Raw genomic sequence first — 101,049 nt, 5'->3', positions numbered from 1 at the left:
CAACGATAATGATCACCGGGCGGATCTTATCTTAGCGGCATTGGTCCTGCTGGACGCGGTCGAGGACTGTGACGAGCGTCGCTCACCCTATCTCGGGAACATTCCGATACTGCGCTGGAAGCCGGACTCACCGCTCGTCATGGAGCGGTTGCTGGGTCTGCTCCTCGCCGAGTCGTTCCGGCACCGGTATTTTCCCCGCCAGGTGGCCTGGCTGTCCCGGCTGCGGCGGGTCGACCGGCCGTACTACTGCCTTTCCCGGCCGCCCGAGCCACTCACGCTGCTTGAGCTGCGCCGCCGCACCGGTTCGGTGGAGGCGGATCTGACCGTCGTCTACCCTGATCCTCCACTGGACAGCGAGGAGACGCGACTGCTGCACGAGTTCGAGCCGAGAATGCGACTGATGACACCGACAATGTTCTTCTCGGCGTGAGCGTGCTGTTCTCGACGCGGCCGGACTGTTTCCGGCGCCGGGGAACGCGTCACGGACAGCAGGCCGGCCCCGGCCCACCGGCCGGGCMACGTGAAATACCCGGGACGCGTGTCGCGCGTGTGGGGATGCCGTTCGTATGGACCGGGTGACGGACTGGTGCCCGCGCCTGCCGAAGGCCGTTCGCCTGCCGGAGACTGTCGGCCCGGTGGCGGTCGTCCCGCCATCGGGCCGGGGCCCGTCACCCCCGCCGTGGTACCGGAATGCGGTCCCGGATTATCGTGCCGGAATGCGTCCCGACCCGACTGACGACCCTTGGTGAGCGCCGCCAGGCGGTCACGGCCGCCCGTTGCCGTACACGTGCTCTGGCGTTCCGGTGGTGATGCGGAGACCCGCCAGCTCGCCGACGCCGTTTTCACGCACCTGACGGCCGACCCGTCGCAGCCGACCGCCCGTTCGCTGGGAATTCCGGTGCGTTACTGGTCGGCTGGCGGACCCGTCGACCGCCCGGACGGTCGTGGCGCGCGGTGGGCCGCCGACGTGCCGCCACCTGTCGATCTCAGCCTGGCCGAGCGTAACGTCGTCGTCCTGCTCATCGACAACGCGCTGGTGGGTGCCGGCTGGAACGACTATCTCGCGGAACTGCTGCGTGCTGTCGGCGCCGGACCCGCTAACTGGCTTCTGCCGTTCGCGCTCACCCCCAACTTCGCCCGTGTTCCCGTCGCGGTCGATGTCGACGTCGTCGACCTGCACACGCTGCCGGCACATTTTCGTGAGCAGGTCCTCCTGAACCATGTCATCCACCGGGTGTGTCGTCAGGTCGGTGCTTCTGACCCGGTCCGGGTGTTCATCAGCTATGCGTCCGCGGATGGCGGCGCCATTGCCAGGGAGGTGGCCCGGCATCTTCGGTTTGAGACCGATGTCGACGACTTCCTCGACGCGCACCACATATCCGGCGGCGACCCTTTCGCCGACGTTCTTGACGCCGCGGCCACCAGCAGCGCGCTGCTCGCGGTGAACTCGGATTCCTATGGTTCACGGCCATGGTGCCAGCGGGAGTTCCTCGGCGCGAAGCGCGCGTCCATGCCGGTGGTCGTCCTGGACGCGCTCACGGACCGGTCGGTGCGTGCCTTCCCGTATCTCGGCAACGTTCCGACCGTCCGCTGGCATCGTGACTCACGAAGGGTTCTCGACCATCTGGTGGGCGTTCTGCTGACCGAGACGCTCAGGCACCGGTATTTTCCGCTGCGGGCCGCCGAGATGTGCGGCCGGCACGGTGTCGCCCTGCCTTCGTTCCTGCTGGCCCGGCCACCCGAACTRCTGACCCTGCTCGATCTGCCACGGAATTCCGTCGGAGGTGCGGCCCCGGTCGATCTTCTATATCCTGATCCACCGCTGGGTACCGAGGAGAGCCGGGTGCTGGCGAAGCTCGATGGTTCGCTGCGGGCGGTGACACCGACGATGCTGTTCTCGACATGACCGCTGTTCTCGACATGACTTTCGACATGACGGGACCCGTGACGAGATCCGTGACGAGATCCGTGACGGGACCCGCGGTGACAGAGTGCGCGAGGAGGTTGCTGTGAGCTCGCTCGCGGACATCCGGGTGGCCGTCTCGATCTCGGACAGCCCGGATCTCGCCCGGCGGGGGCTGGGCCTACCGCACCAACGGCACGCGTTCGTGGAGATCGCACGGCATGTCCTGGCCGCCGGCGGTTCCCTCGCCTACGGCGGTGACCTGCGTGTCGGCGGGTACAGCCGGGTCCTGTTCGATCTCGTCGACACCTACGATCTGCCCGGCCGGCCCGGACCGGAGCGGGTGACCGACTACCTGGCGTGGCACCTGTTCCTCCGGTTCGGGGTGGACGAACAGGCCGAACTCGTCGATGTCGCGACGGTGGTCGGTGTGCCGCCACCGGCCGACATCAGCCCCGACGACCCGGATCTACGGGACGACCCAGGTGCCACCGGCAACGGTGGTGACGCGCTGGTGGCGCGCTGGAAGCGGGCCCGCGCGCTGACCGCCATGCGTGAGCGCATGGCCGCCGAGACCGACGCGCGGGTGATGCTCGGCGGTGCCGTCGTCGTCGGTGCGGGGCTCTATCCGGGCCTGCTGGAGGAGGCCGTGCTCACCCTGCGGGCCGGGCGGCCGCTGTTCCTGCTGGGTGGTTTCGGCGGCTGCACCGAGCGGGTCATCGAGGCCCTCACCGGCGGGCGGCCCCGTGACCTGGRGCTGGACAGTCAGCTCGCGGCTCGTCCGGGATACGCCGAGCTGGTGGCGCAGGCGGCCCGCGTCGGCACGCCTGTCGACTACGACGGCCTGCTTGAGGAGCTGCGGGCGGCCGGCCCGCGGGCGCTCGCCAACGGCCTCGACCAGGCCGAGAACGAGGCGCTGTTCACCACGGACGACACCGACGAGATGGTGGCCCTCGTGCTCTGCGGCCTGCGCCGGATCAGCGGGAACCGCGGGTAGGAACCTCGACTGGGGCAACGGTTCCCATCTACGGACGCGGAAGCCGTAGGTGACAGTCGCTGCCACGGTGACGGAACCTACCTGCGGCTTTTCCGTGCCGGAGGTCGCACACTTCTCATCGTGGGCAGACTCGACACGGAATCACCGGTGACGGCCGGGCATGGCGGCGACGACRGGCATGCGGGGGCCTCTTGCGGGGTAGCCCGTCCGAGCGCGACCGCGGACCAGAACAGGGAACGGAGCAGCGGCCAGCACAGGAACCAGGCCCTGGAGCGGGAGCAGGCCCTGGAGCGGGACCAGGAGCGAAAGCAGGGCCAGGAGCGGGACTTGAACGGGGATCGGGAGGCGCGAGCCCACCGGCCGGCGGGTGGCTGGGTGGCGCTCGTCGGCGGCGGTCCGGGGCGGCCCGATCTGATCACCGTCCGGGGCCTGGAGCTGCTGCGCCGAGCGGACGTGGTGGTGGTCGACCGGCTTGCCCCGCGGGCCCTGCTCGACGACTTACGGTCCGAGGTCGAGATCGTGGATGCCGGCAAGGCGCCGCACGGCCACAACCTCACCCAGGAGCAGATCAACCAGGTGATCGTGGAACGCGCCCGACGCGGCCTGGGAGTGGTGCGCCTCAAGGGCGGCGACCCGTTCGTCTTCGGTCGCGGCGGCGAGGAGGCGCTGGCCTGCGCGGCCGCCGGGGTGCCCTGCGAGGTCGTCCCGGGAGTGACCAGCGCGACGGCGGTGCCGGCGCTGGCCGGCATCCCGGTCACCCACCGCGGGATCACCCAGGACGTCACGATCGTGTCCGGTCATGTCGACCCGTCGCATCCGGGCTCGACGGTCGACTGGGATGCCGTGGCGACCGGCCCCGGGACGATCGTCGTCCTCATGGGCATCGGCACGCTGGAGCGAATCACCGCTGATCTGATCAAGCGCGGGCGCCCGGCGTCGACCCCGACCGCGGTGATCCGCGACGGCGGCAGCGGTGATCAACAGGTGGTCACCGGCCCGCTCGCCGACATCCCGGCCCTGGTTGCCCGGGCCGCCATCCAGCCGCCGGCCATCATCGTCATCGGAGATGTCGTCACGATAAGGAACGAGGTCGACACCTTACGACAGAAGAAGTCCTGATCCTGCGGCGGCGAGGCCCTGATCCCGTGGCCCCGCGGGGCTGTCCGGCCGGCGCCCGGTCAGGATCACCAGTCCGGCCGCCTCCCGGCCCGGACCGCCGACCAGAACCGGAGCCACGACGATGACCCAGCACCGGAGTCGACCGGCGACCGTGCTGGCTGCCGGCCCGACAACCACCTCCGAGCTGCCATCCGGGTCCCAGCCGCCTGGCTCCCAGCCGGCTGACCCCCGATCGTCCGGATCCGGACCCGGGCCCGCGGCCGGGCCATGGGCAGCCCGGCTGCGGGCGGCCCGGTCATGGTTCGCCCAGGGCCTGCGGCGATTACGCGACTGCGTGGACGCGGTCGCCGAGGCGGGCCTTGCCGTGACCGTGGCCTGGTTGCTGGGCGTGTATCTCATCGGGGACGACCTGCCGTTCTTCGCGCCGGCTGCCGCGCTGATCGTCCTCGGGGTCACCCGCGGGCAACGGCTGCGGCGGGCGCTGGACATCTGGGTCGGGGTCGCGGTGGGCGTGCTGGTCGCCGATGTGATCTCCCATGCCATCGGCCCGGCGAGCGTCTGGTCGGTGGTGGCCGTCACCGTCCTCACCCTGTCTGTGGCCGCCTTCCTCGGCGGCGGGGCGATTCTCGTGGTGCAGTCGGCGGTGTCCGCCATCTATGTCGCCGTGACCACGCCGGTGGACGGCGGTCTCGTCCCCGCCCGGTTCTTCGACGCGCTGGTCGGCGGTGCCGTCGCCATCGCGGTCAACCAGCTGCCGTTGCGGACCGACCCGCTGACCGAGCTGGCCGACGAGTCCGCGCCGGTGTTCGAGCGGTTGGCCGACGTCCTCGACAGCGTCGCGGCCGCGCTGAAAGCAGATGATCACGATGCCGCCAGGCGGGCGCTGGAGGAGGCACGCAGCATCGACTCCGCGGTCGCGGCGTTCCACGGTGCGGTCGCCGTGGCCGAGGAGACGACCCGGTTCACCATCCTGCGCAGGCGCCGGTCGCCGTCGCTGGCGGCATACGGCGAAGTCGCCACGAAGATGGACCACGCGGTGCGCAACGTGCGCGTCCTCGCCCGGTCCGCGGTCATGCTGCTGCGGCTGGGAGCTCCGGCACCGCCGGTGCTCGTCGACGCGGTCAGCCAGCTCGCCGAGGCGGTCCGCGCGCTGGGCGGATACCTGACGGCGCTGGTCGAGGAGCAGGCCGGGGTGTATCGGGGCCGCGGCGCGCGGACGCGGGCGCGCACGACAGCCCACCAGGTGACCGACGCGCGGGCCGACGCGCACCGCAGCGCCATGCGGGCCGTCCGGCTGGCCGCGCGGGCGCTGGCACCGGAACAGACGCTGCCCGCCGTGGTGATCGTGGGCCAGGTCCGTTCGGCCGCGGTGGACCTGCTGCTCGGCATGGGCCTTGACTTCGACGAGGTCATGCACGCCACGGACGAGGCACTCGGATTCTCCCCCGACAACCCATGATCGCGGCCCGCGCCGGGTACGCCGGGCGCCATCAGGCGCCATCAGGCATCTCGCGGTTCAGTCGAAACGGATCGCGGTCAGGGCGCGTGCGTCGCGACGGTCGAGCACCCGGATCGACGACCAGCCCTCGCGGTACAGCGCCGCCGGGTCCGCGTCGCGCAGCCGGGCCCACGACCGTTCGTGGCGTCGGAACGCGCGGGAACGTACGCTCCGGCCCCGGGCCCGCTGTCCCGCGAGCGCGTCCGCCGACGGTGTGTCGATCAGGATGAGATGGACGGGCCGGTGGCGTAGCCGGGCGAGTCCGGTGATGGCCCGGCGCGCCCACCGCCGCGTCCCGCACTCGTGGACGACGAGGCTCTCGCTGCGCCGGAGCGTCATCCCCGCGATCCGGGCATAGTGCGCGACGTGTACCGCGGGCCGGTAGAGCCGGTACGGCAGGCGCGGCCCGAGCCGGGCCCGTAACGCGGTCCGGATGTCGGCGGAGTCCAGTACCAGCGGCCCGGTGYCCCACGCCTGTGTCCGCGGGTCCGTGCTGCCGCCGAACACGCGCCGGATGAGCGTGCTCTTGCCGGCCCCGGGGATGCCGGCCACGATCAGCACCGTGCCGGTGGGGTAGCGCAGCGTCCAGCCCGCACAGGCCGGATCGCCGGCGGGACCGCCGGCATGCGTGGGTTCGGGCCAGTCGAGGGCGTGGGTGTCACGTTCTGTCATGCCGTGGCTGGTCATGCCATGGTCCGCCGTCCGGGCGTCGGTGCAGTTCTGGCCGGACGCGCTGGTGGGCAGCGTCACGCGGCGGCTGGGCAGCCCTGGTCCGTATCCGCCTGGAGATCCCGGCAGCCGGGACGTCATCGGTGACAGCCGGGACGTCATCAGACTGTCCGCCGGGGCCGGTTCATGGTGGCCGGAATCGGTTCGCGGCGATCAGAACGAGGTGAGCCGCAGAATTCTGTCATCGCCGTCACGTGGTGAACCACGTCCATCCGTGTTGCTGGTTGTAATCCACAGTGATCCGTCGGGAGCGGCCACGGCGGTGCGCAGGCGCCCGGCTTCGCCATCCAGCAGAGCGTAGGGTGTGCCGGCGCCCTTCCCGTCGAGGGGAACAGCCCAAAGCCGCTCGCCGCGGAGCGCGGCCACATACAGGGTATCGCCGATGATCGCGGCCCCACTCGGGGAGGACTCGGCGGGTTTCCAGGTGACGAAGGGATTGGTGAATCGGTTGCCATCGGTGTCACTCCTGCCCTCGACAAGAGGCCATCCGTAGTTGTGCCCGGCCTCGATCAGATTGACCTCGTCGTAGGTGTTCTGGCCGAACTCGGTGGCCCACAGCCGACCGGTGGAGTCCCAGGCCAGGCCCTGGACATTGCGATGGCCGAGGCTGTACACGAGCGAACGCGGGTCGGGGTTGTCGGCCGGCGCCGAACCGTCGGGACGCATCCGCAGAATCTTGCCGTTCAGGCTGGACGCGTCCTGCGCCCTGCTCCTTTCCGAAGCGTCACCCGTACCGGCGTAGAGCATGCCGTCGGGCCCGAACGCGATACGTCCACCATTGTGGACCGTGGCCTTCGCGATCCCGGTGAGAATTGGTTCGACGGYCGCGGGTGGTGTATCGCCCAACGGCAGCGGGAATCTCACGATCCGGTTGTCGGTGGCGGTGGTGTAGTAGGCGTACACGAGATGGWCGGTGACATAGCCGGGGGAGACCGCCAGGCCGAGCAGACCGCCTTCACCGGAGCCGGTCGCGACGTCAGGAATGCGCATGATCTCGGTGGGCGCGCCGCCGTTCGCCGGCACGTGCACGATGCGGCCGCTGTCGCGTTCGGCTACCAGCGCGGAACGATCGGGAAGGAACGCCAGGCCCCAGGGCGTCCGCAACCCGCTGGCAACCGTCTCCGGCCGCTGTGAACCGTTCTGACCGGAGCCGGTGGATGTGCCCGCGAGATCGTCCGCCTGGGAGGTGTCGGTCGAGCCGCAGCCGGCAAGGACGATGCCGGCCAGCCCAACAAGAGCTACAGCCATGCGGGCGAGCAGGGTGCCGCGGATGGGACCATGACCGCCCGCCGCTCGGTCGGCGCGGCCGCGCGGCCGCAGCATGCTGACAGACGGCATCTGCTCTCCTCACGGTCGACGTCCTGACGGCCGGGCCGGCGACGGTGCGTCGCATCCAGTGCGGGCTACCCGTCCAACGTTCCGCTCACGCTGTGCGTGCCTCGGTGTGCGTGCCTTGGAACGCACGGACGCCGAGCGGGGGCAGGGCAGCCCAGCTCCCGGCTCAGCCGTGGTGGGCGGCCAGCAGGGCGAGTATCAGGAGTACCGCCACAACAGCGATCAGCAGCTGCGGAGTGATCGTGAAGGATGCGTGGTGCATCGAGTCACGGGCCGACCGGCAGGACGGGCACCGAGCCTCGGCCACTGGTCCGGCGCATCGGGCGCATACCAGGTCCTCGCAGCACATGCCGTCGACCTCCCTTGCGTCCGGTTGCCCYGCATCCGGCTGCCTTGTGTCCGGCTGGCGAGCGATGGCGGCGAACAGCCGGCCGCCGCGTGCACGGCCTGTCCTGCCCCGCGCAATGTCTGCCCCGCCCAATGTCTGGCGGTCAAAGAAAGTTCCACTATCGGACGAGCGATCGACCCTGTCCACTTACCCGCTCACCGGATGCTCGTTCGCACCGGCGGTGGCAGTGCGGGCCGTGACCAGAACCTGGTCAAACTGTGACCGATTCGCGGTCGGTCGTGGCCAGGTCAGAGTCGAGCCGTAACCGGAGCGTGATCGTCCATGCCGTCGCGTGTCCCGTCGGCGCGCGCCGCGCACCAGCATGTCGACATCCAGACATGTGCGTTGGGTAACTACGGGGGGATCTTGCCTTAGTATCGATCGATGACTCAGAGTATCTATATGGATTCTCTCTGCTTAAGGGACATGCAATCATGACTTTGGGTGAAGGGACGGGCGCGATGGTGGAGTCGTCACGCCCTGGGGATCGCCTCGCCAGCGGTCGGGGAACCTGCATGCCCGAAGCCAGGAGCGGGCACGGCAGCGCATCCGCGGATCCGCGGAAGCCGGGGACATCCGCGATGGTACGTATGACATCAGTTACCAAGAGCTACCACAGCGGCACGCGGCCCGCCCTGGACGACATCAACCTCGAGATCGGCGCGGGGGAGTTCGTCTTCCTGGTCGGCCCGTCCGGCTCGGGAAAGTCCACTTTGCTGCGGCTGCTGCTGCGGGAGGAGCGGCCCACCTCCGGGGTGGTCGAGTTCGCCGGCCGTGACGTGGCGAGCATCCCCGACCGTCGGGTACCGCTGCTGCGCCGCCAGGTCGGCTGTGTCTTCCAGGACTTCCGGCTGCTTGCGGACCGGACCGCCGCGGGCAACGTCGCCTTCGCCATGGACGTCACCGGCCGTCCGCGGCACGTGGTCCGCACGGTCGTGCCCGAAGTACTCGATCTGGTCGGGCTCGCAGGCAAGGAGAACCGCTACCCCGACGAGCTTTCCGGCGGCGAGCAGCAACGGGTCGCGGTGGCCCGGGCCCTGGTCGCGCGTCCCCAGGTGCTGCTCGCCGACGAGCCCACCGGCAATCTCGACCCGGCCACCGGAGCCGGGATCATGAACCTGTTGGGAGCGATCAACCGGGTGGGAACGACAGTCGTCATGGCCACCCACAACGCCGCCCTGGTGGACACCATGCGCCGACGGGTCGTCGAGCTCGAGCACGGGACGCTCGTGCGTGACCAGGCATCCGGCGGCTACGAGCCAACCCTCTGACGCCGTGACCACCAAGCCCGGCGGGACCGGCGAACCTGGTAAGCCCGACAGGCCAGGCGGGCCAGGCGGGCCAGACGGGTCGGGCGGGTCGGGCGGGTCGGGCAGGAGGAACAGGACTGACAGCGTGGGCGGGCCCGGTGGGTTCTGGAGGCTCCGGCTTCCCAGGCCGCCGGCCGGCGGCAACGAGGACATGACCGGGATGCGTGCCGGGGCGCTGCTCGCAATCGGCGTCACCAGCCTGCGGCGTAACCTGGCGACGTCCGTCGCGGTGATCGTCGCCGTGACCATCTGCCTGACCCTGCTCGGCGCCGGGCTGCTGCTGCGGGCCCAGGTCCACACCGTCGACGGCTTCCTGCTGGACCGCATCCAGGTCGTCATCGACCTCGACGACGGCATCTCCGGTGCCGAACGCGACACCCTCGCGGCCGACCTGCGTGCCGACCCCCTGGTGCAGAACGTCCGCTACGAGGACAAGGCGCAGGCGTTCGCGCGTTTCAGACACGACTTCCGCAACTCGCCCGACATCGTCAGCGGGGTGAGCGCGGCCGACCTGCCCGCCTCGTTCCGTCTCACGCTCGCCGACCCGCGCCGAGCCGGCGAGATCATCACCTATTACACCGGACGGGACGGGGTCGACCGGGTCCGTGATCAGCGTGCTCTGCTCGCTCCGCTCTACCGGATCCTGGACGCCTGCACCATCGGGGCGTTCGCGCTCGCCGCCGTCCAGGCGCTGGCCGCGTTCGCGCTGATCTACACGATGATCCGGGTTTCCGCGCACGGCCGGCGGCGGGAAACCGCGATCATGCGCCTGGTGGGGGCGACGAACGGGACGATCCGGGCCCCGTTCGTGCTGGAGAGCGCCGTCGCCGGGATGGCCGGCGGCCTGTTCGCCGCGGCCGCGCTGATCGCGGGCAAGATCTACCTCGTGGACCACCGGTTCGCCCGCCAGACCGCGTTCCCGCTTTTCGGCTGGGAGGCGGTGTGGGCTGTCGCGGTCGGCGTCCTGCTGATCGGCACCGGGGCGTCCGCGGCGATGGCTTTTGTCGCGCTGCGCCGCCACCTGCACGTTTAGGTAGCGGGCTGGAAGGCTGGCCGACCCTCAAGGGGCCGCCGGACGGCCGGCGGCGGCGTGATCGCTGTGCTTCCGCGTGGCCGGTCGGCGGCGGCGTAACCTCGGTGGAACCTGGTAGGAAAGAATGAGGTACCCCGAACGTGGCCAAGGAGACCGGCCGGAAGCTGGTTGCGCAGAACCGGCGTGCCCGGCACGACTACACCATCCTCGACACCATCGAGGCCGGGATCGTGTTGCAGGGCACCGAGGTGAAGTCGCTGCGCGCGGGCCGGGCATCCCTGGTGGATGCCTTCGCGCAGATCAGCGACGGGGAGGCGTGGCTGCACGGCGTGCACATCCCCGAGTACACCGAGGGCACGTGGACGAACCATGCCCCGCGGCGGCGTCGCAAGCTGCTGCTGCACCGCGACGAGATCTCCAAGCTGGTCGGCAAGACCCGGGAGGGCGGCCTCACCCTCGTCCCGCTGGCCCTGTACTTCAAGGACGGCCGGGCCAAGGTGGAGATCGCGCTGGCCCGGGGCCGCAAGACCTACGACAAGCGCCAGGCGCTCGCCGAACGGGACGCGTCACGCGAGGTCTCCCGGGTCCTGGGACGGCGGGCCAAGGGCCGCGACGACTGAATCCTCGCCGGATCCCCGCGCGATCCGTGCCACCGCGAACCGGTCGACGTGCCTGCCCGGCCGCGTACCCGAACCGAGTGGTGTCCCCGAACTTCAGCGGTCTGCCGGCGGGAACACGGCCGGCGTGTTCGACGTTGGCCAGGTGGGTCGCCATACGGTGGCTCGGGTAAGATAGCTCCGGTACCAGTATCGACTAGCACGCTGTGAGTTCACGCCGTGAGTTCACGCTGTGAGCGCACATGACACGGGGGTGACCGGTTTCGACTTCGGACGTCGGGATAGGGGAAGCGGGCCGAGGATGAGCGGTTATCTCGTAAACGATCCGCTCGAAGAAACAACTGCCAACAAGTCGCAGTCTGCTACACCCCGCACTTTCGCCCTCGCGGCCTGAGCGGGATCAAGTAGCCGTCAGCCTGAGAGTGCCTCCGGCTCAGGATCTGGCGTCGCCAGGAGGATCACCTTCTGATCCGGTCACGGGATCGGCAAGGAACACCTCACAGTGACTGAGCCCACACCGGCTTGCCTGCGTGACCGGTGGGGCTGAGAAACAACAAGCAGGCTGCGCCCGGAGAAGCCCTGTTGCGGGGCCGGAGGACGCGGGTTCGATTCCCGCCACCTCCACGCTGTCGGCGGGGGTCCGTCCTGAACGGATGGGCCCCTGACCAGGCGCAACAGCACCACCCTCCACGATCCCGCCACCGTCACCCGCGCTGGTGCGCACAGGGTGCGCACGCGGCGTCCGGCGGGGGATCGCCGCGGCGATCGTCTCCGCCGCAGCCTGCCCCGTCGATCGGAGCAGATGCGCGTACGTGTTACCGGTCATCGACGTCGAAGAGTGACCGAGGATCTTGGACACGGTCGTGATGTCCACCCCTTCACCGAGAAGGATCGACGCCGACCCATGCCGCAGGTCGTGTAGCCGCTTGGGGGAGAGCAGACGATCCCCGATCTCGTCGCACACCCCCAGGTCGACCGTCAGCGGCGCGGCGAGGTGCAGCAGGGCACGGGACCCGTGTAGCCCTTCCGCGCGGAGCACGGTCACCTCACCGATCGGCTCACGGGCCTTGTACAGCGTCCACGTACCCTCCGCTGGCCTGTACCGCTTGCCGACGACGAACGTGGTCGACCCGGCCGGGGCAAGCTCGCGAACGTTCGACAGCAGGCCCACCCGCCGGGCGATGCGCTGCATTTGCCGAGTCAGGTACTCCGGGGCCAAGTGTCGGCCCGACGGATGGGTGAAGATCAGATCTTTCAACTGCACCGGGTTCCCATGCTCGTCGGGAAGCACCCCGTTGTTCCATGTCGGGCCGACGGCTTCCCGCTCTTCGTCCTGGCGGAGCCGATGTGTGGMCAGCGACCCGACCACCACCGAGGCTAGGTCGACCTTCCGCCGGCCAGACTTCGTCTTCGGTGCCCACACCCCCATCTCTGACCCTGAACGGGTTATCTGCTGGCGGACCATGAGCACAGCCGCCACCTCATCCAATCCGGACCAGGTCGCCCCGCACACCTCGCCACGGCGAAGRCCATGCAGGGCCATCAGCTCGTATGCCGCCGCGAGCCGATCCCCGGCCGCCTCGTCCAGAAATCGCCCAACGTCTTCCGCGTCCCACGGCTCAACTTCGGGCGCCGAATAGGAGGCGAGTTCCACTCCGTCCGTCGGGTTGAAGTCGAGCTTCCGCTGTCGCATCGCGTCGTTCAGTGCGGTGCGCAGCATCTCCAGCACGTCTTTCACCGTCGCCGGGCCGATCGGCCGTCCCGGGCGTTTCTGGGCGGCTTTGACCGCCAGCTTCAACGCGCTGTCGATGTGCTCGGCGCGTAGTCCAGCCAACGGCATTTCTCCGAGATACGGGACCAGGTGCAGCCGGATGAACTGCTCGTAGCGGGCCCGGGTGGTCGGCCGTAGCGCGTTCTTCCGGCTCAGCCAGCCGTCCAGGTAGGCGCCGACGGTCAGCTTGCCGACGTGCTGCCGGCCGGCCCGGACCTGTGAGACGGCCTTCTCCGCATCGCTCTGGGCCTGCGTGCGGGTGGGCGCGGTGCCCCGCATCAGCTCCTTGCCTACGAGGGGTATGAGCTCCTTCGGGACACGGAACCGCCATTCGTACGAGCCGTGCCCACGCTTGCCCCGCTTCGGGCATTCACCCCTCGGGTACTTCTTCTTCGTCTCCGGGTCACGGCAGCMGCAACGCTGCTTGACGTCAATCTCCACTATCGCCCCCGACTTCTTAGTCTTGGTACTTTTTCTTCCGACTGCTGTAGCTCCTTGACGCGTTCCCCGTGTGTCTCCGTTCTCGCATTTTCTCTAGCTACTTTTCCCATCCTCATCTCAAGTACCGGGTCAAGAGTCGGCAATTTTAGGCCAAGTTCCCAAATGGAATCGCGGATGCCAAAAAGATCACTTTCGATCGCCCGCAGCTCGCGGTCTTCGGCCTTTTCTGCTTGCCGTAGCTCTTTGGCTCGTTCGGCGGTGAGATCGGGGGTAGGGCTTTCGAGGAACTCGCGTATGGAGGAAAGTTCATCCATCGCAACATTCCACTCCCATGCGAGCTGCCAATGATTTCTGTATAGCCGGATGGCCAGCCAGCCATCACTTTCCGGTTCACTCTGGTCGTCGAGCCATTCGTTTTCTGCGTATCCTCCTTCTGCCGTGAACCACGACAATGCTGTCCATAGCGGAAGCTCGACACCGGGAAGCGCTTCCACCGTGTCTTTCCTGCCGGTCGGGTACAGCARCACGATCGGTGGGACCCCGATCGCTTTCGCGAGGATCACTAGCTCGGCGACCAAGACGCTGCTACGCCGACCGGACTCCAGATTCGCGATCACTGATCGGGCAATCGGGTAGCCGAGTGCCGCCGTCGCGTCCGCCAGCTCCTGAGCGGACATCCCTCGTCGCCGTCGGTGATGTCGCACCTCGGTTGCGATCGAGCGGGACAGCTCGGCGGGCCAGTCCTCCGAATGTTGTGTCACGAGATGACACGGTAGCCGCAGTTGGCCTCAGATCTGACACCCTGCGGCGTGTACTGTGATCCCCGCATCGAATGTCAGGATGGATGTCACAACATCCCAATCGATCAGGAGGTTGTGTCGTGGAAGCACAAGTGCGACCACGGACGCTGGACGAGGTCCGGGCGCTGGGACTCGTGACGGACGTGACGACCGCCGGGGCCTGCCTCGGCATCGAACGGACGAGCGCACACGCGCTTGTCCGTTCTGGGAAATTCCCGGTCCCGGTTATCCGGGTGGGCGCCCGGTGGAAGGTGCCGGTAAGGGGGCTGCTGGCCGTGCTCGGCGATGACGACGCCGGCCGGGTGTCCGCGTGACCCCGCCGAAGAAGCCCCGCCGCGGCCAGTGGACGACCCGGCAGCTCCGGGCGCTCCCGGTGATCGTCGACGTGGAGACCGCGGCCAGTGTGCTCGGGATGGGGCTCACGAAGGCCCGCGCGCTGATCAGGGCTGGGGAGTTTCCCGTGCGGGTGATCAAGCATGGGGACCGGTACGTGATCCCCTTGCGGGGCCTGCTGGCCCTCCTGGGCGTGGAGCCGGCCGACGACACCGATACCGGGACAGCCGCCTGAACGTGTCCGATCTTGGCCAGCCACCCCGTGCCGCCGGCCAGCATGACCCGAGGTTCCGACTGGAAACTTCTCCGACGGCCGGGGGCAACGTAGCGCCCAGCCCGGCCGGGAGACAGGCCGAAGGGCTCCCAGACACAGAAAACCGCCGGGCAACTGCGGATCGCCCGGCGCTCCCACTGCACGCCTCTACGGAGAGGTCTCTACCCAGGCATGAGCATAGCCACCGGGACCGACCGGTCCCGGAATCTGTCGCCGAACGGGCGGGCCGCTCTCGGGCTCGCCGCCCGCGGCATTCACGTGTTCCCGGTCCGGGCCGGCACGAAGTTCCCGCTCGTCCGCTGGGCGACCGAGGCCACCACGGACCCTGAGACGATCATCGACTGGTACACCCGCTGGCCGGCAGCATCCGTCGCTGTGGCCTGCGGCCCGAGCGGTCTGATCGTCATCGACGTCGACGGGCCGGCCGGGGCCGAATCTTGGGCCGCGCTGACCGCCCAGCACGGCGAGGTGGCCACCTGCACCGTGACGACCGGCCGGGACAGCGGTGGTCGGCACCTGTGGTTCCTCGCCGGAGACGGCCCCTCCGTGCGGAACTCTGCCGGGTTGTTGGGCCCTGGGCTCGATGTCCGCGGCGTGGGGGGCATGGTCTTGTCCCCGCCGAGCGTGCACCGCTCTGGCCGCCACTACGAGTGGGCGAACCGTGCCCCGCTTGCCCCGCTGCCGGACTGGCTGCGCCAGGCTGCCACACCTGCGCCGCAGCCCGTCCGCCGGGCCACGCCCGGCCGGGTATCTACGGCGTCCGCGGACAAGGTGCTCGCCGCGCTTGTCAGGGTGGTTCTCACCGCCCCGGAAGGCACCAGGAACGATCGCTTGTTCTGGTCCGCGGTCAAGGTCGTCGAGCATGCCGACGCTGGCAGGCTCGACACCGAAACCAGCGTGGATGCCCTTCTCCGGGCCGCTGAGGCGGTTGGGCTACCCCCAGCTGAAGCCGCCYGCACCATCCGCTCCGCGGTCGAAGGACCGGTGCGCGCTTGAGCACCGAGGTCGCGGTCACCGAGCACGACATCGTGGCCGCTGCGACGGRCCGGCCGCACATCGAGCTGACCACCGAGGCCGCGCAGATCCGCGAACTCCGTGCGGCGATCGAGGGCAACCAGCTGCCCGACCTGTACGTCACTTCCGGGGAGGTCGTCCACCTCGAACGGGTCTCCGGAGACATCTCCACCCCGCTGGGGCTGCCCGACCCACCGCCCCTGCCCTACGCCCCGAGCGTGCTCACCTCGGCCGGCCTTGCGTCCCTTCTCGCCCGGCACGCCTACGCGTTCCAGGTCCGAACGAGGACCAGGAAAGGCAAGAACGGCGAGTCGGACGAGACCATCGAGCAGGAGATCGAAACCGTCCCTTCGAACCGTGTGCTTGCCGCGGTCCTGGCCGGCCGGTACTGGCCGGGGGTCAGGCCACTGCACGGGATCGTGGGCTCGCCGGTGCTCCGCCCGGACGGCACTCTGCTGCAAACGGCCGGATACGACGCGAAGACCGGCCTGTTCTTCGCGCCGAAGGTCGAACTTCCGTGGGTGCCCGCGGAGCCGAAGCTGCTTGAGGTCGCCGAAGCCCAGAAGTTCCTCTGCGAGACGCTCCTTGGGGGCTTCCCCTGGGTCGCCCCGGCGGACAGGGCGAACTACCTCGGGCTGCTGGTCAGCAACATCCTCCGGCCGTACGTCCGAACCCTCACCCCGTTTGGCCTGATCACCGCGACCACGCAGGCATCCGGCAAGACCATCCTGTCCGAGGGCATCGGTCTGCTGTATGGGCAGCGGGTCCTGCCGTGGCCGGAGACCGAATCCGAGCTTCGCAAGGCGATCACTTCGGCGCTCGGTGAGGCCGCCTCGGTGTTGGTGTTCGATAACCTCCGCGAGGGCACTGTCATCGACTCGCCGAACCTCGCGCTGCTGCTCACGACCCCGGAATGGTCGGACCGGCGGTTGGGTACGAACACCACCGTCCAGATCGCCAACGATCGGCTCTGGCTTGGCACCGGCAACAACCTGCGGCTGGGCGGCGACATCGCGACACGGACTGTGCTCGTCCGCTTGGACCCGAAGATGCCCCACCCGGAGGAGCGGACCGGCTTCGCTATCCCGCACCTGGACCTGTGGGTGAAGGACCCTGCGAACCAGCGGACCGTGCTGCGCCACCTCCTCGTGCTGGTCATGGACTGGATCGCCAGCGGCGCACCACGTGCCGAGCACGTCATGCGCCAGTTCACTCCCTGGGCCCGCGCGGTTGGCGGCTTCCTCGCCCACCACAACATCGACGGCTTCCTCGCCAACGTCGACGAGGTCCGCGCGATGGACGACGAGGACAACGAGTGGGAAGTGTTCCTCGGCCAGTGGCACCGGAAGTTCGAGTCCAAGCCGAAGACCGCCGCGCAGATCCGCGCCTCGGCGGACATCGACATCGACAACCATGGACGTCCGCATGACCCCTGGGAGGGCTGCTTCCTGGCCGACGAGCGGGGTGGGGTGCCGTCCGCGAAGTCACTCGGACGGACGCTCCGCGGGCAGGTCGGCCGGTTCCACGGGCCGTACGTCCTCCGCCGTGGTGAAGACCCACACAGGAAGATCGCCACTTGGTCGGTCGGATGCCCAGACGGCCCATGACGCGCATGGCGATGGACGGCGGATCGAACCCCGCAAACCCCGCAGGCGGCACGAACAGGGCCGCTGACCTGCGCAGACGCGTGCGGGGTTTGGCCTCGGCCCACAACCCGCAAACCCCGCAGACCACGCGGCAAACCCCGCAGGCCAGGGGAACTAAACCCCGCGCCGGAACGCCCACAGCCCGCAAACCCCGCAAAGATCAGTTCACAAAAGACCAGGTCAGACGAGGTGCTGCGGGGTTTGCGGGGTTTGCGGGATCAGTTCGTCGACTTACACGCGAGAGCACCGAGAGGACAGTAGTGATCAACCCGACGGAGAACGCCGTAGATGGCCGGCCTCGCTGCCGCTGCTGCCGCCGCCTCCTCCACGCCCCGACCAGCCGGGCACTGCTCATCGGCCCGGAATGCTTCGCCCGTCTCCCCGCCAGTGATCGCCATCGGCTCGTGCTCGCCGCGGTCCGTGCCACCCGCGGCGTCCCGGTCCAGCCGGGCCTGGACGCCGCCGCGTGACCGTCTCTCGCCCGGCCCGGGGCCCACCCGGGACGGCATGCCTCGTCACCCACCAGAGCAACCGAGAGGACCCCCATGCACAGCAAGACACCCGACGCCACGCTCCCCTTCGTCGACGGCATCCGGGCCCTCGACGAGGTCGACCTCGTCCCCGACGGCCCGCTCCGCGCCGAGGCGTACCAGCACATGAGCGGCGAGGCGTACATCACTCTCGCGCTCTAYGGCGCCGACGAGTGGATCGCCCGGGACGGCAAGACGCTCGCGTACCAGATCGACGTGGAGACCGCCCGCACCCTGATCATCCGCCTCGCCGGCCTGATCAGCACCGCCGAAGCCGCCGTCGCCGAACGCAGCGACGACGTCCTCCAGCACCCGGACTACGCCGGACTGAGGGAGATCACCACACAGCACGCAGACGGTCGTCGCCCCGAAGACATGACCGTCCGGGACTGGGCGGACCTCGCCTGCGGTCTGGAGGCTCTGCTGCTCAGCCAGCGCCCGCACAGCCACGCCTGACGTTCCGTCGGCCCCGGCTCACCCCGGGGCCGGCACCCCTGTGCGTCAGCCGCCCTCGTTGTTGGGGTCCGGCTCTCGGCCGGTCTGGCGGTCCCGCCGAGGCGGAATCGGGTCGCCGGGCCGCCACGGCTTCCCATCGGGGCCGTACACGATTCCGTCGCCAGGGCCACCGACGAACCGTTCCCAGGGATCACCCGCCTCGTCCGGCCCGATCCCCAACCCGTGTCCGTTGTCCACCTGCTCGTCCCCCGTCACGCCCAGATAGTCCCCCAGGAGCCCCCTTGCCTAGCACCACCGTCCGGTCGTGGATGACCCGCGCCCGGCTCTCCGTCCCAGCCCGGGACGAGGACGACCCGCCGGCCCGTACACGCGGGGCCTCCGCCCCCTGGACCGGCCTGCGCTCCCCGGAGTCCTGGGCCTGCCCGAGCTGCGGCGGCCAGGCAACCCCGGACCCCGACCTGCCCCACCCGGCGCAGGCTCGGACCCCGGGAAGCAGCATGACCGATCATCCGCAGGTCACGTTGACCCGGGACGGCCGGCCGGTGCAGGTCGACGAGGGCATGGCCGAGCTGATCCGCGCGCTGTGGGCCGCCGGGGTGGACACCGTCTACTCGTGTCAGGGCGGGCCGCCGCCGGCGGATGCGGACCCGCTGGCCTACGTGGCGTTCACGCCCGAGGCGCTGGCGCTGTTTGACCGCCTGGTCCCCGGTCAACCCGCCCACTGGGAGCGGGAGACCGGGGCCGTCTCGGATCTGACAGCGGTGCGCTTCCCACCGTCAGACATCCCGCGGCTACTCGCTTCCCTGCCCGTCGATACATCGCGGCCGACCTCATCAGCCGAACGGGAACGTTCGGCCCCTCGCCCGCACGCGCGCGATGCTGCCCCGTCCGGCCGTGTCCTACCCGACGAGCGTGCACGCCTGGTCGCCGGTTTCGGTGCCGGGTTGGCTGCCGCCCGCCGCGCTGCTGGCCTGTCACGGCCCGGCTTGGCCCGCCGGGTGGGGTGCAGCCCATCGCTGATCAAGCAGCTGGAGCGGGGGACTTGCCGGCCTCGTGCCTGCGCCGTCCGTCTGCTCGCCTACGGGATCCGGCCGGATGGCCCCGCTCCGTTGCGGGAGCGGCTGTTGCAGGCCGCCGGCTCGTCGCTGCGGCCGGACACCCCCCAGTCGGTACGGCGGTGGACGCGCCGCACCGAGAAGGCGTTCCTGGCCGGGTACTGGCCGCTCCCTACCGAGATCGTCCGCGCGATCCGGCTGCACCAGGCCGCTGCTGAGGCCCGCGCCGAAGCAATGGCTTTGCTGGACCGGCCAGGGGCCGAGAACAGCGCGCGGATTCTTGATCGGGCGGCTGCCCTGCTGGACGAGTCGCGCGCCGCTGCTGAGGCCGYGGGGCCGCCGGTGACGGTGACGGTCGGCCGGCATAGCCGGAGCTACCACGGATGGTGATCACCATGGGAGATACCTCTGACAGCGACGACCCCGCCCGCGCCATCCCCGAACGCGAGGTGACCTCGTTCGCCGAGCTCGTCGACCTGGACCTGGTACACGCGCACGTCACCGAGTACGCCGAGGTGCTGGAACAGCTCCGCGGCAAGCTCGCCTTGGTCCTCAGCCGTGCTGAGCTCGGCCGGCTCGACAGCCATCTGCGAGTGCTGCCGTCTCGGGGCGTCCGTGCCTTCCTGGCGGCTGTAGTCGCCGCTGACGCCCCCGAGCTTGCCCGGCTCCGGGGATTGTTGGACACGGCACCACGGCCTCTGTGGGGGCCTGCGCTGGTCCTGCTGGACGCGGCGTCCCGGGCCGCCTCGCCCCGGGACGATGTGCACGTGCCTGCCCGGCTCGCCGGTGACGTGCTCGCCGACCTCCTGCGAGGCACCGCGCACCGAGGCCGGGAGCACGGAGCACCCGGCGTCTCGCCGGAGCTCCGTGCCCTGCTCGCCGCGCTGCACGACGCGGCCGGCCGACACCGGCGCGGGATACCCGCCCCAGCCGCCCCGTTCCGTTCGGAACCTGTTTCTCCGGTCCAGTCCACGATCAACGCAGTCACCGAGGACACCACCACCGCGGAGGTGTCCGCCTCCGAGTACGCACGCCGGGCCGGTACCAGCCGACAGCACGCGACTCGGCTCGCCCGGCAGGGGAAGGTCCCGGCCCGGATGATCGGCAACCGGTGGCTGATCTTGACTGATCTGGAGGCCCCCACGCATGACAGCCCCGACCCCCACGATTGAGCGTCTCGCCCACGAGATGGTCACCGCCACCACCTCGGAGATGGTCACCCAGTACGAAGCCCTCGTCATCCAGAAGACCCGCCAGATGGCCTCCGATGCCCGTGCCCGCCTCGAGGCRGAGGACGCGAGCAAGGCCGCCAACTCTCTCGCCGCCCACCTGCGCGCCCGTGTCACGTCAGGCCAGCCCGACGTGACCGGCGTGCTCGCCGGTGTGCTCAGGGAGGTCATGCACAAGGTGCCCGGCGCGCACACCGACTGGGCTGTCCTCGCCGATCTCGTCACCCCGACGGAGGTCTGACCATGACGAAGAGCAGCACCGACGCTTTGAACACCGCCCTCACCGCCCTCGATGAGGCGGCCAGCACCGAGGAAGCCGATCAAGCCCGAGGCTTGATCGGCAGGCTGCTGGACGCCCGGGCCGCCCGCACCGCGGAGCGCCTCGACCGCGAGGCCAACGCCGAACGGCTGCGGGAGCTGGAGGCCCTCCGCGCCGAGATCATCAGTCACGCTGGCGACGCGGACGAGATCGTCAACCGGCTCGACGTCGCCGTGGAGGCCACGGCCGCGCTGGTCGAAGCGGTCGTAGCCCGGCAGGAGCTACACGGCCAATGGCAGGCCGCTCTGTCCCGGCACGGCGTCGGGCAGTGCGACACCTGCGCACCTCTCGACGCCGGTCTCGGCGCGGCCCCGGCCGGGTACAGCCACCGCGCCATAGCGGTAGACCGCCGTCAGATCAACTACCTCGAACCGGGTGATCTGCTCGGCGTGCTGCTGCACATGCTGTCGCATCGGGTGCCCGCCGGTACCAACCTCACCCCGGCGAACGTCGGCCCCAGCAACAACCAGGCTTTCGCCGCGGACCCGGCCGGCTATATCCGGCGGATCATGGGCGCTGGCCTGCGGGAGGCGGGATGACCGGCGGACGGCGGGCAACCCGCGATGTAGAGCAGCGCGACGCCCGCTGGCTCGACAGCGCTTCCGCCGAGGACATCGCCGCCGCGTTCGAGGCGGGCCAACTCGCCGCGATCATGGGCGGCCCCGTCCCGGCCGAGATCACCCCGGGTCGGCAGTGGTCCGGGGAAGATTTCGATGCTGCCAGCCCCGAGCAGCGCGCGCAGGCGCAGGCCCGGGGCGACCTGCGGGATCTGCTCGGGGCCTGAACGATGCGGATCAACTTCTACGAGCAGTTCACCGGCACAAACGGCGACCCCTGGTCCGCCAGTTGGACGAGCGCACATCGGACCGGGGCCAGCTCCGACATTCAGGGGAATGCGGGCCGGCTCCGGACCGGCACGAGCGCGTATACCACGGCGGCCCGGCAGYACGCATCCGGGATGACCGCGGTCGCGGACTGTGAACTGCTCGTTCGCTACACCCCGGGCACGGTGGYCGCGGAATCCCACACCGTGGTGGGTATTCGAGGGTCCGGGGTGTGGGGAGACCCGAGCATCAACGATGCTTTCCCCGCTGCCGGCTATTTCCTTGAGATCAACCCGCAGGGTGGGGATTACACGGTTCGGGCCGCTAACGGGGTCCTTGTCGCCAGCACGGTCCTCGCGACCGTGACGAAAACGATTCCGGCTGGTGGGGTGTGGATACGGCTCCGCGCCGAGGGAACCGCCATTTCCGCGAAGGTGTGGAGCGCCGCCGGTTCCGAGCCGGCCGCATGGGACTACACCGGCACGAACAGCGCCACCACCGCGGCCGGCCGGGTGCAGCTCGCCGGGAACAACGGCGCCGACGCCGCGCAGCGCACCCACACCTACGACGAGCTCACCGTCACCTACCTGACCGCGTCCCCGCTGGCCCAGACCGGGATGCCGGGGCAGCCGATCCCCCGGCTGGGGGTCGTGTTCGACGCGGCGCCTCTGTCGGATGCCGTCGTGCTCCTCCGGGACCCGTTCGCGGCCTATTCGACGATGGAAGCCGGCGTGGCCGGCTGGGTCGCGGGCGCGAACACCACCTTCGATATCTCCACCCGCAAGCCGTTCGCGGGCGCGAACAGCCTCACCTTGACCCGTAGCGGGTCGACCGGGGCGGCATCAGCGAGTCTGGTTCTCGGGGCTGGGGAAATCACGCTTGCTGCGGGCCGGCTGTGCCTGCTGTGGGTGCCCGTCCGCCCGGCCGCCGGGGTCGCAAACCGGACCGTGACGGTCACGTCGACGTGGCAGAACTCGGCCAGCGTCGACCTGTACACGGACAGCCAGGTACAGGCCGAGGGTGCCGGCTACACAAACAGCGACGGCTGGACGATGATCGGCCTGTTCACGGAGATCCCCGCCACCGCGGTCAGGTGGAAGCTCGGGGCCAGCGTCGCGGGTGCGGCGGCAGGCGAGGCCCATCACGTCGACGGCTGGAAGATCCACTACTTTGGTGTAGACCTCGGCCAGCGGCTCCGTGCCCGCCCCGGCGAGCGCCGTGGACGCTCATCCGACCAGGACAACTTCGAGGCGTCCGAGTTCTCCTGGGTGCTGGCGAACGGCGACGGGCAGCTCACCCCGGACGGGGCCGGCTACGACGTCGATATCCGTCAGCGCGTCACCCTCGTCGCCGACTACGCCGGCACTCTCTATCCGATCTGTGTGGGCTACGCGACCGGCTGGTACCAGTCGATCCCCGGCCACGGCTGGAGTGAGGTCGAGCTCCGCGCGGTCGACGCGTTCCGGCTGCTGTCGAAACGGAGGATTCCCCCGCCGTACCGGGCTCAGGTGCTGCTCACCGGCCCACGCTCGTACTACCCGTGTGTTGAGCCGCAGGAATCGACGGCGGCGGGGAACATCGCCGGCACGGGCGGGATGGCCCAGATTCTCACGTCGAAATACGGGTGGGGTGGTGGCGGGTTCGGTGCCGACTCGGTTTTGCCGGAGACGGAGATGGGGCGGAACTCGGATGCCGGATCGTCGTCGCTGGCGGTCAACGTCGACACGACCAACGGCGCCGGGAACGTGCTGGACCTGACGTCCGCGCCGGGGGCTCTTGCTCTCGACGGCCCGTGGTCGATGATGCTGTGGTTCTCCACAGCCCCACCGATCTCGATCGCCCGGATCCTGTTCCGGCAGATTGTCCCCGGCTTCAACGATCTTCTGTCTGGATTCCAGATCCAGTTTGAAACCAGCGGTGCGCTGAAGGTCATTACCCCGTCCGAAACCGTGTACACGAGCGGGGTGAACTATGTGGACGGCGGCTATCACAATGTGGTGCTCACCTACGACCCGACGGACGGCACGTGGGGTCGCTGCCGAGTCTATCTGGACGGCGGAGAGGTCGCGAACGTCGCCCTCACCGGCAACCCGCTGACCTGGGGGATGCCCGCCAGGGCAGATCTCGGTGGCGCCTGGCATCCCTGGTCATCGGTGCTCGATTTCCACTTCCAGGGCCGCATGGGACATGTCGCCTTCTGGAACAGGATTCTCCCCGCCGGGGAAATCTACGCACTCGATGTTGTAGGCCGGTTCGGTGGCTTCCTCGAAAACGAGGGAAACCGTGTCGGTGGGGTCCTTGACCTGACTGACTGGCCGATCGTCGACACCCGTATCGATGTTGGCCTCACCGATCTTCTGGCCCGTGACTGGGCGGAGAAAACGTCCGTGCTCGGCCTCGCGCAGGCCATCACCGGCTACGGCGCCGGGGAACTGTACATGGGCCCGGATGGCGCGGTCGTCATGCGGAACCGRCATCACCGGGTGAACCGGACCAGCCGGTACACGTTCACCGGCGTCATGTCCCCTGCGAAAGAGGATCTACGGCCGGCGAAGGACGATTCCCGGCTCGTCAACTCGACCGAGGTGACCCGTACCACCAGCGGCACGATCACCGTTGTCGACCAGACTTCGATAGACACCTACGAGCTCGCCGAGGGATCGTCAATCGAGCTGGCGATCCGCTCGGACGCCGAGGCAGAGGTGCACGGGCTGGCCAAGCTCGCCCGGACCGCGGCGCCGAAGGTCCGCGTGGAGAGCGTGCTGTTCAAGCCGTTCGCGAACGCGGCGTTGTGGCAGCCGCTGCTCTCCCTGGAGATCGGCGACCGGATCACCATCGGTGACCTGCCGAGCCTCGCACCGGGAACCACCATCGAGGCGTTCATCGAACGGATCGAGCATTTCACATCGGGGTCGATCAACACGTGGTGTGTGCGACTCCAGCTTTCCCCGGTGTTGCCGATGCACACGATGTGGCAGCTCGACCGAGCCCCCTACAACAAACTCGACGCAGGTAACCCGCTGGGGTTTTAAGGAGTGCGCGTGGCCATCCCTACAGTGACGACCTGGCCGCCGCTGAAGCCACCGCCGAGGGTGCGGATAGTGTCCGTACCCTTCTCGTCATCATCGAGCACGGCCAGCGACGTACGCGGGTTGCTGAGCCCGAGCACGRCGCACGTGCCCACTGCCCGCCATCCGGCAACACCGCCCGCGAACGTTCATCCTGGCTCGGAGATGATCGTTGTCTGCTGAGGGCGGCCCATCGAGTCGATGACGTGAGTAGTACTCACCTCATCCTCATCGAGCCCCTGCACCGCCCCGACGCTTCCAGGACCCTGGAACCGTGATCTTCGGGTCTGTACCATGCGCCGGGCGCCCACGAAGTGGTCGACCGGATCGTGTCCGCTGTTCGCGCAGGCCGCGCAGGCGCGCTCGATCGCCCCGACGAGGTGCGAGCGATGGTCCCGGACTCAGGCCAGCAGGAAGATCATATTAATACAGGATAATGCCGGTTATCCTGTTGTTCGTGACTGAGATCGTTACCCGGGCCGCGTCCGCTCTCGCACCCACCGAAGACTCCGACCCGCTGAGCCGGTACGCGGCCGGCTGGCTGCTCGGTTACCGGTCAGCGCACACCCGCACGGCCTACGCCCGTGACCTCCGGGACTTCGCCGGCTGGTGCGCAGCGCACGACATCACCGTCACCGGCGCAAACCGTAGCCACGTCGACGCCTACGCCCGCGGACTCGAAGAAGTCGACGGCCGCACCCCGGCCACGGTCGCCCGTCGACTGTCCGCGCTGGCATCGTTCTTCGCCTACCTCGTCACGGAAGACGTGCTCACCCGATCACCGCTGACCCACGTCAAACGCCCGCGGCTCGGTGACGACTCGCAGACCACCGGCCTGGACCGTGACGAGGTGCGCGCCCTGCTCGCCGCCGCAGCAGCCGACAGCCCCCGCGCTCACGCGCTGATCGGACTGCTGGCCGGTAACGGTCTTCGCGTCGGTGAGGTCCTGGCCGCTGACGTCGACGACCTCGACGTGGAGCGCGGGCACCGGGTTCTCCGGATTGTCCGCAAGGGCGGGAAACGGGCAACCGTGCCGCTGGCCCCATCGGTCGCCCACGCCATCGACGCCTACCTGGACGGCTGCACCACCGGGCCGCTGTTCGCCACCCGCACCGGCAGGCGGATGGACGAACCCGCCGTGTTCCGGCTGATCCGCCGGCTGGCCCGGGCCGCGGGCATCACCAGCGCGGACAAGCTGAGCCCGCACAGCCTCCGGCACAGCTTCGTCACGCTCGCGCTGGACGCCGGGGTGAGCCTGCGCGACGTCCAGGACGCCGCCGGCCACGCCGACCCGCGCACCACCCGCCGATACGACCGGGCCCGACACAACCTCGACCGCCACGCCGCCTACACCCTCGCGGCCCATCTCGCCGGGTAGCAAGATTGCTATGTGACCTGCGAGCACGACGACTGCACCGGACCCCAACCGCCCGATGATGTTCTGTGCGCCGCCCACCGCCTCGAGCGGAATGCCCAGCATGACCGGGTTGTGGCGGAGCTCCGCCAGCAGGCAGCGCAACGACGCTCCATCCGGCACATGCCGGAGTTCACCTGTCAGTACGGGCCTCCCACTCGCCCCGGGTGATCGCGTAGACGGACTTGTCAGCGCCGTGGAGGTGTTCCGTCCGTTGGAAGGTCTTCCCGAGCCGTTCGGCGACTCGGACTGACCGGACGTTGTCCGGTCGGATCACCGAGATCACCTCGTCCGTGCCGACCTTCTCGAAGGCGAACCGGACGGCCGCCGCGCCCGCCTCCGTCGCGTACCCGCGGCCCCACACGGCAGGGTCGAGGAACCAGACCGCTTCCACCCCCGGCCAGTCTTCCTCACCCCACAGGCCGACCCTGCCCACCATGGAGCCGGTAGCCGTCTCGTCGACAGCCCACAGGCCATATCCGCGCAGAACCCAGTGACCGAGTTGCAACGCTATGTTCCGCCATGCCGACGCCCGGTCCGTTGGGCCGCTGAGGTAGCGGTAGAACTCCGGCTTGGAGGCGATCTCGACCCACCGGTTGAGGTCGGCCGCGTCGATGCAGCGTAGGACCAGCCGGTCTGTGACGATCGTCGGTACGTCCAGGGCGAGGGTCACGGCTCGTCTCCGGAGGTCAACGCCGCTACGGGCATGCCGCGGACCAGCGCGCTGTACTCGCGTACGGCGGGGATCTGCCGATGCGCCGGCTGGAAGAAACCCGCGAGCCGGCGTGCCTTCAGCGCCACGGTGTGCGTGGGATGCGCCGCCAGCGTTTCGAGCACCTGTACACCGATGGTGGCCGCCGTGTCCGGTTCCGGGTTGGGTCGACGCAGGTAGGCGATGGACAGGCTGAGCCGGGCGTGGGCCTGTTCCTCGGTGCAGAAGGTCCCCGCCGTCATCCCGTAGGCGTCGGTGGAGGCCAGGGACCAGCGTTCCGCAGCGATCCCGTCTCCCATTGCCAGGGCCACACCGGCGCGGAACATTCCCACCTCGGCCTCTCCGACCGGGGTGCTACCCGGCCGCGGCGGGTGGTCGCCGGCCGCGGCTTCCATCCGGTTCAATGCCTGCACCGCGGCTTCCATATCGCCGAGAGCCGCGTACGTCCGCGCCTCGTACGCGGCCATCCGCGCGCGCGTGTAGGGATGGTCATAGGGGCGCGCGGCGAGCAGATGACCGAGGGCTTGTTGGTGACGGCCCGTCCAGTAGGCGATCGATGATCGTAATGCCGCGATCGACGCGCACAGCACCGGTTCTCCGCTTTCAGCGGCATGATGCTCAGCGAGGGTGGCGAACCGGCGGGCGGAACGCATGTCGCCGGTGTTGAACGCCACCCGGCCGAGGTAGTAGGCGAACTGCCCACCAAGCAGGGTGAGCCGGGCATGGGTGGATGCGGATGTTCGCCTGTCGAGCGCGGTCTCGACCTGCCGCCAGCCATCGATGACGCGGGGGGCGGCCACCGCGTGCGGCACGGTCGTGTAGGTGGCTGCGATCTCGTCCAGGTCGGCTTCGAGCTCGTCCAGGGTTAGCCGGTCTGGTTCCGCCGCGGTGATCCGGTGGTACAGATCGGCTGCGACGTCGGCCGCTGCGGCGAGCGCTGAGGCTTGGAGTATCCGTCGCCGGTTCGTGGGTTCCTCCCCTCGTCCCCGCTGCGGACCGGGTGTGCTATGCCGCCGTGTCCGTTGCTGTTGCCACGCTTGGGCTCGCAGCGTACGCAGTTCCCCGCCGGCGTCCAGTGCCGCGTCCAACGCGTCKATGAGGTTCTCGGAGGGCACGGTCCGGCCGGACTCGGCCTGGGAGAGGTAGGCGCGTTGAAAGCCGATCAACGCGGCAAGCCGTTCCTGGCTGTACCCGACGGCGTGGCGTAGCTCCCGGATCCGGTCGGCCAACTCCCGCTTGGCTCCGCCGTCGCTCATCGCTGCCTCCCGGCATCGCGCAAGGGAGGTAACAGACGTAACCCGTTACCCGTAACGGGTTACGTACGGCCGCCTGTTACAGGGTGCCGTTACCCCACATACGCGATGTGTCGTAGTCGTGTCGGCACGATAACCGGCCGGCCACGCAGCCGATCCACGAACGGGAGATGTCGTGCTACGTACCGGGACCTGCGGGATCCAGACCCGACCCCGGCCCGACGTGCCGGCGGACGCGGTGCTCTACGCCGTCGTGGTCTACGGCCCGGATCAGCAGCCGGTCGAGGTGCTGTTGCCGTTTCACAGCGTGGCCGCCGCCGATCATCACGCGAAAAGCCGCGGATTGGACGGCCGCGTGGTGCCGATCACCTTCCCGTTCCACACTCCCCGACCGGGGAGCTAAGACCAGACCCGCCCATTTCAGGCCCAGCTAGAAAGGATCTTCCGTGTGCGTCCCGCGCGACGTTGCGCAGGTCACTTCGTCCTGGCGGCAGCCGTCCGTCCCGGACCCGAGGGCGGTGGACGCGGTGGAGGTTGCCCGCGGGCCGCATCTGGTGCTGATCCGGTCGTCGCTCGGCCGGCCGATCGGGGTTACGCCGGCGGCGTGGGCTCGGTTCGTCGGCGCGGTGAAGGCCGGCGAGTACGACGACATGATCTGACGAGGCGGAACTGTGATGGAGTCCTTCGAGCGGGCCCGACGTGACGCGTTCTTCACGAAGATCGTCTCTCGGTTCGCTTCCGATGAACAGGCCACCACCTTCCTGATCACTCATCTGCTCCCCGAACGGCCGGGGTTCGTCCGCGCGGTCGCGGCGACAAGCCGTCTGCGGGCGGTGCTGCCCAAACCGAAGTCGATCGACCCTGCGGCCCGGCGCGAAGTTGAGCAGTCCATCCCGGTCGACGCCCTCTCCCGCGATCTGTTCAGCGCCACAGGCACGGCGCTGGACTACTTCGAGACCCGCGCCAGAGGCGAACGGATCATGCTGCTCGACATCGGCGGCTACTTCGCCCCGACCCTGGCCCACCTGCACGGCCACTTCTCCGGCCAGCTTGTCGGGGTTGTCGAGGACACCGAGAACGGTCACCGTCGCTACGCGGACCTTGAAAAGCTCCCGTGCCCGGTGGTCTCTGTCGCCCGGTCTCCGCTGAAGGAACCCGAGGACTTCCTCATCGGCCAGTCCGTGGTGTTCTCCGCCGAGGCGGTCATGCGCGGCCGCGGTGACATCCTCCATGGCCGCCCCGCCCTCGTGATCGGCTTCGGGAAGTTAGGCAGCTCGATCGCCCGTCTCCTGCACGCCAAAGGTGTGCTGGTCACCGTGTACGACGTGGACCCGGTCCGCCGCACCCAGGCTCTCGCGCAGGGCTTCACCGTCGCCCGGGACCGTGAGAGGGCGCTGAACGACGCCGGGCTCGTGCTCTGCGCGACCGGGGCGATCTCCCTCCGCGGCGAGGACTTCCCGCACCTGCGTAACGGCGCCTACGTGGCCACCGTCACCAGCAGCGAAGACGAACTGGAGCTGACCGGACTACCCGCGGTCTACACACGCGCGAAGGTCAGCGAGCACGTGGACCGCTACCAGACCACCGGCCACTACTTCTACCTGGCGAACAGCGGGAACGCCGTGAACTTCCTGCACGGCGCGAGCGTGGGCCCGTTCATCTACCTTGTCCAGGCCGAGATAATCGCCGGGATCAGCATGCTCACCCGCGGCGCCCTGCCCTCCGGCATCCACGAGGTCTCCGGCGCCGACCGTGCCGCGATCGCGGCGATCTGGCTCAACTACTTCAACAGGTGATCTTCTGTGCCTATTACGGCAGAGCACATCCGTGCAACCTTGAACGGCTACCTTGACGCCTACCCGGAAGACAAGGGCGCCCTCGACCCCGTGTTCGGCCTCTTGGAGGATGGGGCAGACCTCACCTCCCGCAGCGAGTTCCGTGGCCACGCGACCGCCGGAGCGGTCCTCGCCCGACCTGGCGGGGAGATCCTGCAGATCCGCCACCTGGCTTTGGGCCGGTGGCTGCTGCCCGGCGGCCACCTGGAGACGGCGGACGCCTCCCTGCGGGAAGCTGCCCTGYGCGAACTGCTCGAGGAGACCGGCATCTCCGCCACCGCGGTGACCCTGGCATCTGACGGGCCGGTCCACATCGACGTCCATCCGATCCCCGCCAACTMCGCCAAGGGCGAGCCTGAGCATCAGCACGTCGACTTCCGGTTCGTCTTCCGCACCGCGGCCGATGTCGGGGATCTCCAGGCCGAGGAGGTCGCAGCCGCAGCCTGGCGGCCTGTTGACAGCCTTCCCGACGAGGTGCTGCGCCTGCGGATCGTCGCCGCGCTTCGCTGAAGGGTCGAGCCGCCCGCGGTGGCCGGCTGGTGCCCGCATGGGAAGGTCGACCGGACRGTGCGGGCACCCGGCCGCGGTCCGGACAGCAGCCGGTAGCCGGCCGCCCCGCCCGCGCGAAGGGCTGGCGGAAACCCTGGATGGTCGTCTCCTCGCCCGAATCCGTCGCCGCCCTGCGGCGCCATATGACCCCCGACGAAGTCCACCCCGGGCGGGGAGGGGAAGGGTGTCGGTAGTAGCGACACCCCCTGACCCTCACACTGCCAGTGTGATGCGCTGTCTCACCTAGACGCGCACTCGAAGACCACACTGTGGCCCATTCTGACCGCTTTGTAGCCGTTTGATTACTATCTTCGGACAATGTTGGCATGACGACGGAAGAGGAAGATGCCGCCGTCATCCCGCCGGCCGTGATGGCGCTGGTCCCAGACGACCACCCGCACCGGGCCGGTCTGCTGCGTGATCTCGCGGCGTTCTACGTCAGCGGCGGATGGACGGTCGAGCGCCGTCGCCGCGTCCGGCCGATCTACGACGCCATCGCCGCCCGCATCGAGCGCGAGCAAGCGGAGGGAGCGTCGCGGGAGGATCGCGATCCCTGACGGGTCAGACTTCCGGCCCGGGCGCGCTGGGGACAGAGCCATGCCGTGGTCCGCCTGTGCCCGCCTGTGGCACGTCGGTCACCCGCATCGCCACAATGGCGTCATGGACCGCATGGTGACCGGTATCGTCCTCCGTTGCCGTGACCACCGCCGGCCCAAGACCGGGCTGGACGCCTACCGGATCCCGCCGCGGGAACTGTGCGAGCGCTGCCGGGTCATCAGCCTTCCCCGGCTGAGCACGCCCGTTGAGCCCGACCCGCCGAAGYCGGGACCGTTCCGGCCGTTCTGGGAGCCGGTCTGACCAGCTCACCCAGGGGCGCGACCCGGGCGCGCGGGGAGCTGGCGGCCGATCTTGTGGTCAGCTACAAGACCGCTCCGTGCGACCCGGGCGTGCGGGGAGCTGACCCTCGGTGAACTTCAACTTTGCTGACGTCCACGTGCGCCCGGGCGCGGATGGGAGTCATCACCTTCGAGGAGGCTCGAAGGTGTCGCCGGGCGTGCGACCCGGGCGTGTGGGGAACTGGCCCGGTCTCAGACACCGGTCCAAGATGCCCGGGGGTGCGACCCGGGCGCGGGTGGGAGTCATCGCTTAGCGATCTTACGGATGCCCGTAAGATCGGTGCGCCCCGGGCGCGGGTGGGTAGTGATATTGGTCGGTCTTCACTCCCGCGCGAGGACTCGTCGCAACTGGGGGAGCGGAAGCACATGTGGACAGCTCGCGGAGAGATCTACGGCCAGAAAGATCAGGTTCTGCCGTGGGATGACGGGCCGTTGGACTGGCCCCCGGAGGTTCTCACCCTCACGATCGAAGACATCGCCCTCGGAACGAAGGTCGCCTACACCCCCACCGGGCCCGTTCGCCGACCTGAACCTCGACGACGAGGTGACCGTCATGGTCTGGCTCGCCCAGAAGGGCATGCAGCTCTCAGGCGACATCCCCACCATCGAGGTCACCCCCATCCCCGACGGCATCGTCGCCTGAACCAGCACACCACGTCCCGGACGCGCGAGGAGCTGGTACGGAGCGCCGCATACCCCCCGAGGGGTGAACACCGGCCGTGGGCCGTTCACGCAGCGACCCCGGCCTGAGGGATTCTCGAGACCGGGGTCGTGTGCGTTGTCGGCGTGGGGTCAGATGCGCCGGTCGCGGCGGCGGAGCCGGCGGACGGTGACGGTCACGTCGGGCCGGTCCTTGGCGGCGTCCAGCCGGGTCTTGAGGTCCCGGCGGCCGTAGACGGCCGCGGTGCCCCCGAGGGGGCCGAGCGGGCTGCCGTCGGTGTGGGTGGCGGTCAGAACGTGCGTGGCCTTCTTGCCGAACATCGGTTCTCCTTCGGGTACGGACGGGCCTGTGTGGCCGTCCTGGGCGGGTGGGGCGCACCCCCGCTACCGCCGCTACCGCGCAGGTCGCAGGGCTCTACCGGGCCTGCTACGCCGGTAGCGGGGGGTGTCTACGGATGGCTGCTGTGGCTGCCGGCCGGGTCGGTACCAGGGGGGAGCGGGCCGGTAGGCGGGGCCCCCTCTACCGGCCGGGCCGCGAGCACGTCCGGCGGGATCGCGCCTTCGATGTCGCGCAGGGTGTACCCGGCCCGGTTCTCCCCGTCGATCTTCACCTGCTTGGTGGTGCGCTTGACCCCGGCGCGGTCCAGCTCGGCCGCGAGGATGTCCGCGTCCCAGTCGCCGTAGCTGTCCTCGTCGACGTCGACCAGGCCGGCGAGGATATCCGCGGTCCACATCCGGGTCCGCGGCCCGAAGACCTCCATCACGTCGCCGATCACCTGCGGGATGGTGTAGCCGGCCGTGCCGGCCGCCGCGGCGATGTCCCCGCACGCCTGCCCGGTCAGGGTGCCTTCGGCCAGCCGCAACGCCCGGCCGCGGGCGCACACCCGCTCGAACGCCGGGTTGTCGAGGTAGTCCGCCTTCACCGTGACGAACGACGCCGGGCCGGTGACCAGCACTCCGACCCCGACGTGCTCTTCGGACAGCATGGAGGCGTCCGCCCCGGCCGCGGCCTTCCCGTCGCCCAACACCATGTCCGACGACGTCTTGTCGACGACCTGCGTGCTGTAGCGGTAGGAGACGATCTCCCGCAGCTTCGTCGGGACGCTCTTGGCGTCCGGCCGCTGGGAGGCGTAGACCGGCATGAACCCGGCTGCCGGCCCGCGCCGGGCGATCCGCGCGAGCTTGCCGATGATCCGCGCCCGGTCCTTCTCGGTCTCCAGYGCCTCGAAGTACTCCTGGAGCTCGTCGACGACCACGAGGATCAGCGGCAGGCCGTACCGGCGCATGATCTCCGGGGTGAGCTTGCCTTCCGGGCACACGCTGGTGGGCAGGCTGGCGAACAGCGCGAACCGCCGGGACATCTCGGCGATCAGCTCGTCGAGCATGGCCTCGAACGCGGCCAGGTCGGCATCGTCGGCGCCGCGGACATACCGGTGCGCGACCCCGCCGGCCGGCTTGAAGTCCGCGCCGCCCTTGCCGTCGGCGAGGTAGAGCCGCACCCACGGGTCCAGCACGGCCGCGGCCACCAGCAGCCGCATCGAGAACGTCTTCCCGCGGCGGGGGAGGCCGCCGAAGAACGCGCTCTGCCACAACAGGCCGATGTCGATCCGCCGGCCGCGGGCGTCCCGGCCGAACGGCACCGGCCGCCAGAAGTCGAACCGGTCGACGTCGACCAGCCCGGAGATGAGCGGCTTCCCGAGATACGGGTCGTCGTCGCAGACCCAGAACGACAGCCGCCGGCCGTGCCCTCCCTGATGGGCCCGGACCCGGGACATGTCCAGCTGGATTTCGTCCACGCCGAGTTCTGCGGCGATGGTGTCCCGTTTCCGGATGGCGTCGGCCGCGGTCTTCCCGCCGCCGAGCGGCAGGTCGACGGTGGACAGCCAGCCGGCACCCTCCCGGACGATCGGCGCGCACAGGATCAGCGCCCGGTCGGCCTTGAGCAGCCCGGCCGCGCGGAACGCCGCGTTCAGATGCTCCGGGGCCAGGCCCACGCGGATGTCCCGGTCGGCGCCGTACCCGGCCGGCTCGCCCGGCAGACGCATCCGCCGTCCGGCAACCGCCGCCGTGGCGGCCGCGGCGAGGCCGGAGATGACCGGCACCCATTCGCCGACCATGACCGCGGCGACCGTCTCGGCAGCCCCGGTTGTCGCCAGGGTGGCGCCGGTGAGGTACCAGCGGATCCGCCGATGATCCCGGACGATGAACACGTCCTTGCCGAGCTTGCCGGTGGCCGCGTCCCGGAGCTCGGCTGCCAGGTCTTCGGCGCGGACCCATCGCCACCAGAACCGGCCACCGCGCCACACCCCGCGCAGGATGGCCACCGGTGACCGGCGCAGGCTGCGGACCGACGCCCGGACCGCGACCCGGCCGCCGTAGTCGATCCGGGCGCGGGCCACGGTCGCATCCGTCAGCCACACCGGCAGCCGCAGCGGTTCGTCGACCATCGGACGCCGGGCGGGCAGCACCACGCCGTCCAGGGGCGTACCCGCGGCCGGGGTGAYCGGCGTGGCCGGCTCGACCTGTTCGGGGAGGGCCGGCACCCACGGGCCCGGGACGACTTCGCCCACGGCGGTGTCCTTGTCGAGTTGTGCCGGTTCGGTCATCGCCGGCCTCCCGGGGGGTCCAGCCCGGGACCGGCACGTCGGCGGGCAGGACCAGCGTGGACGCGCCCAGCGGGGAGATCCCGGCCGCGGTCGACACGGCGATCTCGATCCGTTCGGCCGCATCCACGACCGCGACGACGACCAGGCCGACGATCCGCAGGACCAGGACCACCACGGCCAGCAGGACGATCCCGGTAGTGGCCCACCACCGCAGGGAGCGGATTTCCGCGCGCATGTCGGTCATGACGCGGTCACCTCCGCCCGGCGTAGCGCTGACAGATGGTTGCGAACGGTCGACACCGTGACACCGACCATCGGCGCCCACTCGGTGGCCAGCTGCCGGTCCGACCGCGGGTCGTCGGCCGGGATCCGGCTGACCAGTTCGGCCACCCGATGCCGGGTCGAGCCGCTGGCATGGCTCGGTGGCTCGGCTGGTGGCCCGGACGGCTCATCCACTGCCGGATTCAGTGGCTCGACCGTGCCGGCCAGTTGCGGGTCACGGTCATAGCCGGGGCTGTCGACGATCTCCGATTCGCCGGCGTGAGTCTCAATCAGGGGTTGAGGGTTCGCCATGGCCTCGAGGGCAGGGTCGGCCACCCCGGCCGCGTCCGCCCGCACCTGCCCGCCGATCTCGACCAGGCACACCGACGCCACGACCACCAGGYCGTCAACCGAGAACGGGATCAGATGCGCCGACGTGGCCGTCTCCCCGTAGCGGGAGCAGACCTCGACCATGTGCCAGTACGAGACCCACGCGGCGATCCCGGAGATGACCGCGGTGGCACCCCGGCGCACCCACGCCAGTGACGGCCGGTGCACCGGCACCCGGGAGATCAGTTCGATGGTCAGCAGCAACGCGACCGGCGACCATGCGGCGATGACCCGGCCGGGGACCGACGGCCGGGCAGCAAGGACGTTCGCCGCGATCGACGCAGCCAGCCCAAGGCCCAGCACGGCGCGGACGGCCCAGCGGATGCGGTACAGCCGTTCCCCGTTCATCGCCTGCCTCTCTTCTTCGCCGCGGCCTGACGCCGGGCAAGCTCCCGCCGCTGGGCGGGGGTGAGCGTCACCGTCTCCCGGCCGGTGAGCCGGTCCCGGGTCGTCATCCCGTCCTTGCTCTTCGTCTTGTCGATCCGCTTCTTGCCGATCAGGTTCTTGAGCTCCTTGACCGACGTCGGGATCGTGACCGCCTTCGGGCTCTTCCTCGCACCGCGCTCGGCGGTACGGGCCCGCGGGAAGCAGGTCGGGCACGACGCACCGTCCACCACGCCGAGCCCGTCGCACACTCCACACGGCCGGCTCACCGGGTCACCTCCGCCACGTCGCCGTCGGCGGAGCCTGTGTGCATCTGGCAGGCGAACACCTGGCGTCCGTCCACGACACCGGCCGGCACGGAGACGACACCGGGCACGGTCAGGTCCGCGCCGCAGAAGAGGCACGCGACACCATCGAGGACAGCGGCGGACACTGCGCCGGCGTCGGCGGACTCGGCAGCCGCAGCCGGCTCGGTCGGGTCGTCCACGTCGACGACGGAGATCAGGGTGACGTCACCGCCGGCCGCGGTCACCACCGCGTACTCGGCCACCGCGGGAGGGACCACCACGCCGTCGGTGCCAACGAGGCGGGCAGGGATGCCGGCCGCGGTCCACTCGGCCACCGTCGCCCGGGCCACGTCGACCGCCGTCACGTCGCCGTCGGCGTCCGCCGGCTGGACGGTGGCCGTCAGGGTGACGTCACCATCGGCCGTCCGCATGACCGCGTACTCGGCCACCGCCGGAGGGACAGCCGGCACCTCGTCGAACGAGACCCGCGCCGCAGTGTCGAGGGCAGCATTGAAGGCGTCCAGCTCGGCGCGGTTCATCAGGATCAGCGTCCGCCGGTCGCCTGGTAGCCGGATTGTGGCGCCGACGTAGCCCACCTCGCCCGGGCCGAGCGCGTACGGAGCCACGTGGAGCGTGACACCGGTGGCCAGCCGGACGATCGCGCCGACGTCGTCCAGGTCGACGTAGTCCAGGCCGTCCGTGCTGGCGTCGACCTGGTCGTCACCGGTGCACGCGCAGTCAGGGACCCGGTTACCGCAGTCCTCGCAGTAGTCGATGGTGACGATCTGCTCGGGTTCGCTGTCGAGCTCCTGCTCGTCGTCGTCGTCGTCGACGTCGGCGCCGGCCGCGGTCGTCACCGCGTACTCGGCGGCCGCGGGCGGGACGGCCGGTACTGGCACGTCGCCAGCCTCACCGGTGATGAGTTCGCCCCGCTGGTACGCGATAACCGCCCGGTCCACGGCGGCAAGCTGACGCACCGACCGAACGAGCTCGCTCATGCTGCCGCGGGTCAACGCACCTGTCAGAGCGTCCGTGACGAGCATGAACGTGGTGACGCGGACCGCGTTCGGCCCGTACTGGGCCACCCGTCCGGACGCTTCGGTCAGGTCAGCGACCGTGGGCTCTACGAACGCCGGGTCGACCGGCGGGAAGTCGGGCAGGATCGGCGTGGTCACCGGGCACCCCCAGCTACCTTGGCGAGACCGAGGTCCTCGAAGATGGGCAGGCGGGTGATCATGTTCAGGGCTGTCCGGTACCCGGCCGCCTCCCACTCCCGAGCCCTTCGGATGTCGACGCGTTCGGTCGGGTCTTTGGCGATCGTGACCAGCCAGCCGTGCAGGAGAGCGAGCTCGTCTCCGTCGTCGTTGAGGCAGTCGATGAGGGCTTGGACGGCGAGTTCGGCGCCTCGCGCTATGTAGATCATGATCAGGCGGGGGATCGGGGGGATGTCGGGGTTGGCCGCGGCATCCTCGTAGGCGCGGATCGCTGCGGCGACGGCGAGGAAACCGGCGCTGTAGGCGTTGTCCGCTTCCAGTTCGATCAGGTCGGGGTGGCTGGCGAACAGGTCGTCGGTGCTCATCAGGCGGCCACCAGCTCGACCGGCGCGGCCGGGGCCACGGTGACTTTCAGCGTCGGCGCGACCGGCTTCATCGGCACGTCACCGAGTCCGGCGCGGGCGTAGTCGGCGCGGATCTGCTCCATGTCTGGGGTGGTCTTCGCCGAGGGCACCCGCTCGACGGTCACCCGGCCGTACACCCCGTCCGGGAGCCGGTCGAGCAGCCGCCGGGCCTTCCGCTTGCCTCGGTCTGCGATGCGGGCGAGGTCGGCGGCCCGGTCGAACGCGACCGCCGCGGCGTCGATCACCTCGACGTCGGGCAGCTCGCCCGGGGCGAACAGCGCGGGAATGGTCGGCTTCGGCTCGACTGCGGCCGGGACGGCGGCGGGCAGCGCCGGGGCGACCTCGGCCGGGGCGACCAGGTCGAGCACCCGGGTGGCCGCGGTGAGAGCGACACGGCGGGCCTGGTGGGCCAGGCGCTGGCGGACGGTGAGGCGGATCGGGCGGTACAACATCAGGTGCGGGTCTCCTGCCTTGTCAGGTGGTCCGTAGGCCCCGGCCGGTGCTGGAATCACCGGTTCGGGGCTGCCTTGCGTTGCGGGTCAGGCTGCGCCGGTGAGGTCGTCCGCGATCACGAGTACGTCACTGCGCCGGTAGCGGAACTGGCCGGATGGGATCTTGCGGGCGGGGATGCGCCCGGAGGTCGCCCACCGGCGGAGGGTCCGGGCGTCGACGTTCAGGCCCTTGTCGCGTAGTAGCGCGACGGCCTGACCAGGACTGATCAGCGGGTCGATCCCGTCTTGGTCGCTCACGTGTCCTCCTTGGTCGAAGTGGTCGCCGTTGACGTTAGGGCATACAGTGGCACAAGCGCAATAGTGGTCTTGTGCCACCTGATAGCGCAACCGTATGTGTCTGCGCCATGCCACGATTGGAGGTGTGACCCGACCAGATGAGCCGCAGTTCTGGACCACCAGCGACATCGCGGCCCGGCTCGGGATCTCCCGTGAGCGTGCCCGCCAGCTCACCAAGACCGGAGCATTCCCCCTGCCTGCCGCTCGCGGCCTGCAAGGCGCGGTGCCGTTCTGGCATCCCGCGGACGTCGAAAACTGGATCGCCATCCACCGGCCCGAAGCCGTCCGGGATGTCGCGRCCGAGTCGCTACCCGAGATGTGGGCGGCGGCCRACGTCGCCGAGTACCTCGGGGTGCGTCCACACGAGGTACTTGGGCTACAGGGCCTACCCGCTGCCGCCTACCGGCTGCACCACGCGCGGCTGTGGGTGGCGGATGAGATCCGGGCGTGGGCCGCCAGGCGTAGCTGACCCGCCCCACCCACGCATGAAGCGGGCCCGCCCAGTGCAGCAACACCGGAACGGGCCCTTAGCCGATCACCCTTTCGCAAGAAGGGCTCACGACCCGTGGTTCATTCTGCCCGCGGCAGCCTGCCCGACCCGAGGCGCCGCACTCTCGCTCGCTCCCGGCCGGTGATGCGATGAAGGTCATCCGCACCAGCACGGCCAGCTACACCCGCGTCCCCAACGCCATCGTGCGCAACCGGGACCTGTCCGGCCTTGCCCGCGGCATCCTCGCGTGGCTGCTGTCTCACCGGGACGGATACGAGGTCACCACGGAGACGATCCGGCAGGCGTTCCCGCAGGACGGCCGCCGCGCGGTCGACAACGCCCTGAAAGGGCTGGTGGCGACCGGATACCTCGCCCGACCACGGCGCGTCCGCAGAGACGGCGGCCGGTGGACATCGGAACCCTGGATTGTCAGGGATGTTCCGGAACGCGACGACTCGGGCACAGCCACCGTACTACCGGATCCGGTAACACGGTCCGACCTGGACGTATCGACGGATGGCGACGAACCGAGCACGCGGACCGTGCTACCGGTTTCCGTCTCACGGTCTGCCGTCTCATGGAAACCGGTCGGTCATCAAGAAGACCAACTCTCAGAAGATCAGTTCTTAGAAGAACATTTTGATGATGATGATCTCGCGCACGCGCGCGAACAAAATCATCATGTGGATAACCCCCGGGCTGTGACCGTCAGCCCGCCTCCCGCCGTGGCCGGTACCGCCTCGCCGGACCCTCACCCCTCGACGCCCTCTCCCGACCCCAGCCCGGCCGGCTCCACTACAGGCAGCGAGAGGGACGAGGGATCAGCGGTTCCGTCGTCGGCTTCCGGCCCGTGGATGCTCACCGCGGAATCGCTGGTCGACCGTGAGGTGATCGGCTTCGGGGTGGTGCTCGACAGTGCCGCACGTCACCAGCTGGTGGACGCGGTCGCCGACCGCCTCGCCGCAGGTGTCGAGCCGGGTGTGCTCGCTGAGGAGCTGGGCGGGGAACTCCCGCCGGGTGTCGACCCTGTGACGGTGCTGCTGGACTGCGTCCGCCAAGCCCAACCGGACGGCGTACGGCAGGCGGACGCCGTCGAGGGGGCCGCTGATGACGACGGCACCCACACCCGTGTTTCAACTGTTCCAACTGCGACTCCCGCTGTCGGCTCGGCCGTCGACCTGGTCCAGGTCCTCATCGACGCGGTGCTCGAGCACACCGGCCGGACGATCGACCGGGATCTCGCCGGGAAGGGTGTGGCGATGGTGCTGCGGGCGAAGGACGGCACCCCGCGTGCCGTGTCGGACCCAGCCGCCTACCTGCGGACGGCGGTCGAGGCGGCTCCCACCCGGTTCCTGCCGGCGGTGGTCCCGCCCGCGGCGTCCAGCTCCGGCTGGCCCGTGCACATGACCGCCAACGCCCGCCGGCCGCGCAGGGAGACCGACCGGGAGCGGTCCCGCCGGGCCCTGGACGAGGAGATGGCCAAGGCCACCGCGTCCGGCCCGGCCGGGGACCCGTCCAAGCTGGTGTGCCTCACCCACCCGGCCGCCAGGTTCCGCCCCGACGGGACATGCCCGGAATGCCGCCCAGACACCACCAGAACAGCCGAACCGGGCTGGACGGGATGGATGGCACCCCCGCCCCGTACGGCCAGCGCGAGCGTGCCCCCGTGGTGCGGCTCCTGCGGCGGGGACATGGGCCACGCCCCGGCTGTCCTGGAGGCCAACGTGTCGTTCCGGACGGACACCGGCCGTCCTGGCGGTGTCCCGTGCCCCCGGTGCCATCCCGACGCGGTCCGGGCATCCGCATGAACGAGCACCAAGCCCTCGCCTGCCTGYTCACCGCGCTGGGCCAGATCGTCGGCTTCCGCGACCAGCTCATCCGGGCTAGGTGATGAACGGAACCTGCTACGTTGCAGCGTGTTCTACGCAGTATCAAGGGGGGAAATGATGGATAGTAGATCTGGCGTTGTTCCAGTGTCGCCGCGTCGGACGCGACCACCGGGGGGAGGTGCTGGGCAGATRCCATCCGTGCACGACGTCGCCGCCTACATCCTCGACAAGGCGGGCCCCATGACCGCCATGAAGCTCCAGAAGCTCGTCTACTACTCGCAGGCCTGGCACTTCGTCTGGGACGACGAGGTCCTGTTCCCCGAGCCGATCGAAGCCTGGGCCAACGGCCCTGTCGTCCCAGCCCTCTACGCCAAGCACCGCGGCCGGTACACGGTGGAAGCACCCTGGCCCGGGGGCCGCATCGACGCGCTCACTGACGCGCAGCGCGAGAGCATCGACGAGGTGCTGAACGCCTACGGGGACTTCACCGCCCAGCAGCTCAGCGTCCTGTCGCACAGCGAACGGCCCTGGCAGGAAGCACGTCAGGGGCTGCAACCGCTTGAGCGGGGCTCCGAGGTCATCGATCCCGCGGTCATGGCCGACTACTACGGTTCCCTGCTCCAGGAGGGCAGCCCAAGCGAGCCTGTCCGCGGCTCGACGGTTCCCGAAGACTGATGGGCAAGGGGCGACGACCCAAGAAGCCCCCCGCTGTCACGATCCCGTCGAAGCAGCACGAAGCACCCCGACGCGCCTCCAGGGTGCCCGACGAAAGCGCGAGTTCTGCGCGGATCTGCTGGCGGTTCAACCTCGCGGACACCGAAGGTCCGTGGGCGATCACRCCTGAGGTGTGGGCCGGGCTCCGCGAGCACCTCAAGTGGTTCGAGACCATGACCATGCACGAGCTGTTCGACAACGGCGAGGAACCGGGGAAGGACTACTCCCTCCAGCGGGGATTCCCCAACGGCGAGGCCAGCAGGCGGTGGGAACGGCTCGGCCTCGACGACCAAGACCGTGTCTCGCGCCTTCGGCATGGTGGGCCGATCCGGATCTACGGTCTGCGCGTCGGGAACGTCTTCCATGTCCTCTGGTGGGACCCGAACCATGAGATCTGGCCGAGTCGCTCGCGATGGTCCAACGGCCGCTGGACCCGGGGCTGATCGGCGCGGTCTGGCGGTGTGAACGTGCGCTAGGCCTCGCCGGACAGCGAGGCGGCCCGGCGCACGTCACGGAGCGTCACACCGCTAGGAAGCCGTCTGCCGCGGGTGCTGGTGCGCACGTGGTGCGCACGCCGGTTCCGATTTTCCGGGTTCGCGGCCGGTCGCGCGCACTCGTTTCCGAGTCGAAACCCGTTGCGGCACAGGCACTTCCGCCTACTGTCACTCGTTTCCATCCGGCTCCTGGGAGGGTTCGATTCCCGCCACCTCCACGAGCTGGCCCGCCGTGGTCGCTGGACTCCGTCCAGCTTCCCGGCGGGCCGCGATGTTTTCCGGGGGGCGATCCCCCGATCCCCCCGAAGTCGACCACGGCGGGCAGGGTCCGATAGTCCGCCAGCATGCCCAGCATCTCCCCGGGGCGCTGGGTCACGGTGTGGGTGGGATGGCGCCGTCGACGACGTCCAGGACCTGGACGTCGACCCGGGCAGCCTCTTCCGGTTCCGGATGGTCCCGGCGGATCAACGCCGCGGACAGGGTAAGCAGGGCATGCCCCCACTCCTCCCGGTTCACCTGCGGCCCGGTGGCTTCGTGCGCGGCTACGGACCGCCGTGCCCAGCTCCGCCTCCTGGCCGTGCCCGATCGACGTGTGAGGGTACTCGCCGCGAACATGCCTGCCGCCGCTTCTCCGAGCGGAAGATCTCCCGGCTGTGGCGGTTCGTCGATCAGGGAACGGGAGATCTGGTGAGCTCTTACGGCCTACCGGCCGACTGACGACAGCCCGGCCGGCCACCCGAACCTGTCGTTCGCGGCGCTGGTCATGATGACATAGCTGTTGAAGGCCGTGAGGCAGTCCACTGCGTCTCGCGTGTCGATCTCGTGAAGGATCGTGTGGTTCTCCTTGAAGACCTACAGGCGCACCCGATCCTTCGTAGCTTCGTAGACCTCCACATCGCGGTGATCCTGACTCACGGTCCCGGCACCGTGATGCCGGGACCGTGAGTCAGGCGTAGCGCTTGCGCAGTTCGGTCTTGAGCACCTTGCCGGTGGCGTTCCGTGGTACGGCTTCGACGAGCTCCAGCCGTCGGGGGAGCTTGTAGCGTCCGATGCGTCGAGCGGCGAAGGTGCGCAGCTCCTCCAGGCCCATGGTGGCCCCCGGCTTCGGCACGACGACCGCGCAGACGCCATCGCCCCACCTGGGATCGGGCGTCCCGATGACCGCCACCTCGGCCACGGCGGGATGGTCGAACAGCGCCTCCTCCACCTCCGCGGGGTAGACGTTCTCGCCGCCCGAAATGATCATGTCTTTGATGCGGTCGGAGACGAATACGAAGCCCTCGTCGTCGAGGCGGCCGCCATCTCCGGTCCGCAGCCACTGGCCGTTGAAAGCCAGCGCTGTGTTCTCCGGATCATCGAGGTATCCCGGGGTCACGTTCGGGCCCCGGAGCTCGATCTCGCCGTGCACGCCCGGGGGCACCGGAGCCCCGGTTGCGTCCACGAYCCGCGCATCGCACAGCAGCAGGGGCCGCCCGGCGGAGCCGATCTTGCGCGCGGCGTTCTCGGCGGTGAGGAAGGACGCCACCGGCGCGGCCTCGGTCAGCCCGTAGCCCTGGRCCAGGTCGACGCCGCGCTCCTGGAAGCGACGGATCAGCCCGATGGGCACCGGCGCACCCCCCGTAATGATCAGTCGGAGGGCGGAGAGGTCAGCCGCGTCGAACCCGGGCAGGGCCGAGAGCGCCTCACACATGACCGGGACGCCGAACATGGTGGTGACCCGCTCGCGTTCCAGGCTCTCCAGCACCGCCTGCGGCTCGAAGGCCTGGTGGATGACCAGCCTTCCGCCCTTGATCCATGTCGCGATCGTCGTGACGTTCAGTGCGCCGATGTGGAACATCGGCGCGCACACCAGCGACACGTCGTCGTGGGCGATATCGAGTGCCAGGACGATTCCGACGTTGTGCCACCACAGGTTGGCGTGCGTGAGCACCACTCCCTTGGCGCGCCCGGTCGTTCCCGACGTGTACATGACCAACGCGGGGTCGGACGGCTCCACCGGCGTGCGTTGACGCAGGGCGTTCGCGCCGGCGATCAGCTCCTCCCCGTCATCCCAGCCCGGCACGGGTTCCCCCGGCCCGACACGGATGAAGCTCCACCGGGTCGACCCGGTGCGGCCCGAACCGCGAACCTCGACAACGCGAACCAGCTTTCGTGTAGTTGGAATCCCCCGCGTTCGCGCGGGGGAGGACGTCACGTCCGGCTCACAGGGCGCCGTCGGGTAGGTCGTCGACCACGGAGAAGATCGCGTGGGCGGCTTTGATCCATCCTCGGGCTTCGGCCCGGCACACGTCGTCCAGCGCGGGGTCCGCGGCCTGCGCGCGCATGGCCGAGGTCTCGCTGAGGATGTCGTGGAGTCGGCTGAGCGCGATCAGTTCCCGGTCGGTCTTCGGATCCAGGCCGAGGTTGACGACCGGCCCGTCGGGGCCGTCGATGACGCCTTCGTCGTCGTCGAATGGGAACGGGATCGCGCTCATCGGCTTCCTCCGGTCTGGTGGAGTTGCGCGTTCATCTGGGCCTGTGTCAACGGGGACACGGCCCGGGCGCGTCCAGTCATGGCCCGGGCTATGGCCCGCTCGCTGGCCGGCAGGTTGGTGTTGGCCGCCGCCCATGCGAAGGTCTGCATCTGGCATGCGAACGTATGTTCGGTAGCGGCGACAATCAACCCCGCATCCGTGGCAGGATCCAAGAGGATGATCGGCTCGGCGCTCACTGGGCCACCTCCACCGCGGTGCGAATGACCCTAATGATCTCGATGGTGTTCCCGGCAGTGCGTGTCCCTGGCAGCAGATGGACGTACTCCTGACGCTGACCGTGGTGAACGCGGCCCGCTGCCGCATCCCGGGAGCGCCCGGGATGCGGGCCAGGCTGGTGCCGCACCTCCACACCGATATTCTCTCCCCGGCGTCGGGCACGGACCCGGCTTCGAACACGGCAGCGACGTCAACGACCGCCTGCTCGCCTTCCTCGACGCCACCCAGAACGACGCGGCGCACCGATAGTTCCCGACCGTCCCGTCGCCTGCGAGAACGACGGTGCCGATCAGGCTGCGGCGGGTGGCGGGAACGGCGGGGATGACCTCAGCGCTCTGATCCGTCTGACGGCCGCGGCCGTGGGTGAGAACACCGTGTCCGCCGTGGACACGCTCTACGACCTGGCCGGGATGGAGTTCCCGGTATGCCGCCAGCCGGCTGGACAGCTGTTTCCTTGACATCCACAGGGTGGCCAAGCACATCACGCTCGCGCGGACGAATGTCGAGATGGTCGGGCAGGGCACCTTCTGGGCGGGCCGCTCCTGATGCGACGGTGATCTCATGGCGGTGACAGGTGACCGGAGATCCGCCGGGAAGCGGCCTGCCCGGTGGATGGGTCGTCCGGCAAGTTGTCGATCTTCAATATCCGTGCGGCCGGGTTCGTGGCCGCGGTCGGCGGCACGCCGCCGGTACCGTTCGGCGCGTCTGCGTCCGTCTGCGTCCGTCTGCGTCCGTCTGCGTCCGTCTGCGTCCGTCTGCGTCCGTCTGCGTCCGGACGCTTCACCAGGCCCGCGCCCATTCGCCGTCGAGCGCGCGGGCGATGCGGTTGGTCGCCAGCACCGTGAGCGTGATTGTCAGGCCCGGCAGGGTGGACAACCACCACGACGTGGCCAGGTAGTTACGGCCGTTCGCCACCAGTGAACCCCATTCGGGGGTGGGTGGGGCGGCACCGTAGCCGAGGAAGCTCAGACCCGAGACCGTGAGGATCGCGGCGCCGAACTCCAGGGCCGCGAGGGCCGTCACCGGGCCACACGCATGCGGCAGGACGTGCCGACTGAGTACCTGCCCCCACCGGACGCCCGCGCACCGGGCGGCCTCGACGAAGACTGCGCCACGGAGCCGGAGCGTCTCCGCCCRCATCACCCGGGCGAAGTTCGCGACGGTCGGTACTCCGACGGCGACCGCCACGCTGACCGTCCCGACCCCGAGCGCCGTCACCAGCGCCAGGGACAGCAGCAGCGACGGGATCGCGAGCAGCACGTCGACGACCCGCATGATGATCTCGTCGGCCGGGCCGCCCGCGAAGCCGGTGACAAGACCGATGGCGGATCCCGCGACCAGCCCGACCGCGACGGCGATCATGGTCGTTCGCAGCGAGAGCGCCGCGCCGTGCACGACCCGGGCGAACAGGTCGCGGCCGAGCTGATCGGTTCCGAACAGATGCTGGGCACTCGGGGGGCGCAGCCTGTCCGCGGGGATCCCGACGATCGGGTTCGCGGAGGTCAACGCACCGGGCGCGAACGCCGCGACCAGTACGACAGCCACCACGAGGATCGAGGCGATCAGGCCGGGCCGGTGGGCGAGGAAGCGCGCAAGGCGCCGCCACCCGGCCCGGCGGCCGAGACAACGGAGCACCTGGGTTGAGCCGTCAGGATTTCCAGGTGTCGTGGAACTGCAGCCGGGCGTCGGCGTTCAGAACAACGTCGTGCACCTTGGCGGACAAACCCAGGATGACGGTCAGTTCGATGACGGGGACGTTGTACTGGTTGGTGAGAATAAGTTCCTGCGCCTGTCTGACGAGCGCCATGCGGGCGTTCTGGTCGGCGGTGGCGGCCTGCCGGGTGAGAAGGTCGTCCAGCGGGCCGGGCCTGAGGTTGTTGAAGTTCAGGCCGGTGCTTGAGTACTGGGCCCGCAGCACGTCGGGGTCGGCTCCCTTGGTGTGCCCCCAGAGCAGGTCGTAGCCTTTCGCCTGGACCACCCTGCCGCCATTGGTGACCGGTTCCTCGTGCAGGGCCGCCGCGATGCCGACGGCCCGCAACTGCTGCTGGATCAGCTCCAGTATCGCTTTTGCCGACGTCTGGCCGGTGAAGTACTGGACGGTGAGCTGAAGGGGATTTCCGTCCTTGACGCGGATGCCGTCCGGCCCCGGGCGCCAGCCGGCGTCGTCCAGCAGTTTCCTTGCCTCGTCGGGGGCGAAGACGAGGTCCGCCGCGAGGTTCACGTAGCCGGGGGTGGAACTGGCCAGCGGGCTTGTCACCGGCTTTGTCAGCGGGGTGAGGACGGTGCTGACGATCTCCTGCCGGTTGATGGCCCGGGAGACGGCGCGGCGCACCGCCGTGTCGTCGAGGGGCGAGCGTCCGGTGTTCACACTGAACCCGTAGGGCAGGCCGGGGGCGGAGCGGTACTGCAGCGTGAAGCCGTCCGTGCGCAGGCTCGCCTCGTCCTGGGATGCCACCGCGGAGTCGCCGTCGATCGCCCCGGACCGCAGGCTGCCGTTGCGGATCCCGGACTCGGGGATGACCTGGAAGACGATCTGGTCAAGGTAGGCCGGCCCCTGCTGCTTCCACAGCGTCGAGCCCCAGCGGTAGTCGGCCCGCTTGTTCAGCGTGATCGACTGGTTCTTCTGGTAGCTGCCCAGGGTGAACGGTCCTGAGCCCACGATGCCTGACGTACACCGTTCGGCCGGAGGCTTCGCCGTGCTGGCGGGGGACACCAGCCCGAGGGTGTGGGTGGAGGTCGCCTGCAGGAACTGGGCCGCCGGCCTGCTGAAGGACACCCGGGCGGTCAGGTCGTCGACGATCGTGGTGTCGCGGTAGCCCTGCAGGTAGCTGGCTGCCTGGGCGGCGATGGTCCCGAGCTTCCCGGCGGTGTCGAAGTTCGCCTTGACGGCCCGGGCGTCGACCGGGCTGCCGTCGCTGAAGGTCGCGCCCGGACGCAGGTGGAAGGTGAACGTCGTCGCGTCCGGGCTGATCTCCCATCGCTCGGCCAGCCACGGGACGATCTTTCCGGTGGCCGGGTCCTGGTCGGTCAGGGAGTCCACGAGTTGACGTGCAGGGTAGACCGAGTCGATCGAGCTGACCTGCTGGGGGTCGAGGCAGCCGAAGTCGGAGGTCACCGCGAAGGTCAGCCGGCCGCCGGGCTTCGGAACGGCCCCGGCGGCACCCGCGCCGCCCGTGCCGCCCGACCCACAGGCGGTGAGCAGCACACCGGCCAGCCCGGCACCCGCCGCGCGGCGGAGCCAGGTGGTACAGCCGGACGGATTTCTCGGTCTCATATGGATGTCCTTGTACGGGTTGGGTATCGGCCGGCGGTCGGCCGGCCATTGTCGAACGTGTGTGGACGTCGAACGTGTGTGGACGTCGAACGTGTGTGGACGTCGAACGTATGTGGACGTCGGACGTGTGTGGGGAGCGGGGCCGGTCAGGCCGTCCGGGCGGCGGGCCGTCGGGCCTGGACGACGAGTGGCACGCGTGTGGGCTGGAGCATCGTCGAGCGGCTCGGGCGCACCTTGTAACCGGGTTTCGGGTGCAGCGTCCAGCGGGCGACGACCGCCGCCATGAAAATCATCATTTCCGCCCAGGCGAACGGCTCGCCGATACAGCTCCGGTTGCCCGCACCGAAAGGGAGGAAGGAAACACGGGGGATGGCCGCGGTGCCCTCGTCACTCCACCGGTCCGGGTCGAAGACCTCGGGAACGGTGTAGACCGCCGGATCACGCTGGATGGCGTGCAGGGAGAACAGCACGTTGCTTCCGGGTGGTATCCGGTGTTCGCCGAGCACGAGTTCCGTCATGGTCCGCCGGGACAGCAGCCAGCCCGGTGGGAACAGCCGCAGCGCCTCGGTGAGAACCTGCCRCAGGTAGACCAGGTCGGCCAGCGCCGAATAGCCGGGGGGCCGGCCGGCCAGCACCGTGTCCACCTCGGCGGCGAGCCGTTGCTGGATGTCGGGGTGCCGGCTGAGCAGGTGACAGGTCCAGCTCAGCACGTCCCGCGCGGTCTCCACCCCGCCCAGGAACAGCGCCATGGCCTCGTCGTGGATCTCCTGGTCGGTGAGGCCCGGGCGGTCGCCGTCGGCGCGGGCGGCCAGCAGCAGCGCCATCAGGTCACCGTCGGTGGCACCCCGTTGCCGGTACTGGGCGATGACGTCCGTCAGCGCCTCGTCGAGCCGGCGGCGGGCCCGCTCGAAGCGGCGGTTGCCCGGTGTCGGCAGCCTCTCCAGCCAGCCGACCGGGAAGGCGATCCGTCTGGCCACGCCTTTGAGCAGGACGGGAAAGGTCTCCTCGACCTCGACCGCGACGCTGTCACCGAGATCGGAGGAGAACAGCGCTCGGCACACCACGGCCACCGCGAAGGTGTGGATCTCCTGGACGAACTCCACGGTCTGGCCGTCCCGCCAGCCGGCGGCGCGCTGTTCGGCGGCCTGCCGCATCTGGTCGGCGTAACCGGCGATCCGGGTCGCGTGGAACGCCGGCTGCATCAGCCGGCGGTGCGCCATGTGAGTCGGTTCGGTGGAGTTCAGCAGCCCGTTGCCGAGGAAGGGCGCCGACTTCTCGTAGGCGATGCCCTTGTCGAGTTTGCGGACGTCCCTGGTGAGGATCTGGTGCACCCAGACGGGATTGTTGATGACGTAGGCCCGTGCCGGCCCGAGGCCGATGGTGACGATGTCACCGCTGTCACGCAGCGACTCGAAGAACCTGCGTGGCTCGCTGAGCATCCGGTGCATGTGGCCCAGCAGCGGGAGTCGGCCGGGAGCCGACGCGACGCCCGGGACGGTTGCCGTCATCCGTGGATCTCCTTTGTTCCGGACGTGCTGGAAGGCGATGTGCTGGAAGGCGATGTGCTGGAAGGCGCGGGCATAGTCGTGCCCGCGGATCAGTGGGTGCGATTGACGACGAACTCGGACAGCGTGATCAGTTCCGCGGCGGCCGTACGTTCCATCGCGGCGCTGTCGAGGGTCCGCAGGGCGCGGTCGAGATGCAGATGGGCCTGGGCGGTGGTGAAGGACCGGCCGCCGGCCTTGCTGATGAGGGCCGCCGTCCGGCGCAGCGTCCACTCCGCGTCCGGGGTGTCCAGCGGCATGGCCAGCAGGTCCGCGAGCTGCTGGGCCGACGCCGTCGAGCCGGCCAGCGCGCAGATCACGGGAAGGGTCTTCTTGCGCAGGCGGAGGTCGTTGAACACCGGCTTGCCGGTGACCGCCGGATCCCCCCAGATACCCAGCAGGTCGTCGACCGCCTGGAAGGCGGTTCCCAGGTCGCGGCCCACCAGGGACATCGCCGTGACCATCTCGGGCGGAGCGCCACCGAGCAGCGCTCCCAGCGCCGACGCGCAGCCCAGCAGCGACCCGGTCTTGCGCGTCGCCATGGTCCGGTACTCCTCGACGGTCACCGCGTCCGGGCCGGTCCACGGCCGGTATTCGAAGGCGATGTCGGCGGCCTGCCCGTTGACCAGCTCGACCAGTGACGTCGACAGCAGGCTCATCGCCGCCGACCTGGTCGCCGGGGCGAGCCGGCCGGTGCTGTGGGCGAGGGTGTCCAGGGCGAGGGCGAGCAGCGCGTCACCGGCCAGGACGGCCGGGCCCACCCCGAACGCCTTCCAGGCGGTGGCCCGGTGCCGGCGCCGCTCGTCGCCGTCCATGATGTCGTCGTGGACGAGTGAGAACGCGTGCACCAGCTCGACGGCGACCGCCCCGGCGACCGCGGCCTGTGCCGGGGCGCCGACGGCCTCGGCGGCGAGGACGGCGAGTGCCGGCCGCAGCGCCTTGCCGCCGCCACCGCCGCCGTTGCCGTTGCCGCCACCGCTGTTGCCGCCACCGCTGTTGTTGCCGGTGCCGCGCACGGTCGGTGTGCCGTCGGAGTCGCACCAGTCGAACGTGAACGACGCCATCCGCCCGAGCCAGGGGTGCAGCCGGTCGATGGTCTCGCGCAGCGCCGGCAGGACGAGGTCCCGGCACCGCGCCAGGGTGTCGAGGGCGGCCGGCGACGTGACCCGCAGCGGCGGGGTGTACTCGCTCATGGGACGGGCCCTTCTTCGGCAGGACACGGGCCGGGGGCGGCCCGCGGTAGGTGGCCCGCGGTGGGTGGCCCGCGGTGGGCGGCGGACGTAAGGGCTGGCCAGCCGGCATCGCTTGGCCGGCTTGGCCGGCGTGGCTCGGCTGGGGCCGCTCAGCCGGCGGTGCGCAGCGCGAGCCCCGCGCTGGCGGCGGCACGCGGCTTCGGGATCATCAGGTACGGCCCGGTGCCCAGCGACGCCTTCGGGACGGTGGTGCGCGGCCTGGCGCCGGGCGTGGGGCGCAGGCTCCAGYGGGTGGCGATCGTGGCCAGCGTGAGCGTCGTCTCCGCGCGGCCGAAGGTGTCACCGATGCACTTGCGGCTGCCCGCRCTGAAGGGCACCATCGCGCCGCGCGGGATGCCCGCGGCCCGCTCGGGCAGCCAGCGGTCCGGGTCGAACCGTTCCGGGTCGGTGAACAGGGCGGCGTTGCGGCCCATCATGTACGGGCTGAACATCACGATGGCGCCCCTGGCCAGCCGCTGCCCGGCGAGTTCGGTGTCCCTGCTGGTCGTGCGGGTCAGCAGCCAGGCCGGCGGATACATCCGCAGGGTCTCGTGCAGGACCCGCCAGGTGTAGTCCAGCCGCGGCAGGTCCTCGAACGTCGGTGGCCGGCCGCCAAGCACCTCGTCCAGCTCGGCGTGCAGCCGGGCTTCCACCTCCGGGTGCTCGGCGAGGATGTGGAAGGCCCAGGCCATGGTGTTCCCCGTGGTCTCCGTCCCGCCGATGAGGAGGGTCATGATCTGGTCGTAGACCTCTTCGTCGCTGAGCCGGTGCCGGGTCTCCTCGTCACGGGCCGCGATCAGGATCGACAGCAGGTCGCCGTGGTCCGTCCCGGCGCGTCGCTGGAACTCGATCGTCTCCCTGATGACGGTGTGCATCCGTTCCCGGACCTGGTTGAACTGGCGGTTGCCCGGCGTGGGCAGCTTCTCCTGCCAGCCGATCGGCGCGACCATCCGCTTGTAGACGCCCCGCATGATGATCGGCATGCAGTAGGCGACCTCCGGGATGATGGGACGTCCCCCGACGGTGGTCGCGAACAGGGTACGGGCGGTGATCCGCAGGGTCAGGGCGTGCATCGCCTCGCTGATGTCGATGGGCCGGTGGTCCTCCCACKAGCCCAGGACGTCGGCGATCTCCTCGCGCATCAGGCGGGCGTAGCCGGGCATCCGGGCGGGATGGAACKCGGGCTGGATCATCCGTCGTTGTACGCGGTGGTCCTCCCGCATGGAGCTGACGAGCCCGTTGCCCACGAGCAGCCGCGCCTTGTCGAACAGCGGCCCGCCCTTGTCGAAGGTGCGTGAGTCCACCAGGACCTGGGTGACCACCTCGGGGTGGCAGGCCAGGTAGGCCGGACGCGGCCCGAGACCGATCTGGACRAGGTCGCCCTGGGCGGGCAGCGCGGACAGGAACCGCAACGGCCGGCGCCACAGCTGGAGGGCGTGGCCGAGCACCGGCAGGCCACCCGAGGCGACCGCGAAGGAGTGGGCCTGCTCGCCCGTACCCCGGCGGGAGGGCTGCGTGGGCGGCACCTGGCCGGCGGCGATGCCGGAAGCGCCCGCACCAGGAGCGGCGGTCACCGCCGCGTGCGGCACCGGGCAGCCGGCTGCCGCCGCGTGCGGCACGGGGCGACCGGGCGCCGCCGCGCGCGGCACGGGGCAGCCGGATGCCGCACCGGCGTCCACCGCTGCCGGCGTCGCCGCGGCCGCGGTCGGAGCCGCCGGTGCGCCGGCCGTCCCGGCGACGGGCCGGGGCTGCGGCCGGAAACGTGTGACGGGCGCGTCGAGGTCCAGCCATCCCGAGGTCGAGCCGTCCCACACCGACCCGTCGCCGAAATAGCGTGGAGTCAGGTATTCGAATTCCTGGCTGCCGCCCATCAGATGGTCCACCGCGGTGAGATAGGCACGCACGTCCGCGCGTTCGCCGAGCGGCCCGGACAGCAGCTTGTCGCGGGCCTCGACATACGCCTTCTCGTGGTGCGCGACCAGTTCGCACAGCCGGTTGACGGCGTCCTGGAGGCTGAGCCCGTCCCGTTCGATCAGGACCCGCACCACGGTCATCTTGTCGTCCTGCGCGTGTTCCTTCCGCCAGGACAGCAGGTCGTTGATTATGATCATCTGCCGGCGGCAGTGGAGGTGGACCTCGGCGAGCTGCGGCAGCAGGCCGCTCATGTCCACGGCCGCGCCGTATTCCGTCATCAGCTCGATGAAGTCGCAGCCGAAACTGTCCAGCCGTACCGCCAGGCAGCTTTCGTAGTCCGGGACGCTGTCGGTCAGCTTGGCGTGGATCTCCGTGGCGCACCCGCGCAGGAACGCCTCCAGCGCGGCGGTGAACCGGGAGATCTGGGCCGGGCTGAGGCCGGGGCTGATCCGTCGCCACAGGTCCCTTGCCGCCCGGCCGTAGGCGGAGTTGTCGGCCGGGCCGCCGCCGCCGCGGCTGCCGTCGCCGTCGCCGTCGCCGTCGCCGTCGCCGCGGAAGTCGGCGAGGACGCCGGTGAAGATCTCTCTGGCCGCGGTGTCGTCGGCGCCGAGGGCCGACCGGTCCGAGACGAAGCTGTCGATCACCGTCACGTACTGGTACCAGTCGGCGATGTCGACGGCCCGCTGTTCGTCGGCGTCCGGCACGGTGAGCGGGCCGTAGATCCCGTTCCGTTGGCGCAGGAAGAACAGCAGGTCCTCCTCGGTGGYGAAACACTCGCCGAGGTATGCCCGCACCCAGCCGTTGGAGGCGAACTCGATCTGCGCGGCTTTCGGATGATAGGCGAACGGGAGGGAACGCGGCAGCTCGGGGAGAAAGAACTCCCGCGCGGACGGTGTGAGCGCGTCGGACGGGGTCGCCACCAGGCCTGTTTCCATGATCACTCCTCATCTGATGCCGGCGTGTTGAACAGGCCGTCCCACGGTGCCAGCGGKCGGCGGGCAGCTTTCTCGTTTTGTGGACGGCCCATGGGCGGGCATACCGGTGCCCGCGCCGGGGAACGGGCACCGGTATGCGGCGTGAATTCCCTGTGTGAACACCGGAAAGCCGTGGGTGTGGGCCCGGCTTRCAATCGTGGCGCCGGCGGGCAGGGCCGGGAGGCTCGTATGCCGGGTACCGCCGGGCCCGCGGATGCCAGGTGAACATCGGTCGCTGCGCACACGGCCGCGGGTGTCAGGTGCTGGGCCTATGCCCCGGCCGTGACCGGCCTGTTTCGTGGTGATGGCGTCGTGCATCCACGAAATAGCTGGTACTCCCGGTGCGGCGTGCTGTTCCCGGCACCGGGGCAGGGCCCTGGGACAGCGCGGATAATGATCAGAAGAAGGGTCTGTCCGATGATGCGGGTGGATGTGCCTGCTGTTGGGCGCGGTGGTTCTCGCCACCTTTTCGGGTGGCGCGGGAGATCAAGAAGTCATGGCCGATAAACGACTCCGGTCGAAAAGGTCGGGGACACTGGCGGGGCGAGGTTCCCGGAATGGGGCTGGATCAAAGTTGCTGGCCRCCCCGCCGTTGGAGCCGTCCCGCTTTCATTGACCGAACGAACCGCGCAGGGCARAGAGTACCATGACATCCGCATGTGCGGAAGTGACGCATCAGAAGATCCGTGGATACGTAAATTTAACCGGAGAAGCTCCGCGGATGAGTATGTGCATATTGCATGATCGTAATAACGGAAAGTAATGCCCGTGGATTGGAAAGGCGTTGGCCAACATGCCTTCGGAAAAACCCGTCCCGTTGTCGGTGCTCGACCTCGTGCCGCTCACCTCGGGCTCGACGGCCGGGGACGCGTTGCGCAACGTGTTCGATCTTGCGCGGCACGTCGAGCGTTTCGGCTATGTCCGGTACTGGCTCGCCGAGCACCACCTGACCCCGAGCGTCGTATCCGCCGCGCCCRCTGTCCTGATCGCCCTGGTCGCGGCCGCCACCCAGCGGATCCGGGTCGGGTCGGGGGCGGTGCAGACGGCCTACCAGACGCCGGTCRTCACCGCCGAACAGTTCGGAACGATCGCGCACATCCATCCCGGACGCATCGATCTCGGGCTGGGCCGTTCGAGCGTGGGCAGATTCATCGGCGGAGCCGCCGATACCGCCACGAGTCCGGCTGTCGGGCCATCGGCGACGGACGGGCAGCCCGCATCCCGGCCCCGCGTGGTCGACGGCCTGCTCATCACCACGATCACACCGACCGGGTCCGGTCCTACGAACTGCTCGCCCAGGCCTGGTCGCAGCCCACCTGACGGAAGCCACCCGGGTGACCCTCACCCCTTTCCCGGGGTGCTGCTCCCGCGGTGCTGCCGCGATCTCGTCGTCCGGTTGTCGCACCCGGCCGCGGATCAGAGGGTTCCGGCTGAGATCTTGGCTGGTTCGACCAGCGTGTGAGCGGGGCGCTGGTGGCGAGACGGCGGTGACCTGGCCGGGCTGTCTCGGTGCGACGGCGTGTTCGGCGTTGCCGGCAGGGATTGCTGTCATATCTTGCTAGCATGTCGGGCATGACGCGTACGATCACACTTCGGCTCTCGGACGAGGCGTACGAGGCGGTCAGGCGGTATGCCGAGGCCGAGCACACCTCGATGAACGCCTGGGTCGAGGGCGTGCTCGACGCTGAGGACATGCGCCGGCGCTGCGCCGCGCACGGAGCCTGGGTGCAGGCCAATCCGGCGGTGGCTCGTGCCGCTCTCGCCTTCGGCGAAGCCAACCAGCGGGCTCTCGCGACGGCGGGGCTGCCCAACCTCGCGGGCACCACCGAGTGAGATCACCGCGGCGCGGCGAGGTCTGGACCGCGGGCACCGGCCCCGCGCCGCAGGTGGTGCTGGTCATCAGCTCCACGGTCTACAACGAGATCGTCGATGAACCGACCGTGCTGGTCGCCCTGGTCGTGGAGCACGCCACCGACGAGGGGTTCTGCGTCGACCTCGGTGAGGGGCAGTGGGCGGTGATGGGCCTGGTCACGTTTGTGGCCAAGGCTGGTCTGGGCGAATGCCTGCGCCGGGTCGACGCTCAGACGCTGACCAACGCCAACACCATGCTGTTCAAGATTTTGGCCACGCCCGAACGCTGACTCGGCGGTACTCTCCTGTCCGCCCTGTCCGCGGTGACCACACCAGGAGCCAGACGCGATCGGTGTCGTGCGGGCGGTGCGGGGCAGGCTCGGAAGTGAGCCCTGAAGCAGCTCGGAAGTCCGTCGCTTCAGAGCCTGCTGCCGAGTTCGGCTGCGGGGCGGATGGCGGCTGGCGGGCGTGGGCGGGGTCGAGCGGGGCACTGGCGTGCCACTGCTTCAGTTTATGATGATCATATGTCTAATTGATAAAAATCATATACTGAATTCGGCTTCATCCAGGAAGAATTATCCGGGCGTGGCGCCGTTAGGATGGCAGGCACACCCCACGTCCCGGAGAGCTTCGATGACTCGACTGAGCACGTCCGTTGATCGTGCCACGGCTCTGCTCGCGAACGCGAACCTCACCGCGGACGCGGTCGTGCGCGAACTGCTGGAGGTGACGAACGAGCGCCGGGGCACCGACCTGTCGGACCTGTCGCCGGCCGAGCAGGCCGCGCTCATCGCCCAGCGCTCCCAGCGGCTCCAGCCGTCGGCGGACGCCCTGGCCGAACGGATCGTGGAGGCGGCGAAGAAGGACAGGCCGTTCATCGCCAAGTTCGGCATCGACCCGACCGGTCACGAGGTCCACCTGGGCCACGCGGTGCCGATGCTCATCCTCAGCCGCTTCCAGCGGATGGGGCACCAGGTGGTGTTCATCGTCGGTGACGTGACCGCCAAGATCGGTGATCCCAGYGGCCGTTCCGACGAGCGTCCCGCGCTGACCGACGAGGACATCGCCCGCAACCTCGCCACCTACCGTGAGCAGGTCGCCCCGTTCTTCGACTTCACCCGCGCCCGGTTCCGCCGCAACGGCGACTGGCTGCGGGAGGTCAAACTGCCGCAGCTGATCGAGATCGCCGCGCAGATCCCCGTCTCGATGTCGTTGCAGCGTGAGGACTTCCGCAAGCGGCTCGACGCCGGGCAGGGGCTCTCCCTGGCCGAGGTGCTCTACAGCGTGGTCATGGCGCTGGACTCGGTGGAGATCAACACCGACCTGGAGGTCGGCGGCATCGACCAGTTCCTCAACATGCAGATGTGCCGGCACGTGATGCACATCCGCGGGCAGGTGCCCGAGCTGGTGGTCGCCACCTCGCTGATCGAGGGCACCGACGGCACCGGGGCCAAGATGAGCAAGTCCAGGGGCAACTACGTGCCGTTGACGGCGCCGGCCGGCGAGATCTTCGGGAAGATCATGTCCGTGCCGGACCGGCTCGTGACGCCCTACTTCCAGGCGCTGAGCGAGTGGCTCGACTCCGAGCTGGCCGTCGCCGAGGAGCGGCTGGCCGCCGGGTCGCTGCATCCGATGGACCTCAAGAAGATCCTCGCGGGCGAGGTCACCGCTGCCGTCCACGGCGTCGATGCCGCGATGAAGGCGCGGGAGGAGTTCGTCGCCCGTTTCTCCCGGCGCGCCTTCGGTGACGTCGAGAACCTGCCCGAGGTCGCCGACCTGGGGCAGTCGGTGACCGATGCGGTGAAGGCGCTGGGCTTCGCCAGGAGCAACGGTGACGTCCGCCGCGTCGCCCAGCAGAACGGGCTGCGCCTCGTCGTCGAGGCCGAGGGCGGCCAGGAGCAGATCACGCTCACCGCGGACGAGGCCCGTGAGCCCCTCGCGGCCCTGGTCAAGGACAAGCTCGGCGAGCGGCCCGGCGACTACTACCTCAAGGTCGGCCGCAAACTCGCCCGGATCACCGCGTCGACGCACGGATAGCGGACGGTTCGCGGCGTCCCGGCCGCGGCCTTTCGGAGCCGAACCCGCTTCAGGCGGGGCGCCGGCTCCGCTCCTGGTCTGTCTCGGCCTCTTTCAGGCAGGGTTCCGGAGACTGGCCGGCCGCGAGCAGGCCGATGACCACGCGCCGCAACATGGCGGTGAGGGACTCCTGCTCGTCGATGCTCAACGGGGCGAGGACGTGTTGTTTGGCCACGTCCAGACGCGCTGTCATCTCCTCGTGCTGGCGCAGTCCGGTGTCGGTCGGCCGGATGAGCCTGGCCCGTCGGTCGGCCGGGTCGGGACATCGCTTGACCAGGTCACCGCGTTCGAGGTCGTCGATGAGCCGCACCATGACCGATCGGTCGATGCCGAGGCGGCGGGCGACCTCCAGTTGATTACGGGAACAGCCATTCGCGGTTGCGGAAAGTACATGCAGGCCGCGAAGGCCCCCGGGGAAGTCTCCGACGGCTTCCTGTGCGGCATCCAGGAAGCCGTTCAGGACCTGGGTCAGCAGCCAGCCAAGGTCTTCGTGGACTTCTTCCGGCAGCTCGGTGGCCGAGGCTGTGCCCGTCCGCGATCCCGACGTCGCCTTCGACGTCTCCCTTGACGCCTCCCGCGCGTCCGAGTGCTCCACCCCCCCATTCTACTGCTTGCGATCTGAGATATTCTCCATCAGAGATACGTGTAGTCACAGACGATCGTGACTGCACACCGTTTTATCGCGCATCTGTTGGCTCGACTGTCGGCCCGATCAAGGGGATCACATGTCCACACTCCTGCACATCGACTCAAGCGTCAGTCCGACCTCGGAGTCCCGGGCTTTCGCCGGCCGCTTCGCCACCGCCTGGACCGAGAACCACCCTGGCGGCACTGTGACCTACCGTGACCTCGCAGCCAACCCGCCCTCGCACCTCGGCTGGGACGGTGTCAGCGCCTCGGTGACCCCGGCGGACGCGCGGTCGCCGGAGCAGGCCGCGGCCTGGGCCGAGCGTGAGGAACTCATCGCCGAGCTTGAGGCGGCGGACGCTCTGCTGCTGTCCGTCCCGATGTACAACTGGTCGATCACGTCGACGCTCAAGGCGTGGATCGACGCCGTCATCGTCGTCGACCGGACCGTCAGCCTGTCGGGCGGGCCCAGCGTGCTGGACGGCAAGCCGGTCACGGTCATCACCGCCCGTGGCGGGGCGTACGGCCCGGGCACCCCCCAGGAGGGCAACGACCACCAGGAGCCCTACCTGCGTCACGTGCTCACCGCGCTCGGCGCGACCGACATCAACTTCATCCACGTCGAGTTGACGCTGGCCGCGGTCAACCCGGCCCTGGCCGACCTCATCCCACTCGCCGAGCAGTCTCGCGATGCCGCGGAGAAGGCAGTGGCCGCCCGCGCGGCAGCCTAGCCAGGAAGATCGCCGCGAGTTTGTCGTCGTGTACGCCGACGGGGCCGAAAAGCGTACCGAACGACAAACTCGTCTGGATCATGCTCCGTACGGGTGGGCGGGGATGAGCCGGCCGGCGCGCCTGAGGTGTTCGAGCCCGGGCGCGCCGGTTGTTCAGCGCTGACGCGCGGAAGCCGGGAAGCCGGGAAGCCCGGGAAATCGCGGGCCTCACGGGCGCAGCGGCAGGGCCTTACCGGGGTTGAGGATGCCGGTCGGGTCGAGCGCCTGTTTGATCGAGGTGTGCAGCGACCGCGCCACCGGGTCCAGTTCGTCGGCCAGGCCGCGGCGCTTGAGCACACCGACACCGTGTTCGCCGCTGACCGTCCCACCGACCCGCAGCGCGAGGCCGAGCAGGTCGTCGAACGCGGCGAGCGCGCGCCGTTCAGCGTCCGGATCGTCACGCGGATACACGATCATCGGATGCAGGTTGCCGTCCCCGGCATGGCCGAAGGTGCCGATCACGACGTCCCTGGTCGCGGCGATGCGTTCGACGCCACTGATCGTCTCGACGATGCGTGAGCGCGGTACGGCGATGTCGTCGAGCAGCCACGCGCCGAGGTGTTCCAGCGCGGGGAAGGCGAGCCGGCGGGCGGCCAGCAGCATGTCGGCCTGCGCCGCGTCCTCCGAACGGTAACTCTCGGTAGCGCCAGCGGCTTCGCAGACGCTGGCGACGGCCTCGGCCTCGGCCGTGCCGGCCTGCCCCGGCAGGTCGCTCTGGGCGAGGAGCAGCGCGGCGGCGGAGGCGTCCAGGCCCATGGGCTGGAATCGTTCGACCGCGGCGAGCGTCGTCGCGTCCATCAGCTCCAGCAGGGACGGCGTGGCGACATTCATGATCTTTTCAACCGCCCGGCCGGCGCTGGCCAGGTCGGGGAACACCGCGACCGTGGTGGTCGGCGCGGCGGGCAGCGGACGCAGCCGCAGCCGGGCCTCGGTGATCACGCCGAGGGTGCCCTCGCTACCGACGAACAGGCTGACCAGGTCGTAGCCGGCCACCCCCTTGAGGGCCCGGCGCCCGACCCGGGTGACCCGCCCGTCGGCCAGCACCACCTCGAGGCCGAGCACGGAGTCCCGGGTGCTGCCGTACTTCACACAGCACAGGCCACCGGCGTTGGTCGCGATGTTGCCACCGATGGTGCACCAGTCCCGGGACGCCGGATCCGGCGCGTACCACAGGCCGTGGGCGGCGGCGGCCTCGCGTAACCGCTGGTTGATCACCCCGGGTTCGACGACCGCGTACCCGTCGGCGGGACGGATGTCGCGGATGGCGTCCATCCGCTCCAGGCACAGCAGCACGCACCCGTCGATCGCGTTGGCCCCGCCGGACAGCCCCGAGCCCGCGCCGCGGGGGACCACCGGCACGCCCCGGCCGTGCGCGACGCGCATCACCGCCTGGACCTGCTCGGTGCCGCGGGGGAAGACGGCGACGGCCGGCTGTCCGGCCTCCGTCCCGCTGGCCTGGTCGTGACGGTAGGGGACGAGCAGATCCGGGTCGGTCACCACGGCACCGTCCGGCAGCTCCGCCGCAAGGGTCGCGGCCAGTGTTTCCCCGGTTGTCCGCATCGATGTCACCCATTGACAGTAGAACGTGCACGGGAAGCGGCGTCCGGTGCGGGCGCTGCCCCGCCTTCCCAACTGCCGGCGGTGGCCTTGCCGGGCGCCCAGGAAAGATCGAGCGGCCGTGGCCCTGTCTTTCCGGGGGCCTCGAGAGGCGGCCCCGGCCGCACTTCGGGCGCCCGGCGCTCCGGCTCCGGCCGGCCGCCCGGGTGGAATGCTCCGGCCGCCCGGCGATGATGATTCCGCGACCGGCGGCCGCGTCCGGTCCGGCCCGGGGACATATAGTGTCCGTGGACGCCGGCCGGGAGGGTTCGCATGAAATTCGAGCTGTTGAAGGCACACGGTTCCAGCAACGACATATTCATTGTGGACGGCCGACCCGAGCGGATTTTCTCGACACCGGCCGAGGTGGCGGATTTCGTCCGGCTCGTCTGTGACCGGCAGGGCCCGCTGGGCGGTGACGGCCTGTATTTCGTCGATGATTCACGGGCGGTACCGGAGGCGTTCTTCTTCAATCCGGACGGGTCGTCGGCCAAACTGTGCGGCAACGGCCTGCGGTGCGTCGGCCGACTTGTCCTCGAACGCCGGGGAGTCGACGCGCTGGACGTCTCGACAGGTGGCGGGCGGTTCCGGGTCGAGCGGATCCCGCAGGTGGCCGCCGGGGTGTGGAGCGTGGCCGTCGAGCTTCCCCCGGTGACGTTCCGCGCGGCTGACGTCCCTGTCGTGACCACGGGCGCCGAGCACGTCGACACGGTCATCCCGACGCTGCATCCGGCGCTGCGTTTCACCGGGGTCGCCGTTCCCAATTCGCACCTGGTCGCGGTCGTCGACGACTACGACGAGAACGAGCTGGTCGCGGTGGGCGGCGCGGCGGCAGGCCTGYCGGTGGTTCTCCCGGCGGGCGCCAACGTGTCGTTTGTCCGGCCGCTCACCACACCGGGGGAGATATTCGTTCGTACCTTCGAGCGCGGCGCCGGGCTGACGCCGTCCTGCGGCTCCGGCGTGGTCGCGTCCCGTGCGGTGTACTCGCGGCTCGGCCACGCCCCGGCGGACGAGCCGCTGCTGGTCCGCAACCCGGGCGGATGCGCGAGGTCCTTTCTCACGCCCGCCGCGGACGGCGTCCTGACTCCTCGGCTGGAGGGGAACGCGACCTTTGTCTACCGCGCCGTCGTCGACCTGGAACAGCTTGCGCATGCCGAACCGGGGGATCTGGACATCGACGTGCTGACCGACGAGATCTCCGCCTACGCACTGTTCCACGAGGACAACCTGCGGGCGATCCGCGCCRCCGGGATAACCCAACCAGAGCGGTAGGTGAAACAAGCCGCCATGGCAGCGTTTTCCACCTAAGCGTTCCGTGCCTGTCGGTGGAAAACGCCGTCACGGCAGCAGTTCTCACCTACAACCAGCGGTTGCAGGTCGAAGCGGTAGGTGGAAAGCGTCGTCGTGGTGGCGCCTTCCACCTACCCGCATACCATCTACCCGAATACCATCTACCCGAATACCACGTACCCGAGTGCCGTGTATCCGAACGGCACGGATGGTTTCTCAGGCGGGGCGGTCGCTGGGGCCTGACTTGATGGCCTCCACCAACTGGCCCARCTTCTCCTCGGGCAGATTCCTCGCGAGGTCCGATTCGCTGATCATTCCTACCAGCTGGTTGTTGTCGATGACARGCAGCCTTTTGATCCGGTGCTCCATCATCTGTTGCAGGACCTCGTCGACGTTCGCGTCCGCGTCGATGTAGAACGGCCTGCCCTGGCCGAGTTCCCTGGCCCGGGTCGTCGCGGGGTCCCTTCCCTCGGCGAGACATCTGATCACAATGTCGCGGTCGGTGATGATGCCCTGCAGCCTGTTGTCGTCGCCACAGATCGGCAGGGCACCGACACCGAGATCCCGCATCCTGCGGGCGGCGTCGACGAGGGTCTCGCTCTCACCGATGCACTCGGCGTCTCGATGCATGATCTCTTGTGCCGTGGTCATGCGACTCCCTTCTGCGCGCCCGCGTTCTCGCTGCGCGCTCGCATCTGCGCGACCACCTGGTGGCGCCACCACGTGAGGTGGCCCGTGCCGCCGGGAGTCCCCGGGCGTATGGGAGGCCGGGGACTCCCGGCTGGGTTGGTGGTACCCCGTCATCTGAGGTCGCATGCTGTGTGCGGATATGTTCACGCGTGTGACATGCCTGGTCGCGGGGACGATCTGTGATTGATTGTCGCCACGACAGGACGCTTGTCGGCCTGGTGACAGACAGGCGCGGGAGGCTGATGACAGGCCAGGATCTGGCCGGGACCGGATCGGGGTCAAAGGACTGGTAGCACTATGACACAGGCCACAAAAACATCGATCCTGGATCGCCCGGCGGCAGCACGGAAGGCAGCGGGACGCCGGGGACCGGCGGGCTGGCGACCCCCTCCGCCGCCAGCCCGCCGGTTTCGGGCTATCTCTTCTCCCCCGGTACTGCCCCCCACCTCGGCCCCCCAGCCGAGGTACGCCCCGGCATCCTTGCGGTGCCTGCCGGTGGGCGCAGAACAGATCCTGCCGGGCCCGCGGGCACCCGAACAGAGCGCCCCCGCACCGGAGCAGGGGTGCTCCCCTTGAGGTCCGGGCGGCCCGGGGCCCCGGGAGCGTCCTCGGGATCGCTGTCGAGCGGGGCGGGGCGTCCCGGTGAGCTGTCCGGACCAGCCACCGGAAGAAGGCGGTCCGGACGGTGATTCGGACATGACAGCCAGCGGGTCTTTTCGTAGCTAGGCTCGTCGGGTCGGCATGAAAGGGGCGGCGAAGACGCATGGTCCCACGAGGGATACCGGACGCGGCAACACCGGCGGTCGTCGCGAGGATCGTCGCGGGCGGACGGAGATGGAATCTCGGAGCGGGTCGGCGGCTGACCTTCGGCCGGGCCGGCTGTGACATCCCGTTCGGGGCCGATCCACAGGATCTGCTTGTCTCCCGCCGGGCCGGGACGCTGGCCGAGAGCGAAGGCGCGATCGTCATCAGCAACACCGGTCGGCATCCCCTGCTCCTGCTGACCGCCAGCGGCGACACTCATCACATCGTGTCACCGGGCACGGCGCTGTCCGCGGGGCTGGCCGAATTCCACATCGTCGCCGTCGGCACGGACGGCGAGCGCCACCAGATCGACGTCGTCCACCATCGCCGGCAGCAGGTGCACCGCGATCAGGACACGATGCAGATCTCCGTCCGCCTCACCCAGACCGAACGTCTGCTGCTGGTGGCTCTTTGCGAACCGCGGCTGCGCACCGGCGACAACCACGCGCCGTTCGCCACCTACCGGGAGATCGCCCGGCGGGTCAACCGCGACGACAACTATGTCCGCTCGCGGCTTGCCACCGTTCGTAGCAACCTTGCCGGGCAGGGGATACCCGGATTGCTGCGGGACGAGCCGGGACCGGCGTCGCGCCGGTTGCCCGACTACATCGTCCGGCTCGGTGAATGGGTGATCGCCGCTGCTCTCGTGACCGTGGACGACCTTGAGTTACTGAGCCCGGACGGCTCCGGACGACAGGGTTAGGCCGTCCCTGACGGATATTGGTCGACTGCTGGTCGACGTTCGGTCGCCCGGGCGTGGCCCGCGCGACCGAACATCCGTCAGGAACGGCCTGGAGCGTCAGGCACCGCCTATGCCGTGCCTGGTGGACGGTGGCGGTCGTCCGGGCGTGGCCCGGGCGACCGCGGATCCGTCGGAGGCGGCCCGCCGGCGACGGCTTGGGCCGTCGGTGACGGCGTGTCCCCGTCCCGGGCTCGGCGGCGCAGCGAGCGGAAGAACACGCCGCCACCGATCAGGGCCGCTGCGGCCGCCGCGAGCACACCGGCCTGGGTACCGGAAACCGGAAGGGCGCCGTCCGCGTCCCCGCCGGCCTCCCCGGCTGTGTCCGCGTCGTCGGCGCTGGCTGCGGCACCGGAGGCGTCCACCCAGACCATGCCGACGGCCTTGCGCTCCTCGGTGTCGGTCGGTTGCGCCCCGATGCCGCCGTCGGCCGGCCCGGCATACGACGCCGCGTCGACCGCGTCCTTCGGCGTTCCGGTGGCGGTCAGATAATGGTCCCCCTGGGTGGGCAGGGTCAGCCGGATCGCGAAGTTGCCCGCGTTGTCCGCGGTCACGGTCCGGGTGCGCGCGCCGTTGTCGTCGATGGTGACTGTGCTGCCCGGCGCGAAGCCGCAGCTGCTGAAGAGCACCGACCCGCCCGCCAGGACCCGTTCGGGATCAACCGAAGCGAAGCTGACCGGGCCGGCGCAGTCGGGAAGCTGTTCCTGCAGCTGCTGGGCGGTGGCCGGCGATCCCAGCGTCGCGCTGAGAGCCAGGCCGCCGCCGAGCAGCAGGGTGACGGCAATTACCCGGAAGTTCATGGAGGTACTCCTCCTGCCGCGGTGTCGTCAGGGGCAGGTGCTGTCAGGGGCAGGTGACGTGGGGGATTACGTAGAGGGACGACATGGGGGACGGCATTAGGGGGACGGCAGGGGGCTCGGCCCGCGATCGGCTTATCGCCCTGGGCCGCGTCCGATGAATCTTCGGTCACGCGGACTACGTCCGGGCAACCACTCTCCATCGGACACGGCCTGGGCCGACGCTCCGGTCACGGGCCGAGCAGCCGTTGTCAGCCGGCGCGGACCCGGACGATCGCAACGGTGACCCGCAGCTGTCCACCGGGGGCCTGGCCGACGGCGGTGAGCCTGAGCACACCACGCGTGGGCGGGGCCGTCAGCGTGGCCTGGAAGAGGCCGCTACCGTCCGCAGTCGTGCTCCCGTAGTACTGGAAGTTGCTGTAGAGCTGGACGGTCGAGCCGGGCGTGTAACCACATCCACTGAAGGTGAAGGACGCGTTGGTCACGACCGGGCTTGGTGTCACCGTGCCTCTGTCCAGGAAGCCGGTGCACCGGAAGGGGGGTGGATAGGACTGGGCGACGGCTGGGGATGCCGATGTCACGCCGAGCGCCAGCAGACAGCCGGCGGCGAGCAGGGCCGCTCCCAATCGACGAAATCTCATGGATGTACTCCCACTGTCGGGCCTGCTGGTATAAGCAGCCTGAACATGAACACTGTCAGCTTATAGATCGTTACTTTCCGTGTCTACGCTGCTGGGCGTGTCATTCAGGATTCCGTGACCAGGGGGAGACAGAACGTATACCTGATGTGGTGACGGTTTCAGGAACGGCCAGCGGTTGCGGCCGCAGGAGCAGGGTCGCTCTGGCCACCGGTTCCCAGATCCGCAACACCAGCGTGCGGGTCTGCCCACGGTCGAGCGGGAGGGGCGTCGAAAGCACCGGATGGCCCCGCTCGGCGTCGCGGTGCAGGTGAACGGGCAGCCCGTCCAGGGTGGCCGCCTGTAGCCCGCTGCCCACGCCGGTGTACACCGCCAGCGACAGCAGKTTCTGCGCGTCCGGATTGCCGGCTGGAGGCGCACCCTGCCCGCCGGCGCCAGGCTGGCCAGGAACAGGCTGGTCGCTCCGGTTGCGGACGTAGGCGCTCAGGCCGGCCGGGGCCGCGTTTGTGAGCCGTATCGTGATCGTCACGTCCGCGGAGCCGTCGGGACGACGGACACTGCGGTAGTCGGTGCTGCGCCGCAGCCAGTAKTCGAGTTTGCTGGCCGCGGCATTCTGCGTCACCACCGCGAGATAGGGGCCGTCGCCGTCGGGGAGCGCACCGCCCAGCGCGGTCGTCTCAAGGATTTCCTGTTCCGCCGGATGGTTGCTGGATACCAGCAGGCGCCCCTCGGCGGCGGCCCGCCCCAGCGCGGACAGCAGCGCCGAGGTGTTTCCCGCGCCGGACGCGACCGCGTCGTAGACGGCCCGCCCCACGGAGGCGAAGAAGGCGTCCCGCTGCCAGACGTCGCCGATCTCGGCGTACGCCCGTGACTCCACGAGCTCGACGAGCGAGCCGGCCGAAATGCTCCGCCCACCCGGCAGAACCGCTGGCTTTGTCGCGGCAAGCAGGTAGGACAGCGTTGTCGGATCGACGCTGATCGTCCCGTCGACGCGCACACCCGTGCCCGCCTGGTAGAGCGCCGTGTAGAAGCTGCCGACGGTCGGGTAGTGCGGGGTGAGGTTGGCGTTGGCCCAGACCTGGGTCGGCTGCGCGTCCGCGTACATGTCCTCGAGCTCGGGCGGGAGCGCCATGGCCGGCACCCGCTGGGTCGGCCCACCGGGCAGGTAGCCGTTGCCGGAGATGCCGGTGAGCCCAAGCCTGCCGTCGACGGCGGTCAGCAGGCCGAAGGCCCCGATGATGCCCCCGGTGGCCCGGGACTCGGCCGGGTTCTGGACGACCAGCAGGTAGCGGCGCGGCCCGTCAGCACCCATCATCGGCGGCACCAGCCGGGTCACCAGCTCCAGCGTCGCGGCGGCGCGCTCGAGCCGTTCGGCGTGGCGCAGACCGGCCTCGCGGGCGTCGGCGAGCCCGAGGCGGGCTCCGATCGCCCCGCAACTCGGCGTCGCCGCGAGCCGCCGGTGGAACTGGCTGATCGCGGCGTGCGTGGACGCGGCGGCCGGGCGGGCGGCCGCGATCCGGTCGGTGTCGATGGTGGTGCCGGTGCGCAGGGTGTCCAGGTCGAGGACGGATCCCGTGGGGTCCAGCAGGGGGCGCGAGTCCTGGAGCAACTGGTCCAGCGCGGTCACCATGGAGCGGACGGACCGGGCGGGGCAGCCGATCGTCGGGACATGGACGGCCAGCGCCCACAGCGGGTCACCGGTCAGTTTCCGGGCGGCCGCGGTCTCCGTGCCGATCGTGTTCACCCGGGCGCGCAGCGCGGCGCCGGACAGTTTGTCGCCGGCCCGCAGCGCCTGGTCCAGCGCGGTGATCTCGTTCTGGACGGTCCGCAGATGCGATCGCGCGAGTAGGCCACGTACCGCTGTCCACGACATCGCCAGCGCCAGGAGCAGTATGAACGCGGCTATGCCGAGCAGCGGCAGCCGCGCTCTGCCCAGCCGCCGCCGGGCCCGCTCCAGCGGCGAAGGCTGCTCCGCGTCCGTGGCCCGGGTCGGAGGCGTGGTCACCGTCGACGCGGCTCCGGCCCGGGCGACAGCCGCGGCCCTGAGGGCGGCTTGGATCCGGCGGCGATCACGGCCGCCGTCACGAGCGGGAACTCTCGCCCTTTGGCAACCTTCTGCTTCTTCATGACTCCGCAGCGTAATAACTGCGGATGGTGGGTGTACAGACCGGCCCCGTGTCAGTTGCCGCGTCTGATTGCTTTCAGTTCTATGTTGTCACGGATTGATCGTCGCGGATTGGTTGTCACGGATTGCCGCGCCGACCTGGCGAGCTGTGCCCGGTCCGCCAGCCCGCCGAGCCGGCGGGCTGTGCGCAATCGGTGGACCGGTGGACCGGCGGGCTATGCGTGGTTGTCGGCCCGGCGGGTCGGTGGGGTGTGCGTGGACGCGCTCGCCTGGTCGCGGGGGCTGTCCTCCTCGTCCGCGGGCGTGATGACCTCGGCGGGCACGGGGGTGTTACGGATCTCCTCGATCTCCTCGGCCGACTCCACCGAGACCCTCGGCAGTATCCGGTCCAGCCAGGACGGCAGCCACCAGTTCGCCTTCCCGAACAGGTGCATGAGCGCGGGTACCAGCAGCGCCCGGACGATGAACGCGTCGATGAGGACGGCCACCGCGAGCCCGAGGCCGAACAGTTTGATCACCCGGTCGGCCCCGAGGATGAAGGACGCGAAGACCAGCGTCATGATCGCGCCAGCGGCGGTGATCACGCGGCCGGTCTCGGCCTGACCGAGGGAGACCGCGATCCGGTTGTCCCGGCGCACGAGCCACTCCTCGTGGATCCGGCTGACCAGGAACACCTCGTAGTCCATGGACAGCCCGAAGAGGATGGCGAAGAGCATCACGGGCAGGAAGGGTTCGATCGGGCCGCCCTTGACCCCGATGAGGCCCGCGAGCCATCCCCACTGGAAGATCGCGACGATCACCCCGAACGCCGAGCCGACCGCCAGCAGGTTCATCACCGACGCCGTCAGCGGTACGACGACACTGCGGAACACCGCCATCAGCAGCAGGAAGGCCAGCGCCACGACCACCCCCATGAACAGCGGGAGCTTGCTGGTCAGGACGTCGGAAAAGTCCTGGTAGGTCGCGGTCACGCCGCCGATCTTGATGTCCAGGGCGGTGCCCGCGGTCACCTGCGGGATGGTCGTCCCACGTAGCCGCTTGAGCAGCGCGGCGGTCCTGGCGTCCTGCGGGCTTGTGCTCGGGTACAGCGCCACGATCGCGGCCTGTCCGCTCGGGCTCGGCTGTGGCGGTGAGACGACGGCGACCCCCGGCTCGGCACGCAGTTCGGTGACCACCGTCTCCAGGGCCGTGAAGTCGGCGGGGGAGTGGATCTTCGTGACGAGGCTGAACGGCCCGTTGAACCCGGGCCCGARCCCGCTGACCAGAAGATCGTAGGCGCGCCGGGACGTCTTGGACTGCGAGCCGTTGCCCTCGTCGGCCGTGCCGAGCCGCAGCGAGAAGAACGGCAGCGCGGTGATCATGATCAGGGTGGCCGACAGCACGGCGTAGAGCACCGGGCGCCGTTCGATCCGGCGGGACGACCGCCACCAGAAACCGGACGGGTGTTCGGGTTCGGGGCCCATGTGTGCGAGCTTCACCCGCTCGGCCCGGCCGAGCACCTTCATCCCGTAGAAGCTCAGCAGCGCCGGGAGCAGCGTGACCGCGGTGGCCATGGTCAGCGAGACGGCAAGGGCCGCGGAGACCGCGACACCGTAGAGGAAGGTGACCCCGAGCGCGTACATGCCCAGCAGCGCGATGCAGACGGTGAGCCCGGCGAACAGGACGGCCCGCCCGGAGGTGTTGATGGCGGTGACGGCCGCCTCCTCGGGGGTCTTGCCCGCCCGCAGGCCGATACGGTGCCGGTTGACGATGAACAGCGCGTAGTCGATACCCACGCCCAGGCCGATGAGGGTCGCCAGCGTCGGCCCGAACTGGGCGACGGACATCACGTGGGACACCAGGCCGATGCCGGCCATCCCGACGCCGAGCGCGATGACCGCGGCGACCAGGGGCAGCGTCATCGCCAGCAGGGTTCCGAAGGCGATGAACAGGATGATCGCGGCGGCCACCACCCCGAGCAGCTCGCTGGTGTTCTGCTGCGGCTGTTCGACGATGGCGACCGCGGTCCCGCTCACCTCGACCTGCAGCGGCCCGCTGTCGGCCGCGCGGGCGGTATCGATGATCGCTTTGAGGTCGGAGCGGGGGATGTCGACGGCCTGGTCGTCCAGTGCGACCGTGGCGAAGGCGGTCCGGCCGTCCCGGGTGAACTGGCCGGCGCCCGCCGGGTCGTACGGGCTGATCACGGCGACCACGTGTGGCAGGCGTGCGACCCGCTCGAGCACGGGGACGACGTCGGCTTCGAGCAGCGGGTTGTAGAGGGTGCCCGTGCGGGCGTGCAGCACGATGCTCGCGGTCTCGCCGGCGGCGGCGGGGAACTCCCGTTCGAGCAGGTCGATCGCCTGCTGGGACTCGGTTCCGGGAAGTGAGAAGTTGTTCTTGTAGTCCGTGCCGGCAGCATATGCGGCCGTCCCGAAGCCAAGCAGGGCCGCGAACCACAGCAGCAGGACGATCCAGCGGTGACGGAAGCACCAACGCGCGAGCGATGCCACGGGTTTCCCCCCGGGTCTGGGCCGATGGACGGGTCAGTGTCAGCCCAGAACGCCGGTATCCCCGGGCGTTCTGGACGATCGGTCGATCGGGGTAGTCTACCGATCGGTCAGTAGGAGAGGATATTGTCAGGATGGCTACAGGTTTCCGCTCCGGACCTCCTGCTGAGAGGGGTGCATGGCGACGATGCCCGGTCGTGCGCCGCGTTCTCACGCTGCGGATACGCGTGACCGGATCCTTGCCGTCGCCGTCCAGCTGTTCAACGAACGAGGTTACGCAGGGACGTCAATCCGTGACATTGCACAGCGCCTTGGTATGACGAAAGCCGCTCTCTACTACCACTTCGCGTCCAAGGACATGATTCTGGACGCAGCGGTGCAGCCGTTCRTGGAGGCGTTCGGCCATGTGAGCGATCTCTCGCGCGTTGATCCACCGGTGTCGGCTCGGTCGATTATCGAGGGTCTGGTCGAGGCGATGGCCGGTCCGGGCGCGGTGCTGTCCGCCTTTGTCGACGACCCGTCGGTGATCCACCGACAGGTCGGCAAGGGGGACCTCGCCTCGCACCGGGACGCCATCGTGATCGCCCTGGCCGGGCCAGAACCCACTCCGTCACGTATCCTGCGGGCCCGCTGCGCGGTCGGCTGTGTGCAGGCGGGCATCCTCGGCACCGCGCTGGAGCGGCGGACGCTGGCCGCCGTGGGCGTCGACGCCGCCCGCGGCGGCCCGGGGGAGATCGGTGTCGATCAGCCGCTCGTTCCGGAGGACGTCCGGCGTGAGGTCGTCGAGGCCGCTCTCGACGCTCTCGGGCCCACCGGATAGGCCCTCGGCTCGGCTCGACGCCGGCAACGTCCCGTCCGGACCGTCCTTGGCTGTCTCCCGTCTGTTCCCACCGGGGATACCTGTCTTCCCACCGGGGAYACCTGTCTCACCGGGGATACCGGGGATACCGGGGATACCCGGGGCTGGGCCGCTGGCGGTGTGAAGAAAGAGCGCAATGCTGCTCCTGGTCAGCATTTGTTGACTTTGAGTAGTAGTCGTGAGGTGGTTGGGTATCCTGTTGATAATGCTCCGATCACGTTACGTGTTTTCGGTGGTGACTCTGGCGATCGCTGTCGGGGGTGCTGTCTGGCTGTGCGCGCCGCGGCTGTCGACCGCTCCGGTCCGGTCGCCGCCGTCGGCGGGGGGGCCGGCCACCGAACCCGCGGTGACCACCGGTGACCCCGCTGCCGACGGCCTGGCGCGGGCCGGAGCGGGCCCGGCGACCCGTCGGGTGCGGGTGGGGGCGGTGACCCTCACGGTCGAGGTTGCCGAGACGCCGGCCGCCCGTAGGCGTGGGCTCATGGACCGCACGTCGCTGCCGTCCGGAACCGGCATGTTGTTCGTCTTCGGCAGAGAGTCGACGGACGGTTTTTATATGTATCGGACCCTGATCCCGCTCTCGATCGTGTTCTCCCGGTACGGGCGGGTGGTGACGATCCAGGAGATGACGCCGTGTGGCGAAGAGAATCCGAACAGTTGTGAGATCTACCGAGCTGAGGCCGCTTACACGGAAGCGGTGGAGGCGCCAGGCGGCACCTTCAGCAATGCGGGGATACGTCCGGGTGATATGATTGAATTCTTCTAGTCACATCGGGGTCTATCGGGGCCTGATGACGGGCCGCGGCATGTCGGCAGTGAAAAATCCGTGTTCCGATGTCGTGTACCGAATGTGATGGGTGTCATCGGTCGACAATCAAATTTTGGGTGAATGTTGACCGAATGTCATGTAGTGCTTGCGGTGTGGATCCATCGTTGCCGTGATGGGTCCGACAAGGCTTTCGGGGCCGTGTCGTCCACCTGACGATGGACGTTCCGGCCGTGGGGCGATGAAATAGGGCTGGGCCGTACGTGGGGCCGACCGTTTGTCGTCAGCGCTGGCGACACCCAGGTTCCGAGGGCCTGACCGCGACCGTCTCCCACCCGGGAGGAGGCGACCACCGCGCGACCGGAGGGTTTTGTTGTGTATACACCGGCCCGTCCCACGGTTCCGGACAGCCGCCTGCACGTCGTCGCCGAGCAGTCCCGCTTCGCGGGCAGCCGGGGATGGCCGCCCAGGACAGCGCTTGTCACCGGCGCGAGCAGCGGAATTGGTAGAGAGGCGGCGCTGCTGCTCGGCGAGATGAACTGCAAGGTCCTGCTGGTCGGCCGCAATGGTGTCGCGCTCGACGAGGTTGCCGCCTCCACGTCCGGTCACCGGATCGCGGTGGACCTGTCGGTCCCGGGCGCCGAGGCCACGGTGGCCTCCCGCAGCGAGGATCTTCTCGGCGATCTCGATCTGCTGGTGTGCGCGGCCGGTCTTGGTTCGGCCGGCCCGTTCGACCAGCTTTCCCACGAGGCCCTTGCCGAGCTCGTGGCGGTCAACGTGCTCTCGCCGATGGCGCTCGTCCGCGCCGTGCTCCCGGCCATGCTTGAGCGTGGGCACGGGCGCATCCTGCTGGTCGGCAGCGTCGCCGGAGCGTTGGGGGTACGTGGTGAGGTCGCCTACTCGGCGACCAAGGCCGCGCTGGTCGGGTTCGCCGACGCCCTGCGTTCCGAGGTTGCCGGTCGTGGTGTTACGGTCACTTTGTGTTTTCCAGGGGTCGTTGACACCGCTTTCTTCCGCCGTCGTGGAGCGCCGTACGTGCGCAGGTGGCCACGTCTGCAACCGGCTCGCCTTGTCGCCGAGCGCATGCTGCTCGCGACCGGGCGGGGACAGGCCGAGATCTGGGTACCGCGCTGGTTGTCGCTTGCCGCCCGGGTCCACGGGGTGACGCCTACGCTCTACCGGCGGTTGGCGGGAATCTTCGGTTAGAAGCACTCGGGACGACGGGGAGGCCGGCCCGGACCGCCGGTGATGCATCGCGCGACGGAGGAGACGGACGCCGTGCCCGGCTGCGGCACGGTCATGGCCGGCGGCCTCCTGTTCGACCATGTCGCGGCAGTGGTGGCCACCGGTGGGGGAGGGCGCTCGCGGCACGTCCCGCGGCATGGCGGTGTCCCTCGTGGATGTGAGGGTCCGCACAGTACCCGGACAGGCGGTAACGGGGTCATATCGGTTGGATCGGGGAATCATGTGGGGCACGCGCTGAAAAAGGGCGTGCCGCATATCGGATGGCCGGCCGGAGGTGGYACGGCCATGGTTTTTCGCGCTCGGGGTCCCGGGAGCCGATCCGGGAGGCCTTCGGTCCCCGGGCCACCGGAGGGCCGACGGCGGCGGCGTCGTGCCTGTCGCGCGTCGCCGGAGGTCTTCACAGCCTCCGGGGTACCAGGGGGGACCGTGAGGGTGAAGGTTGCATGATCATTATTGCTTCGTGCGGCCGGAGGCTCAGGAATTTGGAGAGCAGACCTGTTCAGGCGCGCCGCCGGATCGTTCCCGCGGCGCGTGTCAGGCCCAACCGCTGACGAGGGGGAGGCGCATGACCACAAGCGACGCAAAGGTCGGCTCGCCGCCAGGCGGGCCGACGGGCGGGCGGGCGGGAACTCCCGGTGCGCCGCTGCCCGGGGACGCCCTCACGTCCTCACCCCAGGATGTGTTGCGGGCGGCTTCCGCCGAGAACTTCCCGGTGTCTCCGCTGATCCTGCCGGCCCGGCAGCGGCAGCACCTGTTCGCCATCTACGGATTCGCCCGCCTCGTCGACGACATCGGTGACGAGGCGAGCGGCGACCGGCTCGCGCTGCTCGACGCGCTGGAAGCCGATCTTGACCGGATCTGGGGCGGGACGCCCACACTCCCGGTCATCCAGGCGCTGGCACCGACCGTCCGGGAATGCGGTCTGGCGCCGGAGCCGTTCCGCCGGCTCGTCGCGGCCAACCGGCAGGACCAGCTGGTCACCCGCTACGACACCTTCGATGACCTGCTGCGTTACTGCACCCTGTCCGCCGATCCGGTGGGACACATGGTGCTCGGTGTCTTCGGCGTCAGCACCCCCGACCGGGTCGAGCTGTCGAACCGGGTCTGCACGGCGCTGCAGATCGTCGAGCATGTGCAGGACGTGGCCGAGGACTATGCCGCCGGCCGGATCTACCTGCCCCGGGAGGACCTCGACAGCTTCGGGGTGCACGAGCGAGACCTCGCGCACCCCAGCGCTGGCCCGGCGGTACGGGAGCTGATCGCCTTCCAGGTGCTGCGCGCCCGCCGGATCCTCGACGAGGGCACGCCGCTGGTGGGCCTGGTCGAGGGCCGGCTACGGCTGGTCCTGGCCGGGTTCGTCGGCGGTGGCCGCGCGGCGCTGGACGCGGTCGAACGGGCCGGGTGCGACGTCCTCGGCGGCGCCCCGACCGCGCCGAAGCCACGGATCGTTCGCTACGCCCTGGCGGTGGCGCTGACCTCGCTCACCCCGTCCGCCCGGCGGGCGGCCCGTTCGGCGCGCGTCGTGCTGCCGCCGCTGGTCACCGGCGGTGGGATCATCAACAGGCCCGCCGCGGGTGGAGGTGGCGAATGACCTCCGACGGTCGTTTCCGGTCGCCGACGGTAGAGGAAGCATACGCGTCCTGTGAGGCGCTGACCCGTGAGGCCGCGCGCAACTTCGCCTACGGCATCCGGCTGCTGCCGGTCGACAAACGGGCGGCGCTGTCCGCGGTGTACGCCTTCGCCCGCCGGCTCGACGACATCGGCGACGGTGACCTGCCCCTCGAGGAGAAGGCCATCCGCCTGGCCGCGGCCCGGACGGACATCACAGGGCTCGGCGCGGCCAGCTCCGACCCGGTTCTGATAGCTCTGGATGACGCCTGCCGGCGCTTCCCCATCCCGGTGGACGCCTTCTGCGAACTGATCGACGGCGTCGAGATGGATCTGCGTGGGGTCACCTACGAGTCCTTCGACGACCTCGTCGAGTACTGCCGACGGGTGGCCGGCACCATCGGGCGTCTGTCGCTGGGGATCTTCGGCACGCAGGCGGCGCACGCGGACGCGAGGGCCGCCACGGTCGCCGACGAGCTCGGGATCGCCCTACAACAGACCAACATTCTCCGAGACGTCCGGGAGGACCTGATTACCGGCCGGATCTATCTGCCCCGGGCCGAACTGGAAAAGGCCGGGATCACCCTTGCCCTCGGCCCGGACGGCCGGCTCGGCGGTCCCGAGGACGCACTCGTCGAATACCTCCGGGAGTGCGCGCAGCGGGCCGACGAATGGTACGGGCGCGGTCTGAAACTGCTGACCATGCTCGACCGGCGCAGCGCCGCGTGCTGCGGGGCGATGGCCGGGATCTACCTGCGGCTCAACCGCCGGATCAGGACCGACCCCACCCCCGTCCTGCAGCAACGGCTGTCGCTGCCGGGCTGGGAGAAGGCGGTGGTGGCCGCGCGCAGCCTGGCCGGGCGCCCGGAGGTGTCGGCCGCATGAGCGTGGATACCGGGACGCCGTCGGACGCGCCGCCATCGAAACAGGCATCACGACAGGCACAGTCTGTTGTGACACAGCCCGCCGCGCCGCCGCCGGGGCCGGGCGGCCACCGGATGGTCGTCGTCGGTGGTGGGCTTGCCGGCCTGTCGGCCGCGCTGACCGCCGCGGACATCGGCGCGGACGTGACCGTGCTGGAGGCACGGCCGCGGCTGGGCGGTGCCACCGCCTCGTTCGCCAGGGACGGGCTGTGGGTCGACACCGGCCAGCACGTCTTCATGCGCTGCTGCACCGCCTACCGCGGGTTCCTCCGCCGGCTCGGCGTCGAGCACCTGACCACCCTCCAGCAGCGGCTGGACGTCCCGGTGCTGCTCGCCGACTCCGGTACGAACGCCCGGCTGCGGCGTACCCGCATCCCCTGGCCGGCGCCGCTGCACCTGACCCCGGCGCTGCTGGGATACCGCGCGTTCCCGCTCGGCCAGCGGCTGCGGGCCGCGCTCGCCGCCTACCAGCTGGGCCGGCTCGACCCGAGCCGGCCCGAGGTGGACGGTGTCTCGTTCGGCAGCTGGCTGGCCCGCCGGGGCCAGTCACCGGCCACGATCGAGGCGTTGTGGGAACTGCTGACCGTCGCCACCCTCAACGCCCCCGCGGACGCGGCCTCCCTCGGGCTCGCCGCCAAGGTCGTGCGCACCGGCCTGCTGGAGCGGGCCGACGCCGGGGACATCGGCTGGGCGGAGGTGCCCCTCCAGCGGCTGCACGGGGATGCGGCGGCCTCGGAGCTCGCCGACGTCGGCGCGGACGTGCGGACCAGCGTGAAGGTCCGCACGATCGACCGGACGGCGACCGGGTGGCGAGTGGTCACCGACAGCGGCACGCTCGACGCCGACTCGGTGGTGCTCGCCGTGCCGCCGCCGGCGGCGGCAGCCCTGCTGCCCGAGGGCGCGGTGGCGGACCCGAAACGATTCGTCGACCTCGGCTCGTCACCGATCGTCAACGTGCATATGATCTACGATCGGCCGGTGCTGCAGGGGCCCTTCCTGGCCGTGGTGGGGTCCCCCGTCCAGTGGGTCTTCGACCGGACCGCCTCCAGCGGGATCGTCGAGTCGGTGGCCGATCACCCCGAGCGTGCGGGTGCGCAGTACCTGGCGATCTCCCTGTCGGCCGCGGACGACTGGATCGACCGGCCCGCCGGTGAGATCCGTGACATTTTCGTCGAGGAGATGCGTCGGCTGCTGCCCGCCGCGCGGGACGCCGAGGCGATCGAGGTGTTCGTCACCCGGGAACGCACCGCGACGTTCCGGCAGGCCCCCGGCACCCGGGCGCTGCGTCCCGGCGCGGCCACCGAACTGCCCGGGCTCGCGGTGGCCGGTGCGTGGACCGACACGGACTGGCCCGCGACCATGGAGGGCGCGGTGCGCAGCGGGCTGGCCGCGGCAAAGGTGGCGCTCGGTGGCTGGCGCCCCAGGCCGCCGTCACCCGGCCCGGCCCGCCGGTTGCTGCCCGTGGTCGTGACATCCGGTGGTGCTCCTGCGCAGTTGGGAGGATGCGGGTCGTCGCCGGCCAGCCCGTGTAAAACGTCACAATCGTCCCGGACGCCGGAGACCAAGGTCCCTGGCGAGAGACCGTCGTCTTCTAGCCCACCGGGATCATCGGCTCCCGGGCCGACGGGCGCACCGAGCGCCCCGCCGCCGTCGGCGGCATCCCCACAGCCGAGTCCACCGTCGACCCCACCGACTCCGCCCAGTTCGCCGGCTCCGCCCGCCTCGCCGGCTCCGCCGGCCCCGCCGGTGCCGCCTACTTCGCTGGCACCGCCGGCCCTGCCCAGCGAGCAGGCTCCGTCCACCGAGCAGGCTCTGCCCACTGAGCAGGCTCCGCTACCCGCGCCGACGTCGGCGCCGACATCCGCGGCGGCCTCGACCGCGGCTCCAGGCGCGACTCCGAACGCAACATCGATATCGACAGCGTCACCGACAGGGGGATTCCCGGCATGACCACGTTGGTTCCCGAAGCGATCGAGCGGGGCCGGACTCTGGCAGTGCCGGCGCTACGCGCCGCTGTCGACCGGCTCCATCCCCGGCTGCGCCGGGTGGTCGCCTACCACCGCGGCTGGACCGACGCGGAGGGCACGCCGCTGCCGGGCGGCGGCGGAAAGCTGGTACGTCCGGCACTGGCACTGCTGTCCGCGGAGGCGGCCGGTGCCGCGGTCGAGGTCGGGCTGCCCGGCGCGGTCGCGGTCGAACTCGTCCACGACTTCTCCCTGCTGCACGACGACCTCATGGACGGCGACACCGAGCGCCGCCACCGGCCCACCGCCTGGACCGTCTTCGGCGCCGACGGCGCGATCCTCGCCGGTGACGCCCTGCTGGGGCTGGCGACCCAGGTGCTGCTGGAGGTCGAGGGAGAGCCGGGCCGCCGCGCCGCGATCATGCTCGGCGCCGGCGTGCAGGACCTCGTCCGYGGCCAGGCCGAGGACCTGTACTTCGAGACCCGCAACGACGTCACCGTCGCCGACACTCTGACGATGGAGGACGGCAAGACCGGCGCGCTGCTGTCCTGCTCGGCCGCGATCGGCGCGGTGCTCGCGGGCGGGCGGACGGAGCTCGTCGACGGCCTCGCCGAGTTCGGCTCCCGGCTGGGGACGGCCTTCCAGCTCGTGGACGACCTGCTCGGCATCTGGGGCGACCCGGCGGTGACCGGCAAGCCCGTGCTGTCGGACCTGCGCTCACGCAAGAAGTCCGTCCCGGTCGTGGTGGCGCTGGACGCCGGTGGCGCCGACGCCGACGAACTGCGCACCTTCCTCGCGTCCTCGGGAGATGCTTCCGAGAGCGAGCTGCACCACATCGCACGGCTGGTGGAACGCGCCGGCGGGCGGGAGTGGACCACGGCCGAGGCCGACCGCCAGCTCGACGAGTGCGCCAAGCTGATCGCGTCGCTGTCCCTGCCGCCGCTGGTGGAAACCGAACTGCTTGCCCTGGCCCGCTTCGTCACCGAACGGGATCGGTGACGAAGCCGTGACACCGCTGTTCGTACCGCACCGGGACCCACATGTGGACGGGAGCTGCCGATGAGTTCGACCACCGACTACGAAGTCTCCCGCGAAACCTTTTCCGACACGGTGGCGGCAGCCGCCGTCCGGGCCCGCGACCACCTGCTGGGGCTGCAGTCCGATCAGGGCTGGTGGAAGGGCGAGCTTGAGACCAACGTCACCATGGATGCCGAGGACCTTCTGCTCCGGCAGTTCCTCGGCATTCTCACCCCGCAGGAGGCCGAGGAGACCGCCCGCTGGATCCGCTCGCAGCAGAGCGAGGACGGCACCTGGGCCACCTTCTTCGGCGGCCCGCCCGACCTGAACGCCACCTTCGAGGCGTACGTGGCACTGCGCCTGGYCGGCGACAGCCCGGACGCACCGCACATGCGGTCCGCGGCCGAGTTCGTCCGGGCGAACGGCGGCATCGCCCGCACCCGGGTCTTCACCCGGATCTGGATGGCGCTGTTCGGTGAATGGTCCTGGGACGACCTGCCGGTGATGCCGCCCGAGCTGGTGCTGCTGCCGTCGTGGTTCCCGCTCAACCCGTATGACTTCGCCTGCTGGGCCCGGCAGTCGATCGTGCCGCTGACGATCGTCGGGACGTTGCGGCCGAAGCGCTCCCTCGGCTTCAGGATCGACGAACTCAAGGTCGACCTCCCGCCGAAGCCGCTGGCGCCGCTGCGGTCCTGGCCGGGCGCGTTCGAGCGCCTGGACGCGCTGCTGCACCGCTACGAGCGCCGCCCGCTGAAGCTGCTCCGCCGGCATGCGCTGCGCCGGGCCGCCGAATGGATAGTCGCCCGCCAGGAGGCCGACGGCTGCTGGGGCGGCATCCAGCCGCCCTGGGTGTACTCGATCATGGCGTTGACGCTGCTGGGCTACCCCATGAACCATCCTGTGATCGTTGCCGGCCTGCGGGGGCTGGAGCGTTTCACCGTCCGCGAGCGGACGCCTGCCGGGATGGTCCGCCGGCTGGAGGCCTGCCAGTCCCCGGTGTGGGACACCGCGCTCGCCGTCGTCGCCCTGCGTGACGCCGGTCTGGCCGCCGACCACCCGGCCGTGGTGCGTGCCGCCCGGTGGCTCGCGGACGAGGAGGTCACCGTGGCCGGTGACTGGGCGGTCCGACGCCCGGCGCTGGCGCCCGGCGGGTGGGCCTTCGAGTTCGACAACGACCTGTACCCGGACGTCGACGACACCGCCGAGGTGGTGCTCGCCATCGAACGCATCCTCGGCCCGGGGTATGGGCGGGACGCGGCCGGCCCGCCGCACGCGCCGGGCGAGTTCGAGGCGGCCGAGCCCCAGCTCGCGGACCGGCTGCGGGCCGCGGGGCACCGCGGGGTCGACTGGGCCATCGGGATGCGCTCCGCGGGCGGGGCGTGGGGGGCCTTCGACGCGGACAACACCCGGACGCTCCCCACGAAGCTGCCCTTCTGCGACTTCGGCGAGGTGATCGACCCGCCGTCCGCGGACGTCACCGCGCACATCGTGGAAATGCTCGCCGAGGTCGGCCAGGCCAACAGCCCGATCACCGAACGTGCGGTCCAGTGGCTGCTGGACAACCAGGAACCGGGCGGGTCGTGGTTCGGCCGTTGGGGGGTCAACCACATCTACGGCACCGGCGCGGTCGTCCCGGCACTGATCGTCGCCGGCGTCCCGGCCGACCATCCGTCGATCGTCCGGGCGTCGCGCTGGCTGGTCGAGCACCAGAGACCCGACGGCGCGTGGGGCGAGGACCTGCGCTCCTACACCGACGACGCGTGGATCGGCCGGGGTGAGGCGACCGCGTCGCAGACGGCGTGGGCGCTGTTGGCGCTGCTCGCCGCCGACCCGGCATCCTCGGCCGTCGAACGTGGGGTGCGCTGGCTGGTCGACACACAGCGCCCGGACGGGACCTGGGACGAGCCCTACTACACCGGCACCGGTTTTCCCGGTGACTTTTCGATCAACTACCACCTGTATCGGCTGGTCTTCCCACTGACCGCGCTCGGCCGATACCTGAGCGGCAGGTCCGCATCATGACCTTCTCGGCACCGGAGACATCGAGGACGTCGGTTCCCGCCGAAGCCCCCACGGCGCCGACGCGAGCATCCGCGGGACCGGCCGCACCGGTACCGGCACCCGCGGCACCGGCCGCGCCGGTCGTACCCGCACCCGTCGTACCCGCACCGGCCGTACCGGCGCCATCCGCACCGGCGCACGTACCGACGGCGGCGTCAGGGCCGGCGGCGGCACCGACAGCGCCTTCCGTACGGAAGGCGCTACCACTGGTGGCGACGCCGCCGGTGTCGGCGGCAGACGTGCCGACGCAGACCCCGGCGGTACCGGCATCCGAAGGCCTTCCGGCCGGGTCGGCCGGGGCCGGGGCTCTCGGCGTACCCGCGCCGGGCCGCCCACCCCTTCCGCGGCGGCGCCCGCGCCTGGTGGTGGCCGCGCCGCTGCGGCTGGAGGCATGGGCCGCAGCCCGCTCGGGTCTGCCCGCGGGCACGATTCTCGTCCGCACGGGTATGGGGCCGGAGCACGCCAGCCGCTCCACCCGCATCATCCGGGAGGCGCGAGCCGACGCCGTCGCCCTGGTCGGTCTCGGCGGCGGCCTCGGCCCGGGGGTGAAACCCGGGGACGTGGTGGTGGCCGACGAGGTCCGTACCGCCGACGGCTCGGTCAGCGCCCGCTGCCTGTCCGCGCCCCTGCTCGCCGGCGAACTGCGGCGGGCCGGGCTGACCGTGCACGTCGGCCCGGTGGTGTCGGTGCCACGGCTTGCGGTCGGCACCGCTCGCACCGAGCTTGCGGCCACCGGCGCGATCGCCGTGGACATGGAGTCGGCCCAGGTCGCCCCAGGCGCGAACGGGGTGCCGCTGGCCATCATCCGCGTCATCGTCGACACCGCCGAGCAGCCGTTGGGACGTCTCGACCTGGCCCGCCGGGGGATCGCCGGGCTGCGGACGATGATGACCTTCGGGCCGGTGCTCGAACGGTGGGCAGCGGCCGTCGGGCCACGGCAGGTGCTGCTCGCCGAGCCCCGGGCGTTCTGCGCCGGGGTCGAACGGGCGATCGAGGTGGTCGAGCGTGCCCTGGAACTGCACGGCGCGCCCGTCTACGTCCGCAAACAGATCGTCCACAACAGCCACGTGGTTGCCGATCTTGCCAGCCGCGGTGCGGTCTTCGTCGAGGAGCTCGACGAGGTGCCGCCCGGGGCGACCGTGGTCTTCTCCGCGCACGGGGTCGCCCCCGCCGTGTGGGACCAGGCCGGTGACCGCAACCTGTCGGTGATCGACGCGACCTGTCCGCTCGTGGAGAAGGTGCACGCGGAGGCCCGCCGGTTCACCGCGCGGGGGGACACCGTCCTGCTCATCGGCCATGCCGGGCACGAGGAGGTGGACGGGACCCTCGGGGAGGCACCAGGGAAGATCAAGCTGGTGGAGTCGCCCGCCGACGTCGCCCACCTGGAGGTCGACGACCCGCAGCGGGTGACCTACCTGATGCAGACGACGCTTGCCGTGGACGAGGCGGAGGAGGTTGTCGACGCGCTGCGCGACCGCTTCCCGGCCGTGATCGGCCCCGGGTCCGCGGACATCTGCTACGCGACGTCGAACCGGCAGAACGCGATCCGGCGGGTGGCTGTCGAGGCCGACGTGGTTCTCGTCGTCGGGTCGCAGAACAGCGCCAACTCGCGTCGGCTCGTCGACGTGACCGAGCGTGAGGGTGTGCCCGCCTATCTCGTCGGGGACGTCGGCGAGGTGGAGATGAGCTGGCTGGCCGGCGCGGACACCATCGGCATCTCCGCGGGCGCCTCCGCGCCTCCCACCCTGGTCGACGAACTGACCCAGGCGTTGTCGGGCCTGGGCCACACCACCGTCGGAGTGCGTTCGGTGGGGGCCGAGACGATTTCCTTCCACCTCCCCAAGGAGCTGCGCCGCCCGGCCCGGTGAGGGCGGCCGGGTAGCTGGTCCGCTGGCCACCCTCTGCTGTTTCCCGCCCCTGGTTCCCGTGGCGTATCGATTCCCCGGTCGGTTTCGGTCGGGGAATCGGCGTTTCTCCGACGCGGTGAGGCCCGTGGTAGTTGACATAGAAATAGTTGATGGAGAAATGGTTGACGTAGTTGAAACGGCGTGTTCAGCTACGGGGAGTCACATTCTTTGTCTTTGGCGCAGCTTTGTGAGTATGCGGTGAAAAGCACAGGATGTGACTTCTGCTACGGTCCACCGGATGCGCCAGATGTCGACCAGCGGGGTTCTCGCGGACCCGTCGTCGTCGCACCGCAACCTCGGCTCTCTCGACTCCCCTGGCTCCCCCGGTGACCTCGAGACCCTGGCGGACGTCGGGACGGCCACCGGTCGTACTCCGGGAGCCCGTGGCCCGCTGCGACGGCTGCTGGGCGGACGGCGTGACCCGGGCCGACAGCCGGGCCCGGGCTGGCGGCAGCGCCTGGGCGGGTGGCGGAGCTTGGGCAGGTGGCAGCGCCTGGGCCGGCGATGGCGGCCGTCCCGGGCCGGCCTCGCGCTCGCCGGCCTTGCCGCGCTGTCCTTTGTGACGAGCATGCTGCTGCAGAGCACGCTGTTCCGTCACGGCTCGGGTGACGCGGACGAGGCCGCCTATGTCATGCAGGCCAGGATGTTGCTGCACGGGCAGCTCACCCTTGACCAGAACCTGGCGGAGCCGTTCTTCCGCCCCTGGCTGACCGGCGTCCACGACGGGCGGGTGTTCACCAAGTACCTGCCGGGCTGGCCCGCGATGCTGGCCGCCTCCCAACTGCTGTTCGGGACGATGATCGTCGCTCCGGCGCTGGTGGCGGCGGTCTGGGTGATCGGGGTGTACCGCCTTGCCCGGGAGCTGTTCGACGATGTGGCCACCGCCCTCCTCGCCGCCGCGTTCCTGGCGTTCTCCCCGCTGGTGGTCGTGCACACGGCGCTGCCGATGGCGTACGCGTTCACCGCGGCGGCCCTGACGATCGCGATCGCCGAGGTGGCGCGCGGCACCCGCACGGGTTCGCGCCTGTCGCTGCTGGCCGGCGGCGTGGCGCTCGGCCTCGCGGCGACGGCCCGCCCGTTCGACGCCCTGCTGGTGACGCTGGTCTGTGCGCTCATCGTGACAGCACGTTGCGTCACCGGCGTACCTTCCGTCGGTGCCCTTCTCACCGAGGGCCTTCCCGCCGGTGCCCTTCTCACCGGCGGCCTTTTCGCCGGTGGTCTTCTCAGCGGTGGGCTTTCCGCTGGCGGGCGGCTGCTGGCGGGCCGCCGGCGGCGGCTGTCACCGCGTGCCCTGCTGCGCCACACCTGGTGGATCGGGCTCGGGGCGCTGCCGTTCGCCGTGGCCGTGGCCGCCTTCTGCCGACATGTCACCGGATCGGTGCTGCTGCTGCCGCTGGCCGCCGCCGACCCGCTGGATCGTTTCGGTTTTGGTGAGCGCCGGATCCTGCCGTCCGAACCGTCGTTCCTCTTCACCCGCCGGCTCGCGCTGCAGGCGTGGGAGGAGACCGTCGCCGCCGCGCCCGGCTGGCTCTTCGGCGGCCGGGCGCTGGTCGTGCTCGCGATAGTCGGCCTGCTGGTGGCGGAGCGCCGTCGCGCCCGGCTGCTGCTCGCCGCCAACGTGCTGCTGGTCTTTGTCGCGTATTTCTTCTGGTGGGGCAGTGCCATGGCGATGCCGAGCCTGCGCGACGGCATCGGCCCGCATTACCACATGGCGGCGCTGACACCCGTCGTCGTCCTCGCCGCCTCCGGGGCGTGCTGGCTGTGGCGCCGCCTGCCCGGCCGCTTCCTCCCACGGCCGGCCCGTGGCCTGCCGGCCCGCGCGCTGGTGGCCGGCGGCTGCCTGCTGGCGCTGGCGGCTGTGACCGTGCCCGCCATCCCCGGCAAGGTCCGGGTCCAGCAGTATGTGAACACGGTGGACGAGCATGTGCTCGGCCTCGTCCCCGACGATCTCGGCGGGCCTGCGGTGGTGATCGTCGCCCCGCCGCTCCCGAGCTGGTACACCCAGGTTCCCTACCATCTCCTGCGCAACAGCCCGGACCTGTCGGACGAGGTGCTGTACGCCGCGGACATCGGCCCGGCCATCGTGGGGCTCGCCGCACGGATGCCGGAGCGTCGGCTGTACCGGCTGYGCCCGGACGAACTGCCGGCCGCGGACGGGCTGCCAACCGCGGACGGGCCCGGCAGCCCGCGAGGCTCGTTCGTCGAGCTGCGCACGGTCACCGGTAGGACGATCAACGTCCGGGTGTCGGTGACTGTCCCCGCCGGCCATCCCTACGCGCAGCTCTACCTGCGTCTCGGCGACCGGGCGCAGACCTACCCGCTCGCCACCGGCACGGACGCCTCCGGCGCGACACGCACGGTGACCTGGACACTGGACGGACGCTCCGACTCCAGCCTGGGCGGGCTGCCGCGGCCCGGGGCGGGCGGGTCCGCCGMCGACACGGACCCTGCCGAGGTGGGCCCTGTTGAGGTGGGCCCTGCCGCGGAGTTGGTTGTGGGGCTGGTCGCGGGCGGCACGCCCGATCTGGCTGGGCCGTGGCGGTGGGAGGAACGCATCCCCCTGCAACGACGATCCGACGGTTCCCTGGTCCTRCTGGCTCCCGGCGCGGGCTTCCGGCAGACGCCGGAACTCCCCGCGGACGCCTGGGAGCAGGTCGCTCTGACCGGCACGCTCGATGTCGCCCTTGAGCCGATACCGCTCCCGGAACCGGCGAACCGATGACGGGTGCCTGGTAGGTATCCGGCGATCCTGCGGAAGGGCACACCGAGAAACCGCCCAGGGGAGCGGGCCAGCCGGTGGGCTGGAAACTGCCGCCGTCCCAGTACAGCGCCTCTCCCCGAAGCCCGTCGTAGTATTCGGCGCCGTTGTCGGAGCGGATCACCCAGCGGGCGCCGTGGCCACCGAGAACCGTTTCCAGCGGAAAGGTGATGCGGCTGCTCGGCGGTGTGACGACCTGAAAATGCTGGTTGGTTCGCAGGCACAGCGCGACCACGTCGGCGAGCCAGGAGGACAGGCCGACCACCGGACGGTCCTGTAGCGCGATGGCGGCCTGAGCGGTGAGAACGTCGATGGAGGGGTGGCTCATGGCGTCACTGCGCTGACACCCGCGGGGCTTCCGGCACTTCCCGGCTTTTCAGAGCCTTCGTCCTGGATCGGCCATACGACGCCGCCGAGGAGGCGGACCAGTTGGTGAGCGAATCGCCGTGCGATGTCCTCGGCCCCTTCCCGGGCTGATGTGGCGCGTGCCTCCACCCACCACAACGGAGAATCGATCATGGTTACTTCGGGTCCGAGTAGCCGTTGGGCTTCGCCCGGGACCTGGACGAGCACGGGGCCTTCGATGGACACGAGCGGCCGGCCGTCATCGTCGGCGAGCTGTATGACGGCGCCGTGGGAGACCGGTACGACCCGCAGCCGTGGACTGGCGGCGACCAGGGCGGTGACCGATGCCTCGATGTCGGGCCTGACGCGGCAGAGCGCGATCACGTCGACGGTCATTTCCCGCTGTCCTCTGCTGCCAGGGCCGTCTGGACTGTGTGTGCCGGCATGCCGGGCCGGACCAGCAGCCCGCGGCCCGGTGGCATGCTCGACGCCCGCACACCGGTGAAGAGATATCCCTCGCCGCGGTCCCCGGACATCACCAGGCCGACGGCGCCGGACTCCCGCAGGCTGAGAGTGAACGGCTCGTAGAGGCCACGGGCCGCACCGGCGACCCGGCGGGTCATCACGACATGCAGCCCGATGTCACGCGCGGAGGCGAGGAAAGGTACGAGCGGGCTCAGCGGCTGGCTGTTGCCGGCGACGAGCATGTCGTAGTCGTCGACGAGCAGCACGATCCGGGGGCCGGCGAAGGTGYGCTCGCCCGACACGTCGCCCGACACGGTGGCGGTGGGGTCGTCGGGAAGCCGTTTGGCCAGTTCGCCGCTGACGGCCGTGGCGAGTCCCTGCGCCAGGGCGGCGTTCGGCGCGTAGCCGCCGTCGTACTTCTCCGGCACGTCCCGGCGCAGCCCCCGGCGCGGGTCGAAGATCGCGAAGACGAGCTCGGTGTCGCTGTACCGGTCGACGAGGGCGTTGACGATCAGCCGTACCAGGTTGGTCTTCCCGCATCCGCTGTCCCCGAGCACCACGAGGTGCTGGTCGGCGCCGAAGAGATCCACGGTGGCCGGCTGGAGATCGGCCTCGCTGACGCCGATCGAGATGGCGGTGGGGCAGGCCCGCGCGCCGGGCAGCTCACCGGCCGGGAGCACGGCGGGCAGCACCCGCACCCCGGGGGCACGGGGGCCGACCCACGCGGACCGCGCCGCTCGCACCGCCTGGACGAGCCCGGGGCCAAGGCTCGCGGGCTCGGGCACCGAGTCGATGCGGGGCAGCGCGACATGCGCCATCAGCTTGCGGTCGGTGAGCGCCCGACCGGGACGGCCGTCCCGGATCGTCTCGTCGAGCCGGCGTTCGATTATCCGATGCGGCGCGGGCAAGACCACGGCGTCCGCGCTGCTTGGCGCCGCGTTCGCGCACTACCGGCACGATCGGGTGCTCATCGTGGAGGCTGATCCGGGGCTGGGCACTCTACCCGACCGGCTCGGTGCACCCGAGGCTCGCTTTCCTCTCGGCGATCTGGCCAGGATCGTCGCCCCTTCGATGTCCTTCGAGCGGGTCGTCGAATACCTGGTCGCGTTGTCCGACGGCTACTGGTTGGTGCCCACCGGCCAGCGGCAGGTCGATCCGGCGCTCTACGAGTCCGTGGCGATGACCCTGAACCGATACTTCGCGATCACTGTGGTGGACTGCGACACGATGCCGAGCGAGCTGGCCCGTACCGTGCTTGCCGGGGCGCATGCCACAGCTCTGGTGGCGCCGGCCAYGGCCGAGGGCGTGACGACGACACGCAACATGCTGACCCGGTTCCGCCCGGAAGCGCTGGCCAGAGCCGTGGTCGTCCTGACGGCCACCGCGCCCCACATGGCCGTCGACCTCGACGAAGCGGCGGCGCGCCTGCGGGTCGGTGGCGCGGGTGTGCTGACCATCCCCTACGACCGGCACCTGGCGGCAGGCGGAAGGATCCAGGCGCCCCTGCTGGCGGAAACCACGCGGGAACGCACCGCCCGCCTCGCCGCCGACCTCCTCGACCGGGCGGTACGCAACTGACCCCCCACCGGGGGGCGTCCCAGATCCGGGAACGGAGCGATGACGTGGCTTTCGCCCCCGGTCGCCTCTGTTTTTCGACGGCACGGCTCCGTTCGCGATTGCCGGGCCGTTCTCCCGCGCTGGGATGCGGATCCGGGGTTTTGCCGGCTGTTCTGGCTAGCGGGAGGATGGTAGGAAAAGGATGGTGTTGACGTATCGGTGGCCGCTGCCGGTCAGTACCGCTCGAAGGTAGCCGTGGTGGGCCAACGGTGCCATTTCCCGCTGGTGGCCGACCAGATCGAAGTCGTCCAGTGGGTGCATTCTCCCGCGGTCGAGGAACCAGCCCCGGTAGTGCCAGCTCCGTAGCAGTTCCAGGGTCGCGGCCGCTGGGCTTCGACTGTCCTCGATCTCGACGACGAGATTCGGGCGCCAGCGCCGGATAATTCCTTCCGCACCGCGTAGCACGGCGAGTTCGTGCCCTTCCACGTCAATCTTCACGAGTCCGACGTCGTCGACGTCGAGGCTGTCGAGACGGACCGTCTCGACCTTCACGGTGTGCTCGGTGTGCTCGGCGTGCCGGCCGCCCTGGGGAAGCAGGCAGGCGCGCCCTTCGGTGCCCCGGCCACCCGGTGGCAGCCACAGCTCGGCGAAACCCTCCACATCGGACGCGGCCTTCGGCACCACCGTGACGTTCGGCCGGCAGGTGCGGGTGACGAAGGCGGCCAGCTCGGGGTTTGGTTCCACCGTCACGACGCGGCGGGCGTGCCGCGACATCCAGTGGCTCCACGGGCCGTACCAGGCGCCGACGTCCAGGGCGGTCTGTCGCGGTGTGACAAATGTGCCCACCCGGCGCAGTATCGGTTCGAACCGGCGGTGGGCCACGGCGACCGCGGTCGCGAACATCCGGTCGGGGGCCAGTTCGGCGAGCACGTTCACGACAGTCAAGAACGGTTCCTTCCCGATGTGGTGTCCGCTGTTTTTGACCGCCGTTTCGGACACAGTGTCCCGGACCCGCTGAAATCGTCCGGAAAAAGCAGGTCAAATATATTCTGGACAGCCCGTCATGCCGCTGCTGGAGGACGCCGAAGTGAATGCGGAGCGACGTGGAATCAGTATGCCCGAACCTGGCCCGGGCAAGGGTGACCGCGGTGGGGAGGGTCGTGAACCGGGCTGACAGTCCGAAACGGCTGTCGGGCGTCCGGAATATTTACGATCATTCTTCTTTCGTGCCCGGTTCCGGGATCACCGAAGCATTGTCCGGGTACGGATCGCCCGATTCGGGTGTGCCGGCGGCCGGATTTCTGGTGGATTCGGGGGTGGGGCCGGGCTGGTCGGGCCGTGGCGGGATGCTTTCCGTCCGTTTCGCCACCCGCGGAGCCCGGCCGTGGAACCGGCCTTTCGAACCGCGCCAACGGCGTTACGGGCCGGCCGGCTTTCGGGTGGGCGGCTCCGGGAGGGTACCGGCTCCCGCGGCAGTCGGTGCCCTGTGACGGTCGGCGGCCTGGTCAGATCAGACCCGGATCAGACCCGGATCAGGCTCAGATCAGGCTCAGATCAGGCGTGGCCACTCCTCGTACAGCTCCCGGAGCACGGACAGGTCGAACAGGTGCCCGGCGACCGGCGCCGCCGGGCCGGTGGACAGCAGCCGGATGTTGGCCTCGATCAGGGCGTCGGTCATGGTGAACAGGCCGTCCCGGCGGGTCTGCGCCGTCTGGACAAGGTCGTTCAACGCCCTGTTCTCCGCCAGTTGTTCGCGGACGTCGAGCCGGAGCGACTTCGCGTAGACGTCGGTGGTGAGCTGGGCCGCGAGCATGGGGTCGGCCAGGTTCTGCTTCCAGCCGCGGACCTCGGCCGTGAGGAAGGCCTTGACCGTCCCGCGCGCGGCGGTGAGTGCGTCAGCGGTCACGACGTACACGTTGGAGACCAGCGGATACCCGTGATCCGCGAGCAGGAACGTCGAGCAACCGATCCCCTGCCGGGCGAGGGCCACCGGCACGTCGGCGACGGAGGACAGCGCCGCGTCGACCTGCCGCTGCGTGAGGGCCTGCGCGAGGGCCTGCGCGTGATCGGGGACGACGACCTGCCGGACCGCTGTCGCGGGAACTCCCGCGGCGGCCAGGAACGACGCCCAGACGGCCGCGCTGCCCATGGCCGTCGCGACCCGCATGCCGATCATTTCCTGTGGTGTCCGGATCGGCCGGTCCCCCAGAGAGACGATCGCCCAGGGGGACTTCTGCCGCTGGGCACCGATGATCCGCAGCGGCGCGCCGGCCGCGGCCTCGCGGGCGACGGCGTCAGTGGTGGTCACCCCCACGAAGGCCGCGCCCGAGGCCACCGAAGCCGTCACGCTGGGGAAGCGTGGCCCGCTGCCGTGGAAGCGCGTGGACGTGAAGCCCGCTTCACGGTAGTAGCCACGCTGATCGGCGACGAGTGAACCAGCGAACTCGACGCCGGGCGTTCCCGGCAGCCCGAACGTGAGCGCCCCCGGTCCTGCCGCGCTCCCGGCCGCCGTCCCCGGGCGGGTGGGCTCCCGCAGCTGTCGTACCGCCCACCCGGCCGTCCCGGCGCCCACCCCCAGGCCTGCCGCGGCGATGCCTGCGAGCAACAGGCCTCGGCGGGAGGGCTGGCGCTGGCGGTCTGCCGAGCGCCTCGTCCGACCGGGCCGCGGACGGGGCCGCGGCGGGTGCGGGCCGGTCCAGATGGGCTGTTCGATGGTGGCCGGGTCGCTGTAGGACGGCTCTGTGGGTGCCCGCCGTGGCGCTGTCTCCTCCCACGGCGCGGGCTGCGCCGCGTCGGTGGCCGGCAGTTCGATGCCGATCGTGTCAAGATCGTGGACGGTGTACTCGTAGTCACTGGAATATGGCCGGTCGGTCAGCGCGCAGGACATGGTCGGGGCCTCGTAGAAGGCTTTCGCGGCCGGCCAGGCGTTGGTCGTCGGCGCGACGCTCATGGCCGACCAGTCGTTCGAGGTCATCAGCGGGCCCGGTCGCGCGGCGCGCAGCAGAGCCTGCAACTGCCGGCGGATGCGCTCCGCCGGCGGGCGGGCGGACGGTTCCTTGGCCAGGATCGGGCTGAGCACCGAGTAGGCCCGGGTGGCCCGTGTCGGTACGGTCGGGGCTTCGTAGACCACGGCGTGCATGGTGGCGAAGGTGGTGTCCCGCCCGAACGGGGAGATGCCCTCCGTGGCGTGCAGCAGGGTCGTCGCCAACGAGAACAGATCGCTGGCGGGTCCGCCCTCCTCACCGCGGATGCGTTCGGGAGCCATGTAGGCAGGTGTGCCGACCAGGCCGCCCGCGGCGGTGATCCGGTGATCGGTCTCGTAGACGGCGATCCCGAAGTCCGTGAGCCGGACGGTTCCGTCAGAGGTGATCAGAACGTTGGACGGCTTGACGTCCCGGTGCAGAACGCCTTTGCGGTGACCGTGCGCCAGCGCGTCCAGCAGGGCGATACCTATCCGGGCGACTTCCCGCTCGTCCAGCGCGCCGTCGCGCGCGATCATTGTTGCCAGTGAGCATCCGGATACCAGATCCATGACGATCCACTGCGCGTCGTGATCCTCGACCAGGTCGTGAACGGTGACCATATGGGGATGGACGCCGAGCCGGGCGGCGTTACGCGCTTCACGGCGGGCACGTTCGATCAGCATCTCGCGGTCACGGACCGGGAGATGGTCAGGAATACGGATCTCCTTCAGCGCACGTTCGACATTGCTGTCGGTGTCGAACGCACGCCAGACTGTCCCCATCCCCCCCGAKCCGAGCCGCTCGACGAGCCGAAACCGCCCGCCGACCAGATGCGTGACCAGGTGCCCGCCTGGTGTCATATGCCCGCCTTCGCCCTCGCTGCGCAACACGTGCTCAACCCCATGTGACCTCCGTGCCGATGTCCTGTTGCTTTTCGCCGATATTAGGCGTCGGGACCGGCGCCCTTTGGTCGACGGGTTCGCTGACCCGCCGGCGGGGCCCACGCACAACTTCCACCAGGAATATGATGGACCAGCGATACGGGCCGCCTGTCACTGATTTGAGGAAGCGCGGGTTCCACGGCGATGGGTTCCATGGCGATGGTATGCGTTCCACCCTGGGAACTCTGTGACTGAGATAACCTCTTGTTTGGCGTTCGGGTGGCTGCCCGGCCAGGATCTGGCAGGTATGCGGCCCGTTCGGCAGGCGGGCCGGTCGGGTGACCCGTCGATTAAACCGTTATCTCAATGCGCTGAAAAGGAGTGGAGTGTGTTGCGGGCGCAACTGGCCCACCCCTGATGGTTTCCGGAGCTGATGGTTTTCGGGGCTGTCGTGCTTGTGGGTGACCATACTCACGCTGCCGTGTCCGGTGGCGCCCGTGTTCTCCGGAGTGTCCATGTTCACAGTGCCGAGTTGTTCACAGGCCCGCGTGCGCAGTGTCATGTTCGCGGTGACCGCGCCCACGTTTCGTTCGCGGGTGGCCATGCTCACGTCCGGGTGCTCGTGTCCGGGACGCGGGGCGGGTCCCGGGGCCCGGCGCGTCGTGGCCACGGGACCGTGTCGGCGATGTCTTCGGACCCGCACGACGTGGCCGTCACCGCCGATGGTCCGCATCGGCGGTGGGCTGTCAGGTCCGTCACGGGTGCGCCCTCCGGCCCCGCCAGGCACGCCCCGCATGTTGTCGGATGTGTGACAGATGATCTGTCTGGTTGCCGACGCGGCCGCGTGGCCACCTCGCTGACCTGCGATGACAGATGCCGCTGCCGTAGGGGCCACCTGGCCCGCCCCGGGCGGACAGTGGCCGATCCGACGTCCACGACGGACATACAAGCTGTACGTACACCCTGTATGTTCTTGTGATGGAGCGGCCGTACGGCCGTACGACGTCGACGCCGAAGGGCGGTATTGCCGTGGCGGTGGAGTGGCGCTACTCGTTGCGGATAGGGACGTACCTGGCCAAGCAGAAAGTGCTGCGGCGCAAGCACTTCCCGCTTGTTCTCGAACTTGAGCCCCTGTTCGCCTGCAATCTGTCGTGCACCGGTTGCGGGAAGATCCAGCACCCGGCTTCCGTCCTCAAGCAGCGGATGAGTGTCGAGGACGCCATGGCCGCGGTGGAGGAGTGCGGCGCGCCGGTGGTCGCGATCGCCGGTGGTGAGCCGCTGATGCACCCGCAGCTCGACGAGATCGTCCGTCAGCTCGTTGCTCGCAAGAAGTTTGTCCTGCTGTGCACCAACGGGCTGTTGCTCCGTAAGAAGATGGCGAAGTTCACACCGTCGCCGTATTTCACCTTCATCGTCCACATCGACGGGCTGCGGGAGCGGCACGATGCGGTGGTGGAGAAGAACGGCACCTTCGACGAGGCGATCGCCGCGATCGCGGAGGCCAAGGCCGCGGGCTTCCGGGTGGGCACCAACTCCACCTTCTTCAACAACGACAGCCCACAGGACGTCATCGACGTGCTGGCCTACCTCAACGACGAGGTGAAGGTCGACCAGATCCAGCTCTCGCCCGCCTATGCCTACGAGAAGGCCCCCGACCAGGAGCACTTCCTCGGGGTCACGCAGACCCGCGAGCTGTTCTCCAAGGTCTTCGCCGACGGCCGGCGCGCCAAGTGGCGGCTGAACCACTCGCCGGTGTTCCTGGACTTCCTGGAGGGCAAGCGCGATCTCTCCTGCACCGCGTGGGGTATCCCGAGCTACTCGCTCTTCGGCTGGCAGAAGCCCTGCTACCTGATGAGCGACGGCTACGTCTCCTCCTACAAGGAGCTGGTCGAGACCACCGACTGGGACGCCTACGGCCGGGGCAAGGACCCGCGCTGCGCGAACTGCATGGCGCACTGCGGCTACGAGACCTCCGCGGTGCTCGCCACCACGTCTTCGCTGAAGGAGTCCCTGCGCGCCATGCGCAGCGTCTGACCGGCAGCGGCGTCTGAGCGGTGTCTGAGCGGCGGCAGTGCCGACCGGTAGTGGTCGGTAGTCGTCCGCCGATGGGTAGTCGTCCGCCCGATGGACGACTACCCATCGGCGGACAGCCACTGCTCCGAACGTATTTCTTTACATGATTCCTGTCGGGAGCTGGCCGCGTCGATCGTGGCCGGCTCCTCGTCGTGCGTGGATCCGGGGGTGACCGGTGCGAGAGCGCCGGTACACAGGCCCTGGAGATGGCCCACGGACGGAGACGACCTACGGAACGGCGTTCTTCGCCACCAGGCCGTTCTTCGCCTCCAGGCCGACCAGYAGGCGGTCCAGCACCTCGCCCGCCTCCCGGCGCGCCTGCGCCGGGTCACCGGCCCGGCCGATCAGCAGGCTCGCCTCGGACAGAACGGCCGCCAGCACCCGGGTGAGGGGCATGACGGGCAGCGGGTCGATCCGGCCCTCCTCGATGGCCCGGGCCAGCCATTCGGCGAGCAGCCGGTAGCCGTAACGCTCGACCAGGACGTCCCACGCGTCATGCCCGAGCACGGCCGGGCCGTCGACCAGGACGATGCGCTGGAAGTCACTGTCGGTGCAGATGTCCAGGAAGGACTGAAAGCCGGCGCGCAGCTGCTCCCAGGCGTCCGTGTCCGACTCGTCCGTGGCCCGCTTGAGCTCGGTGGTCACGAGCTGTTCGGCGACCTCGAGCGCGACCTGCTCCATGACGGCGCCGAAAAGATCCGCTTTGTCGCGGAAGTGGTGGTAGAGGGCGCCGCGGGTCACCTGCGCGTCGGCAACGATCTCCTCGGTGCCGGTGGCGGCGTAGCCCTGGGTGCCGAACCGTAGCCGGGCGGCGGCCATGAGAGCCTGTCGGGTGGCGGCTGGATGCTCGCTCCCACCGGCTCTGGCCATTCGTCGATTATGTTGCACTCAGTCCTCTAATGAGCGAGTTAAACCGTAGGAATGTTTGTCACTGTGCTAGAGCCCGTCAAATGCTTTTGATCATATAACGCTATCGGCCGGTCGCGCCATCGTCAGACTACGGCCGGTCTCCTTCACGATGCGCCCACGCTCGCACATGTGCCGGATCCGCGCGACCGCCGCACAATCACGGGCCGCCCACATCGCCGCCCACATCGCCGCCCACAAGGCCGTCCGCAAGGCCGTCCGCAAGGCCGTCCGCAACGACCAACATCCACCGGACACGATCTAGTCTCGGCATCATGACGACAATCGAGCCGCCCACAACGACCCCGGCCTGGGGCGAGCCACGCAGCAAGACCGTCACCTGGCATGATCCACTGCTTACCGCCGCGGTGGGGCGGACGATGAGCGGTCTGGACTTTCTCCTGGCGATCCGGGACGGTCGGGTGCCACCTCCGCCGATCACCGCTCACTTCGACTTCGGGATCAGCGAGGTTGCCGAGGGCGACGTCGTCTTCAGATGTCTTCCGGACGAGTCCGCCTACAACCCTCTCGGCACGGTTCACGGCGGCCTTGTCTGCACTCTGCTGGACACGGTCACCGGATGCTCCGTGCACACGACGCTGCCGGCCGGCTTCGGGTACACGTCCATCGAAATCAAGGTCAGCTATCTTCGTCCGGTACGGGTGGTCAGCGGCCGTCCCGCCGAACTGACCGCGCACGGCTGGGTCACCAAACCCGGCCGTCGGGTCGCGTTCGCCGAAGGGGATGTCCGCGACGCCGCCGGCAAGGTGGTCGCCACCGCCAGCAGCACCTTTCTGGTCTTTCCGCTCGAGAGCGCCGCTCCAGGCGCGTAGCGCGGGCCGTTCACGCGGTCCTGCCCGTTTGCGGGAACACGGCTGCCTACGGGGAGGCGGCTGCCTGCGGAGGGACAGCTGCCGCCCCGGCGTCCAGGCAGCGCCGGAGAGCGACCGTGTCGGACGCCAGGGCGCTGACGAGGACACCCGGCCCGGCCAGGGGGAGCGCGGCGAACGTCCCGGTGCCGCTACTGGCATCGGCACCGATGCCGCCGCTGCCGGTGGTGCCGGTGGGACTCCCGCTGCCGGTGGGGCCGATGGTGCCGGTCGTGCCGGCGGGCAGGCCCAGCCCGTCCGGGCCGGGGCCTGCGATCAGCAACGCGCCGATCACATGGGCGCCGCCGAGGACCGCCGGCCCGTGCAGGCCCGGCGCCGCCGCATCCAGGCACAGGGCCTGCCGGAGCAGCGGCCGGGCACTCCGGGCTCTCCGACCAGCGCCGTCGTTCCGCCGGATGACGCCCGCTCCGGCGTTGTCGGCTGCCCCGGCCGTGCCACCGCCCGGGCGGCTGCCGGTGTTCGTGTCGATGCCATCCATGCCGTTCCGGACACCGTCCGGGATGCTCCTGACGTCGTCCCCGACACTGCCGGTGACGTTGGCAGCGCTGTCCTCGTCCGCGGTGTCGTCCTCGACGTCGACCCGCAGGGTGGACGAGATCGAGCCGGGCGGCTCCCCGAAACGCCCGAGGACGATCTCCTCCCGCCACAGCAGGTGGGCGTCCGCGGCGAGCCTGATCGTCGCCCGCATCAGGTGCCGGCATCCGTGGGCGGCCACGGTCGGCTCGGGCAGGTACTCCAGCGCGCCGCCCGGCCCGACATCGGCGTGGACGTCGAACAGCGACGGCCGCTCGTCGTGCCCGGGCAGCGCGACGGTCGCGGCCGTCGTGCGCAGCACCAGCCGGACCCCCGCGCCGACCGTGACGTCCAGCCGCAGCTGGTCACCGGCAAGCGGCCCGGCCGCGGCGTTCACCAGATACACGGTGACGGTCGGCAGCCCGTCCCCGGGCCGCGTCCGGCTGCCCGTACGCCGCAGGACCAGCGGCACCTGCGACCTCAACTCGCTGACCCGTACCCCGGCAGCCTGAATCCGGCCGTCCCGGATCCGCCTGTCGTGCGGCCTGCCACCGGTTTCGTGGTTGTTGGTCCCGTTACCGTGGATCCGGCTGTCGATCCCGTTGCCGCGAGTCTCGTGGGGGTCGAGCTTGCTGCCAGTTGTGACTGGTTCGATCCGGATGACCGCGTGCGCACTGATCGACGTCCGGCCGATGCGTGCCGGTGGCCGGCCTGGCCCGATACCGATCATCCCAGTGTCCGTTTTCCCTTCCGTCCGTCACCTCGTCCTTGATGCTCTGTCCTCGATGCTGTCGCCAACCAGCGCCGCCGCGAGCACCCCGAGCACCCAGTTGGTCACCTTGGCCGCTCCTGGTTGCGCCGTCAGCGAGGTGAACAGCACCGGACGGTCATGCCGGACCCGTTCGGCGTCCCGGGCCATGACGCCGAGGTCCGCGCCGACGAGCGGCGCGAGATCGGTCTTGTTGATGACGAGAAGGTCGCTGTTGGTGACGCCAGGGCCGCCCTTGCGGGGCACCTTGTCGCCGCCGGCCACATCGATGACGAATATCTGCCGGTCGACGAGGCCGTAGCTGAAGGTCGCGGTCAGGTTGTCGCCGCCGCTTTCGACCAGGACCAGGTCGAGTGGGCCGAAGGCCGTCTCCAGGTCCTCGACGGCGTCCAGGTTCGCGGTGATGTCGTCCCGGATGGCGGTGTGCGGGCAGCATCCCGTCTCGACCGCGCGGATGCGCGCCGGGTCGAGCACGCCGGCCGCGCGCAGGAAGTCGGCGTCCTCGGTGGTGTAGATGTCGTTCGTCACGACCGCGAGCCGCAGGGTGCCGGCAAGGGCCCGGCACAGCGCCGCGACCAGCGCCGTCTTGCCGCTGCCCACCGGCCCACCCACACCGATGCGGACCGCCCGGCCGTCCGGCCGAGCCCCCGGGCGTGCCTCCGGCCGCACGTCTCCGACTACGCTCGGCCGCGTTGCCGGCGGCGTCGACGGAGACGTTGGCTGCTGTGCCGCTTCGGACGGGTGCCCGGCGCCGGTATGCCGGGCCGGGCCGCCGCCCGCCGCGGGGGACGTCTGAATGTCGTGCTCGCGATGCATCCCTACACCTTCCCGAACTTCTCCCGGCCTCGCACCCACGCCCGCACCGCCCTCCAGGCAGGCCGGCCAGAAGAGGAACGCCTCCCGCCCCGCCCCCGCGCCCACAGCCGCGCCCGCGCCCGCCCCCGCACGGTCTGCCGGATCTGCCTCGGGTTCGACGGCTCGCGCTCCAGCCCACGCCCGCCCCCGCACGGTCTGCCGACCACTGTGGCCGCTCCTCCACCCCAGGCACCCCCGCGATCACCATTCGCGCAAGATCATGATTGTTGATGTTGTCAACCAGCCATTGGGGCCGCACATCCCCCGTCGATCATGTTATTGAGCGCGGAAGTGGCTGCCATGACAGCTATCTGGTCCCTCGATCGTGTGACATGACAATTTTGATCGCGAACGAAGGGCGGAACGGTTCCGGTTCGGCGTGTGGAGGCGCGGCGTGGGAAAYGCGAGGTGGTGGGTGTCGGCGGAAAGTGCGCCGCCGCTCCATTCGCGACTCCCGCGACGGCGGGACCGGATGGGGCGATCTCCGAGGAGTCGGGGGTGGGCGCGGATTGCTGGTGGTGGGGGTTGGGTGGTCATTCCGTTGGCTGACTTCTGGGGGGAACCGGCGGGGGCGTCGGTTTCCGGGCGGCCTGGGGGCGTGGTGGGTACGATGCGATCACTGCAACCGAGTCGGGGACGGTCATGGGAAGCGTTCGACGTACGCGTCTGCTGGGCGCGTCCGTGGCATGGGGCGTCCTGGCACTCGTCATCGCCATCGCGTTCATCATCGACGGTGCATCCGATCCCACGGCCGGCTCCGGGGGGTCGAATTCCTCGTCGGGAACGGGCTCCATTTCGAAACCGGCGCTGGCGCCGGACGAATACCAGGCCGTGCTGACCAGGGTCGAACAGGCGGTACGCCCCGCCGTGGACCGGCTTCTGGCGGCGACCACGCTCGCGGAGGTCGACTCCGCGCGGATCGACCTCGCCACGGCACTGCACCAGCAGTGGGATTACGTCCAGACGATCACACCGCCTTACCAGGCCCGTGAGCAGCACGGTATGTTGGAAAGCGCTCTCCTCGTCTGGAACAGGCTGGAGAAGGACATCTCCTCGGCGGACGTGGCGAAACTGAATTCCTGCGGCGTACAGAACGCACTGCAAACGCAGTTGTACGAGGCCAAGCGAGATGTCTACCGGGCGGTGAAGTCCGGCACCTACAAGACGGCCATGGCGAGCTTTTCCGAGATCAGTCTGAAGTTCGGTGAACTGATGTTACCGCTGGAGCCGGCGGCTCCTCAGATCACCGATCGGCGCGCGGCCAACGGCGCGATCGTCCAACGATCCGGCCGGCGAGGGTACGGAAGCCTGCGGATCAAAAACGGCGATGTCACCGACGTCGCCGTCCTGGTGGCCAACGGAGACCCGTCAGACCCTCAGCTCACTGTTTACGTGCGGAGCAACACCAGCGCCACGGTGGCCGGGATCGCCGGCACCTACTGGGTCTACTTCAAATCCGGCAGCGACTGGGACGCTGCCCGCCGCGGATTCACCCGGGACTGCTCCTTCGAAAAGTTCGACGACTCGTTCGACCCGAACACGAACTGGGAGATCAGTCTCGAGAAGACGTCCACCGGCAACGCCACGACCAGCACGGTCCCCGCATTCTAGAACCACGATCGGTATCGTTCCCACCGTAGTTTCCCCGCTGACTGCCCTGTGGCGGAATCCGTAGACACGCGCCGGCCCGCCCGGCGGTCCGGATCATCCCGGCACCCTGATCTCCCAGCACAACCTCGCTGGCGCCTACCGGCTGGTGGGTCGGGTGGCGGAGGCCGTCGGCCTATACGAGGAGACGTTGGCCGGCATGCTGCGGGTACTTGGTTCGGATCATCCCAATACCCTGGGCTCCCAGAACAACCTCGCCAACGCCTACCAGTCGGCCGGCCGAGTGGAGGAGGCCATCGGTCTGTACGAGCAGACGTTGGCCGATGCCCTGCGGGTTCTTGGCGCTGAGCATCCGTTTGTGGCCAAGGTCAGGGGAAATTTGGCTGTCGCGAGATCCGTCACGAACGGTACGAAACGTCGTGGGTTCATCAGGAAGCTGCTTGGACGCTGAGCGTGTCGATCGGGGCCGACAGGGCTGCTGCCTCGATGGTGACGCGGTCGACGCCGGCCGCCCGCCAGGCKAGCGGCGGTCGTCGGCAGAGCTCCAAGCTGACCGCGCTGAGCCGGATTTGACGGCTGTTCCAGGCATGGTTAAGGTAATTCTGCACTCGTTGATCCGGGTGTCATAAACTGTGCCGGACATGGGGGCCGGCAAGAGTAGGTGTATCTGTAGTATCAGATACAGATTCGTGGAAAAGGCGGCCGTTTTTTGCGGTCGCCTTTTCTGTTGCCTAAATTTACAGTGGTGGTCTGGAACTCGCGGTTGCGAGGGCCTGGATGCCGTTGTCCGTCATATGGCTGGGGTAAACGAGAAGTGTCCGGAATCTTCCGGGTCTGACTGTCGCTTCGGGCGTCAGGAGGCGAACATGCGGATGGTGGCGGTGTGGTGGTGTTCGGCGAGGAGTTCCAGGCGGGGGGCGGTGGTGGCGGGGAGGTCCGCCGGGGGGTGGTTCGACAGGGCGGCCGCCTCGGTGGCGGTGCGGTCGATGGCGGGGGTGAGGCGGGTGAGCAGGGCGGTGACCGCCAGCGGGTCCAGGCCGAGCAGGCGGGTCGCGGCCGAGGCGGGGCCGCTGACCGTGCCGTAGGCGACGGCCAGCGCGGCGTCGGCGGGGGAGAGGCCGGCGTGTGCGGCGACCAGGCCGAACGCGACCGGATGGTGCGGCGCCGGGACCGGGCAGGACAGCCCCGGCCAGGCGGCGCGGCCCGCCCGCAGCAGCGCCCGGCCCTGCGCGCGGCTGGCGGAACGCTGCGCCGGCGACGGCGTCCGCGCGTCCAGTTCGACGTCCAGTTCGATGATTGCCCTGGTCGGTGTCGTGACGGTGCTGGCGACGTCGGTATCGGAGGAAGTAGCGATCTCCTCCGGGTACGGCCGGTTTGACGACGGCCGGGGTGGCGCGGCTGATGGCTGTCCCGAAATAGTGACCGGGAGGTTCCCATCCGTATGTGGGCTGCGGGTCAGCCGGCAGGTGGCGGCGGTGAAGGCTGCGGAGACCAGGCCGGTCGTGGCCAGCCGGCCGCGCAGGAAGCGTTCGAGGCCGGTGAGGTCGGTGACGCTGCCGTCGCCGGTCGCGGCCTCGATCCCGCCGGAGTGCGCATGACCACCCGCCGGCAGCCGCCCGTCCGCCAACAACAACAACGCCGCCCGGCTCGCGTCCACCATCAAGCGTCCTCCCAACAGCAATCTCGCCGACGGCGATCTCCCGACAGTCGTCAACAGCGAACGACCGTGACCGCCAGACTCCCGTAGTGCGTTCTGCGGGGCACAACATGTCCGCGCCGAGCCGCGTCTTCCGCCGCAGAAATCAGACCCGAAGAAGCGTACGACAGCGGTAGTATCTGGGCGTGACGCAGGTAAAACGCAAGGTTTCAGACACCCTTGATGTCGACCTCGTCTCGGCGTTCGAGACGGCGGGCGAGAATCTGTCTGTTCAGATCAACATGGGCATCCGGAGGGAGTGTCTCGTGATCAGTGTTTCCGGCGGATTTGATCAGTAGGTCTCAGCGGACGGCCAGCGGTCACTAAACGTGATTGCCATCGCGTCGATCACGGGTTTCCACCGGACAGCCCAC

General features: G+C 69.8%; 93 protein-coding genes, 1 other RNA gene and 3 pseudogenes. 56 read left to right on the top strand and 41 right to left on the bottom strand.

Going from position 1 to position 101,049, the window contains the following annotated elements:
* The 5 genes and pseudogenes from BL254_RS27265 to BL254_RS17800 all read left to right on the top strand — a co-directional run.
* Window positions 1–430, top strand: a pseudogene (locus BL254_RS27265) (hypothetical protein); the annotation flags it as partial.
* Between the two features lie 315 nt (window positions 431–745).
* On the top strand, window positions 746–1,906 hold the full coding sequence (locus BL254_RS17815) for a TIR domain-containing protein (RefSeq protein WP_157180432.1): 1,161 nt from the start codon (window positions 746–748) through the stop codon (window positions 1,904–1,906).
* A gap of 103 nt (window positions 1,907–2,009) precedes the next feature.
* The gene (locus BL254_RS17810) at window positions 2,010–2,900 is read left to right on the top strand and encodes a hypothetical protein (RefSeq protein ID WP_076844142.1); all 891 of its coding nucleotides are present in this window, start codon (window positions 2,010–2,012) and stop codon (window positions 2,898–2,900) included.
* Between the two features lie 327 nt (window positions 2,901–3,227).
* Complete coding sequence (cobA, locus tag BL254_RS17805) at window positions 3,228–4,019, top strand: uroporphyrinogen-III C-methyltransferase (protein WP_047222583.1); 792 nt, start codon at window positions 3,228–3,230, stop codon at window positions 4,017–4,019.
* A 121-nt stretch (window positions 4,020–4,140) separates the two neighbouring features.
* Window positions 4,141–5,478 carry an aromatic acid exporter family protein gene (locus BL254_RS17800; RefSeq protein WP_083731169.1) on the top strand — a complete coding sequence of 446 codons (1,338 nt, stop codon included), beginning with the start codon at window positions 4,141–4,143 and terminating at the stop codon, window positions 5,476–5,478.
* A gap of 57 nt (window positions 5,479–5,535) precedes the next feature.
* Here BL254_RS17800 and BL254_RS17795 read toward each other — a convergent pair whose 3' ends face one another.
* The 3 genes from BL254_RS17795 to BL254_RS17785 all read right to left on the bottom strand — a co-directional run bounded on the left by BL254_RS17795 (window position 5,536) and on the right by BL254_RS17785 (window position 7,930).
* On the bottom strand, window positions 5,536–6,348 hold the full coding sequence (locus BL254_RS17795) for an AAA family ATPase (RefSeq protein ID WP_254858258.1): 813 nt from the start codon (window positions 6,346–6,348) through the stop codon (window positions 5,536–5,538).
* 51 nt (window positions 6,349–6,399) lie between these two features.
* Window positions 6,400–7,584 (bottom strand): sorbosone dehydrogenase family protein, encoded by a 1,185-nt coding sequence (locus tag BL254_RS17790; RefSeq protein WP_076844140.1) that lies wholly within the window; start codon window positions 7,582–7,584, stop codon window positions 6,400–6,402.
* A 163-nt stretch (window positions 7,585–7,747) separates the two neighbouring features.
* Window positions 7,748–7,930, bottom strand: a complete 183-nt coding sequence (locus BL254_RS17785) for a hypothetical protein (protein WP_047222525.1) — start codon at window positions 7,928–7,930, stop codon at window positions 7,748–7,750.
* A gap of 620 nt (window positions 7,931–8,550) precedes the next feature.
* Here BL254_RS17785 and ftsE point away from each other — a divergent pair.
* From ftsE to ssrA, 4 genes are all read left to right on the top strand, one after another.
* On the top strand, window positions 8,551–9,240 hold the full coding sequence (gene ftsE, locus BL254_RS17780; RefSeq protein ID WP_047222526.1) for a cell division ATP-binding protein FtsE: 690 nt from the start codon (window positions 8,551–8,553) through the stop codon (window positions 9,238–9,240).
* A 199-nt stretch (window positions 9,241–9,439) separates the two neighbouring features.
* Window positions 9,440–10,312: a permease-like cell division protein FtsX gene (ftsX, locus tag BL254_RS17775; protein WP_047222585.1), complete on the top strand. Its 873-nt coding sequence runs from the start codon at window positions 9,440–9,442 to the stop codon at window positions 10,310–10,312.
* A gap of 140 nt (window positions 10,313–10,452) precedes the next feature.
* On the top strand, window positions 10,453–10,932 hold the full coding sequence (gene smpB, locus BL254_RS17770) for an SsrA-binding protein SmpB (protein ID WP_047222527.1): 480 nt from the start codon (window positions 10,453–10,455) through the stop codon (window positions 10,930–10,932).
* Between the two features lie 246 nt (window positions 10,933–11,178).
* Window positions 11,179–11,556, top strand: a transfer-messenger RNA (tmRNA) gene (gene ssrA / locus BL254_RS17765).
* A gap of 229 nt (window positions 11,557–11,785) precedes the next feature.
* Here ssrA and xerC read toward each other — a convergent pair.
* Together xerC and BL254_RS26290 are read right to left on the bottom strand one after the other, a co-directional pair.
* Window positions 11,786–12,979, bottom strand: a pseudogene (gene xerC / locus BL254_RS25245) (tyrosine recombinase XerC); the annotation flags it as partial.
* A 161-nt stretch (window positions 12,980–13,140) separates the two neighbouring features.
* Window positions 13,141–13,845 carry a helix-turn-helix domain-containing protein gene (locus BL254_RS26290; RefSeq protein WP_256386260.1) on the bottom strand — a complete coding sequence of 235 codons (705 nt, stop codon included), beginning with the start codon at window positions 13,843–13,845 and terminating at the stop codon, window positions 13,141–13,143.
* Between the two features lie 176 nt (window positions 13,846–14,021).
* Here BL254_RS26290 and BL254_RS17745 point away from each other — a divergent pair, with 176 nt between their 5' ends.
* The 6 genes from BL254_RS17745 to BL254_RS17720 all read left to right on the top strand — a co-directional run bounded on the left by BL254_RS17745 (window position 14,022) and on the right by BL254_RS17720 (window position 18,194).
* Window positions 14,022–14,255 carry a hypothetical protein gene (locus tag BL254_RS17745; protein ID WP_047222528.1) on the top strand — a complete coding sequence of 78 codons (234 nt, stop codon included), beginning with the start codon at window positions 14,022–14,024 and terminating at the stop codon, window positions 14,253–14,255.
* On the top strand, window positions 14,252–14,509 hold the full coding sequence (locus tag BL254_RS17740; protein WP_047222529.1) for a helix-turn-helix domain-containing protein: 258 nt from the start codon (window positions 14,252–14,254) through the stop codon (window positions 14,507–14,509). Before BL254_RS17745 ends, BL254_RS17740 begins: the two co-directional genes overlap by 4 nt.
* A 210-nt stretch (window positions 14,510–14,719) precedes the next feature.
* On the top strand, window positions 14,720–15,544 hold the full coding sequence (locus BL254_RS17735) for a bifunctional DNA primase/polymerase (RefSeq protein WP_076844136.1): 825 nt from the start codon (window positions 14,720–14,722) through the stop codon (window positions 15,542–15,544).
* The gene (locus tag BL254_RS17730) at window positions 15,541–17,169 is read left to right on the top strand and encodes a hypothetical protein (protein WP_217699313.1); all 1,629 of its coding nucleotides are present in this window, start codon (window positions 15,541–15,543) and stop codon (window positions 17,167–17,169) included. The genes BL254_RS17735 and BL254_RS17730 overlap by 4 nt, the downstream gene beginning before the upstream one ends.
* A 299-nt stretch (window positions 17,170–17,468) precedes the next feature.
* Window positions 17,469–17,678: a DUF6011 domain-containing protein gene (locus tag BL254_RS17725; RefSeq protein ID WP_047222531.1), complete on the top strand. Its 210-nt coding sequence runs from the start codon at window positions 17,469–17,471 to the stop codon at window positions 17,676–17,678.
* Between the two features lie 75 nt (window positions 17,679–17,753).
* Window positions 17,754–18,194 carry a hypothetical protein gene (locus BL254_RS17720; RefSeq protein ID WP_047222532.1) on the top strand — a complete coding sequence of 147 codons (441 nt, stop codon included), beginning with the start codon at window positions 17,754–17,756 and terminating at the stop codon, window positions 18,192–18,194.
* Between the two features lie 45 nt (window positions 18,195–18,239).
* Here BL254_RS17720 and BL254_RS17715 read toward each other — a convergent pair whose 3' ends face one another.
* Window positions 18,240–18,449: a hypothetical protein gene (locus tag BL254_RS17715; RefSeq protein WP_139342373.1), complete on the bottom strand. Its 210-nt coding sequence runs from the start codon at window positions 18,447–18,449 to the stop codon at window positions 18,240–18,242.
* 26 nt (window positions 18,450–18,475) lie between these two features.
* Here BL254_RS17715 and BL254_RS17710 point away from each other — a divergent pair, with 26 nt between their 5' ends.
* The 7 genes from BL254_RS17710 to BL254_RS17680 all read left to right on the top strand — a co-directional run bounded on the left by BL254_RS17710 (window position 18,476) and on the right by BL254_RS17680 (window position 26,067).
* On the top strand, window positions 18,476–19,639 hold the full coding sequence (locus BL254_RS17710; RefSeq protein ID WP_139342372.1) for a helix-turn-helix domain-containing protein: 1,164 nt from the start codon (window positions 18,476–18,478) through the stop codon (window positions 19,637–19,639).
* Window positions 19,640–19,644: 5 nt separating this feature from the next.
* Window positions 19,645–20,421, top strand: coding sequence for a helix-turn-helix domain-containing protein (locus tag BL254_RS17705; protein WP_139342371.1), 777 nt, complete (start codon window positions 19,645–19,647; stop codon window positions 20,419–20,421).
* Complete coding sequence (locus BL254_RS17700; protein ID WP_047222537.1) at window positions 20,396–20,719, top strand: hypothetical protein; 324 nt, start codon at window positions 20,396–20,398, stop codon at window positions 20,717–20,719. The genes BL254_RS17705 and BL254_RS17700 overlap by 26 nt, the downstream gene beginning before the upstream one ends.
* Before the next feature lie 2 nt (window positions 20,720–20,721).
* A complete protein-coding gene (locus tag BL254_RS17695; protein ID WP_052914482.1) occupies window positions 20,722–21,336 on the top strand; it encodes a hypothetical protein in 615 nt (204 codons plus the stop codon).
* Window positions 21,333–21,581, top strand: a complete 249-nt coding sequence (locus BL254_RS17690; RefSeq protein WP_047222538.1) for a hypothetical protein — start codon at window positions 21,333–21,335, stop codon at window positions 21,579–21,581. The genes BL254_RS17695 and BL254_RS17690 overlap by 4 nt, the downstream gene beginning before the upstream one ends.
* Before the next feature lie 174 nt (window positions 21,582–21,755).
* Window positions 21,756–24,653 carry a LamG domain-containing protein gene (locus BL254_RS17685; protein ID WP_139342370.1) on the top strand — a complete coding sequence of 966 codons (2,898 nt, stop codon included), beginning with the start codon at window positions 21,756–21,758 and terminating at the stop codon, window positions 24,651–24,653.
* Between the two features lie 493 nt (window positions 24,654–25,146).
* Complete coding sequence (locus BL254_RS17680; protein ID WP_217699312.1) at window positions 25,147–26,067, top strand: tyrosine-type recombinase/integrase; 921 nt, start codon at window positions 25,147–25,149, stop codon at window positions 26,065–26,067.
* A gap of 169 nt (window positions 26,068–26,236) precedes the next feature.
* Here BL254_RS17680 and BL254_RS17675 read toward each other — a convergent pair whose 3' ends face one another.
* Window positions 26,237–26,776: a GNAT family N-acetyltransferase gene (locus BL254_RS17675; protein WP_052914483.1), complete on the bottom strand. Its 540-nt coding sequence runs from the start codon at window positions 26,774–26,776 to the stop codon at window positions 26,237–26,239.
* Window positions 26,773–28,071: a helix-turn-helix domain-containing protein gene (locus BL254_RS17670; RefSeq protein ID WP_076844130.1), complete on the bottom strand. Its 1,299-nt coding sequence runs from the start codon at window positions 28,069–28,071 to the stop codon at window positions 26,773–26,775. Before BL254_RS17670 ends, BL254_RS17675 begins: the two co-directional genes overlap by 4 nt.
* A gap of 235 nt (window positions 28,072–28,306) precedes the next feature.
* Between BL254_RS17670 and BL254_RS27260 the strand changes: the two genes are divergently transcribed.
* From BL254_RS27260 to BL254_RS17640, 6 genes are all read left to right on the top strand, one after another.
* Window positions 28,307–28,471 carry a hypothetical protein gene (locus BL254_RS27260; protein ID WP_162233188.1) on the top strand — a complete coding sequence of 55 codons (165 nt, stop codon included), beginning with the start codon at window positions 28,307–28,309 and terminating at the stop codon, window positions 28,469–28,471.
* Between the two features lie 43 nt (window positions 28,472–28,514).
* Window positions 28,515–28,727 carry a DUF397 domain-containing protein gene (locus BL254_RS17660; RefSeq protein WP_047222541.1) on the top strand — a complete coding sequence of 71 codons (213 nt, stop codon included), beginning with the start codon at window positions 28,515–28,517 and terminating at the stop codon, window positions 28,725–28,727.
* 15 nt (window positions 28,728–28,742) lie between these two features.
* A complete protein-coding gene (locus BL254_RS17655) occupies window positions 28,743–29,864 on the top strand; it encodes an NAD(P)-binding domain-containing protein (protein WP_047222542.1) in 1,122 nt (373 codons plus the stop codon).
* 6 nt (window positions 29,865–29,870) lie between these two features.
* On the top strand, window positions 29,871–30,413 hold the full coding sequence (locus BL254_RS17650) for an NUDIX hydrolase (protein WP_076844129.1): 543 nt from the start codon (window positions 29,871–29,873) through the stop codon (window positions 30,411–30,413).
* Between the two features lie 365 nt (window positions 30,414–30,778).
* On the top strand, window positions 30,779–31,009 hold the full coding sequence (locus BL254_RS17645; RefSeq protein WP_047222544.1) for a hypothetical protein: 231 nt from the start codon (window positions 30,779–30,781) through the stop codon (window positions 31,007–31,009).
* A 115-nt stretch (window positions 31,010–31,124) separates the two neighbouring features.
* Entirely contained in the window at window positions 31,125–31,310 is a 186-nt protein-coding gene (locus tag BL254_RS17640) for a hypothetical protein (protein WP_139342369.1), read from the top strand.
* Window positions 31,311–32,140: 830 nt separating this feature from the next.
* On the opposite strand, the gene BL254_RS17635 is transcribed toward BL254_RS17640, so the two are convergent.
* From BL254_RS17635 to BL254_RS17600, 8 genes are all read right to left on the bottom strand, one after another.
* Window positions 32,141–32,329, bottom strand: coding sequence for a hypothetical protein (locus BL254_RS17635; RefSeq protein WP_047222546.1), 189 nt, complete (start codon window positions 32,327–32,329; stop codon window positions 32,141–32,143).
* Between the two features lie 128 nt (window positions 32,330–32,457).
* Window positions 32,458–34,614, bottom strand: a complete 2,157-nt coding sequence (locus tag BL254_RS17630; RefSeq protein WP_076844124.1) for an FtsK/SpoIIIE domain-containing protein — start codon at window positions 34,612–34,614, stop codon at window positions 32,458–32,460.
* Window positions 34,615–34,854: 240 nt separating this feature from the next.
* The gene (locus tag BL254_RS27840; RefSeq protein ID WP_076844122.1) at window positions 34,855–35,613 is read right to left on the bottom strand and encodes a DUF2637 domain-containing protein; all 759 of its coding nucleotides are present in this window, start codon (window positions 35,611–35,613) and stop codon (window positions 34,855–34,857) included.
* Window positions 35,610–35,918 (bottom strand): hypothetical protein, encoded by a 309-nt coding sequence (locus BL254_RS17620; protein WP_139342368.1) that lies wholly within the window; start codon window positions 35,916–35,918, stop codon window positions 35,610–35,612. The genes BL254_RS27840 and BL254_RS17620 overlap by 4 nt, the downstream gene beginning before the upstream one ends.
* Window positions 35,915–37,111 carry a hypothetical protein gene (locus tag BL254_RS17615; protein ID WP_047222550.1) on the bottom strand — a complete coding sequence of 399 codons (1,197 nt, stop codon included), beginning with the start codon at window positions 37,109–37,111 and terminating at the stop codon, window positions 35,915–35,917. The genes BL254_RS17620 and BL254_RS17615 overlap by 4 nt, the downstream gene beginning before the upstream one ends.
* Window positions 37,108–37,515, bottom strand: coding sequence for a hypothetical protein (locus BL254_RS17610; protein WP_047222551.1), 408 nt, complete (start codon window positions 37,513–37,515; stop codon window positions 37,108–37,110). The genes BL254_RS17615 and BL254_RS17610 overlap by 4 nt, the downstream gene beginning before the upstream one ends.
* A complete protein-coding gene (locus BL254_RS17605) occupies window positions 37,515–38,006 on the bottom strand; it encodes a hypothetical protein (RefSeq protein ID WP_047222552.1) in 492 nt (163 codons plus the stop codon). The genes BL254_RS17610 and BL254_RS17605 overlap by 1 nt, the downstream gene beginning before the upstream one ends.
* 87 nt (window positions 38,007–38,093) lie before the next feature.
* Window positions 38,094–38,303, bottom strand: coding sequence for a helix-turn-helix domain-containing protein (locus BL254_RS17600; protein ID WP_047222553.1), 210 nt, complete (start codon window positions 38,301–38,303; stop codon window positions 38,094–38,096).
* Between the two features lie 124 nt (window positions 38,304–38,427).
* On the opposite strand from BL254_RS17600, the gene BL254_RS26275 reads away from it, so the two are divergent.
* The 4 genes from BL254_RS26275 to BL254_RS17580 all read left to right on the top strand — a co-directional run bounded on the left by BL254_RS26275 (window position 38,428) and on the right by BL254_RS17580 (window position 41,818).
* Window positions 38,428–38,811, top strand: a complete 384-nt coding sequence (locus BL254_RS26275; RefSeq protein WP_076844121.1) for an AlpA family transcriptional regulator — start codon at window positions 38,428–38,430, stop codon at window positions 38,809–38,811.
* 875 nt (window positions 38,812–39,686) lie between these two features.
* Window positions 39,687–40,640, top strand: a complete 954-nt coding sequence (locus BL254_RS26270) for a hypothetical protein (RefSeq protein ID WP_139342366.1) — start codon at window positions 39,687–39,689, stop codon at window positions 40,638–40,640.
* A 219-nt stretch (window positions 40,641–40,859) separates the two neighbouring features.
* A complete protein-coding gene (locus BL254_RS17585; protein ID WP_217699311.1) occupies window positions 40,860–41,336 on the top strand; it encodes a Panacea domain-containing protein in 477 nt (158 codons plus the stop codon).
* On the top strand, window positions 41,336–41,818 hold the full coding sequence (locus BL254_RS17580; protein WP_139342365.1) for a hypothetical protein: 483 nt from the start codon (window positions 41,336–41,338) through the stop codon (window positions 41,816–41,818). Before BL254_RS17585 ends, BL254_RS17580 begins: the two co-directional genes overlap by 1 nt.
* 423 nt (window positions 41,819–42,241) lie before the next feature.
* Here the strand turns inward: BL254_RS17580 and BL254_RS27255 are convergent, their stop codons facing one another.
* From BL254_RS27255 to BL254_RS17560, 4 genes are all read right to left on the bottom strand, one after another.
* Window positions 42,242–42,484: a hypothetical protein gene (locus BL254_RS27255; protein ID WP_047222557.1), complete on the bottom strand. Its 243-nt coding sequence runs from the start codon at window positions 42,482–42,484 to the stop codon at window positions 42,242–42,244.
* A gap of 331 nt (window positions 42,485–42,815) precedes the next feature.
* Window positions 42,816–43,931 carry an AMP-binding protein gene (locus BL254_RS17570; protein WP_076844119.1) on the bottom strand — a complete coding sequence of 372 codons (1,116 nt, stop codon included), beginning with the start codon at window positions 43,929–43,931 and terminating at the stop codon, window positions 42,816–42,818.
* Between the two features lie 139 nt (window positions 43,932–44,070).
* Complete coding sequence (locus BL254_RS17565) at window positions 44,071–44,343, bottom strand: hypothetical protein (protein WP_047222558.1); 273 nt, start codon at window positions 44,341–44,343, stop codon at window positions 44,071–44,073.
* Entirely contained in the window at window positions 44,340–44,579 is a 240-nt protein-coding gene (locus BL254_RS17560; RefSeq protein ID WP_047222559.1) for a hypothetical protein, read from the bottom strand. Before BL254_RS17560 ends, BL254_RS17565 begins: the two co-directional genes overlap by 4 nt.
* A gap of 61 nt (window positions 44,580–44,640) precedes the next feature.
* Here BL254_RS17560 and BL254_RS28570 point away from each other — a divergent pair, with 61 nt between their 5' ends.
* Window positions 44,641–44,868 (top strand): hypothetical protein, encoded by a 228-nt coding sequence (locus BL254_RS28570; protein ID WP_235433435.1) that lies wholly within the window; start codon window positions 44,641–44,643, stop codon window positions 44,866–44,868.
* 531 nt (window positions 44,869–45,399) lie between these two features.
* Here BL254_RS28570 and BL254_RS17545 read toward each other — a convergent pair.
* From BL254_RS17545 to BL254_RS27830, 5 genes are all read right to left on the bottom strand, one after another.
* Window positions 45,400–46,254 carry an ABC transporter permease gene (locus tag BL254_RS17545; protein ID WP_076844115.1) on the bottom strand — a complete coding sequence of 285 codons (855 nt, stop codon included), beginning with the start codon at window positions 46,252–46,254 and terminating at the stop codon, window positions 45,400–45,402.
* Between the two features lie 13 nt (window positions 46,255–46,267).
* Window positions 46,268–47,893 carry an ABC transporter substrate-binding protein gene (locus BL254_RS17540; RefSeq protein ID WP_052914487.1) on the bottom strand — a complete coding sequence of 542 codons (1,626 nt, stop codon included), beginning with the start codon at window positions 47,891–47,893 and terminating at the stop codon, window positions 46,268–46,270.
* Between the two features lie 146 nt (window positions 47,894–48,039).
* On the bottom strand, window positions 48,040–49,401 hold the full coding sequence (locus BL254_RS17535) for a cytochrome P450 (RefSeq protein ID WP_076844113.1): 1,362 nt from the start codon (window positions 49,399–49,401) through the stop codon (window positions 48,040–48,042).
* Between the two features lie 89 nt (window positions 49,402–49,490).
* Window positions 49,491–50,630, bottom strand: a complete 1,140-nt coding sequence (locus tag BL254_RS17530; protein WP_076844111.1) for a polyprenyl synthetase family protein — start codon at window positions 50,628–50,630, stop codon at window positions 49,491–49,493.
* Between the two features lie 149 nt (window positions 50,631–50,779).
* Complete coding sequence (locus BL254_RS27830) at window positions 50,780–53,518, bottom strand: cytochrome P450 (protein ID WP_217699310.1); 2,739 nt, start codon at window positions 53,516–53,518, stop codon at window positions 50,780–50,782.
* 832 nt (window positions 53,519–54,350) lie between these two features.
* Here BL254_RS27830 and BL254_RS29565 point away from each other — a divergent pair.
* From BL254_RS29565 to tyrS, 4 genes are all read left to right on the top strand, one after another.
* Complete coding sequence (locus BL254_RS29565) at window positions 54,351–55,019, top strand: LLM class flavin-dependent oxidoreductase (protein WP_083731167.1); 669 nt, start codon at window positions 54,351–54,353, stop codon at window positions 55,017–55,019.
* Window positions 55,020–55,129: 110 nt separating this feature from the next.
* Window positions 55,130–55,390 (top strand): pilus biosynthesis protein HicB, encoded by a 261-nt coding sequence (locus BL254_RS17515; RefSeq protein WP_013872625.1) that lies wholly within the window; start codon window positions 55,130–55,132, stop codon window positions 55,388–55,390.
* Window positions 55,387–55,698: a MazF family transcriptional regulator gene (locus BL254_RS17510; RefSeq protein ID WP_047222565.1), complete on the top strand. Its 312-nt coding sequence runs from the start codon at window positions 55,387–55,389 to the stop codon at window positions 55,696–55,698. Before BL254_RS17515 ends, BL254_RS17510 begins: the two co-directional genes overlap by 4 nt.
* A gap of 343 nt (window positions 55,699–56,041) precedes the next feature.
* Window positions 56,042–57,445: a tyrosine--tRNA ligase gene (tyrS, locus tag BL254_RS17505; RefSeq protein ID WP_047222566.1), complete on the top strand. Its 1,404-nt coding sequence runs from the start codon at window positions 56,042–56,044 to the stop codon at window positions 57,443–57,445.
* A gap of 49 nt (window positions 57,446–57,494) precedes the next feature.
* Here the strand turns inward: tyrS and BL254_RS17500 are convergent, their stop codons facing one another.
* Complete coding sequence (locus BL254_RS17500; RefSeq protein ID WP_052914488.1) at window positions 57,495–58,079, bottom strand: MarR family winged helix-turn-helix transcriptional regulator; 585 nt, start codon at window positions 58,077–58,079, stop codon at window positions 57,495–57,497.
* A 130-nt stretch (window positions 58,080–58,209) separates the two neighbouring features.
* On the opposite strand from BL254_RS17500, the gene BL254_RS17495 reads away from it, so the two are divergent.
* Window positions 58,210–58,842 carry an FMN-dependent NADH-azoreductase gene (locus BL254_RS17495; protein ID WP_047222567.1) on the top strand — a complete coding sequence of 211 codons (633 nt, stop codon included), beginning with the start codon at window positions 58,210–58,212 and terminating at the stop codon, window positions 58,840–58,842.
* Window positions 58,843–59,049: 207 nt separating this feature from the next.
* Here BL254_RS17495 and BL254_RS17490 read toward each other — a convergent pair whose 3' ends face one another.
* Window positions 59,050–60,441: an FAD-binding oxidoreductase gene (locus tag BL254_RS17490; RefSeq protein ID WP_047222568.1), complete on the bottom strand. Its 1,392-nt coding sequence runs from the start codon at window positions 60,439–60,441 to the stop codon at window positions 59,050–59,052.
* Between the two features lie 309 nt (window positions 60,442–60,750).
* Here BL254_RS17490 and dapF point away from each other — a divergent pair, with 309 nt between their 5' ends.
* Complete coding sequence (gene dapF, locus BL254_RS17485) at window positions 60,751–61,749, top strand: diaminopimelate epimerase (RefSeq protein WP_076844110.1); 999 nt, start codon at window positions 60,751–60,753, stop codon at window positions 61,747–61,749.
* Window positions 61,750–61,983: 234 nt separating this feature from the next.
* Here dapF and BL254_RS17480 read toward each other — a convergent pair whose 3' ends face one another.
* A complete protein-coding gene (locus BL254_RS17480) occupies window positions 61,984–62,418 on the bottom strand; it encodes a CBS domain-containing protein (protein WP_076844108.1) in 435 nt (144 codons plus the stop codon).
* 802 nt (window positions 62,419–63,220) lie between these two features.
* On the opposite strand from BL254_RS17480, the gene BL254_RS17475 reads away from it, so the two are divergent.
* A complete protein-coding gene (locus BL254_RS17475; protein WP_013872632.1) occupies window positions 63,221–63,964 on the top strand; it encodes a hypothetical protein in 744 nt (247 codons plus the stop codon).
* A 107-nt stretch (window positions 63,965–64,071) separates the two neighbouring features.
* On the opposite strand, the gene BL254_RS17470 is transcribed toward BL254_RS17475, so the two are convergent.
* The 4 genes from BL254_RS17470 to BL254_RS17455 all read right to left on the bottom strand — a co-directional run bounded on the left by BL254_RS17470 (window position 64,072) and on the right by BL254_RS17455 (window position 70,049).
* Window positions 64,072–64,800, bottom strand: a complete 729-nt coding sequence (locus BL254_RS17470; protein WP_076844106.1) for a hypothetical protein — start codon at window positions 64,798–64,800, stop codon at window positions 64,072–64,074.
* Between the two features lie 248 nt (window positions 64,801–65,048).
* A complete protein-coding gene (locus BL254_RS17465; RefSeq protein WP_139342364.1) occupies window positions 65,049–65,438 on the bottom strand; it encodes a hypothetical protein in 390 nt (129 codons plus the stop codon).
* Window positions 65,439–65,538: 100 nt separating this feature from the next.
* Entirely contained in the window at window positions 65,539–67,440 is a 1,902-nt protein-coding gene (locus BL254_RS17460; RefSeq protein ID WP_076844104.1) for a DUF4012 domain-containing protein, read from the bottom strand.
* Between the two features lie 335 nt (window positions 67,441–67,775).
* Complete coding sequence (locus BL254_RS17455) at window positions 67,776–70,049, bottom strand: MMPL family transporter (protein ID WP_076844102.1); 2,274 nt, start codon at window positions 70,047–70,049, stop codon at window positions 67,776–67,778.
* Between the two features lie 175 nt (window positions 70,050–70,224).
* On the opposite strand from BL254_RS17455, the gene BL254_RS17450 reads away from it, so the two are divergent.
* The 10 genes from BL254_RS17450 to BL254_RS27825 all read left to right on the top strand — a co-directional run bounded on the left by BL254_RS17450 (window position 70,225) and on the right by BL254_RS27825 (window position 85,118).
* Window positions 70,225–70,866, top strand: coding sequence for a TetR/AcrR family transcriptional regulator (locus BL254_RS17450; RefSeq protein WP_371390830.1), 642 nt, complete (start codon window positions 70,225–70,227; stop codon window positions 70,864–70,866).
* A gap of 385 nt (window positions 70,867–71,251) precedes the next feature.
* Complete coding sequence (locus BL254_RS27250) at window positions 71,252–71,671, top strand: DUF192 domain-containing protein (protein WP_217699309.1); 420 nt, start codon at window positions 71,252–71,254, stop codon at window positions 71,669–71,671.
* Between the two features lie 375 nt (window positions 71,672–72,046).
* A complete protein-coding gene (locus tag BL254_RS17440) occupies window positions 72,047–72,877 on the top strand; it encodes an SDR family oxidoreductase (RefSeq protein WP_047222573.1) in 831 nt (276 codons plus the stop codon).
* 604 nt (window positions 72,878–73,481) lie between these two features.
* Window positions 73,482–74,507, top strand: coding sequence for a squalene synthase HpnC (hpnC, locus tag BL254_RS17435; protein ID WP_076844100.1), 1,026 nt, complete (start codon window positions 73,482–73,484; stop codon window positions 74,505–74,507).
* Window positions 74,504–75,409: a presqualene diphosphate synthase HpnD gene (gene hpnD, locus BL254_RS17430; RefSeq protein ID WP_047222575.1), complete on the top strand. Its 906-nt coding sequence runs from the start codon at window positions 74,504–74,506 to the stop codon at window positions 75,407–75,409. The genes hpnC and hpnD overlap by 4 nt, the downstream gene beginning before the upstream one ends.
* Window positions 75,410–75,522: 113 nt before the next feature.
* Entirely contained in the window at window positions 75,523–77,397 is a 1,875-nt protein-coding gene (gene hpnE, locus BL254_RS17425) for a hydroxysqualene dehydroxylase HpnE (RefSeq protein ID WP_083731172.1), read from the top strand.
* A complete protein-coding gene (locus BL254_RS17420) occupies window positions 77,394–78,410 on the top strand; it encodes a polyprenyl synthetase family protein (RefSeq protein ID WP_013872643.1) in 1,017 nt (338 codons plus the stop codon). Before hpnE ends, BL254_RS17420 begins: the two co-directional genes overlap by 4 nt.
* Window positions 78,411–78,470: 60 nt before the next feature.
* On the top strand, window positions 78,471–80,450 hold the full coding sequence (locus BL254_RS17415) for a prenyltransferase/squalene oxidase repeat-containing protein (protein ID WP_076844098.1): 1,980 nt from the start codon (window positions 78,471–78,473) through the stop codon (window positions 80,448–80,450).
* Window positions 80,447–82,357, top strand: coding sequence for a 4-hydroxy-3-methylbut-2-enyl diphosphate reductase (ispH, locus tag BL254_RS17410; protein WP_371390826.1), 1,911 nt, complete (start codon window positions 80,447–80,449; stop codon window positions 82,355–82,357). Before BL254_RS17415 ends, ispH begins: the two co-directional genes overlap by 4 nt.
* 253 nt (window positions 82,358–82,610) lie before the next feature.
* Window positions 82,611–85,118, top strand: a complete 2,508-nt coding sequence (locus tag BL254_RS27825; RefSeq protein ID WP_254858254.1) for a glycosyltransferase family 39 protein — start codon at window positions 82,611–82,613, stop codon at window positions 85,116–85,118.
* Between the two features lie 85 nt (window positions 85,119–85,203).
* Here BL254_RS27825 and BL254_RS29560 read toward each other — a convergent pair.
* From BL254_RS29560 to BL254_RS17395, 3 genes and pseudogenes are all read right to left on the bottom strand, one after another.
* Window positions 85,204–85,482 (bottom strand): annotated as a pseudogene (locus BL254_RS29560) (DUF6177 family protein); the annotation flags it as partial.
* Window positions 85,479–85,895 carry a hypothetical protein gene (locus BL254_RS17400; protein ID WP_052914493.1) on the bottom strand — a complete coding sequence of 139 codons (417 nt, stop codon included), beginning with the start codon at window positions 85,893–85,895 and terminating at the stop codon, window positions 85,479–85,481. The pseudogene BL254_RS29560 and the gene BL254_RS17400, both read right to left, overlap by 4 nt.
* Window positions 85,892–86,782 (bottom strand): hypothetical protein, encoded by an 891-nt coding sequence (locus BL254_RS17395; protein ID WP_139342362.1) that lies wholly within the window; start codon window positions 86,780–86,782, stop codon window positions 85,892–85,894. The genes BL254_RS17400 and BL254_RS17395 overlap by 4 nt, the downstream gene beginning before the upstream one ends.
* Between BL254_RS17395 and BL254_RS17390 the strand changes: the two genes are divergently transcribed.
* Complete coding sequence (locus BL254_RS17390) at window positions 86,757–87,542, top strand: hypothetical protein (protein WP_076844091.1); 786 nt, start codon at window positions 86,757–86,759, stop codon at window positions 87,540–87,542. The genes BL254_RS17395 and BL254_RS17390 overlap by 26 nt on opposite strands.
* A 156-nt stretch (window positions 87,543–87,698) precedes the next feature.
* Here the strand turns inward: BL254_RS17390 and BL254_RS17385 are convergent, their stop codons facing one another.
* Together BL254_RS17385 and BL254_RS25215 are read right to left on the bottom strand one after the other, a co-directional pair.
* Window positions 87,699–88,457 (bottom strand): FkbM family methyltransferase, encoded by a 759-nt coding sequence (locus BL254_RS17385; RefSeq protein ID WP_235433437.1) that lies wholly within the window; start codon window positions 88,455–88,457, stop codon window positions 87,699–87,701.
* Window positions 88,458–89,070: 613 nt separating this feature from the next.
* Window positions 89,071–91,344, bottom strand: coding sequence for a protein kinase domain-containing protein (locus tag BL254_RS25215; RefSeq protein WP_052914494.1), 2,274 nt, complete (start codon window positions 91,342–91,344; stop codon window positions 89,071–89,073).
* A gap of 1,050 nt (window positions 91,345–92,394) precedes the next feature.
* On the opposite strand from BL254_RS25215, the gene hpnH reads away from it, so the two are divergent.
* Window positions 92,395–93,399, top strand: coding sequence for an adenosyl-hopene transferase HpnH (gene hpnH / locus BL254_RS17370; RefSeq protein ID WP_043605048.1), 1,005 nt, complete (start codon window positions 92,395–92,397; stop codon window positions 93,397–93,399).
* 267 nt (window positions 93,400–93,666) lie between these two features.
* Here hpnH and BL254_RS17365 read toward each other — a convergent pair whose 3' ends face one another.
* Window positions 93,667–94,308, bottom strand: a complete 642-nt coding sequence (locus BL254_RS17365) for a TetR/AcrR family transcriptional regulator (protein WP_047222578.1) — start codon at window positions 94,306–94,308, stop codon at window positions 93,667–93,669.
* Between the two features lie 148 nt (window positions 94,309–94,456).
* Here BL254_RS17365 and BL254_RS27245 point away from each other — a divergent pair, with 148 nt between their 5' ends.
* Window positions 94,457–94,609 (top strand): hypothetical protein, encoded by a 153-nt coding sequence (locus BL254_RS27245; RefSeq protein WP_175648406.1) that lies wholly within the window; start codon window positions 94,457–94,459, stop codon window positions 94,607–94,609.
* Window positions 94,610–94,619: 10 nt separating this feature from the next.
* Window positions 94,620–95,177, top strand: a complete 558-nt coding sequence (locus tag BL254_RS17360; protein ID WP_047222579.1) for a PaaI family thioesterase — start codon at window positions 94,620–94,622, stop codon at window positions 95,175–95,177.
* A 46-nt stretch (window positions 95,178–95,223) separates the two neighbouring features.
* Here the strand turns inward: BL254_RS17360 and BL254_RS17355 are convergent, their stop codons facing one another.
* Both BL254_RS17355 and ureG read right to left on the bottom strand, forming a co-directional pair.
* Window positions 95,224–96,477, bottom strand: coding sequence for an urease accessory protein UreD (locus BL254_RS17355; RefSeq protein ID WP_052914495.1), 1,254 nt, complete (start codon window positions 96,475–96,477; stop codon window positions 95,224–95,226).
* Between the two features lie 27 nt (window positions 96,478–96,504).
* Entirely contained in the window at window positions 96,505–97,332 is an 828-nt protein-coding gene (gene ureG / locus BL254_RS17350) for an urease accessory protein UreG (protein ID WP_076844088.1), read from the bottom strand.
* A 681-nt stretch (window positions 97,333–98,013) separates the two neighbouring features.
* Between ureG and BL254_RS17345 the strand changes: the two genes are divergently transcribed.
* Both BL254_RS17345 and BL254_RS17340 read left to right on the top strand, forming a co-directional pair.
* Window positions 98,014–98,982, top strand: a complete 969-nt coding sequence (locus tag BL254_RS17345; protein WP_052914496.1) for a hypothetical protein — start codon at window positions 98,014–98,016, stop codon at window positions 98,980–98,982.
* A gap of 106 nt (window positions 98,983–99,088) precedes the next feature.
* Window positions 99,089–99,430: a tetratricopeptide repeat protein gene (locus BL254_RS17340; protein ID WP_083731164.1), complete on the top strand. Its 342-nt coding sequence runs from the start codon at window positions 99,089–99,091 to the stop codon at window positions 99,428–99,430.
* Window positions 99,431–99,832: 402 nt separating this feature from the next.
* Here BL254_RS17340 and BL254_RS17335 read toward each other — a convergent pair whose 3' ends face one another.
* A complete protein-coding gene (locus tag BL254_RS17335; RefSeq protein ID WP_076844084.1) occupies window positions 99,833–100,639 on the bottom strand; it encodes an urease accessory protein UreF in 807 nt (268 codons plus the stop codon).
* Window positions 100,640–101,049 lie beyond the last annotated feature (410 nt).

This window comes from Protofrankia sp. BMG5.30 (genome assembly GCF_001983005.1).
Taxonomy (GTDB): Bacteria; Actinomycetota; Actinomycetes; order Frankiales; family Frankiaceae; genus Protofrankia; species Protofrankia coriariae.
This window is presented reverse-complemented; position numbering and strand designations above follow the sequence as displayed.

What these genes read in the sequence shown, in the direction of transcription:
- BL254_RS17800 (WP_083731169.1), top strand. Translation starts at nt 4,141, where the DNA reads ATGACCCAGCACCGGAGTCGACCGGCGACCGTGCTGGCTGCCGGCCCG.
- BL254_RS17785 (WP_047222525.1), bottom strand. Translation starts at nt 7,930, where the DNA reads ATGTGCTGCGAGGACCTGGTATGCGCCCGATGCGCCGGACCAGTGGCC.
- ftsE (WP_047222526.1), top strand. Translation starts at nt 8,551, where the DNA reads ATGGTACGTATGACATCAGTTACCAAGAGCTACCACAGCGGCACGCGG.
- ftsX (WP_047222585.1), top strand. Translation starts at nt 9,440, where the DNA reads ATGCGTGCCGGGGCGCTGCTCGCAATCGGCGTCACCAGCCTGCGGCGT.
- BL254_RS17705 (WP_139342371.1), top strand. Translation starts at nt 19,645, where the DNA reads ATGGGAGATACCTCTGACAGCGACGACCCCGCCCGCGCCATCCCCGAA.
- BL254_RS17695 (WP_052914482.1), top strand. Translation starts at nt 20,722, where the DNA reads ATGACGAAGAGCAGCACCGACGCTTTGAACACCGCCCTCACCGCCCTC.
- BL254_RS17690 (WP_047222538.1), top strand. Translation starts at nt 21,333, where the DNA reads ATGACCGGCGGACGGCGGGCAACCCGCGATGTAGAGCAGCGCGACGCC.
- BL254_RS17655 (WP_047222542.1), top strand. Translation starts at nt 28,743, where the DNA reads ATGGAGTCCTTCGAGCGGGCCCGACGTGACGCGTTCTTCACGAAGATC.
- BL254_RS17645 (WP_047222544.1), top strand. Translation starts at nt 30,779, where the DNA reads ATGACGACGGAAGAGGAAGATGCCGCCGTCATCCCGCCGGCCGTGATG.
- BL254_RS17635 (WP_047222546.1), bottom strand. Translation starts at nt 32,329, where the DNA reads ATGTTCGGCAAGAAGGCCACGCACGTTCTGACCGCCACCCACACCGAC.
- BL254_RS17610 (WP_047222551.1), bottom strand. Translation starts at nt 37,515, where the DNA reads ATGAGCACCGACGACCTGTTCGCCAGCCACCCCGACCTGATCGAACTG.
- BL254_RS17605 (WP_047222552.1), bottom strand. Translation starts at nt 38,006, where the DNA reads ATGTTGTACCGCCCGATCCGCCTCACCGTCCGCCAGCGCCTGGCCCAC.
- BL254_RS26270 (WP_139342366.1), top strand. Translation starts at nt 39,687, where the DNA reads ATGCTCACCGCGGAATCGCTGGTCGACCGTGAGGTGATCGGCTTCGGG.
- BL254_RS27255 (WP_047222557.1), bottom strand. Translation starts at nt 42,484, where the DNA reads ATGTTCGCGGCGAGTACCCTCACACGTCGATCGGGCACGGCCAGGAGG.
- BL254_RS17565 (WP_047222558.1), bottom strand. Translation starts at nt 44,343, where the DNA reads ATGAGCGCGATCCCGTTCCCATTCGACGACGACGAAGGCGTCATCGAC.
- BL254_RS17540 (WP_052914487.1), bottom strand. Translation starts at nt 47,893, where the DNA reads ATGAGACCGAGAAATCCGTCCGGCTGTACCACCTGGCTCCGCCGCGCG.
- BL254_RS17530 (WP_076844111.1), bottom strand. Translation starts at nt 50,630, where the DNA reads ATGAGCGAGTACACCCCGCCGCTGCGGGTCACGTCGCCGGCCGCCCTC.
- BL254_RS17515 (WP_013872625.1), top strand. Translation starts at nt 55,130, where the DNA reads ATGACGCGTACGATCACACTTCGGCTCTCGGACGAGGCGTACGAGGCG.
- BL254_RS17495 (WP_047222567.1), top strand. Translation starts at nt 58,210, where the DNA reads ATGTCCACACTCCTGCACATCGACTCAAGCGTCAGTCCGACCTCGGAG.
- BL254_RS17490 (WP_047222568.1), bottom strand. Translation starts at nt 60,441, where the DNA reads ATGCGGACAACCGGGGAAACACTGGCCGCGACCCTTGCGGCGGAGCTG.
- BL254_RS17475 (WP_013872632.1), top strand. Translation starts at nt 63,221, where the DNA reads ATGGTCCCACGAGGGATACCGGACGCGGCAACACCGGCGGTCGTCGCG.
- BL254_RS17470 (WP_076844106.1), bottom strand. Translation starts at nt 64,800, where the DNA reads ATGAACTTCCGGGTAATTGCCGTCACCCTGCTGCTCGGCGGCGGCCTG.
- BL254_RS17465 (WP_139342364.1), bottom strand. Translation starts at nt 65,438, where the DNA reads ATGAGATTTCGTCGATTGGGAGCGGCCCTGCTCGCCGCCGGCTGTCTG.
- hpnC (WP_076844100.1), top strand. Translation starts at nt 73,482, where the DNA reads ATGACCACAAGCGACGCAAAGGTCGGCTCGCCGCCAGGCGGGCCGACG.
- hpnD (WP_047222575.1), top strand. Translation starts at nt 74,504, where the DNA reads ATGACCTCCGACGGTCGTTTCCGGTCGCCGACGGTAGAGGAAGCATAC.
- hpnE (WP_083731172.1), top strand. Translation starts at nt 75,523, where the DNA reads ATGGTCGTCGTCGGTGGTGGGCTTGCCGGCCTGTCGGCCGCGCTGACC.
- ispH (WP_371390826.1), top strand. Translation starts at nt 80,447, where the DNA reads ATGACCTTCTCGGCACCGGAGACATCGAGGACGTCGGTTCCCGCCGAA.
- BL254_RS17400 (WP_052914493.1), bottom strand. Translation starts at nt 85,895, where the DNA reads ATGACCGTCGACGTGATCGCGCTCTGCCGCGTCAGGCCCGACATCGAG.
- BL254_RS27245 (WP_175648406.1), top strand. Translation starts at nt 94,457, where the DNA reads ATGCGCCCACGCTCGCACATGTGCCGGATCCGCGCGACCGCCGCACAA.
- BL254_RS17360 (WP_047222579.1), top strand. Translation starts at nt 94,620, where the DNA reads ATGACGACAATCGAGCCGCCCACAACGACCCCGGCCTGGGGCGAGCCA.
- BL254_RS17355 (WP_052914495.1), bottom strand. Translation starts at nt 96,477, where the DNA reads ATGATCGGTATCGGGCCAGGCCGGCCACCGGCACGCATCGGCCGGACG.
- ureG (WP_076844088.1), bottom strand. Translation starts at nt 97,332, where the DNA reads ATGCATCGCGAGCACGACATTCAGACGTCCCCCGCGGCGGGCGGCGGC.
- BL254_RS17345 (WP_052914496.1), top strand. Translation starts at nt 98,014, where the DNA reads ATGGGAAGCGTTCGACGTACGCGTCTGCTGGGCGCGTCCGTGGCATGG.
- BL254_RS17335 (WP_076844084.1), bottom strand. Translation starts at nt 100,639, where the DNA reads ATGGTGGACGCGAGCCGGGCGGCGTTGTTGTTGTTGGCGGACGGGCGG.